Genomic DNA, 96,225 nt, shown 5'->3' with positions numbered 1-96,225 from the left:
CCTGTAAATGTAAGCAATTTCCCATCTTGGATACAGGTATGTATTTGAATGGCAGGCTATCCAATCAGGCATGTTCCAAAATCAGGTAATCCAGACTTGGCTGATCATGTGCTGTGGCAGGCGACCTGGGAATGTGCTGTACTGGGCATGAAAGCATTTGCACTTTTTTGGTGCATTTTTGTTGAGATGCCATGTGAGCGACCGCTATCACCGTAACGGTGCAGAACTTCTGCACAAAGCCGGTGCATGGGAGGATGCTGCGGTGCTGCATTGGTGGGCCGGAAGGCGCCCCACCCAGCAGAAAAGACTGGCACGGTCCGTGCTTAACCCGGTTGTCACGAAATTTTTCAAACCGGAGGATCCCATGTCCCGTGCCAGCCTCAAGTCGCTCGCCATCGCCTGTGTCGCCATCGCTCCGCTCTGGGCCCACGCCCAGCTCACGGCCAATGTGTCTCTGACGACGAACTACAAGTTCCGCGGACAGGACCAGGACACGGGACGCAACAAGGCCGTCAAGCCTGCCCTGCAAGGCGGCTTCGACTACACCTTCGGCGACAGCGGCTGGTACATCGGCAACTGGAACTCCAGCGTGGACTGGCTGCCGGGCAACTCCCTGGAAACCGACTTCTACGGTGGCTACAAGTTCAAGGCCGGCGAGGTGGACCTGGACTTCGGGGCCCTGCAATACCTGTACTCGGGCAACTCCAGCGGCAACACCACCGAGCTGTATGGCGCGGCCACGTACGGCCCGTTCACGGCCAAGTATTCGCACACCGTATCCAAGGACTACTTCGGCTGGGCGGGCGAGAAAGCCGGCTCGGGCCTGTCGGGCCGCAATACCGGCTACCTGTGGCTGGGCTTCAGCAAGGAAGTCATGCCCAAGGTGACCGTGAAGGCCTCGCTGGGCTTTACGCGCTTTGCCAGCGACATCAAGGGCCTGGGCGTGCCCAACTATATGGACTACAGCGTGGGCGGTGCCTACGATTTCGGCGACGGCGTGTCGCTGGGCGCGGCCGTCACGGGTGCGAACAAGAAGTCTTACTTTGGTGACGTCAACAAGGCCCGTCTGATCGTGACGCTGACCAAGACCCTGTAACCGGACCTGAGGAGCTAAGCATCATGAAACTGGTGACCGCCATCATCAAGCCCTTCAAGCTGGACGAGGTGCGCGAGGCGCTCTCCGACATCGGCGTGCAGGGCATCACCGTGACCGAAGTCAAGGGCTTCGGCCGCCAAAAGGGCCATACCGAGCTGTACCGCGGCGCGGAATACGTGGTCGATTTCCTGCCCAAGCTGCGCCTGGAGGCCGCCGTGCCCGACGCGTTGGTGGACCAGGTGATCGATGCCATCGAGGCCGCTGCGCGCACCGGCAAGATCGGTGACGGCAAGATCTTCGTGCTGCCCATCGAGCAGGCCGTCCGCATCCGTACCGGCGAGACCGGCGACAGCGCACTGTGAGTTTCAACCCCACGTTTCCCGAAAGACTGCCATGACCAAACGACTTCTTTCCATGGGCCTGGGGCTGGGCCTGCTGGCCGCAGGCGCCGCTGCCCTGGCACAGGAGCCCGCCGCCGCTGCAGCCGTTGCCGATGCGGCCGCTGCGGCAGCCCCCGCCGCCGCGGCCGCAGCCGAGGCGCCGGCCCCCGCGCTCAGCGCCGGTGACACGGCCTGGATGCTGACCTCGACCATGCTGGTGATCCTGATGGTGATCCCGGGCCTGGCACTGTTCTACGGCGGCCTGGTGCGCACCAAGAACATGCTGTCCGTGCTGTGCCAGGTGTTCGTGATCTTCTCGCTGATCACGCTGCTGTGGGCCGTCTACGGCTACTCGCTGACCTTTGCGGGCGAAGGCAACTTCTTCGGCGGCTTCGGCAAGATCTTCCTCAAGGGCATTGCGCCCGACACGCTGGCCGGCGCACTGCCGACCATTCCCGAGTACGTGTTCGTGGCCTTCCAGTCCACGTTCGCCGCCATCACCGTGGCCCTGATCGTCGGCGCCTTCGCCGAGCGCATCAAGTTCTCTGCCGTGATCCTGTTCTCGGTGCTGTGGTTCACCTTCAGCTACATCCCCATGGCCCACATGGTCTGGGGCGGCGGCCTGCTGGGCAAGGACGGCGCGCTGGACTTCGCAGGCGGCACCGTGGTGCACATCAACGCCGGTATCGCCGGACTGGTGGGTTCCTACATGCTGGGCAAGCGCATCGGCTTCGGCCGTGAGGCCCTGCCTCCGCACAGCCTGACGCTGACCATGGTCGGTGCCTCGCTGCTGTGGGTGGGCTGGTTCGGCTTCAACGCCGGCTCGGCAGGTGCTGCCAACGGCATCGCCGGCCTGGCCTTCATCAACACCATCGTCGCCACGGGCGCCGCCACCATCTCCTGGCTGGCCGCTGAAGCCCTGCACAAGGGCAAGGCCTCGATGCTGGGTGCTGCCTCGGGCGCCGTGGGCGGCCTGGTGGTCATCACCCCGGCGGCCGGCCTCGTGGGCCCCATGGGCGCCATCGTCATGGGCCTGATCGCCGGTCCCGTCTGCCTGTGGGGTGTGTCCGGCCTCAAGAAGCTGCTCAAGGTCGATGACGTCTGCGACGTGTTCGGCGTGCACGGCGTGGGCGGCATCCTGGGTGCCATCCTGACCGGCGTGTTCTGCGCCTCCAGCCTGGGCGGCATCGAGCCGGCAAACTTCAACATGGGCCATCAAGTGTGGGTGCAGGTCAAGAGCGTGCTGCTGACCATCGTCTGGTCCGGTGTGGTGGCTGGCATCTCCTACAAGATCTGCGACTTGGTCGTCGGCCTGCGCGTCAGCGAAGAGTCCGAGCGCCAGGGCCTGGACATCACCACGCACGGCGAGGTGGCGTACTACCGCTGATCGGTTTACAGGGAGTTCATTGCGGATTGGCCTCGGTGCTTGCACCGGGGCCTTTTTTGCTTTGGAGCCGCTGCAGAGATGGCGTCTTTGCCTTTTCGTCCCTGCTGTTTTGCGCCGCCCGCAGAACTTCAAGCGCGCCGTTCAAAAAATTCACGGGTCCGCACCGAGGCGCAAAAGGGCCCAGCCGCTACCATGCAGGCCATGGATTCAGCCCAAAGCCAACTCATCCAGATCGCCGAGCGCGTGCGCGCCGCGGCGGCCGACGCCACGCCGCTGCGCATACGCGGCGGCGGCACCAAGGATTTCCACGGACTGGCCCTGCAGGGCGAACTGCTGGACACGCGGACGCTGGCCGGCGTGGTCAGCTACGAGCCCAGCGAGCTGGTGGTGACCGTGCGCGCCGGCACGCCGCTGGCCGAGGTCGAGGCCCTGCTGGCCGCACAGGGCCAGTGCCTGGCCTTCGAGCCTCCGCATTTCGAGGGAGCGGATGGCCGCGCCACCGTGGGCGGCATGGTGGCCTCCGGCCTGTCGGGCCCCTCACGCGCCAGCGTGGGCGCCGTGCGCGACTTCATGCTGGGGCTGGAGATGATCAACGGCCAGGGCGAGCTGCTGCGCTATGGCGGCCAAGTCATGAAGAACGTGGCGGGCTACGACGTCTCGCGGCTGATGGCGGGCTCCTGGGGCACGCTGGGCCTGATCACCGAGGTCAGCCTCAAGGTGCTGCCCGTGGCGCCTGCCGAGGCCACGCTGCGCTTCGAATGCACGCAGCAGCAGGCGCTGGACTGGCTCAATGCCTGGGGCGGACAGCCGCTGCCGCTCAATGCCAGCTGCTGGCTGCAGGAAGACAGCGCGGCCCAGGGCGTGCTGTACCTGCGCCTGCGCGGTGCGCGTGCCGCCGTGCAGGCGGCCTGCGGGCGCCTGGGGGGCGAGCGCATGCACAGCGCTGCGGCCGACTGGCAGGCCTGCCGGGAGCACCAGCTGCCCTGGTTCACCGCACGCGCACCGGGCCATGCGCTGTGGCGCCTGTCCGTGCCGCAGACGGCTCCGGCCCTGGCGCTGCCTGACGGCTGCAAGGGGCCCCTGATCGAATGGCACGGCGCATTGCGCTGGGTACAGGCGCCGCGTGCGCTGGGCCATGCGCTTCGCGCGCTGGCAAAAGCAGCGGGCGGATCGGCCACCTTGTTCCGCTCCGAGGCAACGGGGCAGCCCGGCGCCGAGCCCGATTTCGACGCCCAGGCGGCCGATGCCACGGCCGCGCTGCATGCGCGGCTCAAGCAGGCCTTCGATCCTGCGGGCATCTTCAACCGCGGCCGGCTGGCCGCCGCCTGGTAGGCCGGGCCAACGCCTGGCTCCGCCCATGCGCATGCGCCACCACCTGCACCTGCTCACGGACCGGCACCGCACGGTGGCCAGCAACCGCACGCTGGGCCTGCTGCTGGCCTTCAACGCGGGTGCGGTGAATGCGGGCGGCTTTTTGCTGGTGCACTCCTATACCTCGCACATGACGGGCTTTGTCTCGCTGCTGGCCGACAACCTCGTGCTGGGCAATACGGCGCTGGTGCTCAGTGCCTGCGGCGCGCTGCTGGCCTTTCTGTGCGGCGCGGCCGCGACGTCGCTGCTGGTCAACTGGGCGCGCCACCACCGGCTGCGCAGCAGCTATGCGCTGCCGCTGCTGCTGGAAGCCGCGCTGATGCTGCTCTTCGGCTTGCTGGGCGCGGCCATGCTGGCCTGGCCCACGCCGTTCGCCGTGCCGCTGGCCGTGCTGCTGCTGTCCTTCATCATGGGATTGCAGAACGCCACGGTGACCAAGATGTCGTCCTCGCAGATCCGCACCACACACATGACGGGCGTGATCACCGACCTGGGCATGGAGCTGGGTCGAGCCCTCTACTGGAACCGCCATGGCAGCCCGCCCGAGCACCGGGTCCACGCCAACCATGTGCGGCTGCGGCTGTTCGCAGGGCTGCTGTCCATGTTCCTGCTGGGCGGCATTGCGGGCGCGCTGGGTTTCAGGCACCTGGGCTTCGTCTTCGTCGTGCCGCTGGCCGTGGTGCTGTGCCTGCTGTCCCTGCCGCCGCTGTGGGCCGACCGTGCGCGGTTGCCCCTGCTGCTGGGCCGGCGAGCCGCGCCTCGCGCATGACCGCCGTGTCCGGCTGCCGTGCCTGACCGTTCCCCGATACCCATACAACAAGAGCCCCACCATGCAGACCCAACTCGCACCCCAGTACCGCGCCACGCCCGAGGGCCAGGAGGCCGAAGCCATTTTGCGCAAGTGCGTGCACTGCGGCTTTTGCACGGCCACCTGCCCGACCTACCAATTGCTGGGCGACGAGCTGGACGGGCCGCGTGGCCGCATCTACCTGATCAAGCAGGTGCTGGAGGGCGAGACCCCCACGCGCGCCACCCAGCAGCATCTGGACCGCTGCCTGACCTGCCGCAACTGCGAAAGCACCTGCCCCAGTGGCGTGCAGTACGGCCACCTGGTGGACATAGGCCGCAAGATCGTCGAGGAACAGGTGCCGCGCCCCTTCGGCGAGCGCGCCAGGCGCTGGGCGCTCAAGGAGGGGCTGAACTCGCCGCTGTTCGCCCCGGCCCTGAAGCTGGGACAGGCCGTGCGCGGCCTGCTGCCCGAAGTCCTGGCCGAGAAAGTGCCCCAGCCGCAGGATGCCGGCGCCTGGCCCGTGCGCGAGCATGTGCGCAAGGTGCTGCTGCTGGCCGGATGTGTGCAGCCGGCCATGATGCCGCGCATCAACTTCGCCACCGCGCGCGTGCTGGATGCGGCCGGCATACAGACCGTGATCGCGCCCAACGCCGGCTGCTGCGGTGCCGTGAAATTCCACCTCAACGACCAGGAAGGCGGCAAGGCGCAGATGCGCGCCAACATCGACGCCTGGTGGCCCCAGGTGGACAGCGGCGCGGTGGAGGCCATCGTCATGAACGCCTCGGGCTGCGGCGTCACCGTCAAGGAATACGGCCACCTGCTCAAGGACGATGCGCAGTACGCGGACAAGGCCGCGCGCATCAGCGCCCTCACGCGCGACCTGAGCGAGCTGCTGCCTGAGCTCCTGCCCGAGCTGGCCGAGCGCCTGCACGGCAGGGTGCGCGCACCGGCCGCGCCCATGGCCTACCACCCGCCCTGCACGCTGCAGCACGGGCAAAAGCTGCGCGGCGGCGTGGAAACCCATCTGGCCAGGCTGGGCTTCGAGCTGCGCGTGGCGCGCACCGAGTCGCACCTGTGCTGCGGCTCGGCGGGAACCTACTCGGTGCTGCAGCCCGAACTCTCGCACCAGTTGCGCGACCGCAAGATCGGCGCACTGACCGAAGGCTTCGATGCCCGGCGGCCTGCAGCCATCCTCTCGGCCAACATGGGCTGCATCGTCCATCTGCAAAACGGAACGGACGTGCCGGTGCGCCACTGGATCGAGGTGCTGGACGAGGCCCTGCTGGCCTGAGACCAGCCGCGTACCGAATGCGCATCTGTGCCTCCAGCGCGACGCCGTGGGGCCTATGCCCGCGCAAGCCTTTGCAATGCTGGCATGATGCGGGGTTTCGTTTTCTCCAAGCCCACGTGCTCCGCCATGACTGAATCCGTGTCTGAACCGCAAGAACAGAGCGCCGCGCTGCCGGCGGACGCCGCTGCCGGCACCGAGCCGCAGGCTGCAGCCAGCGCCGATGGCCAGGGCCGCAAGCGCTCGCGCCGCGGCGGACGTGGCCGCAACAAGGGCAAGGCCTCCGAGCCCGTCGCCGACGCCGCAACCGGCGCGGCCGGCAGTGCCGAGGCTCCCGCATCCAGGCCTGTGCGCACCCAGCACCCGCTGCTGGCGCAACTGGCCCAATGGCATCCGAACCTGTTCGGCGAGCAGCCCCTGCCGCTCAAGCGCGGCATCTTCGAGGACCTGCTGGCCGCCCATCCCGAAGCCATCGACCGCGACCAGCTCAAGCTGGCCCTGTCCCAGCACACACGCTCGAGCCGCTACCTCACCGTGGTGGCCAGCGGCCAGGCGCGCCATGACCTGCAGGGCCAATCGGTCGAGCCCATGGCGCCCGAGCATGTGCACCATGCGCTGATCGAAGTCTTCCGTCGCCGCCAGCACCGCTCGCCCGAGGACCTGGCGCCCAAGCTGCGCAACCGCATCATCGCCGCCTACGAGGCCTCGGGCCTGTCCCGCGACGACTATGCGGCGCGTGTGCAGGGCCGTGACGAGGCCACCAACGCCCTGGTGGCCGAGGCCTTGGCCGAAGCCGATGCGCGTTCTGCACGCGACGAAGCTCTGCTGCGCGCCTTCGAGGCCAGCGGCCAGACCACCGAAGCCGGCTTTGCCGACATGTACGGCATGAACCCGCGCCAGGTGGCGCAGCAGCTGGAACGCGCCCGCCGTCGCCTGCAGACGCAGGCGGCCTGAGGTACCAAGGACCGGCACCAAGGACCGACGCCAAAGACCGGTAGCACCGTCTGCCGGCACACTCCACCGCCGCGTGCCCGGCAAGGGCCGCGCCGGTGAACCCGCCCTGGATCACAGGCGGCATCTCTGCAGCGGACCCTCCGCCAGCACGCAGATGCCCACCAGGGGCGGGCCCGGGGATGAACTGTTTCACGGACGCCGCTGCACCCGGCCACGGGGCGGCGGCGCCTTGCCGTGCGCGCTCGTTCCCGTGGTCTGGCAAGGGCGCGCAAGGCACTTCAAAGCAAAAAAGCAAAAGGAGACTTGCGATGTGGCTGGGTTTGTCGTTGTTCTACGTGGGCGCCGTGCTGTGCCTGAATGGCCTGTGGATGCTGGGGCGCATTGCCGACCGGGAGATCTGGGTCATCAACGTGTTCGCGGGCCTGGTCTCGCTGATCATCGGCCTGGCCTCGGCCTTCGGGCCCGAGCCTGATGTGGCCTCTGTCAAGACCGGCGCGCTCACCCTGCTGTTCGCCTTCACCTACCTGTGGGTGGCCATCAACCGCTTCACGGGGGCCGATGGCCGGGGCCTGGGCTGGTTCAGCCTCTTCGTGGCGATCACGGCCGTGCCGGTGGCCATCGACACCCTGCTGGGCGCGCGCACCGCCATCGACTGGTGGATGGCGGCCAACTGGGCGGCCTGGGCCGTGCTGTGGGCCATGTTCTTCATGCTGCTGGCCCTGGGCCGCAACATCGGCCGCATGACGGGCACGCTGTGCATTGCGCAGGGCGTGCTCACGGGCTGGCTGCCGGGCTACCTGCTGCTGGCCGGGCAGCTCACGGGCTGATTGCGCAGCGTTGGTGCGGGCAGGGCGTCAAGCCCCACGCCGTCGTGCATGCGCCAGCGCAGACAGCAGCGCGGCCGCGATGATGCAGGCACCGCCCAGCAGCGTGCGCGGCGTCAGCACCTCGCCTGCAATCAGCACCGAGGAGACGCTGGCGAACACCACTTCGGCCAGCATGACCACGGCCGTCACGCCGGCCGGCAGGCGCGCGGCGCCGAACTGCAGCGCCCAGTTGCCCAGCATCAGCAGCACGGCCAGGCCGGCGGCGATCAGCATCCAGCCGGCCTGCGGAGCCGGCAGCGGCGGCACCAGGCCCACGCTGCTGCCTGCAAAGGCGCTGAACAGGCCCATCGCCATGCAGCCGCTGAACATGGCCAGCATGCGCGCCTGCGCCGGCACGGCCTGCAGGCGGCGCAGCAGCACGTTGGTCAGCGCGAAGGTGAAGCCGCCGAACAGTGCCAGGCCGTCGGCCAGCGACAGGCCGCGCAGCAGCCCGGGCGAGCCGCCGCTGAATGTGCCCTCGGGCACCAGCACCAGCGCCACCCCGCCGAAGGCCAGCAGCAGCCGCGTCAGCGCAGCGGGCGTGGGCCGCTCGCCCAGGAGCCTCCAGGCCAGCAGCACCGACCATGCGGGCATCAGATAGAACAGCAGCACCACGCGCACCACGTCGCCAATGGTCACGGCCCAGTTGAAGGCGATGTTGTTGCTGCCCGCGCAGGCGCCCAGCAGGATCAGGGCCGGGTACTGCAGCGCCTGGCGCAGGCTGGCCGGGCGCAGCGCCACCAGCCCCGCCAGCACCAGGGCATACATCAGCGCCGTGGCCCACAGCGGATGCAGGCCGGCCTCGTGCATGGCGCGGAACGGCCACCAGGCCAGGCCCCAGACCAGGGTGTTGAACAGCAGGGCGAGAACGGGCAGCGGGCTATGCATAAAACCACGAAAAAGTGCCCGGTCAGGCAAAGCCCGCACCGAACACAATACGAGAAGACCATTTAGACCAGGCCTATCAATCGATAGCGCCCTATGGAACTGGCGAGGCCCAAAGCGAGAGACACCGAGCCAGGGCCGCCCCGCCGCGAGGGTGTCGTCCCCCCTGGGGGAAGGCGCGAAGCGCCTCAGGGGGTAGTCTCAATGACAATCCTTGCGGGCAATCGCCAGCAGGCGCTCGACTTCCTCGGGATGCTGGCGCAGGTTGTTCCTGTGCCAGCGTCCGATCAGCCACATGATGCCGGCCACCACCAGGCCGAACACCGTGATGGCACCAAAGGCCGACAGCCCGAACTTGGTGGACAGCGCATAGAAGGCGCCCAGCGCCAAGATGCAGGCCTGCTCGTTGAAGTTCTGCACGGCAATCGAGCGGCCCGCGCCCATGAGGTTGTGGCCGCGGTGCTGCAGCAGCGCATTCATGGGCACGACCAGGAAGCCGCCCAGGCCGCCCAGCAGGATCAGGAAGGGAATGGCCACCCACACGCTGTGGATGAAGATCATGGCGATCACCAGCAGGCCCATGGTGATGCCCAGCGGAATGACGCGCGTGGCGTTGTCCAGCCGCATGCGCATGGATGCGAGGATGGCGCCTGCCGCCGTGCCGATGGCCACCACGCCCACCAGGGCCGATGCCTGGGAGGTGCCGTAGCCCAGGGCCGCCGCGCCCCAGGCCAGCACGATGTAGCGCAGATTGCCCGACACGCCCCAGAACAGCGTGGTCGTGGACAGCGAGATCTGGCCCAGCTTGTCCCCCCACAGCCGCTGGCTGCAGGTCCAGAAGTCGGGCAGCAGGGCCAGGGTGTTGGCCAGCAGGCTCTTGCTGGGGTCCTGGCGCAGCGGGCGCAGGATGGTGTCGGTCAGCGGAATGCGCAGGTTGAACCACGCGGCCAGCGCATAGACGCCGACCAGCACGGCAATCGCCGCCTCGGCCGCAGTGTCCACGCCCGTGTCCAGCAGCGGCAGGTCGAAGTCCAGCAGATGGGTCGAGATGCCCGGGCTCAGCAACTGCCCGCCCACGAGCACGCCCAGGATGATGGAGGTGATGGTCAGCCCCTCGATCCAGCCATTGGCCTTGACCAGCTGGGAGGCGGGCAGCAGCTCGGTGAGGATGCCGTACTTGGCGGGCGAGTAGGCCGCTGCGCCCAGGCCGACCACGGCGTAGGCGATCAGCGGATGGTTGCCGAACAGCATCATCAGGCAGCCCACGATCTTGATCGCATTGCTGATGAACATCACCCGCCCCTTGGGCAGGGCGTCGGCAAAGGCGCCGACGAAGGGGGCCAGGATCACGTAGAACAGCGCGAACATGGGCACCAGGGCGGCGCGCTGCCACTCGGGGGCGCCATTGGTGCGCAGCAGTTCCACGGCGGTCACAAACAGGGCGTTGTCTGCCAGCGAGCTGAAGAACTGCGCTGACATGATGGTGTAGAAACCGCGCTTCATGGATAGGCAGATGGGGTCAGCCGCAGGGCTGCTGACCGGTTAAATAAGGGCCCCGTGGCAAGTGACTGGCGGTTATATCACGCGGCCTTTGGCCGGCAGTGCCAGAATCCCAAGCTTCTGACTGAGTGAAAACCATGCCGCGTCCCATTCTTGCCACCATCCATTCCGCCGCGCTTCGCCACAATCTGGAGCGGGTGCGGCAAGCGGTCCCCGATGCCAAATTGTGGGCCGTGGTCAAAGCCAACGCCTATGGCCACGGTATCGAAAACGTGTTCGAGGCCCTGCGCGGCGCCGACGGCTTCGCCATGCTGGACCTGGCCGAGGCCGAGCGCGTGCGCCAGCTGGGCTGGCGCGGCCCCATCCTGCTGCTGGAGGGCGTGTTCGAGCCGCGCGACCTGGAGCTTTGCTCGCGCCTGTCCATCTGGCATGCCGTGCATTGCGACGCCCAGATCGACTGGCTGGCCGCGCACAAGACGCAGAACGGCCACCGCGTCTTCCTCAAGATGAACTCCGGCATGAACCGCCTGGGCTTCACGCCCGAGCGCTTTCGCGCGGCCTGGGCCCGGCTCAATGCCTTGCCCCAGGTGGAGGAAATCTCGTTCATGACCCACTTCAGCGATGCCGACGCAGGCGCTGGCCAGTCGGGCATCTCCGCGCAGCTGCAGCGCTTTCACGACGCCACGTGCGACCTGCCCGGCGAGCGCAGCGTGGGCAACAGTGCCGCCACGCTGCGCCATGGCGACGATGCCCAGGTGCGCTGCGACTGGGTGCGGCCCGGCATCGTGCTGTACGGCAGCTCGCCCGACTATCCGCAGCACACGGCGGCCCATTGGGGCCTGCAGCCCACGCAGACCCTGAGCTCGCGCATCATCGGCGTGCAGCAGCTGGCTGCGGGGCAGAGCGTGGGCTATGGATCGCGCTTCACGGCCGAAGCTCCCGTGCGCCTGGGCACCGTGGCCTGCGGCTATGCCGACGGCTATCCGCGCCACTGCGGCACCGGCACGCCCGTGCTGGTCGACGGCGTGCGCACCCGCACCCTGGGCCGCGTGAGCATGGACATGCTGGCCGTGGACCTGACGCCCGTGCCCGATGCCGGCATGGGCAGCGAAGTCACGCTGTGGGGCCGCGCCGGCAACGGCGCCGTGCTGCCCATCGACGAGGTGGCCGAGGCGGCCGGCACGCTGGGCTATGAACTCATGTGCGCCGTCGCGCCGCGCGTGAACAAGACCGTCGATTGATCAGGGCGCGGCCTGGACGCTGTCCCTGGCCCGCTCCAGCAGCGCCATCATCTGCTGTTGCGCGGCAGGCTCCCAATCCTTGAGCAGCCGCGCCGCCAGCGCCTGGCGCGACTGGCGCAGCCGGTCGAACAGGGCCTGGCCCTGGGGGCTGAGGCTCAGGCAGCGCACGCGGCGATCGCGGGCGTCCGGTTCGCGGTCCAGCCATCCCTGCTCCTGCAGCTGCGCCAGCATGCGCGCGAGCTGGGCCTTGTCCATGTGGCTGTGGTCGACCAGATCCCTTTGCGTGCGGCCCGGGTGCCGGCCCACGTACATCAGCACGCGCACCTCGTTGGGCGTCAGCCCGGGCTCCATGGACTCCATGTCCTCGCGCATGCGCGAGCGGAACAGGTGCAGCAGCTCGTGCATGGCCTCGAAGATATCGGCGGGCAGGGAGGCATTCATGGCAGGGTCTTGTGGAAATATGTTGACAAAGTCAACGGATGACAGAGAATTGGTGGACTAAATCAACATTCTAGGCCGTCACAGGCCGTTTCGCCAATGAACTTGCCCAATCCAGCCAACTCTGCCGTGGCGCCTGCCCCCGTCGTCCACCGTGTCCGCCATCCCTTCCGCGCCCGCCATGTGCAATTGCTCTCGCGCGAGCAGCCCAGCCCCGGCTTTGTGCGCCTGACCCTGGGCGGACCCGAACTGGAGGACTTCGTCAGCTCGGGCTTTGACGACCACGTCAAGCTCATCCTGCCGCAGGCCGGGCGCGAACTGCCCGCGCTTCCCGTGCTGCTCGATGGCCGCCCCACCTTCGTGGAGGACGAGCGCCCCACCTTGCGCGACTACACGCCGCTGCGCTACGACGCTGCGCGCCAGAACCTCATCATGGATTTCGCACTGCACGATGCCGGCCCCGCCACCGAATGGGCGCTGACCGCGCCCCTGGGCCAGTGGGTGGGCCTGGCCGGGCCGCGCGGCAGCCTGGTGATCTCGGCCAACCTGCCATGGCATTGGCTGTTCGGCGACGAGACCGCCATGCCCGCCATCGAGCGGCGCCTGGCCGAGCTGCCCGCCGGCAGCCGCGCCGTGGTGCGCGTGCAGCTGCGCAACCCTGCCGACCGCCGCCAGTGGAAGAGCACGGCCCAGCTGGACTGTGCCTGGGTCGAATCGCTGGCCGACGCCGTGCAGGCGCTGGAGCTTCCCCAGGACGACGACGGATATATCTGGGCGGCGGGCGAGCACAGCGCCATGGCCGAGCTGCGGCGCCTGCTGCTGGCCAAGGGCGCCGCGCCCAAGCGCATGCGCGTGGCCTCGTACTGGAAGCAGGGCCAGGCAGACCACCATGAAGACCTGAACGATCCCAGCTGACCTGCGTGGAGAAAAGCAAGAAAGGCACAGACGAAAAAAAGCCCACCGAAGTGGGCTTTTTTTCGTGGTGGTTGCGCGAGAAGGATTTGAACCTCCGACCTTTGGGTTATGAGCCCAACGAGCTACCAGACTGCTCCATCGCGCGGTAATTCCGCAGTAATTTCGTTTCACCGCATTTTGTGCAGCGAAGAAGGCAACTATAACCGATATCTCTTTGTCACGCAACTGCGTTAGACAACAGGCATGCGGGCGGGGCGGCAGCCACCGCTCGGTATAGTGCCCAACCCATGGCCAAAGACAAAACCACATTCATCTGCAATGCCTGCGGCGGCTCCAGCCCGCGCTGGCTGGGCAAGTGCCCGGCCTGCGGGGCCTGGAATTCGCTGATCGAGGCCGTTGCCGAGCCTGCGGGCGCGGGCAAGAACCGGCTCAGCCAGCCGCAGGGCTATGCGGGCCTGGCCAATGCCCAGGCCGTGATGCCGCTGTCGGCCATCGAGGCCCAGGACGTGGCGCGCACGCCCAGCGGCATCGAGGAGCTGGACCGCGTGCTGGGCGGCGGCATTGTCGAAGGCGGCGTGGTGCTGATTGGTGGCGACCCCGGCATCGGCAAGTCCACCCTGCTGCTGCAGGCCATGGATGCGCTGCACCGCGTGGGCTTGCCCACGCTGTATGTCACGGGCGAGGAAAGCGGTGCCCAGGTCGCGCTGCGCTCGCGCCGCCTGGGGCTGGAGGCCAGCCAGGTCAATGTGCTGGCCGAGATCCAGCTGGAGAAGATCCTCGCCACCATGGAGGCCACGCAGCCGGCCGTGGTCGTCATCGACTCCATTCAGACCGTGTACTCGGACCAGCTGTCCTCGGCGCCGGGCTCGGTGGCCCAGGTGCGCGAATGCGCGGCCCACCTCACGCGCGCGGCCAAGACCACGGGCATCACCGTGATCCTGGTCGGCCATGTGACCAAGGAAGGCGCCCTGGCCGGCCCGCGCGTGCTGGAGCACATGGTGGACACCGTGCTCTACTTCGAGGGCGACACGCACAGCAACTTCCGCCTCGTGCGCGCCATCAAGAACCGCTTTGGTGCCGTCAACGAGATCGGCGTCTTCGCCATGACGGAGAAGGGCCTCAAGGGCGTCACCAACCCCAGCGCCATCTTCCTGTCCCAGCACAGCGAGCCGGTGCCGGGCTCCTGCGTGCTGGTCACGCTGGAGGGCACGCGGCCCATGCTGGTGGAAATACAGGCCCTGGTCGACCAGGGCGGCCCCGCGCCCCGGCGCCTGTCCGTGGGCCTGGACCGGGACCGGCTGGCCATGCTGCTGGCCGTGCTCAGCCGCCATGCGGGCGTGGCCTGCGCGGACCAGGATGTCTTCGTCAACGCCGTGGGCGGCGTGCGCATCAGCGAGCCTGCGGCCGACCTGGCCGTGATGCTGTCCATCACCTCCAGCCTGCGCGGCCGCGCCCTGCCCAAGGGATTCCTGGCCTTTGGCGAAGTGGGCCTGGCCGGCGAAGTGCGCCCCGCGCCGCGCGGCCAGGAGCGCCTGAAGGAAGCCGCCAAGCTCGGCTTCACCATGGCCGTGGTGCCCAAGGCCAATGCGCCCAAGAAGGCCATCCCCGGCCTGACCGTGCATGCCGTGGAGCGCGTGGACGAAGCCATGAACATCGTCCGAGGGATGGGCTGAGGCACTGCCTTGCCGAGCGCATTGCGGGGGCATACGCACTGTCCGCAGCGGTCCTGCGGCGCCTCCATAAGACAATCGGCGCCATGAATTTGCGCAATATCCTGATTCCCCTGGGTCTGCTCGTACTGCTGGTGGCTGCGCACCAGTCCTATGGCTGGATGGGCGTGGTTGCCGTGGGCGGCGGCATCATGATGTGGCTGCTGCTGCATTTCACGCGGCTGATGTCCATCATGAAGAAGGCCTCGGACCGTCCCATGGGCTATGTGGGCAGCGCCGTGATGCTCAACGTCAAGCTCAAGCCCAAGGTCTCGCTGATGCACGTGGTGGCCATGACGCGCTCCCTGGGCGAGCGCCTGTCCGAAGACGGCCAGCATCCCGAGATCTACCGCTGGACCGACGGCACGCAATCCCATGTGACCTGCGAGTTCATGCATGGCCGGCTCGTGAAGTGGACCCTGGTGCGCCCCACGCCCGAACCCGAACCGCAACCCGAGACGGCGGCGGCCCCCGAGGCAGCCCCCGCGCCCTAAAATAGCGGGTTGGTGTTCTGTTCAATACCCCCAAGGATGTTTCTATGAGCCCCGTTGTTCCCTCGATGGCCGATCGTGACGGCAAGATCTGGATGGATGGACAGCTGGTGGACTGGCGCGATGCCAAGATCCACGTGCTGACCCACACGCTGCACTACGGCTGCGGCGCATTCGAGGGCGTTCGGGCCTACAAGACCGAACAGGGGCCGGCCATCTTCCGCCTGGAAGACCACACCAAGCGCCTGTTCAACAGCGCCAAGATCCTGCGCATGCAGATCCCGTTCACTCAGGAAGCGGTGAACCAGGCCCAGGTCGAGGTCGTGCGCGCCAACAAGCTGGAATCGTGCTACCTGCGCCCGCTGACCTGGATCGGCGACCGCAAGCTGGGCGTCTCGCCCAAGGGCAACACCATCCACCTGATGGTTGCGGCCTGGGCCTGGGGCGCCTACCTGGGCGAGGAAGGCATGCAGCGCGGCATCCGCGTGAAGATCTCCAGCTTCACGCGCCACCATGTGAACATCACCATGAGCCAGGCCAAGGCGGTGAGCAACTACACCAACTCCATCCTGGCCAACACCGAGGCACTGGACGACGGCTATGACGAGGCCATCCTGCTGGACGCCTCGGGCTTCGTCTCCGAAGGCTCGGGCGAGAACATCTTCGTCATCAAGGACGGCGTGGTCTACACGCCCGACCTGTCGGCCGGCGCGCTCAACGGCATCACGCGCAATACCGTGATGCACATCTGCAAGGACCTCGGCCTGGAGGTGGTGCAAAAGCGCATCACGCGCGACGAGCTGTACATCGCCGATGAAGTCTTCTTCACCGGCACGGCCGCCGAAGTCACGCCCATCCGCGAGGTGGACCGCATCGAGATCGGCGCGGGCAGCCGCGGCCCCCTCACCGAAAAGATCCAGCAGGCCTTCTTTGACATCGTCAACGGCCGCAACCCCAAGTACGCCCATTGGCTGACTCGGGTCTGAGAAAAATGACCCCCACGCTACCCTTGCTTTGCAAGGTCCACTGCCCCCCGAGGGGGTGCTTTTCATCTTGGGGCGGCCCGACGATGAAAATGACAGATACCCACGAAAGAGATAAGCAAGCATGACAACGAATGCCACCGTCGAACTGGCGGCCAAGGACCTCAACGCCCAGGGCGGCGTGTTCTGCCCCAGCCCCAAGGCCGACATGAAGCTGTGGAACAGCCATCCCAAGGTCTACCTGGACGTGGCCCACACCGGCGAGGCCAAGTGCCCCTACTGCGGCACGCTGTACCGCTTGAAGGCCGGCGAAGTCTTCGCAGGCGGGCATTGAGCAAAGCGGGCCTCGGCCCGCTTTGCGTGTCTCAGCGCGCCGAAAGCGCGCGGCTCCAGATGCTGTCTGGCGCAGCATCTCCGTGCAAGGCCAGCATGTCCGTGAAATGGCGCCGTTCCCCGCCGCGCAGCTTGACGATGGGCGCCGCCACCTGCGGCGCCTTCGCCAGGCACAGCTGGGGGTAGAGCAGGTACCACTTCCAGCGCAGGGCGCGGTGGTAGAAGAAGGCGGTGTCCTCGGCCTTGAACAGCGTGAGCCGGGCATCGGGCAGCCGGCGCATCACCTGCTGGGCCGTCACATGGATCAGAAGGTAATTTGGATCGGGGATGCCCTGCAGCACCTCGGCGGCGTCGGGCCGCGACTGCACGCGCTGCAGGTAGGCCGCAGGGCCCTCCACGATCAGCGCCTGGTGAAACTCCTTTTGCCATTCCGATACAAAGCGCGAGCCGGCCGGAGCGCAGAATGACCAGCTTTCGATCACGGGGTAGCGCCTGTCCCTGGTGAAGCCCTCAAGGTAGAAGCCGGTCAGCTCGGTGGCGCCTGCGCCGGCGCCCATCCAGTCCAGCGGCGCGGTCAGCAGCGTGGTGGCATCGAACCAGTAGCCGCCGTGGTGCGCCACCAGATACAGGCGCAGCCAGTCCGATTGCTTGGTGGGGTGGAGTTCGGCAAACGCCGCGGGAAGGTCGCCGCAGGCCACGTACTGGCCCAGGCTCTCTGGTGTCACGACGATGACCTGGTGATCCGGGCATTGCCGCCGCCAGCTGTCCACGCACTGCTGGACGAAAGGGTCCAGGCCGGACTGGTTCCAGTACGTCCAGATCGTCTTCGGGATGTCCGCTGCAAGACCATCGGCTGCCGGGGGCGATGGGGGCAGCTGCAAGGGCGCGGGCATGGTGTAATCTGCGCCGATTTTGGAAGGGGCTGCCCAGCGATGGAGCAGCCTGAATAAGACCGCAGGAATTTTTTTCATAGCGGATGGAAAGCGGAATGCCCGCATTTTGGGGCAGAAAGTCGCGGTCTTGATGAGATTTGACAAGTCGAAGCTGCCAGGGCTCCTCACGACCCTGGCCGCTGTTCTGGTGCCCGGACTGGCCTTGTGGCTGCGTTCGGGCTATTCCTATGGCGCGGGCCTCATGGCCCTGGGCGCCCTGTGTTTTCTGCCCCGCTGGGTCCGGTACAGGCAGTCGCCTGGCACCTGGCTGCTGGTGGCACTGTTCATGGGCATGGCGGTGATGTGGTACCACCTGTCCGTGCTGGACGGGGGCACCGGTCAGTTCGACCGCCCCGTGAAATTCATCCTGGGCGCGGTCAGCCTGCTGTTCGCCATGTGCTACCCGCCCACGGCGCGGATCTTCCTGTGGGGCATACCGCTGGGCAGCGCAGGCGCGGGCTTCATGGCCCTGTGGCAGGTCTGCGTGCTGGGCATGGAGCGGGCCACGGGCTACACCAATGCCATCCAGTGGGGCAACATGGCCTTGCTGCTGGGCTGCTTCTCCTGCATCTATGCCATGTCCTTCTGGCACCAGCGCTCCCTGCTGTGGCGCCTGCTGGTGCTGGCGGCCGCTGCAATGGGTGCGCTGGCTTCGCTGCTGTCGGGCTCGCGGGGGGGCTGGCTGGCGCTGCTGCCGATGTTCCTCATGCTGATGGTGCTGGTGCGCATGTACCGCCCGCAGTACTTCGGGCGCCTGTTGCTGGGCTGCGCTGCAATCGTGGTGGCGCTGGCCACCGTGATGGCCTTCATACCCCGCGTCAGCGAGCGCGTCGACGAGGTCTACCTGGATGTGAGCAACTACCTTCATGCCGGCAACTCCGACACCTCGCTGGGCACCCGGCTGGAGCAGTACCGGCTGGCCGTGCAGATGATCGGCGAGAAGCCCCTGCTGGGCTGGGGCATGCAGGGCTATGTGGACGAGATGCACCGGCGCGTGGACGCGGGTGACTATGGACGCTCCATCCGCGAATACAACTTCATCCACAACGACTTCCTGGACATCTGGGTCAAGCTCGGCGTGCCGGGCGTGCTGCTGCAGGCGGCACTGTTCATCTCGCTGCTGTGGCTGTTCTGGCCCTCGCGGCGGCGCATGGCGCTGTGGCCTGCGGACAGCACCCCCTGGCGCGAGGCCCTGCTGCTGCGTATCCTGGGCAGTCTGATGCCAGCCATGTACCTGGCGTTCGGCATGTCACAGCAATTTTTCGTGCACAACAGCGGCATCGTCTTCTTCGTCTTCCTCGTGGTGGCCCTGTGGTCATCGCTGCATGGCCTGGAAAGGGCCAGCGGAGCCGTGCGGTGACGGACCGCGCCACCACGGCCCGGCCCCGGGTGCTGCACTTCGTGACGGGCGGCTTCTCGGGTGCCACCCAGGTGGCGGTGGACCTGGTGTCGGCGCACCGCGCGTCGGGCCGCTTCGACGCCCGGCTGGTGCTGCGGCGCAAGCGCAATACCTCCGATGAACGCGTGCAGAAGCTGCGCGACGGCGGCATCGATGTCGACGTGGTCGCCGGCTGGTCCCATGCCGCCACCGTCTGGCAGCTGCGCCGCATCTGCCTGGACTTCCGGCCGGACATCGTCGTCGCCCATGGGTTCAGCGACCACCTGTGGGGCCGATTTGCCGCGCTGTGGGCCGGCGTGCCCTGCCTGGTGCATGTGGAACACAACTCGCGCGAGCGCTACACGCGCTGGCGGCTGGCGCAGGCCCTGTGGCTGACCGAGCGCACGGCCGCCATCGTCGGCTGCTCCGAAGGCGTGCGCCAGAGCCTGCAGGACCGTGGATTTCCTGCGGCCAAGCTCATGGCCATCAGCAACGGCATCCGGCCCGAGCCCTATCTGCAGGAGCCGCCCCCCTTGCTGCAGCGCCGCCCGGACATCGTCATGGCCGCGCGCTTTGCGCGGCAAAAGAACCATGCCACCTTGCTGCGCGCGCTGGCCGTGCTGCGCCAGCGCGGCCTCAAGCCCACGCTGACCCTGGCCGGCGGCGGCAAGGCGCGCGCCCAGCAGGCGGCGCAGCGGCTCAGCGCCGAACTGGGCCTGCAGGACCAGGTGCAATTCATCGGCATGTGCAACGACGTGCCCGGCCTGCTGCGCGCGCACCGCGTCTGCGTGCTGTCCACGCACTACGAGGGCATGCCCCTGTCCCTGCTGGAGGGCATGGCGGCGGGCTGCGTGGTGGTGGGCAGCCGCGTGGTGGGCGTGCAGGAAGTGGTGCGGCCCGGCGACAACGGCCTGCTGGCCGCACACGCCGACCCTGAATCGCTGGCCGACGCCCTGCAGCAGGCGCTGCAGGATGACGAGGCCGCCGTGCGCATGGCCGCCACCGCGCGGCAGGAAGCCCTGTCGCACTACAGCCTGCAGCGCATGACCGGCCAGTACGAAGACCTGTTCGCCCGCCTGCTGCAGGGGGAGCGTCCGTGACCTGGCTCAGCATCCTGGTGCCCGTCTACAACGTGCTGCCCTACCTGGAGGAATGCCTGCAGTCCGTCATGGACCAGGCCGATGCCGGCGTGCAGGTGCTGGTGCTGGACGACTGCTCCACCGATGGCTCCTGGGCCCTGATGCAGCAGCTGGACCAGCGCTGGCCCGGCCGCCTGCAGCTCATGCAGCATGAGCGCAACGCCGGCCTGAGCGCGGCGCGCAACACCATGATCGATGCGGCCACGGGCGACTACCTGTGGTTTTTGGACTCCGACGACAAGCTGCTGCCCGGCGCGATTGCCGGGCTGTCGGCCATCGTGAAACAACATGCGCCCGATGCCGTGCTCTGCGACTTCTCCGTCTGGCGCGAGGCCCCGCGCCTCAAGCACCGCCTGCGCGGCGAGGCGCACCGGCACAGCTTCCAGGGCCCCACGCTGCAGCGCTCGCAGGACCGGGGCGCCCTGCTGGCCGGCCTGCTGCGCACGGGCCAGCTGCATGCCTGGTCCAAGATCTCGCGCCGCAGCCTGTGGGATGCCGGCCTGCGCTTTCCTGCAGGCCGCTATTTCGAAGACATGATGACCATGCCGCAGATGGCGCTGCGCTGCAGCAGCTTCTACTACCACCCCCAGCCCTGGGTGGCCTACCGGCAGCGTGCCAACTCCATCCTTGCCTCCATGACGCCTGCCAAGGCGGCAGACCAGTCCGCCGCCCTGTGGCCGCTGGCGCAGGCCGTGCAAGCCCTGCAAGATGATGCGCTGCGCAACGACGGGCGCCTGCAGTTCGCCTGGGCGCACCAGGCTGCGCGCAACCTCATCGGCGCCCTGCGCTTTCTCGACCGGCAGCGGGACATGCCGCCCGCGCAGCGGCAGGCGCTGGCGCAGCAGTTCCTGGCGGACTTCGGCCGCATCTCCCCGCTGTCCCTGCCGGCCCTGCGCCAGGCCTATCTGCGGCGCGGCTGGTGGCTGCGCGCATGGAAGCTGCGCAGCTGGGAGCGCCGCGCGCAGCAGCTGGGAACACCGGGAGCCCCTGCATGAGCGGCCTGAAACTGAAAACCCGGGGCGAGCTGTGGCTGGCGGCCGGCATGCGCCGCTTCTACGCCACCTTCGCACGCCGCCTGGAGAAGGGCCCCGCGCCCGACTTCCGCAGCCATGACATCGGGCCTGCGGCGCCCGTGCCGGTCTCCACGCCCATTCCCCGCATCATCTGGGCCTACTGGAATGGCGACTCGGTGCCGCTGCTCATACAGCGCTGCTTTGACAACTGGGCCCGCCTGAACCCCGGCTACAGCCTGCGCATCCTCAACGACGCGCAACTGCCGCAATACGTGCCGCAACTGCCCGGCAACCTGCAGCAGCTGCCCGTGGCCAAGCGCTCGGACTGGCTGCGCCTGGAATTGCTGCACCGCCACGGCGGCATCTGGCTGGACGCCAGCACCATCCTCACCGAGCCGCTGGACTGGCTGCTGGAGCAGCAGCAGCGCAGCGGCGCCGATCTCGTCGCCTACTACCTGGAGCGCTACACCCGCGACCTGCAGGTGCCCGTGGTCGAGAACTGGCTCATGGCCGCGCCCCCGGGCAGCGCCTTCATCGCGGCCCTGCACAAGGAATACGTGGAGCAGGTCCTGCCGCAGACGGGCGAGGCCTATATCGCCCAGCTCCAGCAGGCCGGCGATTACGAACAACTGCGCCAGGGCATCGACATGCCCGCCTACCTGAGCATGCACCTGGCCATGCAGCGCGTGCTGCGCGCCGGCGGCAGCTACCGCCTGCGGCTGGCCAAGGCCGAGGACGGACCCTTCTTCCTGCACGTGCAGGGTAACTGGGGCCGCACCCCGCTCAAGATCCGCCTGATGTTCTCGCGCACCGAACTGGCGCCCGTGCCGCTGATCAAGCTGCGCGCGCCCGACCGCAAGAAGCTGGACTTCTACCTGGAGCGCGGCCTCTACGTGCCCGGCAGCATCGCCGACCGCTACCTGCGGGGCTGAGCGGCGAGCGCGGACTGGGCCATCAGCCCATTGCCGTCTCATGCAGGTAGTGCCACAGCACCCCTTGGCCCGCACGTTTGAGGATGACCACCGAGCGGCGCGAAGTCTCCACGCCGTCCAGGCGATGGGTTTCCAGGTAGCGCATGGCCAGGCCGGCCGTGTCCCGCCATACGGACTGCATGTCGCAGACGCATATCTCCAGCCCTGGCCGCTGGCCGGCCGCGCGCCGGAACATCTGTTCCACATCGTCCAGGCCGACGAGTCTGCCCGTGGTGGTCACCATGCTGAACTCCGGGCTGAACTGCGGCATCAGCGCCTGCAGCGCGGCCTGTGCGCCCGCTGGTTGGGTGAAGACGGTGTGGATCAGCTCGTGCACCTGGTGGATGCTGCGTTCGGCGATGCCGATGTCAATGTCACGGTCGATGGGCTTGTTGTCTTGCATGGTGGTCCTCGGGGGTGTGCAGCGATCGCAGTTGCAGCAGGGGCACAAGCCCTGCCAGCGACGCGATCAGAAACGTCATGTGATAGGCCCGGCCTGCGTCCAGGCGGGTGGCGAGCATGTTGAAAACCATCAGGAAGAACGCGGCGCCCACGCTGAAGGCCATCTGCCGGTTGATGTTCCAGATCACGCTGGCCTGCTGCGTCTGCCGGCCATCGAAGTCCAGCAGCGCCGTCGTCTGCGCGGTATTGGCACCCAGGCCGCCGCCCAGGCCCATCAGCCCGTAGGCGGCCGCCAGCAGCCAGGTGTCGGCAGGGGCCGCCACGGCGGCCAGCGCCGCAATGCCCAGGCTGTGCAGCACCATGCTGGCGATGAACAGGGGCCGTGCGCCCGCGCGGTTGTACAGCCGGCCGCCCACCAGCATGGACACCAGGGCGCCGCCTGCGTAGACCATCATGAATCGGCCTGTGGCCTGCGCGCTCAGGTGCAGCATGTCCTGCAGGTAGAAGATGTTGAGCAGGTTCACGCCCGTGAACACGCCGGGAATGGCGTGATAGACGGCCACCGACATGCGCAGGCGCGGGCTTTTGAGCAGTTGCAGTTCCACAATGGGGTGGGCCGTCTTGCGGGCATGGAGGGCATACAGCACCGTGAAGGCCAGGCCCGCCGCCATGCCCAGCCAGGCCAGCGCCAGGCCCTGGCCCGAGCCTTGGCCTGCGCCATAGAGCGACATGCCCAGCAGCCAGGCGGCCAGCGCGGCGCTGACCAGCACCAGGCCTTTGAGGTCGGGCCGCTGCCGGGCCGTGGCCGGTGCATCGCGCACCCACAGCCAGGCCAGGCCTGCGGCGGCCAGGGCCAGCGCAATATTGGAATGGAACACCCAGCGCCAGGAGCCGTGGTCCACGATCAGCCCGCCCAGCCAGGGCGAGAGGGCCGGTGCGATCAGCGCCACGGCCATGACCAGCGTGGAGACACGCGCGCGCTCCGGTCCCTGGAACCGGTTGAAGGCCAGGGCCTGGCCCACGGGAATCACCAGCCCGCCCGCCATGCCCTGGATGAAGCGCCAGCCCACCAGCTGGCCGAAGCTGCCCGCCTCGCCGCAGGCCCAGGCGGCCAGGGCGAAGGCCAGCATGGAGCCCGCCATCAGCCCGCGCGCGCCCCAGCGGTCGGCCAGCCAGGGGGCGAGGGGAATGGCCAGCGTCAGTCCCAGCATGTAGGCATTGGCCACCCAGGCCCCGGCCGAGATGCCCACATGGAATTCGGCCGCAATCGTGGGCAGCGCGACGGCGGGCATGAAGATGTTGATGCAGTCGACGAAAAAACCCATCAGGAAAACGGTGGCCAGGCGGTATCGGTATGTCATCTTGCGCTTTCAGGAGGGGCAAGACTAAAGAGCGCGGGCGGCCACGTCGATGGGGCTATGCTGGACTCTTTGTTTGACTGGATTGAACAATGACCCCCACAAGCCCGGCCATGCACACGCTGCTGCACCGCGCTCAGACCTTTCTGGCCGTGGTGGATTTCGGCTCGTACACCAGGGCGGCGGACTTCCTGGGCATCAGCAAGGCCATGGCCAGCCTGCACGTGAAATCGCTGGAAGAGGCGCTGTCGGTGGCCCTGCTGGTGCGCAACACCCGCAGCATCGCCCTGACGGAAACCGGGCGGGAGTTCTACGACGAGTTCAAGGGCATCGTCCGCGACGTGGGCAGCGCCTTCGACAACGCCATGCACAGCGGCAACCGCATCGCGGGCCGGCTGCGCATCAGCACCACCAGCGAATACGGGGAGAAGTACATTCTTCCGCTGATCCCGGCCTTCCTGGAGCGCTACCCGGGCATCTCTGTGGCCTATGACGTCAACTCTTCACTGAGCGACCTGGTGGCCGAAAAGCTGGACCTGGTCGTGCGCCTGGGCCACCTGGCGGACTCCAGCTTCAAAAGCCGCAGGCTGGCCGGCTACGACATCGTGCTGGTGGCCTCGGCCGCCTTCCTGCGCAGCCATCCCGTGCGCAGGCCCGAAGACCTGGCAGACCTGCCCTGGATTGCCAACAGCAACCTCGCCCATCCCACGGCCTGGACGCTGCGCACTGCCGGCGGCCAGGGCGTGGACGTGGTGGGCCGGGCGGCCCACCAATCCAACTCCTCCACCGCCATCCGCGCCCTGGCCCGGTCCTCGCTGGGTGTGGCGGTGCTGCCTGCGTGGTTTGTGCAGGACGACCTGGCCGGCGGCGTGCTGCAGCGCGTGCTGCCGGACCACGCCCTGCCGCCCCAGCCCATCAGCGTGGTCTTTCCCGACAGCAGCCACCTGCCGCGCAAGACCCGCGTGTTCATCGACTTCCTGTGCGAGCACCTGGGCCGGGATTGAGGGCTCGGCTGGCCGGCCGGCCCTGGCCCCGTTAAACTGCCCGCAAGCCGAAAGGCCCGGTGCGTAGAAACACCTTCCGTGAGGTTGCAGCCCCCACCTTAAAGCGGGGCTTTGTCATGCCTTATCTCGTCGGATTGGCGCATTTGCTTGCGCCTGTCCGCATGGTTTCGGGCGTGGTGGGGGCTATCCGCAAGGACGCCCGCACGGCTACGGACGTGTTTCTAACCACCACGCCCACCTGTTGTGCGTAGAAACTCAACCGGTGGTTTTCTGTGATCTCGTAGGAAAACAGACCATGACCCTCCCCATCCTTGCCAGCCCCAGCGCTGCGCTTGCCCCTTCCAGCCCTCTTCTCTATCAGGAGGGCTGACCCCATGACATCCCGCAAAAACACTGCCGGCGCGGCAGTGCAGGCGCAGCCTTTGCCCAAGCGGTCGCAAGCCGCAAGGCCTTCCGACTGGCCCAGCGCGTGGCAGGCCATGCATGTCTGTCTGGTCGTCATCGAGGGGCGGCTGGTCACCCTGGCCGAGGTCTGTGGCAAAAAGCCCGACCGCAAGGCCCGCCAGTTCGACGTGGAATGCGCGGTGGAGCTGGCGCTGGCGCACATACGCCGCATGCGCGCCGACCCGCCGGACAGCCACCAGGCGTTCGAGCAGCAGTGGCACCTGGCGTCCTGCGCCATCGAACTGGCCGATGGCGCCTACCGCTTCCCCCGCTCGCGCTACGGCCGCCTGCTCAAGCGCACCCGCTGGCATTTCGACCTGCTCAGGGATCTGGTGGAACGTGTGGAGTGGCAGCACCGGCGCGGCTGAGCCGCAGGCGGCAGCTCAGGCCAGCGGCAGCCGCAGCACGAAGCAGGCGCCCGGCTGGCCGTCGGCGCGGCCTTCGCAGTGCACGCTGCCGCCGTGGCGCTGGGCGATGGAGCGCACCAGGGCCAGGCCCAGGCCCACGCCGCCCGAGCGCTCGCTGGCGCCGGGCAGGCGGAAGAACTTCTCGAAGATGCGCTCGCGGTGGGCCGGCGCCACGCCGGGGCCATGGTCGCAGACGCGGATCTCGGCCATGGCGTCCTGGCGCGCAAGCTCCAGCGTGATGGCGCCCTGGCTGTAGCGGCGCGCGTTCTCCAGCAGGTTGCGCACGGCGCGGCGCAGCAGCTTGGAGATGCCGGGCACTTCCAGCGCGTCGGTGGACTGAAGATCCAGGTCGGCATCCACGCGCGCGCATTCCTCGGCGGCCAGGCCGATCAGGTCCACGGGCTCGATCGTGCCCACGTCGCCCTCATAGGTCTCCAGCCGGCTGGCCAGCAGGATCTCGTCCACCAGCTGGTCCAGCTCGCTGATGTTGCGCTGGATCTCGGCGCGCGCGCGGGCGCTGGCCGGGTCGTCGCCCATGAATTCCAGGCCCATGCGGATGCGCGTCAGCGGCGAGCGCAGCTCGTGCGATGCATTGGCCAGCAGCGATTTGTGCGAGGTCACCAGGGTCTCGATGCGCGCGGCGGCGGCGTTGAACTGGTGGGCTAGGTCGGCCACCTCGTCGCTGCCGTGCTCGGGCACGCGCACCGACAGGTCGCCCTCGCCAAAGCGCTTGACGCCGCGTTGCAGGTTCTCCAGCCGCTTGAGCAGGCGGCGGATGATGGGGAACACGCCCACGGCCACGGCCACGCCCACCAGGCCCAGCAGCCACAGAAAGCCGAAGGGCGGGCGCAGCCAGAAGGCGGCTGCGCCGTCGTGCGGCGGGCGGTCGCCGCGCGGCGGGCGCGGCGCCATGTGCAGCATGTAGGTCTGGCCGTCCGTGCCTTCGATCTCGAAGCGCAGGCCCTCCTCGGGCGGGCCGGGCAGGCGCCGCGCACGGCCCTGGGCGATCACGTTGCCCTGGCCGTCGCGCATGGCCACGTCGCGCGAGGGCGGCGAGCTGGCGCTTTGCACGTTCTGCGCGTTCTGCTCGGCCGCGATCTGCCAGGCCCAAGCCACCGTCAGCGTGAGCACGGCCACGCCGCCCACCACGGCCAGCCAGATGCGCAGGTACAGGCGCTGGGAGAAGAGGGACAGCAGCTTCATTCGCTTGGCTAGTCTTGTTGTTTGGCGAAGACGTAGCCCACGCCGCGCACCGTCAGGATGCGCTTGGGCGCCTTGGGGTCGGCCTCGATGGCGGCGCGGATGCGGCCCATGTGCACGTCGATGGAGCGGTCGAAGGCCTCCAGTTCGCGGCCTCGCACGGCCTCCATGATCTGGTCGCGCGTGAGCACGCGGCCCGCGCGCTCGGCCAGCGTGACCAGCAGGTCGAACTGGTAGGAGGTCAGCTCGCAGGGCTGGCCCGCCACGGTGACGCTGCGCGCGTCGCGGTCGATCTCCAGGCTACCGAAGCGCAGCGCCGTGGCCGGCTGGCCTGCGGCCGAGCCCTCGCCGCCGCCGCCGCGCCGGCGCAGGATGGCGCGGATGCGCGCCAGCAGCTCGCGCGGCTCGAAGGGCTTGGGCAGGTAGTCGTCGGCGCCGATCTCCAGGCCGATGATGCGGTCCATGGGGTCGCCCTTGGCCGTGAGCATCAGCACCGGCACCTGCGCTGCGGCGCCTGGCAGGGCGCGGATGCGCCGGCAGACCTCCAGGCCGTCCATGTCGGGCAGCATGAGGTCGAGGATGACGAGGTCGGGCAGGTCGGCGCCGGCCACGCCGTCGGCGGGCTGCAGCTGCTCCAGGCCGCTGCGGGCGTCGCCCATGTGCGTGACCTGCAGGCCGTTGTTGCCCAGGTAGTCACCCACCATCTGCGCGAGGCGGGTGTCGTCTTCGATCATCAGAAGATGGTGCGTACTCATGGAGGGCAGTGTATTCATGCTGGGGCCTGGCGTCGTGTTGCGACGATGCTCGCAGCGCCCCGTCAGCCGTGCTTGTCGCTTGCGTAAAGTTCGGTAAAACAGCGCAGCCTGCGGCCAGCCGCTCAACTGCCGCGTTGCGCGGGCCGCACCGCATGCACGCGCGAGGCCAGCGCGATCAGCACCAGCACGGGCAGGCCCAGCAGGGCCGTGGCCTGGAAGAAGCTCACGTAGCCATGCGCATCGACAAAGGCGCCCGAGAAGCCGGCCAGCCACTTGGGCGCCAGCAGCATCATGGAGCTGAACAGCGCGTACTGCGTGGCCGAGTACTGCACATTGGTCAGCCCCGACAGGTAGGCGATGAAGGCCGCCGAGGCGATGCCGCCGGCCAGGTTGTCCGCGCTCACCACCCAGACCAGCGCATTCACGTCATGGCCGCGCGTGGCCAGCCAGGCGAACAGCAGGTTGGTGGCGGCCGACAGCGCGGCGCCCAGCATCAGCACGCGCATCACGCCCCAGCGCATGGCCAGCGCCCCGCCCAGGAAGGCGCCCGCCAGCGTCATGATCACGCCGTACACCTTGGTCACGGCGGCCACTTCGTCCTTGGTGAAGCCCATGTCCACGTAGAAGGGGTTGGCCATGATGCCCATGACCACGTCGCTGATGCGGTAGATGGCGATCAGGCCCAGCACCAGCAGCGCCTGCCAGCGGTAGCGGCCCAGGAAGTCGGCAAAGGGCTCGACCAGCGCACCACGCAGCCACTCGGCCGCGTTGCGGGCAGGCGCCAGCGGGCGCGGCACCGGTTCCGGCGAGAGCAGCACGGTCAGCATGCCCACGGCCATGGAGGCGGCCATGGCCAGGTAGGCCACCTGCCAGGCACCGCTCTGGTAGCCCGCCGTGCCCGCCACCTCGGCGCGGGCGGCCAGCCACAGCACGCCGGCGCCGGCCCAGATCATGGCGAGCCGGTAGCCGGTCTGGTAGGTGGCGGCCAGCGCGGCCTGGCGCTCGGTGTCGGCCGATTCGATGCGGTAGGCGTCCAGCGCAATGTCCTGCGTGGCCGAGCCGAAGGCCACGGCCAGCGCGCACCACACCAGCGGCGTGAGCGAGACGCGCGGATCATTGAACGCCATGCCGCACAGCCCGGCGACGATGAGCATCTGCGCGAACAGCAGCCAGCCGCGCCGCCGCCCCAGCCAGCGCGTGAGCAGCGGCAGCGGCATGCGGTCCACCAGCGGCGACCAGACCCACTTGAAGGCATAGGCCAGGCCCACCCAGCTCAGGTAGCCGATGGTGGTGCGGTCCACGCCGGCCTCGCGCAGCCAGAACGACAGCGTGCCCAGCACCAGCAGCAGCGGCAGGCCTGCCGAAAAACCCAGGGCCAGCATGCGCAGGCTGGCCGGCTCGGCATAGACGCGCAGGGTCTGGGCCCAACTGCGGCGGGGCGCTTCAGTGGGGGTGGAAGGGGCGGAGGAGGTGGTGGTGGACGGCTCGGTCATGTTGGGCTGCGGCAGGCTGCGGCCATTATCGGGCCCATGGTGGCGCGGACTGGCGCGCGCTACCATCGCGGGCACAGGATGCCGCCATGGCCTACACCCTCTCTTCCCTCCACAGCGATGCCGCCGCGCAAGACGGCGCGGCCGATGCCACCGATACCGCCTTCGCGCCGCACAGCTCGGTGCGCAGCTACAGCGGCGAGCACCAGGCCCATGCCCACGGCCATGCGCAAATCCTCTATGCCCTGCAGGGCCGCATGGAGCTGGAAGTGGGCGGGCGCAGCGCCTTTGTGGACGCCGTCAGCGGCATGCTCATCCCCGCCGGCGTGGACCACGGCTACCTGGCGGCGCCGCGCTCGCGCGTGTTCGTCATCGATGCGCCCAGCGGCCCGGGGCTGGACCGGATGCGGCGCTTTTCCGTGCCGCCCGCCCTGCGCGGCCGGGAGTCGGAAGGCCCGGCCACAGAGCAGCTGGCCCAGGTGCTGCAGGCGCCCGGCCTGCTGGCGCGCCGGGGGCTGGACCTGCAGCAACTGACCACGAGCGTACAGGCCGCATTGCACGAGGACTGGCCCACGGCCCGGCTGGCCGCCCTGTGCCATATGAGCGCCCAGCGCTTTCACGCGCGCTTCGTGGAGCTGGCGGGCCAGCCGCCCCAGGCCTGGCTGCGCGGCCTGCGCCTGGATGCGGCCGAGCGCGGGCTGGCGCGGGGCCTGCCCCTGGAGGCCACGGCGCTGCGCTGCGGCTATGCCTCAGCCAGCGCGCTGGCCTATGCGCTGCGGCGCGACCGGGGCGTGACGGCGCGGCAACTGCGCGGCTAGCCCGTTCACAGTCTTGCGGACTACGAGCGTTTCTCGACAAATGCCCGGCCGCGCCAGGCGCAACATGGCGCCATGGTTCGCAATTCTTCCGCTTCTTCCTCCGCCGTCGGCATCGCCTTCGTTTCGGTGGCTGCCGTGCTGTGGGGCACGACGGGCACGGCGCAAAGCCTGGGCGCAGGCGGGCTGTCGCCGTTCTGGGTGGGCGCCGCGCAGTTGGCGGTTTCCAGCCTGTTCCTGGGCGCGCTGCTGGCGGTCTCCCATTGGAGGCTGCGCGGGCGGGCCGGGCAGGGCGGGGCACCCGTCCAGCCGCTGCTGCCCAACCCGGTGCACCTGGGGCTGCGCCCGGCCTGGTTTCTGCTGGCTTCCATGGGAATCGGCGGCTACAGCATCTTCTTCTACGAGGGCGTGACGCTCACGGGCGTGGCCGTGGGCACGGCCGTGGCCATTGGCAGCGGCCCCATCTGGGCCGGGTTGATGCAGGCGCTGGTGCTGCGCGCGCCCCTGTCGGCCCTGTGGTGGGCCGGCACGCTGGTGAGCGTGGCGGGAGGCGCGGCCATGGTGATGGCCCGGGGCGGCGCCACGCTGTCCTGGAGCGGCCTGGCCCTGTGCCTGCTGGCGGGGCTGTCGTACGCGGGCTATGCGCTGATCAACAAGCGCCTGGTCACCCACATGTCGCCGCGCGTGGTGAATTTCTATGTCTTCACCGGGGCGGCCTGCATGGCGGTGCCGATTGCGCTGGTGCAAAGCGGCCTGCCGCAGTGGAGCCTGGCGGCCGTGCTGGTGGTGGTCTACCTGGGCGTGGTGGTGTCGGGCCTGGCGCACATGCTGTTTTCCATCGGGCTGCGCAGCATCTCCGGCCCCACGGGCGTGACGCTGAGCCTGATCGAGCCCGTGGCGGCCTTCGTGCTGGCGGTGTGGGTCGTGGGCGAGCGGCAGCCGCTGCAATCGTGGCTGGGGCTGCTGGCCGTGCTGGCCGGGCTGATGCTGGTGATCGGCGCCGAGATGCGCTCGCAGCGGGCCGTGATGGCCGCGCAGATGGCGTGACTCTTTGTAGGCCGGCGCCGCTCTTCACGATGCGCTGTTCTCCGCATGTTGCAGGCATGCACGGCCGCTAGACTTGGCGGCATGCAGCAGCCATCCCATCTCTCCTCCGAATCCTGTGCCCCGTCCGCCTGGGGCTGTGCCTGCGCGCCCTGGCGCGCGCGTCGCGGTTTCTTGCTGGCCGGCAGCGCGGCGGCCCTGGGCTTGGCCACGGCGCCGGTGGCGGCCCAGGTGCAGGTGGGCGGTGCCTCGGGCCTGCGCAAGCTGGTGCCGGCCGAGACGCTGGAAGGCGCCGCCACCGACCAGTACCAGCAACTGCTGGCCAAGGCCCGCGCCCAGGGCGCACTGGCCGGCGACAGCAACCCGCAGCTGCAGCGGCTGCGCGCCATTGCCCGGCGGCTGATCCCCTACACCGCCCAATGGAACCCGCGTGCCAATGCCTGGCGCTGGGAGGTGAATCTGATCGGCAGCAAGGAGATCAATGCCTTTTGCATGCCGGGCGGCAAGATCGCCTTCTACACCGGCATCATCGACCAGCTGCAGCTGACCGACGACGAGATCGCCATGATCATGGGCCACGAAATGGCCCATGCGCTGCGCGAGCACTCGCGCGAGCAGCTGGCCAAGAACCAGGCCACCAGCATCGGCATCTCGCTGGGCGCCCAACTGCTGGGCCTGGGCGACCTGGGCAATGCGGCGGCCCGCCTGGGCGGCCAGCTGCTGTCGCTGAAATTCAGCCGGGGCGACGAGAGCGAGGCCGACCTCGTGGGCCTGGAGCTGGCCGCGCGCGCCGGCTACAACCCCCAGGCCTCGGTCTCGCTGTGGCGCAAGATGGGCCAGGCCACGGGCGACCGCGGCGGCCTGGAATTCCTGTCCACCCACCCCGCAGGCCCCGAGCGCATCCGCGAGTTGGAGCGCAACATCCCGCGCGTGGAAGGCCTCTACGAGGCCGCACGGCGCGGGTAGGCAGCCGCCTTCAGGCGGCGGCTTTTTGCTTGGGTTGATAGCCCATCACGGCTTTCACTTCAAGGTACTCCTTGAAGCCGTGCTCGCCCCATTCCCGGCCCGTGCCCGACTGCTTGTAGCCACCGAACGGCGCGCCGAAGTCCGGCCCCGCGCCGTTGAGGTGGACCATGCCGGTGCGCAGGCGCGAGGCCACGCGGCGTGCGCGCTCCAGGCTGCCGGACTGCACATAGCCCGACAGGCCGTAGGGCGTGTCGTTGGCCTGGGCGATGGCCTCCTCCTCCGTGTCGTAGGGCAGGATGACCAGCACGGGGCCGAAGATCTCCTCGCGCGCAATGGTCATGTCGTTGCGCACGTCGGCAAACACCGTGGGCCGCACGAAGTAGCCGCGCGCAAGGCCCTCGGGGCGGCCCGTGCCGCCGGCCACCAGGGTGGCGCCTTCGGCGATGCCGGCCTCGATCAGGCCCTGGATCTTGCGGAACTGCGCCTCGCTGACCACGGGGCCCATGTGCATGGCGCCGGTGTCGGCCAATGCATCGCCCACCTTCATGCCCTCGGCAGCGGCCTTGGCCGCGGCCACGGCGCGCGCATGCAGGGCGCGCGGCACGAACATGCGCGTGGGCGCGTTGCAGCTCTGGCCCGAATTGGTGAAGCAGGCGTTCACGCCCTGGGTCACAGCCTTTTCGATGTCGGCATCGTCCAGCACGATGTTGGCCGACTTGCCGCCCAGCTCCTGGGTCACGCGCTTGACGGTATCGGCCGAGGCCTTGGCCACGGCAATGCCCGCGCGCGTGGAGCCGGTGAAGGTCATCATGTCGATGCCGGGGTGCACGGACATGGCCTCGCCCACCGAGGGGCCGTCGCCGTTGACCAGGTTGAACACGCCGGCCGGCACGCCCGCTTCGTGCAGGATCTCGGCCACCAGGATGGCGTTCAGCGGCGCGATCTCCGAGGGCTTGAGCACCATGGTGCAGCCCGCCGCCAGGGCCGGTGCCACCTTGCACATGATCTGGTTGATGGGCCAGTTCCAGGGCGTGATCATGCCCACCACGCCCACGGGCTCATGCACGATGCCGGTGGTGCCGCGCACGCTCTCGAACTCGAATTCCTTGAGCACCTGCAGGGTCTGCTTCAGGTGCCCCGCGCCCACGGTGGCCTGGGCCGCGCGCGACAGCCACAGCGGCGCGCCCATCTCCAGCGAGATGGTCTGAGCCACCTCGTCGATGCGGCGCATGTAGACCGCCAGCACCTTGTCCAGCAGGGCCAGCCGCTCGTCGCGCGTGGTTTGCGAGAAGCCGTCGAACGCGCGGCGTGCGGCGGCCACGGCTGCATCGACATCGGCGGCCGAGCCCATGCTGATGCGGGCCGCCACCTCCTCGGTGGACGGATTGATCACATCCAGCGTGCGCGGCACGGCCGGGGGAACCCATTGGCCGTCGATATAGAACTGCAGGTGCTCTTGCGTGCTCATGAAGCTGTCTCCGTGTCTCGTTGTCATTGGGTGGAAGGGGTGTCGAAGGTGACGCGCTGGTTCACGCGGTAGTGGGGCCAGTAGTCGGCCACAGCATAGTGCTGCGTGCTGCGGTTGTCCCAGATGGCGATGCCGCCCGCGTCCCATTGATGATGCACCATGAACTCCGGCTTCTTAAGCCAGTCCAGCAGGAAGGCGAGCACGCCGCGCGCCTCGTGCCGGTCCACGCCCGTGATGTGGCGCGTGAAATCGGCATTGACGAAGATGCACTTGCGGCCTGAATCGGGGTTGGTGCGCACCACGGGATGCGTCACGGGCTTGAACTGGCGCAGCGCCTCGAACAGCGCCTCCTCGCCCTTGCGGCCCAGGTATTCCCGGAAGCCCGATTCCTCCCAGGTATGGACCGCCTGCAGGCCTTCCAGGTACTGCTGCATGCCGGGCGAGAGCCAGTCATAGGCCTTGCTGGTGCTGGTCCAGCAGGTGTTGCCGCCGGCCGGCGGCGTGGTCACGATCTGGATCACGGTGCCCAGCGGCGGCTGCTGCTTCCAGCTGATGTCGGTGTGCCAGTTGTCTATGGCGGGCGGGCGGTCCTTGTCGGAGATGATCATCTCCACGTCGGGCATGCCGCTCTTGCGCTCGAAGTACGAGCCCTTGGACAGCGGGCCGAACACCTGCGCCAGCGCCACATGCTGCTCGGCCGTGATGGCCTGGGGCCGGAAGAAGATGACCTCGAAGTCGTACAGGGCCTGTCGCAGTTCCGCCTGCACCTCGGGGGACAGGGGCCGGGTCAGGTCCACGCCCTCGATCCAGGCCGCGAAGTTGGGCATGCGCGGCACGGGGCGGATGTGGTGGTAGCGGGCGTCGATGTCGATCAGCTGCATGGGGGCGGCATTGGCCATGGGGTACTCCTTGGAGGAACGGATGGAAGGGGAGGAAGAGGAAGGAAGGTGGGGAGAGAGGGCTGGCGGGCTCACTGCCAGTGCAGCAGCCGCCTCTCGGCCCAGGACATGAAGCGCACCATGCCCACGCCCAGCAGGGCCAGCACCAGCAGCAGCGCCATGACGCCATTGATGTCGAAGGTGGAGCCCAGGTAGGCCAGGGTCTGGCCCAGGCCCTTTTCGCTGGCGATGATCTCGGTGCCCACCACGCCCAGCAGGGCATAGATCAATCCCAGGCGCAGGCCCGAGAAGATCACCGGGACGGCGCCGGGCAGCGTGACCTCGAAGAAGGTGGTGGCGGCGCTGGCGCCCAGCGTGCGGCACAGCGTCACATGGTCCTGGCTGACGCCCCGCATGCCTGCCACCGTGGCCGACAGCACGATGAAGAAGGTCAGCGAGCAGCCCACGGCGATCTTGCTGCCCAGCCCCAGCCCGAACCACAGGATGAACAGCGGCGCCAGCGCGATGCGCGGCATCACGTTCAGCGCGTTGAAGTAGGGCTCGGCAAAGCGCTCGACGGCCGGCCAGCGCACGAAGACCAGCCCGGTGGCGAAGGCGGCCACGCCGCTGGGCTGGCCGAAGAAGGTGGGGTCCAGCCAGCGGCGCGCGGCGGCCCATTCGGCCAGTCCCAGCACGAGACAGATGAACAGCGCATGCAGCGCCAGCCATTGCAGACGGTCAGCCTTCATGGTGCACCCATCCCGATTCAAGCTGCGACCACAGGGCCGCATAGAGTTCATGGAAGCGCGGCGACTTCTGCAGGTCGCGGATGGAGCGCGGGCGCGGCAGGTCTATGGGCAGGTCGGCGATGATGCGGCCCGGGCGCGAGGACATCACCACCACGCGGTCGGAGACGGCCACGGCCTCGGCCAGGTCATGGGTCACGAACAGCACGCTGTGGCGGTGCTGCTGGCACAGGCGCAGCAGCAGGTCCTGCAGCTGCAGCTTGGTCTGCGCGTCCAGGGCGCCGAAGGGCTCGTCCATCAGCAGCAGCTGCGCGTCCAGCGCAAAGGTGCGCGCCAGCGCCGTGCGCTGGCGCATGCCGTGGGACAAGGCCTTGGGCAGGGCCTGCGCATGGTCGGCCAGGCCCACCTCCTGCAGCATGCGCAGTGCGCGCTCCGTGCTGTCGGCCGTGCCGACGCCGCGCACGCGCGCGCCGAAGGCGGCGTTCTCCAGCGCCGTGCACCAGGGCAGCAGGCTGTCGCGCGCCAGCATGTAGCCCACGCGGGAACTGCCCAGGAGCGGTGCCTCGCCCAGCACGCGCAGCGTGCCGGCGCCGGTGTGGGCCACCAGGCCCGCGCAGAGGTTGAGCAGGCTGGTCTTGCCGCAGCCGCTGGGCCCGACCAGCGAGACGAATTCGCCCTCGGCCACCTGCAGCGCAATGTTGTCCAGCACCTGCGTGCGGCCGTCGAAGCTCAGGTGCAGGCCGTCGGCGGCAATGGCCTGCGGCGGCAGTTGCGATCCATTGGAAGTCATGGCGCGCGCCCCCTTCACTGCGCCAGCAGGGGCGCGGTGTCGATCAGCCGGCTGATCTGCCCCGTGCGCTGCAGGTAGCGCGCGGCATGCTGCAGGGCCTTGGGGTCCACCGCAAACTGCATGGAAGGAATGGCGTTGCGCAGCGCCACTTCCAGGATCCGTTCGCCGCCGGTCGTGTTGATGCGGAAGCTGTCCTGCGCGACTTTGAGCAATGCATCGAAATGGGCCGGTTCGCGGGCATAGTCGGCCGCCTCGTTCATGGCGCGGCGCAAGCCCTCCACGGCCTGGGCGTTCTTGCGCAGGAAGTCGGCGCGCACCACCTGCAGCACGCCGGCGCCGTTGGTGTCCACCACATCGGCCGGACCCTGGCCCCTGCGCGGATCGACGACGATGCGGCAGGCCTGGCTGACCTCGCAAAAGCCGTCCATGGGCGAGAACAGCATCAGGCCATCGACCTGCCTTTGCGCAATCGCCGGAAAGGCGGTGTTGGGCGAGCCCACGGCGACGATGGTGACGTCGTCCGCCTTCATGCCGGCGCCCTGCAGCAGGCTCACGAGCTGGAACTCGGCCGCGCTGCCGCGCGCCGTCACGCCGATGCGCCGGCCCTTGAAGTCCTGCATCACGGCGGGATAGCCCTGGCCGGCATGCGCCATGGGCAGGGCCGACGAGGCCATGAGGAAGAACGTCGGCGCGCTGGCGCCGCTGCCGATCACCTTGAGGTCGGCGCCCTTGTTGACCGCCTGGAGCAGCACCTCGGGCGGCGTAAACGCCACTTCGAGGTCACCGGCCAGCAAGGTCTGCAGCGCCAGCGGCGCCTGCGGGATGGGGCGCAGTTCGCAGCGTATGCCGTGCTTCTCGCACAGTCCCCGCGCGTTGGCCACGCGCACCAGGAAATTGCCGATGCCGGGGTAGTCCTGGATGCGCAGCGTGGGCGTCTGTGCAAGGGCTGCCTGGGTCGAGAGCAGGGCGAACACGAAGGCGGATACCAGGGCGAGCGTGGTGCGGATCATGGGGCGGGCTCCATACGTGTGGGTATGGGGCCGATTACAAGGACGGTGCTATGCGCCAATTGCCGCGAAAGGGACAATGATCGGGTGAACACCAAGCTCGGTTCCCCCAACACCTCTTTGGCGCAGGCGCGCAGCGAGCGCTATCGCGTGGACCTGCTGGCCGAATTGCCGGCCGCATCGGCACGCGGGCTGCGGGCTATAGGGTCCAGGCGCCGCTACCGCGATGGACAGTTCGTGCAAAAGCGCGGCGATGCGGCCGACCATGCGCTGGTGCTGCTGTCAGGGCGCTTTCGTGTCGTGGCCTTCACCGTGGGCGGCACCGAGCGCATGACGCGCTGGCTGGAGGCCGGGGAGATCACCGGCATCAGCTCGGTGCTGGGCAATGCGCCCGTGCCCGTGGACCTGGTGGCCGATGGCGATGTCGAGGTGCTGGTCCTGCCGCGCCAGCCGCTGCTGGACTTCCTGGAGCGCGATGCGCCCGCATGCCTGGCTGTGGCGCGCCTGCTGAGCCTGCGCGTGAACGGGCTGCTGGACACCATCTTCATCAGTTCGGAGGACACGCTGCATGCCCGGGTCTGGGCCACCTTGCAGGTTCTGGCGGCAGAGAATGGCCAGCCCCTGCCCGGTGGCCGCACCCTGCTGCGCATATCGCAGGGTGATCTGTCGCATGTGGTGGGCGCCTCGCGCCAGCGCGTGAACGAGGAGCTGCGCAAGCTGCAGGCGGGCGGCAGCGTGCGTCTGGGCTATCGGTGGATCGAGGTGCTGGGCTGAGACAGCTGCAGGCTCAGGTCCCGCCCACGTAGGGGTTGCTCTTGCGCTCGCGGCCGAAGCTGCTTTCGGGGCCGTGGCCCGGGATGAACACGGTCTGGTCGCCCATGGGCCACAGGCGCTGGACGATGCTGTCGATCAGCTGCTGGTGGTTGCCCTGGGGAAAGTCGGTGCGGCCGATGCTGCCCGCGAACAGCACGTCGCCCACGAAGGCGCGGTCGATCTGCGGCGCATGGAACACCACGTGGCCGGGCGTATGGCCGGGGCAGTGGCGCACCTGCAGCGTCTCCTGGCCGATGCTCACCGTGTCGCCATCGTGCAGCCAGCGCGTGGGCGTGAAGGGGTCCGAATGCGGGAAGCCGAACATGGCGCCCTGCTGGGGCAGCGCATCGATCCAGAACTGGTCGCCGGGATGGGGGCCGATGATGGGCAGCTGCTGTGCATCGGCCAGCTCGCGCGTGCCGCCCGCGTGGTCTATGTGGGCGTGCGTGAGCCAGATGGCCTTGAGCGCCAGGCCCAGGCGCTCTATCTCCCAGCCGATCTGCTCCAGGTCGCCGCCCGGGTCGATGACGGCGGCTTCCATGGTCTGGTCGCACCAGACCAGCGAGCAGTTCTGCTGGAAGGCGGTGACGGGGATGGTGTGGTACTGGAGCATGGGCGGCGTGGGTGCTTCTGGCGAAAGCGCCCATTATTCCCGCTCCTTCCCCTGATGGCAGCGCAGGGCCTCCCCCGCTTGCGCCGTCAGGTGGTCGGTTGGCCGCATTGCCCGCAGAACCGCGCACCGGCCGGATGGCTGGCGCTGCAGCTCCTGCAGGCCTGCGGCAGCACCGCGCCGCCGCACTGCGGGCAAAAGCGCGAGCTGGAGGCAATCGATGCATGGCAGCCGGGGCAGACCGCCGCCACGGCCGCAGGCGGGTATGCGCCGCCGGCGTGATGCCCGCCGATATGGACGCCGATATTGCCGCCGTGATGGCCGCCGCGCGCGTGTTGTCCGAACAGTCTTTGCAAGAGTCCCATGGTGCCTTCCTTCGCACTGCGCGGCTGCGCCGCTGCAGTCGCTCAAAGGTGCATTGGGACACGGCAGCGGTGCGCCGGGTCGTGGATGGCGATCATTTAATGTGGCTGTCATTTCGCGGCAATCCGACGTCTTGTGACGGACAGGCGACATCCTCGCGGGCAGACCCCGTGGCTGCCGCCACGCGGCCGTGATACAAGCTAGCCGTGCCGCCAAGCCAGCCTGCCGTCATGCAGGCGCGCAAGGATTTTTTCGAGGATGGGCCGGGCCGCCGCCTGCGCAATGCAGCGCAGGGCGGGTACCGGCATCACGCGAGGGAGAACCGGTATGTTGATTGGCGTGCCTGCCGAGACCATGGCAGGAGAAACCCGGGTGGCCGCGACCCCCGAGACCGTCAAGAAGCTGCGTGCGCAAGGCCATGTGCTGCGCGTGCAGTCGGGAGCGGGAGTGGCGGCCAGCGTGCCCGATGCCTTGTTCGAGGCAGCGGGCGCCGAGATCGTCGATGCGGCAGGCGCCCTGGGCGCCGATCTTGTGCTCAAGGTGCGCATTCCTTCGGAGGATGAGCTGCCCCTGGTCCGCAAGGGCGCAACGCTGGTCGGCATGCTGGACCCCTTCCAGCCCGCAGGCCTGCAGCGCCTGGCCGATGCGGGCATCACGGCCTATGCGCTGGAGGCGGCTCCGCGCACCACGCGTGCGCAGAGCATGGACGTGCTGTCCAGCCAGGCCAATATCGCCGGCTACAAGGCCGTGATGATTGCGGCCAACCAGTACCAGCGCTTCTTTCCCATGCTGATGACGGCGGCCGGCACGGTGAAGGCCGCGCGCGTCGTGGTGCTGGGCGTGGGCGTGGCCGGCCTGCAGGCCATTGCCACGGCCAAGCGCCTGGGCGCCGTGATCGAGGCCAGCGATGTGCGGCCCAGCGTGCGCGAGCAGGTCGAGTCGCTGGGCGCGAAGTTCATCGACGTGCCCTACGAGACGGCCGAGGAAAAGGAGGCCGCCGAAGGCGTGGGCGGCTACGCCCGCCCCATGCCGCAAAGCTGGCTGGACCGGCAAAAGGCCGAGGTCGCCAAGCGCGTGGCCCAGGCCGACGTGGTCATCACCACGGCGCTGATCCCGGGCCGGCCCGCGCCCGTGCTGGTCACGGCCGAGATGGTGCAGGCCATGAAGCCAGGCGCCGTCATCGTGGACCTGGCGGCCGAGCGCGGCGGCAACTGCCCGCTGACCCAGGCCGGCATGACCGTGGTCACGCATGGCGTGACCATCGTGGGCCTGACCAACCTGGCGGCGCTGGTGGCGGCCGATGCCTCGGCCCTGTATGCACGCAATGTGCTCGATTTTCTCAAGCTCATCATCAACAAGGATGGCGCCCTGCATGTGGACATGGAGGACGACATCGTGGCCGCGTGCCTGATGGCCCATGAAGGCCAACTCGCAGCACAGCGGAGGAAATGACATGGAAGCCGTATCCCCCACCATCATCCATCTCATCATCTTCGTGCTGGCCATCTACGTGGGCTACCACGTGGTGTGGACCGTCACCCCCGCGCTGCACACGCCGCTGATGGCGGTGACCAATGCCATCTCGGCCATCGTCATCGTCGGCGCCATGCTGGCGGCGGCGCTCACGGAAACGGGCCTGGGCAAGACCATGGGCGTGCTGGCCGTGGCGCTGGCCGCGGTCAACGTGTTCGGCGGCTTCCTGGTCACGCGGCGCATGCTGGAGATGTTCCGCAAGAAAGAGCGCAAGAGCGCTCCGGCCAAGGACGGCAAGGATGCCAAGGCGGAGGGCCAGTCATGAGCATGAACCTCGTCACGTTGCTCTACCTGGTGGCCAGCGTCTGCTTCATCCAGGCGCTCAAGGGGCTGTCGCATCCCACCACGTCCATACGGGGCAACCTGTTCGGCATGGCCGGCATGGTGATCGCCGTGCTGACCACGGCGGCGCTCATCGTGCAGCTGGCCGGCGGCAATGCATTGGGGCTGGGCTGGGTGCTGCTGGGCCTGCTGGTCGGCGGCACGGCCGGTGCGGTCATGGCCCAGCGCGTGGAGATGACCAAGATGCCTGAGCTGGTGGCCTTCATGCACAGCATGATCGGCCTGGCGGCGGTGTTCATCGCCGTGGCCGCCGTGGCCGAGCCCTGGGCCTTTGCCATCACGGCCAAGGGCGGCGCCATCCCGGGCGGCAACCGCGTGGAGCTGGCGCTGGGCGCCTTCATCGGCGCCGTGACCTTCACGGGCTCGGTGATCGCCTTCGGCAAGCTCAGCAGCAAGTACAAGTTCCGCCTGTTCCAGGGCGCGCCCGTGCAGTTCAAGGGCCAGCATGCGCTCAACGCCGTGCTGGGGCTGGCTGCGGCCTTCTTCGTCTTCGGCTTCTGGCACAGCCAAAGCTGGATGGACATCGTGCTGGTCATCGCCCTGGGACTGCTGCTGGGCGTGCTGCTGATCATTCCCATCGGCGGCGCGGACATGCCGGTGGTCGTGTCCATGCTCAACAGCTACTCGGGCTGGGCGGCGGCGGGCATCGGCTTCTCGCTGAACAACAGCATGCTGATCATTGCGGGTTCGCTGGTGGGCAGCTCGGGCGCCATCCTGAGCTACATCATGTGCAAGGCCATGAACCGCTCGTTCTTCAGCGTGATCCTGGGCGGCTTCGGCGGCGAGGCCACCAGCGCGGCGGCAGGCTCCCAGCAGCAGCGCAACGTGAAAAGCGGCAGCGCCGACGATGCGGCCTTCGTCCTGGGCAATGCCGAGACCGTGGTCATCGTGCCCGGCTACGGCCTGGCCGTGGCGCGTGCCCAGCACGCGGTCAAGGAGCTGGCCGACAAGCTCACCGAGCGCGGCGTGACGGTGAAGTACGCCATCCACCCGGTGGCCGGCCGCATGCCCGGCCACATGAACGTGCTGCTGGCCGAGGCCGAGGTCCCCTACGACCAGGTCTTCGAGATGGAGGACATCAACAGCGAGTTCGGCCAGGCCGACGTGGCCATCATCCTGGGCGCCAACGACGTGGTGAACCCCGCCGCGCACGTCAAGGGCAGCCCCATCTACGGCATGCCCATCCTGGAGGCCTACAAGGCCAAGACGGTGATCGTGAACAAGCGCTCCATGGCGGCCGGCTATGCGGGCCTGGACAATGAGCTTTTCTACATGGACAAGACCATGATGGTCTTCGGCGACGCCAAGAAGGTGGTGGAGGACATGGGCAAGGCGCTGGAGTGAGGCATGCGCCCGGGCTGAAGTCCGAGGAGGGCAGGGCCCAAGCCCTGGCCTCCTTGAAAACGATCTTGGGTCAGCCCCCGGACCGGGTCAGCAATTCGTCCAGCGCATCGGCGATGGCTTGGCCTTCATGCTCCAGTGAGGCCACCACTTCACCCAATTGATCCAGGGCGACTGAAACCATGTCCAGGGCATGCAGGACGACCGGCACGCCTTCAATGACAAACACAGGATTCATCCTCGCACCCACGGTTGGAGTGCCGTGCGGCAGCAGATTCTGCCGAACCAGTGGAACCACGACGCGACGGCGGTAGCGGTCAAACAGCGAGGACTGGACCACGACGACGTAGGGAATCGAGTCGCGCAAGGCTCCCTTGTTGCGATGAACGTCGAATTGCGCCACTAGAGCGTCGAGTGCTCGTCTGCGAACGAACCCACCGCGATGTTGACCGCGTTCCAGTCGCTGGCGCAGGCGTCGGCAAGCCGTTGGCGCTCACGCTGTGCGCCCTCCTGCCTGGCAACGTATTCGGCCAGCAGGGATTCCATGGTGGCCGAGAGATTGTCGGTATAGGCCTTGGCCTGCGTCACCAGATCTGCATTGATCGTGAGATGGATTGGCCGCTTGGCGCTGGAGACAGCAATGGATTTCATCTCGGAACCCTCAGATAAAGATCATGCGCACAGTGTCTGTATGAGAGCGCGACGAGTCAAACCGCCGCGACCCAAGGCCCTGCTTGAACGTCTCACAGCTTCATGTCGTAGCCGATGGTCACCGGCGCATGGTCCGAGAACTTCACATCCTTGTAGATGTTCTCGGTGCGGGCCAGCGCGGCGGTAGCGGGGGTGGCCAGGTGGTAGTCCAGGCGCCATCCCACGTTGTTGGCGTAGGCCTGGCCGCGGTTGCTCCACCATGTGTAGCAGGTGTCGGTGGTGTCGGGCTGGAGCAGGCGATAAACGTCCACCAGGCCGCCAGTCGGCTCAGTTTTGTTCAACAATTTTGTCATCCACTCGCGTTCCTCGGGCGTGAAACCGCTGTTTTTCTGGTTGCTGCGCCAGTTCTTGAGGTCGATCTGCTGGTGGGCGATGTTGATGTCGCCGCAGAGGATGAACTCGCGTTCGCCCTTCATGCGCATCAGGTGGGCGTGCATTTCGGCCAGGAAGCGGAACTTGGCCGTCTGGCGCAGTTCGCCGGAGCTGCCGCTGGGAAAGTAGGCGCTGATGATGGACAGCTTGCGCGATGGCGTGTCGAAGCGCGCCTCCACGTAGCGGCCTTCGGCGTCGAATTCGTGCGAGCCGAAGCCGACCACGACGTCGCTGGGCTCGTGGCGGCTGTAGACGCCCACGCCCGAGTAGCCCTTTTTCTCGGCGTAGTGGAAGTGGCCGCGCAGGCCGGCCAGCAGCTCGAAGCGTCCGGTCATGTCGGCGGCCTGGGCCTTGATTTCCTGCACGCAAATACAATCCGGCGCAGTGGCCTCGATCCAGGCTTCGACGCCCTTGGTCGAGGCCGAGCGGATGCCGTTGAGGTTGAGGCTGGTCAATTTGAACAAGGATGAATCCATGGTGGTGAGTAATCTGCAGGCCGATGACGCAGGCCGTCTGGCGCAGGAATTTGTGCAATTCGCCGTTGACGCAGGGGTGCTGCGTTTCGGCGAGTTCAAGACCAAGGCCGGGCGCATGAGCCCGTACTTCTTCAATGCCGGCCTGTTCGATGACGGCGGCAAGATGGGCCGTCTCGCCGAATTCTATGCAAAAGCCATCGCGGCCAGCGGCATCGAGTTCGACATGATCTTCGGCCCGGCCTACAAGGGCATCCCGCTGGCGGCCACCGTGGCGGTGGAGCTGGCCCGCATGGGCATCAACAAGCCCTTTGCGTACAACCGCAAGGAAGCCAAGGACCACGGCGAGGGCGGCACCCTGGTGGGCGCGCCGCTCAAGGGCCGCGTGCTGATCGTGGACGACGTGATGAGCGCCGGCACGGCCGCGCGCGAGTCCATCGCCATCATCCGCGCCGCCGGTGCCACGCCGCATGCCGTGGCCATCGCGCTGGACCGCCAGGAAATGGCCACGGAAAATGGCCAGGACGTGCCCCACAGCGCCGTGCAGTACGTGCGCAACCAGCTGGGCATGCAGGTCTGCACTATTGCAAAACTGGCAGACTTATTGCTTTATCTTGAGATTCAAGGTGGCAGCGCAGGCAGCGGCCACCATGAGCGCGTGCTGGCCTACCGCCAGCGTTATGGAGTCAACGACAAGGGGTGAGCGGTTGATGAAGCGGGCGATGCATGCACGATCCTTGCTGTGTGCCATGGGCTTGGCCACGCTGGGCTGCGCCGTGCTCGCCCAGGATGTGCCCCTGGGGCCGGGCATCTATTCATGCACCGACGCCCGTGGCCGCCGCCTGACGGCCGACCGCCCGATTGCCGAATGCGTGGACCGCGACCAGCGCGTGCTGGGCAACTCCGGCGTGGAGCTGCGCCGCGTGGGCCCCACGCTGACCGACAACGAACGCGCCGAGCTGGACGCCCAGCGCCGCCGCGACCAGGCAGAGCAGCGCCGCATGCGCGAGGAGCGCTCGCGCGACAAGGCGTTGATCACGCGCTACCCCAACCAGGCCGCCCACGATGCCGAGCGTGCCGAGGCCATCTCCCAGGTCGATCAGGTCATCTCCGTGGCGCGCCAGCGCCAGCAGGAACTGCAGACGCGGCGCACGGCCCTGAATGCCGAGATGGAGTTCTACAGGAAAGACCCCGCCAAGGCGCCGGCATCGCTGCGCCGCCAGCTCGACGAGAACACGGCCTCGCAGGAGGAGCAGCAGCGCTTCGTCCAGCAGCAGGACCAGGAAAAGCGCCGCATCCAGGAGCGCTTCGATGCCGAGCTGCAGCAGCTGCGCCAGCTGTGGGCTGCGAGCGCACGCCGCTGAGGCTGGCCCAACGCCGCGCCCGCCGCCGCGTTCTTTCTTCTTCCTGCCCCTCCTTTCCTTCCTCCTTCTCGTTGCACGCTTGCTGAGTCGAATTCGTCCTGCATGCGGCGCCCGCATGCAGGGCTAGGCTTTGCGCATCGAGTCTGCGGGCTGACATCAAGGGAGGCAGCATGACGGTGTGGCGTTGGTTGATGGCCTTGCTGCTGTGGGCAGCCGGGGCCTGGCTGTCCTGGGGCGGCGCCCAGCTCCTGCTGGCCGGCGGCAGCGGCTACTACGTGATCGCCGGCCTGCTGCTGCTGGTGGTGGGGTGGGGCGTGGCGCGCCGTTCGGCCATGGCGCTGTGGCTGTTTGCGCTGTGGCTGCTGGGCACCGCGCTGTGGGCGGTCTGGGAGATAGGGCTGGACTGGTGGCCGCTGGCGGGGCGCCTGGGGGTGCCCTGGTTGATGGGCCTGCTGCTGGTGCTGCCCTGGTCGGTGCGTGCGCTGCGCCATGAGCCCGACATGGGCCAGAACCGGGGCCTGGCACCGGCCCATGCGGCGCTGGCGCTGGTGGTGCTGGGCACGGCCATTCTTGCGAGCCTGTCCTTCGGGCGGCAGCGCGATGCCCATGAAACCCAGGGCCAGTTTGCGGGCGCGGCCGCCGCCGCGTCGGACCTGCCGGCCGACGGCCAGGTCACGGCCGTGCAGAACATGTCCATGGTGGCCTCCGATGCCGGCGGCCTGCGCAGCCCGCCGGTGCTGCAGGGCGATGCCACCGATGCCGTGCCCGATGGTGAATGGCATGCCTACGGCCGCACCGGAGCGGGCCAGCGCTATTCGCCGCTGAGCCAGATCGGCCCGCACAACGTGCGGCTGCTGCAATTGGCCTGGGAGTTCCGCACGGGCGATGTGCGCGGCAAGCCCGGCGATCCCGAAGAAACCACGTTCGAGGTCACGCCGCTGAAGATCGGCGAGCGCCTGTTCCTGTGCACGCCCCACCAGTCGGTGATTGCGCTCGATGCCACCACGGGCAAGCAGCTGTGGCGGCGCGACCTGCCCATGCCCAAGGGGCTGGCGCTGCAGCACCTGACCTGCCGGGGCCTGTCCTACCAGTCGGCGCAGGCGGCCGCGCAGTTCGATGCGGCGGCAGGGCAGACGCATTCGGCGGTGGCGCCGGCTGCAAGGAAGGCCGGCGCACAGGCGGCACAGGCTGATCCGGCTTCCTCGGTCTCCCCGGCCCCTTCCTCCGATGATGGCCGCTGTACCGCCAAGCTGTTCATGGCCACGGCCGACGGCAAGGTGGTCGCCCTCAATCCCGCCGACGGCCAGACCTGCGGCAACGTGGCGGGCGGCCAGGGCCAGATCGACCTCTGGCAGGGCATGCCCGAGCGCAAGCCGGGCTCGTACTACTCGACCTCGCCGGTGGTGGTGGCGCGCGACCGCATCATCGTGGGCGGCACGGTGCTGGACAACCATTCCACGCGCGAGCCTTCGGGGGTGATCCGTGCGTTCGACATCCGCTCGGGTGCGCTGCTGTGGGCCTGGGACCCGGGGCGGCCAGCGACCAGCACGCCGCTGCCCGAAGGGCAGACCTATGTGCCCAGCTCGCCCAACAGCTGGTCCATCTCCAGCGTGGACGAGACGCTGGGCCTCGTCTTCGTGCCCATGGGCAATGCGCCGCCCGACCAATGGGGCGGCCGGCGCAGCGCCGAGGCCGAGCGGTATTCGTCCTCCGTGGTGGCGCTGGACATCGCCACGGGCGCCGTGCGCTGGGTGTTCCAGACCGTGCACCACGATCTCTGGGACTACGACGTGCCCTCGCAGCCCAGCCTGATCGACCTGGAGATCGGCGGCCACAGCGTGCCCGCCCTGGTGCAGCCCACCAAGCAGGGCGAGCTGTTCGTGCTGGACCGGCGCACGGGCCAGCCGCTTCTGCCCGTTACCGAGGTGGCTGCGCCGCAGGGCGCGGCACGCGGCGACCGCACGGCGCCCACGCAGCCGCATTCGCAGCTGAGCTTCAATCCCCCGGCCCTGACCGAACGCGACATGTGGGGTGCCACGCCCTTCGAGCAGCTGTGGTGCCGGCTGGCCTTCCACCGGCTGCGCTACGAGGGGCGCTTCACGCCGCCGTCGGAGCAGGGCTCGCTGATCTATCCGGGCAACTTCGGCGTCTTCAACTGGGGCGGCGTGGCCGTGGATCCGCGCCGGCAGGTGGTGTTTGCCACGCCCACGCGGCTGGCCTTCGTCTCCACCCTGGTGCCGCGCGCGGACGATACCTCGCTGCTGGTGCAGGATGGCGGCCCGCCCAAGGACGGCCTGCCCGCGCTCAACGAAAACTTCGGCGCACCGTTTGCGGTGCGGCTCAAGCCCTTTGTCTCGCCGCTGGGCATTCCCTGCCAGGCGCCGCCCTGGGGCTTTGTGGCGGGCGCCGACCTGCGCACGGGCCAGATCGTCTGGCAGCGCCGCAACGGCACGCCGCGCGACCTGAGCCCGCTGCCGCTGGGCTTTCGCATGGGCGTGCCTGGCATTGGCGGCCCGGTGATGACCGCTGGCGGCGTGGCCTTCTACTCGGGGGCTCTGGACAACTATGTACGCGCCTACGACGTGGACAGCGGCCGCCAGCTCTGGCAGGACCGCCTGCCTGCTGGCGGCCAGGCCACGCCCATGACCTACCTGGGCACCGACCAGCGCCAGTACCTGGTGGTGGTGGCGGGTGGCCATGGTTCGACCGGCACCAAGGCTGGCGACAGCGTGCGTGCCTATGTGCTGCCCAAGGAGGTGGCGGCGCCCTGAGCGCTCAGCGCCGTGGGGGTCTGCGCCGGCTCATGCCGATCCGGCCCGGCCCAGCATGCGCAGAACGCGCGTGACCAGCAGCGCGGCCACCCAGGCCAGTCCGCCGATCAGCAGCGGCAGGCGCAGCAGCGCGCCTTGCTGGGCGAACAGCATCAGCGCGTCGGCCTTCCACAGCGCGGCATAGCCCGTGTACAGGCCGTAGGCCAGCCAGGCCAAGGCGCCCAGGGCGAACAGGGCCGCCATGCGCCGGGCGCTGCGGCCATCGCGCGAATCCGCGGGCAGGGCGCGCGTGCCGTGCCAGACCCAGCCGATGGAGGCGAGCACCAGCAAGGCACTGGCTGCCACGGACAGCTGCAGCCAGGTATGGGGGGAGAGTGAGGACATCAAAAGAAAACCGCGCGCCGGCAAAGTGCCGGCCGCAGCGAGTGTAGCGGCGCAGTGCCCTGCGTGGTTTCGGTGCTCAGGCCGGTTGCCAGACGGTGGCGCCGTGGCCCTGGCCGCCGCTGCCGGGGACGGAATGGATGCCCAGCACGGCTGCATGGCGCTGCAGCAGGGCGTCGAACTGCTCGATGCTTTCCGCCGTGGCCGGGGCGTCGTCGTATTCGCTGGCCACCTGGTCCGTGGTGAAGGAGCTGGCGCCGAACTTCTGGACGATGTTGCGCAGCTTGTCGAGGTTGGGGCTGGAGGATGGTGTCATGGCAACTCCTTGGGGTCATGGACGCCTGCTGCGCCGCAGGCCTGTGGGCCAGTGTAGCCCCGGGGCCTGGGCAGGCCATCCGGGGCATCCCCGCAAAGCGGCGTAGGACTTGGAACCCGCCGTCAGCCGCCCGTGGCCACGGGGCCGGCGCTCAGCACTTCGGCCAGCGGCTTGCGCGGCGTGGGCACCTCGCGCTCGCGCAGATCGTCGGGCAGGGTGGCCGCATCGCCGCGCCAGCCCACGGCGATCACCACCTCGGGCTCCAGGTGCTCGGGCAGGCGCAGCACCTCGCGTGCGGCCTCGGCCGAGAAGCCGCCCATGGCGTGCGTGGCCAGGCCCATGGCGTGGGCTTCCAGCGCCAGGTAGCCCCAGGCGCAGCCCGCGTCGAAGCTGTGCTTGCCGGGCGAGGCCTGGCGGTCGGACATCAGCACGATCAGCGCGCCCGCCTCCAGGCACCAGCGGCGGTTGAACTCGTTGGGGATGGTGCTGAAGGCCTGCCAGTTCGCATCGCCGCGCAGCGCATAGGCAAAGTGCCAGGGCTGCTTGTTGCTGGCCGAAGGCGCCCAGCGCGCGGCGTCGGCCAGTTGCTCGATCTGGGCCTGGCTCAGTGCCTCGGGCCTGAAGGCGCGCGGCGACATGCGGCCCAGGAACTGCGGATGGATGGGGGTGGTGGTGTTGCGTGTCATGCGGATAGGCGGCAAGCAGAAAGGAAAGCGGCAACGATAGCGCAAGGCCTCAGGGCTGGCGCGGGGCCTGGCCATGCTGCTGGCTGATCACGCGCAGATGGCGCTCCATGCGGATGAAGACCAGCACCATCACCACCAGCACGAGGAATGACATCAGCATGCTCCAGAAGGCCGTCTCCACGGCGCCGAAGCGTTCCTTCCAGGAGCTGCTGCCGTGGCTGTCCTCGCCGCGCAGCGCGCGCGCCGCATTGTCCAGGGACAGCGTGTAGTTCAGCAGCACCGTGGACAGGATCTGCTGGGCCGTCTGCGCCTGCAGCCGCGGCTCCAGCGCGGCATTGCCGAAGACCTGCTCCAGCGCGGCGGGCAGGCCCTGCACATAGGCCGCATAGGCGCCCTTGCCGTGTTCCAGCTCGGCGGCCTGGGCACGCTCATGGATGGCGGCGGCGGTATCCACGGGCTCGACCATCCAGCTGTCTTCCTCGTCGGCGGAGGCGGCTGCGGCAGCCGCTGCGTCGGCAGCCGCTGCATCGGCCGCCGCATCCACGGCCCCGGCATCGCCTTCGCGCTGGCCGCGCTCCTGGATGCGGCGCTGCACATCGGCCTCGGACGGCAGGGCGTCGCCTTGCAGCAGCGGGTGCAGCGGTGCCAGGCCCCGTGCCTGGTGGTCCCGCTCGGTGCGCTCGCGCCGCGCAGGATCCTTGTTCACGAAGGCGCGCACCAGGGCGTCGGCCTTCTGGAAGGCGGGGCGCAGCGCCGGATCGGCCAGGCGCTTTTCCATGGCGGGTTCGCCGCCGCCCGCGCCCAGGTCGCGGCTGGTTTCGTCCACGACGAACTGCAGGTCGGGCCTGGCGTCCTTCCAGTTCAATTCCTGGGCCACGGCCTGGGGCGCCTCGGCCTTGCCGGGCCTGAAGCTCTCCCAGGTCCACAGTGCCATGCCCACCAGCACGAGCAGGGAGAACACCAGCAGCACCACGCGCACCACCTGCACCAGCAGGTCCTCGATCCTGCGCAGCATGTTTGTAATCATCGGATTCCTCGGTTGGTTCGTAAAACAAGGGCGCGTCCGGCCCGCCTGCAGGCCTGTTCTGTTGCTATTGATTTGAAAGCACCGGACGCAGACGCGCGAATTCTAGGAAGGCTGCCGCGCACGGGCGCACCGGTTCTCAATGTTTTACATTTCGCGCCAATCTCGAAGTGTGCATGTGCTCCCGTGGCATGCGCCGTCCTGCAATGGGTGTCTGCCGGATGGCGGGATATTCATGGCCGCAGGGCGCATGGTTCTCCCGCTTGCGGGCGCGCTGGCTTTGGGCCTACCGGCTGTAGCGGCTTCCCGAATCCGCTGTAATGCTCGCTTTGATTTCTGACTGACTAGAGAGGGCTCGCCCATGACCAAAACGTCGCTGGATAAATCGAAGATCAAGTTCCTGCTGCTCGAAGGCATCCATCCTTCCGCACTCGAAGTGCTGCGCAACGCGGGCTACACCAATGTGGAGACCGTGACGGGCGCGCTGGAAGGCGAGGAGCTCAAGCGCAAGATCGCCGACGTGCACTTCGTCGGCATCCGTTCGCGCACGCAGCTGACGGCCGACGTGTTCGCCGCCGCGCAAAAGCTCGTGGCCGTGGGCTGCTTTTGCATCGGCACCAACCAGGTGGACCTGGACGCGGCGCGCGAGCGTGGCGTGGTGGTCTTCAACGCGCCTTACTCCAACACGCGCTCGGTGGCCGAGCTGGTGCTGGCCGAAGCCATCCTGCTGCTGCGCGGCGTGCCTGCCAAGAACGCCTCCGCCCACCGCGGCGGCTGGCTCAAGAGCGCCGAGAACTCCTACGAAATCCGCGGCAAGACGCTGGGCATCGTGGGCTACGGCTCCATCGGCACCCAGCTGTCGGTGATGGCCGAGTCGGTGGGCATGCAGGTGCTCTTCCATGACGTGTCCACCAAGCTGCCGCTGGGCAATGCGCGCCAGGCCGCATCGCTGGCCGATCTGCTGGCCGGCAGCGACATCGTCACCCTGCACGTGCCCGAGCTGCCCTCCACCCAGTGGATGATCGGCGCCAAGGAAATCGCGGCCATGAAGCCCGGCGCCATCCTGATCAATGCCTCGCGCGGCACCGTGGTGGAAATCGAGCCGCTGGCCGAGGCCCTGAAGGCCGGCAAGCTGCTGGGCGCCGCCATCGACGTGTTCCCCACCGAGCCGCGCAGCAACAAGGATGAATTCGTCTCGCCCCTGCGCGGCCTGGACAACGTCATCCTGACACCGCACGTGGGCGGCTCCACCATGGAGGCCCAGGCCAACATCGGCCTGGAAGTGGCCGAGAAGCTGGTCAAGTACAGCGACAACGGCACCACCACCTCGGCGGTGAACTTCCCCGAAGTGGCCCTGCCCGCCCACCCCGGCCAGAACCGCATCCTGCACGTGCACCACAACCAGCCCGGCGTGCTGTCGGCCATCAACCAGGTGTTTGCCGAGAACGGCATCAACATTGCCGGCCAGTACCTGCGCACCGACGAGAAGGTGGGCTATGTGGTGATCGACCTGGCGGCCCAGTCCTCGGGCCTGGCGGTCGAGAAACTGACCCAGGTTCCCGGCACCATCCGCTGCCGCGTGCTGTTCTGATGGCCAGGTTTCAGGATGCTGCGCTTGGGCGCACTTCCTGAAACTGGCGCATTGCCGGCTCGCCCTATCTGCCCGGCTGCAGCAGCAGCCGCATCAGGTCCGTGCGCGTGATCAGGCCGGTCAGCCGGCCTTCGCGCATCACGGGAATGCAGGGCACGCTGTGCCGGGCCAGGGCGTCCAGCAACTGGCCCACGGGCGTGTCCTCGTCCACGCTGAGTTCAGGCGCATGAACCAGCTGGGGCAGCTCCGACAGGCGGGGCACGGCCCGGCTCTTGCCGGGCAGGCGCTGGCCCAGCCAGTTCAACAAAGAAGGTTTTGCCGCAGATTCGGCCGGGCGCGCGGGGCTCATCCACAGCCACTCGTACAGCTCGGCACGGGAGACCGTGCCGGCCAGGCCGCCATCGGCGTCCAGCACCGGCAGGCTCTTGGCCGGGTGTGCGCGAAAGCGTGCGGCCACGGCGTGCACGTCGTCGTCCATGGAGCAGCTCACGGGATCGCGCGTCATCAGCTGGGCGCAGCGCACGCCGCCCAGGCGGTGCTCGATGGCGGTTTCCTCGGCGGCGGCCAGCAGCTCGGCCAGGTCGTCGGCTTCCAGGTTGTTTTCCTGGCCGAAGCGCAGCAGCAGCGCCTCCAGATCGGCATGGGACAGGCCCAGGCGCGAGGCATGGCGATGGGCCGAATCGGCGGGCGAGGCCTTGGGCGCCGTGTCGGCATGGTGGGGATAGCGCCGGCCCGTGGCGCGGTGGAGCGCCGTGGCCGCCAGGACCAGCGCCAGCGTCAGCGCGCCCACGGGCACGAAGGGCAGCATCCAGCCGGCGGCCAGCGAGGCCTTGGCATTGAGCACCGTCAGCAGGGCCATGGCGCCACCCGGCGGATGCAGCGAGCGCGTCAGCAGCATGCAGCCTATGGCGCCACCCACGGCCAGCGCAGGGGCCAGCTGGGGAGGGCTCCACTGCAGCACGAACAGGGCCCAGAGCGCCGACACCGTATTGCCCACTACGCAGGACCAGGGCTGGGCCAGCGGGCTGGTGGGCACGGCGAACAGCAGCACGGCCGTGGCACCCAGCGGCGCGAACAGGCGCAGGGGAAGATCCCAGGTGCCCGCATGCGCCAGCCAGACCAGGGCCGTGGCCATTCCCATGCCCACGATGGAGCCCATGGCCACGCGCCACATGTCCGCAGGCGCGGGGCGTGGCACCACCGGCCCCCATGCTTTTCTGTTCCAGCCCATGGCCTTGTTGTCTTGTTGTCTTTGCCTGCGCGGCCCTGGGGCAGGGCTGCAAAAGCGCGTCATTTTAGGAAGGGACGCCGCTCTTGCTCGCAGCATGGGCTTTGCACCCTTTCGGTGCAGCGCGCCTGCCGGCTCAGTCCACCATGGACTGGTACACGCCCTCGCGCATCACCCAGCGGTAGGCAATGCGCTGGGCCATGGACTGCATCATGAGGATGGCGAACAGGTCCTCCTGCGGATCGATCCAGAAGAAGGTGCCGTAGATGCCGCTCCATGAAAAGTCGCCCACGCTGCCCGGCAGCGGGTTGAGGCCCGGCGCCGTGCGCACCGCAAAGCCCAGGCCGAAGCCCTGGCCCACCTCGGGCGAGGGCAGCTGGGCGCCGAAATACGCCATGTCCGGCCCCATGCGCACGCTGGCGGGCAGGTGGTTGGAGGTCATCAGCTCCACGGTCTTGCGCGAGACCAGGCGCACGCCGTCCAGCGTGCCGCCGTTGCGCCAGAACAGGCACAGCCGCGCGTAGTCGGCCATGGTCGAGACCATGCCACCGCCGCCCGACTCGAACATCATGGCGCGCGTGACCGGGGGGATGGGCGGCATCTGTTTCTGCGGCCCTTCGGGCTGGGGCCGCGCGGCGCGTGCGATCTCGCTGTCGGGCGCATGAAAGCCCGTGTCGGCCATGCCCAGCGGCCCGGTGATGTGCTCGCGCACGAAGGCGGCCAGCGTCTGGCCGCTGACCAACTCGACCACGCGGCCCAGCACATCGGTGGACATGCCGTATTCCCAGGTCTCGCCGGGCTGGGCCACCAGCGGCAGCTGCGCGAGCCTGGTGATGAACTGCGCATTGGTGAACTTGCCGCTGAACAGGCCCGCATCCAGGTACATCTTCTTGACGGGGTGCTCGGTGCCGGCGAATCCATAGGGAATGCCGGAGGTGTGGCGCAGCAGGTCCTGCAGCGTGATGGAGCGTGCCAGCGGCGCGCGCTCCAGGCCCACGCGCAGCGCGGCCAGCTCGGGCAGGTACTGCTCCACGGGCTCGATGATGGACAGCCGCCCCTGCTCGGCCAGCATCATGATGGCCAGCGAGGTGATGGGCTTGCTCATGGAGGCGATGCGGAAGATGGCATCGGGCCGCATGGCCGTGCCGGCCTCGGGGTCCAGCAGGCCGAAGCTCTCCAGGTAGGCCAGCTTGCCGCGCCGCGCCACCAGGGCCACGGCGCCCGGGATCTCGCCGGTGTCCACGCCGCGCTGCAGCCGGGCCGACAGGCGCGCCAGGCGCGCGCCGCCCAGGCCTACGGCTTCAGGGGAGTCGGCCCAGGGCAGGCCGGGGATGTGCAGGCGGTCGGTGCTGGTGGTCATGCTGTCTCCTCAGGTGCGATGGCAGGGATTCTGGAGACATGCAGGCGCAGGCGCTGTTCGGTGCGGGACAGCCGGCGCGGAGCGTGCACACGAAAAAAAGCCCGCCACGATGGGCGGGCCTGGTGGACCGGGTGGACCGGGCGTGTGGTCAGGCCAGCTTGGCCTTGAGCAGCTCGTTGACCTGCGCCGGGTTGGCCTTGCCCTTGGAAGCCTTCATGACCTGGCCGACCAGGGCGTTGAAGGCCTTGTCCTTGCCTGCGCGGTACTGCTCCACGTTGGCCGGATTGGCGGCGATCACCTCGTCGATGATCTTCTCCAGCGCGCCCGTGTCGTTCATCTGCTTGAGGCCCTTGGCCTCGATGATGGCGTCGACATCGCTGCCTTCACCGCTCCACAGCGCTTCGAACACCTGCTTGGCTGCGTTGTTGGAGATGGTGCCGTCGCCGATGCGCGCGATCAGCGCGGCCAGCTGGGCGCTGGAGACCTTGGCGGCCTCCATGCCGATTTCCTCGGTGTTCAGGCGGCGCGAGATCTCGCCCATGATCCAGTTGCTGGCCAGCTTGGGCGCATTGCAGGCCCGGGCCGTGTCCTCGAAGTAGGCGGCCATGGCCTGGCTTTGCGTCAGCGTGGTGGCGTCGTACTCGGGCAGGCCGTATTGCTCGACAAAGCGCGCGGCCATGGCGCGCGGCAGCTCGGGCATGTCGGCCCTGACCTGTTCCACCCACTCGGGCGCGACCACCAGCGGCGGCAGGTCGGGGTCGGGGAAGTAGCGGTAGTCGGCCGCGTCTTCCTTGGTGCGCATGGAGCGCGTCTCGCCCGTGTCGGGGTCGAACAGCACGGTGGCCTGCTGGATGCGGCGGCCGTCCTCGATTTCCTCGATCTGCCAGCGGATCTCGTAGTCGATGGCCAGCTGCATGTTCTTGAAGCTGTTGAGGTTCTTGATCTCGCGGCGCGTGCCCAGCGGCTGGCCGGGCTTGCGCACGGAGACGTTGGCGTCGCAGCGAAAGCTCCCTTCCTGCATGTTGCCGTCGCAGATGCCGATCCAGGTCACGATCTGGTGCAGCGTCTTGGCGTAGGCCACGGCTTCTTCCGTGCTGCGGATGTCGGGCTCGGTCACGATCTCCAGCAGCGGCGTGCCGGCGCGGTTCAGATCGATGCCCGACTGGCCGATGAAGTCCTCGTGCAGCGACTTGCCGGCATCTTCCTCCAGGTGGGCGCGCACCAGGCGGATGGTCTTCTTCTCGTCGCCGAGGAAGAAGGACACCTCGCCGCCCTGGACCACGGGAATCTCGAACTGCGAGATCTGGTAGCCCTTGGGCAGGTCGGGATAGAAGTAGTTCTTGCGCGCGAAGATGCTGCGCGGCGCAATGTGCGAGCCCAGCGCCAGGCCGAGGCGGATGGCGCACTCGACGGCCTTTTTGTTCATCACCGGCAGCGTGCCGGGCAGCGCCATGTCCACGGCGCAGGCCTGGGTGTTGGGCTCGGCGCCGAAGGCGGTGCTGGCGCGGCTGAAGATCTTGGACTGGGTGGCCAGCTGGGCGTGGGTCTCGAAGCCGATGACGACTTCATAGCCCTGGATGAGTTTCGCGGTCATGGGGTCTCAGATGCCCTTCGGAGCTTGAAGGTGGAAATCGGTGGCCTGCTGGAAGCGGTGGGCGGCGTTGAGCAACTGGCCTTCCTTGAAGTAGTTGCCGATCAGCTGCAGGCCCACGGGCATGCCGGCCTCGCCAAAGCCTGCGGGCACGCTCATGCCGGGCAGGCCGGCCAGCGATGCGGGCAGCGTGAAGATATCGGCCAGGTAGTTGGCCAGCGGGTCGCTCTTTCCGCCCAGCTGCCAGGCCACGGTGGGCGCGGCGGGGCCGGCGATCACGTCGCACTGCTGGAAGGCGGCCTGGAAGTCGTCGGCGATCATGCGGCGGATCTTCTGCGCCTGCAGGTAGTAGGCGTCGTAGTAGCCCTCGGACAGCACGTAGGCGCCGATCATGATGCGGCGCTTGACCTCGTCGCCGAAGCCTTCGGCGCGGGTCTTCTTGTACATGTCCACCAGGTCCGTGTAGTCCTTGGCGCGGTGGCCGAACTTCACGCCGTCGAAGCGCGAGAGGTTGGACGATGCCTCGGCCGGGGCCAGGATGTAGTACACGGGAATCGACAGCTCGGTGCGCGGCAGCGAGATAGGCACCAGGCGGGCGCCCAGCTTCTCGTATTCCTTGAGCGCGCCATCCACGGCGGCGCGCACGTCGGCCGACAGGCCTTCGCCGAAGAACTCGGCGGGGATGCCGATGCGCAGGCCTTCGATGCCGTCGTTCAGGCGGGCCGTGAAGTCCTCGGCGGGCACGTCCAGGCTGGTGGAGTCGCGGTCCAGGTCGGGGCCGCACATCTCGGACAGCAGCAGGGCGCAGTCCTCGGCGCTCTTGCCCATGGGACCGGCCTGGTCCAGGCTGGAGGCGAAGGCGATCATGCCGTAGCGGCTGGCGCGGCCATAGGTGGGCTTGATGCCCGTGATGCCGCAAAACGATGCGGGCTGCCGGATGGAGCCGCCCGTGTCTGTGCCGGTGACGGCGGGCGCCAGGCCGGCGGCCACGGCCACGGCCGAGCCGCCCGAGGAGCCGCCGGGCACGCGGTCCAGGTTCCAGGGATTGCGCACGGGCGCGGGTGCGTCGAAGCCCACGGGCGCGACGGCCGAGTTCTCGTTGGCCGAGCCCATGGCGAATTCGTCGCAGTTGAGCTTGCCCAGCGTCACGGCGCCGGCCTCGGCCAGGCGGGTGACCACGGTGGCGTCGAAGGGCGAGCGGTAGCCGGCCAGCATCTTGCTGGAGGCCGTGGTCGGGAAGTCGCGCGTGACGAAGATGTCCTTGTGCGCAATGGGCACGCCAGCCAGGCGGCCGCCCTTGCCTTGGGCAATCAGGGCGTCGGCAGCGCGGGCCTGGGCCAGAGTGGCCTCTTCGTCGATGCTGACGAAGGCGCCCAGGTTCTGGTGCGCCTGGGCGCGGGCCAGGAAATGCTGGGCGGCTTCGACGGCGCCGAGCTTGCGCTCGCGCAGCAGGGCCGACAGGGCCGACACGCCGAGCGTGTGCAGATCAGTGGTTTGCTGGGTCATGTATGGGATGCGGAAAACGGGGACGGATGCCAGGGGACAGGAAGCAGGGCGAGCGACGCCCGGCGCTCACTCGATCACCTTGGGGACCAGGAACAGGCCGCGCTCGACGGCCGGGGCGCTGCGCTGATTGGCGTCGCGCTGGTCGGGCTCGCTGGCAATGTCCTCGCGCAGGCGCAGGGCAATGTCCTGGATGGCGGCGACCGGATGTGACAGCGGGCTGACGCCCGAAGTATCCACAGCCTGCATCTTCTCCACGATGCCGAAAAAATCATTGAGCTGGCCTAGCATGCGCTCACTCTCTGCGGAAGAGAGCTCGAGCCGTGCGAGGTTCGCGATGCGTGCGATGTCTTGTGCGTTCAGTGCCATAGGAATTTTGAAGGGGGCAACGGGATGTAAACCCGCATTTCAAGCCCCGGCAGTACAAGTTATTCACAGGGGATACGGTATTATCTCGGCTTTGCCGCAAGACCCTCTCCGAGCTGGTCATTGTGCGAAAAGCCAACCCCATCCAGACTCCCTAACTTTCATCCCGGCGATGGCAGGCCGACGAGCATGCCGTGCCTGAGAGGACTCTCGTAATGTTCGGAGCTTTCCGTCGGTATTTCTCCACCGACCTTGCCATTGATCTTGGCACAGCCAACACCCTGATTTTCGCCCGCGACAAGGGCATTGTTCTGGACGAACCCTCCGTTGTCGCCATCCGCCACGAAGGCGGCCCGCATGGCAAGAAGGTGATCCAGGCGGTGGGCCGTGAAGCCAAGGCCATGCTGGGCAAGGTGCCCGGCAACATCGAGGCCATCCGCCCGATGAAGGACGGCGTGATTGCCGACTTCGTCATCACCGAGCAGATGATCAAGCAGTTCATCAAGATGGTGCATCCGCGCTCGGTGCTCACGCCCAGCCCGCGCATCATCATCTGCGTGCCCTGCGGCTCCACCCAGGTCGAGCGCCGCGCCATCAAGGACGCGGCCGAGGCGGCAGGCGCCACCTCCGTCTACCTGATCGAGGAACCCATGGCCGCCGGCATCGGTGCCGGCCTGCCGGTGTCCGAGGCCTCGGGCTCCATGGTGGTGGACATCGGTGGCGGTACCACCGAAGTCGGCGTGATCTCGCTGGGCGGCATGGTCTACAAGGGCTCCGTGCGCGTGGGCGGCGACAAGTTCGACGAAGCCATCATCAGCTACATCCGCCGCAACTACGGCATGCTGATCGGCGAGCCCACGGCCGAATCCATCAAGAAGAACATCGGCTCGGCCTTCCCCGGCTCCGAAGTCAAGGAGATGGAAGTCAAGGGCCGCAACCTCTCCGAAGGCGTGCCGCGCAGCTTCACCATCTCGTCCAACGAGGTGCTCGAAGCCCTGACCGACCCGCTCAACCAGATCGTCAGCGCCGTCAAGAACGCGCTGGAGCAGACCCCGCCCGAGCTGGGCGCCGACATTGCCGAGCGCGGCATGATGCTGACCGGCGGCGGCGCGCTGCTGCGCGACCTGGACCGCCTGCTGGCCGAAGAGACGGGCCTGCCCGTGCTCGTGGCCGAGGAGCCGCTGACCTGTGTGGTGCGCGGCTGCGGCATGGCGCTGGAGACCATGGACCGCCAGGGCAGCATCTTCACCAGCGACTGACGCGGCGCAGGCCGGGGCCCGTTGTCGCGGGCCCGGGCGGCAGCCGACCGACTGCAACGTTTTTCTTCTCCCTTCCGTGGTGACCTGCATGCTTGCCCTGCCTTCCTTCGCACCGGGCCCGGCCCGTGCTTTCCAGGCCGCAGCAAGTGCGGCAGGGCAGGCCCTGCCGCGCGGGAGGGGCGCATGAATCCCAACACCCTGGACCACTCGGCGCCCTCGCTGTTCAAGCGGCGGCCCTCGCGCGTCTCCCAACTGGCCATCTACAGCGCATTGGCGCTGTTTCTGATGGTGGCCGACGCGCGTTTCAGGATCACCGACCCCGTGCGCGTGGCCGTGTCCACCGTGCTGTACCCCGTGCAGTGGGTGATGCTCAAGCCGGTGGAGGCCGTGCACGACGCCAGCCGCTACCTGGGCTCGCTGGACGAGGCCCAGGCCCGGGAGCAGGGCGCGCGCAAGGAACTGGTGGCCATGGCCCAGCGTGCCTCGCTGGCCGACGAACTGATCCAGGAAAACGACCATCTGCGCGAGCTGCTGCAGCTGCGCGACCGCCTGACCACGCCCGGCACGGCGGCCGAAGTGGTCTACGACAGCCCCGACCTCTATACCCGCCGTGTGGTCATCGACCGCGGCCAGGTGGACGGCATCGCCCAGGGCTCGCCCGTGCTCGATGAAAAGGGCGTGGTCGGCCAGGTCACGCGCGTGTATCCGCTGCGTTCCGAGGTCACCCTGCTCATCGACCGCGACCAGGCCATTCCCGTCTTCAACCCGCGCACCGGTGCACGCAGCGTGGCCTATGGCGACCCGTCGCCGCTGCGCACCGGCGGCATCGAGCTGCGCTTCATGCCCAGCAATGCCGATGTGCAGGAAGGCGACCTGCTGACCACCAGCGGCGTCGACGGCCTGTACCCGCCGGGCCTGCCCGTGGCCAAGGTGGTCTCGGTGGAGCGCCGCGCGGACTCGGCCTTCTCCCGCATCTACTGCGAACCCGTGGGCCGCGTGCAGGGCGTGCGCCACGTGGTGGTGCTCAAGCCGCTGGACCGCGCCACGCATCCCGAGGCGGAAGGCGCTGCCGAACCCCTGCGTGCCGGCAAGGGCAAGGAAAAAGACAAGGGCAAGGAAAAAGACAAGCCCAAGGATGGCAAGGGCAAGGAAGCCGCCAAGGACGGCGGCAAGGCCGGCAAGGCAGATGCGCCGGCCACGCCTGCCGCACCCGCTGCTCCCGCCGCACCCGCCTCCGCCAGGAAGGAGCCCGCATGATCATGCCGCGCGGCCAGCAGCTGCTGCTGCCGGTCAATCCCCTGTTCATCGTCGTCAGCCTGCTGGCGGCGCTGGCACTCAACATGCTGCCCTTGGGACGCCAGGCCTGGCAACCCGACCTGCTCATGGTGCTGCTGGCCTTCTGGGCATTGAACCAGCCCCAGCGCGTGGGCATGGGCGTGGCCTTTTTGCTGGGCCTGTGCATGGATGTGGACCGCTCCTCCCTGCTGGGCCAGCATGCGCTGGCCTATGCGCTGCTGGTGTTCGCGGCCGGCGCCATGGGCCGGCGCCTGTCGTGGTTCTCCACGCCCGTGCAGGCGCTGCACCTGCTGCCGCTGTTTGCCGTGGTGCACGGCCTGCAGGTGCTGCTGCGCATGGTGGCCGGTGGCATCATGCCCGGCCCGCTGGTGGTCGTCGCGCCTTTGATCGAGGCCCTGCTGTGGCCCCTGGTCAGCGGCCTGCTGCTGGCGCCTCAGCGCCGCCCGCCGGACAGTGACGAGAACCGTCCCCTGTGAGGCTTGACGCGTGATGGAAATCCGCAATACAGAAGCCGAGCTGCAGCGATTCAGGCTGCGCGCATGGGTGATGAGCGTGGTGGTGCTGCTGGCCTTCGGGCTGGTGGTGGCGCGCTTGCTGGTGCTGCAGGTGCAGCGCCATGAGGAGCTGTCCGAGCGCGCCGAAAGCAACCGCACGGCCGTGGTGCCCATCGTGCCCAACCGGGGCCAGATCCTGGACCGCAACGGCGTGGTGCTGGCCACCAACTACTCGGCCTACACGCTGGAGATCATGCCCTCGCGCGCGGGCAACCTTGAAGAGACCATCGACAGCCTGGCCGAGATCGTCGAGATCACGCCGCGCGACCGGCGCAAGTTCAAGCGCCTGGTGGACGACTCCCGCAGCTTCGACTCCCTGCCCATCCGCACGCGCCTGACCGATGACGAGGTCGCGCGCTTTGCTGCGCAGCGCTACCGCTTCCCGGGCGTGGACATCAAGGCGCGGCTGTTCCGCACCTATCCCATGCAGGACACGGCCAGCCATGTCATCGGCTACATAGGCCGCATCAACCAGCGCGAGAAAGAGGCGCTGGAAGACTCCGACGACGCCGCCAACTACCGTGGCACCGACGTCATCGGCAAGCTGGGCGTGGAGCAGAGCTACGAAACCGACCTCCACGGCCAGACCGGCTGGGAGGAAATGGAAACCTCGGCCGGCGGACATGCCGTGCGCAAGCTCGGCAGCCGCCCCGCCACGCCCGGCGACAGCCTGGTGCTGTCGCTGGACATCAAGCTGCAGCGCATGGTGGAGGAGCTGTACGGCGACCGCCGCGGCGCCCTGGTGGCCATCGATCCGCGCAGCGGCGAAGTGCTGGCCATGGTCAGCCGTCCCACCTTCGACCTGAACCTCTTCGTCGATGGCATCGACCAGGAGAGCTGGACCACGCTCAACGAATCCATCAACCGCCCGCTGCTCAACCGCGCGCTGCGGGGCACCTATCCGCCGGGCTCCACCTACAAGCCCTTCATGGCGATTGCCGCTCTGGAGTCGGGCAAGCGCCGCCCGGACACCACCATCATGGACAACGGCAGCTGGACCTTCGGCGGCCACACCTTCCGCTCGGGCCACCCCAACGGGCCGACCAACCTGCGCCGCTCCATCATCAAGTCGTCCAACGTGTACTACTACATGCTGGCCAACGACATGGGCGTGGACATGATCCACGACTACATGAAGCCGCTGGGCTTCGGCCAGCTCACCGGCATCGATGTGCGCGGCGAGGCGCGCGGCGTGCTGCCCAGCACCGAGTGGAAGCGCAACACCTACAAGCGGCCCGAGCAGAAGAAGTGGTATGCGGGCGAGACCATCTCGCTGGGCATCGGCCAGGGCTACAACAACTTCACCATCCTGCAGCTGGCCAATGCCATGTCCACGCTGGCGGCCAAGGGCGTCAAGCACCGCCCCCACCTGGCCGTGGGCCGTGTCGATGCCGTCACGCAGCAGTTCTCGGCCATCAACAAGGACCCTGGCACCAGCATGGGCTACAAGCCCGAGAACGTGGAGGCCGTGCGCGCCGCCGTGGCCGCCGTGACGGTGGAGGGCACCTCGCGCGGCATCTTCGGCAACGCGCCCTACACCTCCACCGGCAAGACCGGCACGGCCCAGGCCGTGGGCGTGCGCCAGAACGAGAAGTACAACGCGGCACGCCTGTCCGAGTTCCAGCGCGACCACTCGCTGTACATCGCCTACGCGCCGGCCGACAACCCCACCATTGCCGTCGCTGCCATCGTGGAGAACGCCGGCTTCGGTGCCGCTGCCGCCGCACCGCTGGCGCGCCGCGTGTTCGACTACTGGCTGCTGGGCCGCTACCCCAGCCTGGAAGACATGGCCGCCATGCGCAAGGGCCAGGCCGGCGTCCCCATAGGCACCCCGCGCCGCGTCTCCGAAATCACGCTGGATGCGGAAACCGTGAACCTGCCCGGCCTGCCGCGCTATGAGCCGCCCGAGGCGCCGGTCCCCGTGCCCGCAGGCCGCCCGGCGGTGCTGTCGCCGCCTTCGGCTGCCGAGCTGGAGGATTGAGGCACGCTTGTGTGCCGCTGCAAGCGGGTCTGAGCCCTGCGCGGCAGATTCAGCGCTGCCAGGGATCGATGACCGTGACCCCGCAGTCCGCAAAGTCCCGCACATTGCGGGTGGCAAGGCTGGCTCCCCTTGAGCGGGCGATGGCCGCAATCATGGCGTCGAACTGGCTGATGGGTCTGCCGGACTGCCTTCGGGCCGCAGCGATCTACGCATAAGCGTCAGCGGCACCGTTGTCGAACTCCAGGACGCGGCCTGCCATATCGATGTCCAAGATGGCCTGCACTGCAGCCAGCAACCCATGCTTGCGCTGTCCCTGCGGCAACAGCAGGACGCCGTACAGCAATTCTCCGCGCGTGATGGCTGTGGTGAGCAAACTGGAGCGGGGCTGGCTGGCCAGCCGTTCCATGGCGCGCCTGTCGGGATCGGGGCGCAGAGCCTCGGACAGGACGTTGGTGTCGAGAATGATCACCGGCTGGCACCCAGCGGATTGCGAATGGGCTCGCGCTGCGCAAGCACCAGTTCAACGCCGCCCAGGGGCTCGACCCGGGCCCGGATGGAGTCGAACAGTGAATGCCCCTCCGCCGCATTGGCTGCGAGTGCCGCGCGCAAGATGTTGCGGGCCTCTTCTTCCATGGAGTGGCCGTGCAGGTCCGCCTGCAGACGCAGCCGGGCCTGCAGGTCTTCATCCAGATCGTGGATCGTCATGGTAGTCATGGCCAGGCTCCTTTCAGGTCAATGACGCATGGTAGTCATGGACACGCAAGGCGACAACGGCATGCCCCCTGCGCATGAGGGCACGCAAGGCGACGAATCAGGGCTTCGGCCTCAATGCCCCATGCGCCCGATGAACGCCGCGATCCGCTCGCTGGCCGGGTTGCCGAAGAATTCGGCCGGTGGCGCCTCGTGGGCGATGCAGCCCTGGTCGAAGAACATCACGCGGTCGGCGACCTCGCGGGCGAAGCCCATTTCGTGGGTGACCACGATCATGGTCATGCCGCCGCGTGCCAGCTCGCGCATCACGTCCAGCACCTCCTGCACCATCTCCGGGTCCAGCGCGCTGGTGGGCTCGTCGAACAGCATCACCTGCGGCTCCATGGCCAGGGCACGGGCAATGGCCACGCGCTGCTGCTGGCCGCCCGACAGCTGCCAGGGGTACTTGTGGGCGTGGGCCTGCATGCCCACGCGCTCCAGCAGGGCCATGGCCTTGGCATTGGCCTGGGCGCGCGGCGTTTTGTGGATGCGGCGCGGCGCCAGGGTCACGTTGTCCAGCACCGTCATGTGGCCGAACAGGTTGAACTGCTGGAACACCATGCCCACTTCGCAGCGCTGCTTTTGCAGCGTGGCTTCGTTGTCGGTGACTTCGACGCCGTCGATGGTGATGCGCCCGCCATCATGCGGCTCCAGCCGGTTGATGGCGCGCAGCAGCGTGGACTTGCCCGAGCCCGAGGCGCCGATGATCACCGTCACCTCGCCCGTGCAGAACTGCGTGGAAACGCCCTTGAGCACCTGGTGGCTGCCGAAGGACTTGGTGACCTTGTCGGCCACGATGTAGGGCATGCCCCGTGCCAGCTTGTCGGCGCTCATTTGTGGCGGCCCTCCACGTCGAAGCGGTACTCCACGGCAGCCGTGACCTGGGTCACCAGCGTGGTCAGCACCAGGTAGGTCACGCCCACGGTGACCAGGGTCTCCACGGGCTGGAAGGTGGCCGACTGGATGCGGTTGCCCACATTGGTCAGCTCCACCACGCCGATGGCGTACGCCAGCGACGAATCCTTGAGCAGGGCCACGAAGTTGCTCACCAGCGGCGGCAGCGAGATCTTGAAGGCCTGCGGGAACACCACGTCCATGAAGACGCGGCTGCGCGGCAGGCCCAGCGCGCGTGCGGCCTCGGCCTGGCCGCGCGGCACGGCCTGCAGGCCGGCACGCACGGCTTCGGCGTTGTAGGCGCCCACGTTCAGCGCCAGCGCAATGCAGGCGGCGGCGAAGTCGGGCAGGTTCAGGCCCGGGATCAGCACCGGCAGCGCGAAGTAGATGAACAGGATCTGCACCAGCAGCGGCGTGCCACGGATCGCCCAGACGTAAAAGCCTGCAGCCCAGCGCAGGGCGGCCGTGCGTGAGGTGCGCGCCAGCGCGGCGGCGATGCCCAGCACCAGGCCGGCGGCGCCGCTGGCCAGCGTCAGGTACAGCGTGGTGCGCGCGCCATCGGCGAAGGTGTCGGCATTGGAGCCTATGGGCTCGGGCAGCAGGGACAGCAACTGCCCCAGCAGCGAAACCACGAGCACCATCAGCAGCAGGGCCGTGACCAGGGTGGCGTTGCTGCGCTGCGAGCGGCTCCAGTGGGCGGGCCAGAGGACGGTAAGCATAGGTGGGCTAGAAACAAAAAGGCGCCCTGCAAGTGGGCGCCGGTCGGGCAGATCTGCCCGGGGCCTCAGTCAGGGCAGCGGATGTCTTCGTGGAAATATTTCTGCGACAGCTTGGCGTAGCTGCCGTCGGCCAGGGCGTCCTTGAAGGCCTTGTTCCAGGCGTCGGCCAGCGACTTGTTGTCCTTGGCCACGGCGGCGGCGATGCGCTCGACCAGCAGCATCTCGCCCTGCTTGAGCTGGGCATTGGGGTTCTTCTGCTGCAGTTCCTTGGCAATGAAGCGCTCGGTCACCCAGGCGTCCACCCGCTTGGACAGCAGCGCATTGCGCGCGGCCTCGTTCGTGGGGAAGTTGACCAGGCGCTTGATGCCGGTCACGTTCTTCTCCATGTACTGCAGATAGGTGGAGCCGGTCTGCACCGACACCGTCTTGCCCGCCAGGTCCTTGGCCGAACGGATGGCCGGGTCCAGCGACATCACGATGCCGCCCGAGCAGTAGTGGGGCTGGGTGAAGGTCACGGCCTTCTCGCGCTCGGGCGTGATGCCGTGCGAGGAAATCACCAGATCCCAGCGGTCCTGCTGCAGGCCGGTCAGCAGGGCGTCGAAGCTGATGGTCTTCCACTCGTACTTCACGCCCATCTTGCCGGCCAGCATCTGTGCCAGCTCGACCTCGAACCCGGTCAGCTGCTTGCCCTCGAAATGGGCAAAGGGCGCGTAATAGCCTTCGGTGGCCAGGCGCAGCGTGCCTTCCTTCTGGATGGCGTCGAAGGGGCGGGCCTGAACGACTGCGGCGGTCCACAGGGCCAGCGCGGCGGCGGCGATGACGGTAATGCGTTTCATGGAAGCTCCAGGAGGGCTGTCGCTCAGGACCTGACCCCGGCGCCGCAAGGGGGGGAAAGCGCCAACGCACGGATCGGTGCATGGCCATGGACGGCGGGGCCGATTGCGTGGCTGCGCGGCGGGTCGGGTGCAGCCGCTGGCAGGGGTGCGACATGCACCTGCCGCCGCAGCTCAAGGCGAAAAGTCGGCAATTATAGAAGGTTGCCGTCGCCGATGCCGATGGCAGGTGTTGCGGATGCCGCTGGCCTGCGTGCTCAGGCGATGAAGGCGTCGTAGCCGGTCTTGAGGATCAGCAGGCTCACCACGCCGATGAAGATGCCCCGCACGAAGCCCGTTCCGTGGCGCAGGGCCATGTGCGTGCCCAGCATGGCGCCCAGCACGTTGGCCACCGCCATGGGGACGGCCAGGTGCCACCAGATATGGCCCTTGAGCGTGAACAGCGCCAGCGCCGCCAGGTTGGTGGCCATGTTCAGCAGCTTGGCCGAGGCCGAGGCGTTCAGGAAGTCATAGCCCATCAGCCGCACGAACAGGAACACGAAGAAGCTGCCCGTGCCGGGGCCGAAGAACCCGTCGTAGAAGCCGATGGCCAGGCCGATGGCGCAGGCGATCAGCGTCTCGGCGCGGCCCGAATAGCGCGGCGTGTGGTTGCGGCCCATGTCCTTGCGCGCCAGCGTATAGACCAGCACGCCCAGCAGCACCAGCGGCAGCAGCTGGCGCAGGAAGTCGGGGGAGATCTGCGTGACGGCCCAGGCCCCCGCAAAGGAGCCCGCCATGCCCACGCAGGCGGCCGGCATCATCGTGCGCCAGGGCAATTGCACCTTGCGGCCGTACTGCCAGGTGGACATGGCCGTGCCCCAGACGGAGGCGCTCTTGTTGGTGCCCAGCAGGGTGGCCGGTGGTGCGGTGGGGAAGGTGGCGAACAGCGCGGGCAGCAGGATGAGGCCTCCGCCGCCCACGATGGCGTCCACGAAGCCGGCCAGCATCGAGGCCAGCGAGACGATGATCCATTCCATAGGGCGGCGATTGTCGCACCGCCACGGTGCCGCATCAGGCTGGCCGCAGGCATAAAAAAAGCGCCGGACTTGCCGGCGCTCTGGGAAATGCATCTTGGGATGCTATTTATGAATGTTGATCTGGTTGTGTACGAGTTGTCTCCTCGGCCCCTCTTGTGCAGCACTGTGGTACCGCGAGAGTGGATGGACTTTAATGGCCGCACCTGGGTGGTGCATCGGGGATTTCCCGCAGTTGCCGCGAAAGTGCGGGATTGCACCAGCAAGGGGCTGGGACGATGATTGCCGGTTGCCGGACGTTCAGCGCATGCGCAGCACCAGCTTGCCGAAAGCACCCCGCTCCAGATGCTCCAGGGCTGCCGGCAGATCGGCCAGCGCGTATTCGCTGTCGATCACAGGTTGCAGCTTCAGCCAGTCCACGGCACGCACCAGATCCTGCAGCGCACGCCGGTGTGCCACGCCGATGCCCTGAACGGTGGCGCGTCCCAGCAGCAGCGGATAGACCGAGCCGCGCAGCTCGTCGCCCTGCAGATTGCCGATCACCGACACGCGGCCTCCCTGTGCCAGGGCCGATAGTGAGCGGCCGAAGTTATCCCCCCCGGCCAGTTCCAGCACATGGTCGGCGCCGCGTCCTCCCGTGAGGGCGCGCACCTCGGCGGCCCAGTCCGGCGTGCGGTGGCGGTGGATGCCGTGGTCTGCACCCAGCTGTGCAGCCCGCGCCAGCTTGTCGTCGCTGCCCGAAACCACCACCACGCGCGCACCCTGGGCATGGGCGATCTGCATGGCGAACAGCGCCACGCCGCCCGTGCCCATGATGACCACGGTGTCCCCGGGCCGCGTGGGCGCGGACTCGGCCAGCGCGAACCAGGCGGTTGCGCCCGCGCACGTCAGGGTGCTGGCCTGCGCAAAGTCCAGCTGACGGGGCGCGGCGACCAGGTTGTCTTCGCCCAGCACCACGTATTCCGACAGCATGCCCGGCCCGGGCGAGCCCAGCGGCAGGCTGGTGCGCGGCTGCACGCCGTCCTGCCAGCCGCAGAAGAAGGTGCTGATCACGGCGTCGCCAACCGCGAACTCCGCGACGCCCGGGCCGATGGCGACCACCTCGCCAGCCATGTCCGAGCCGGGCACCAGGGGCAGGGCCGGCCCCATGCCCATGCCGTCGCGCAGGATCAGCAGATCGCGGTAGTTCAGCGATGCCGCATGCACGCGCACCAGTACCTGGCCCTGCCCGGGCTCGGGAATGGGGACTTGCACCAGCTGCAGGTTTTCATGGCCCAGGGCGGGCAGTTGCCATTGCTGCATGAATGGGGAAGACGCAGGCACGGTCATGGAAGGCGGTCCTTTCGAGGCAGATATCAAACAGGACTTCAGTCTATTGATTCCTCCATAATTGCATTGATTCAATTGAGGCTATGGTTTGTAGAATTTATGGAACCAATTGCAAATGACAGGCTGGCAGGCGTCAGCGCATTCGTCGCCTCGGCCGAGGCCGGCAGCTTCGCCCAGGCGGCCGAGCGCCTGGGCCTTACGCGCTCGGCTGTTGGCAAGGCCGTGGCGCGGCTGGAAGAGCGCCTGGGCGCGCGGCTGTTCGTGCGCACCACGCGCAGCCTGGGGCTGACCGAGGACGGCCAGATGTTCTACGAGCGCTGCGCGCAGGCGCTGGAGGACCTGGATGCCGCCCGGCACATGCTGGAAGCCGGGCGGCGGGAAGTGGTGGGCCGGCTGCGCATCAGCGCACCCGTGGTCTTCGGCCGCCACCACGTGGCTCCCTTGCTGCTGGAGCTGGCGCAGCTGCATCCGCGCCTGCGCATCGAGGCCAGCTTCACCGACCGCCAGCTGGACTTCGCCGATGACGGCATCGACCTGGCCATACGCAGCGGGGAACTGTCTGACAGCGACTGGCTGGTTGCGCGGCGCCTTGGCATGCAAACCATGGTGCTGTGCGCATCACCCGCCTATCTGCAGGTCCATGGCGCGCCGCGCAGCGTGGCCGACCTGGCCGGGCATCGCTGTATTGCCTATATGCGCAGTGGCCGCGCCGCCCCCTGGGGGCTGGCCGGTGAGGATGGATCGCTGGCCGCGCCCGTGCTGGAGCCGGCGCTGGGCTTTGACGACATAGAAACCATCGCCACGGCCACGCTGCAGGGCGCGGGCCTGGCCCACATGCCGCTGTGGCGGGTGCGCGGTGCGCTGGACAGCGGGGCGCTGGTGCGCCTGCTGCCCGACGTGCCGGCCGCGCGCATTCCCCTGCATGTGCTGTGGCCGCGCACGCGCTTTCTGCCCTACCGGCTGCGCGTGACCATCGATGCGCTGCTGGCGGCGATCCCGCCGCTGCTGCAGGAGCAGTCCTAGGCGGCCAGCGCAACGGCCGGTTCCGTGCTCTGCCGTGCCGGCTCCTGGCCCCGGCCCTGCCTGTCCGCAAGAATCCAGCCGGCGGCCTTCTCCGCCATCATCAGCGTCGGGCTGTTGGTGTTGCCACTGGTGATGCGCGGCATGGCGCCTGCATCGATCACGCGCAGGCCCTGTACGCCGCGCACGCGCAGGCGGCTGTCGAGCACGGCCATGGGGTCGTCGGCGCGGCCCATTCGCGTGGTCCCCACCGGGTGGAAGATGGTGGTGGCAATGTCGCCGGCCAGGCGGGCCAGGTCCTCGTCGCTCTGGTATTGCACGCCGGGCTTCCATTCCTCGGGGGCAAAGCGCGCCAGCGCGCTCTGGCTGACGATGCGCCGCGTCACGCGCAGGCTGTCGGCGGCCACCTGCCGGTCCTCGGGCGTGGACAGGTAGTGCGGCGCAATGGCAGGCGCCTGGCGGAAGTCCCCGCTGCGGATGCGTACCGTGCCCCGGCTGGTGGGGTTGAGGTTGCAGACGCTGGCCGTGAAGGCCGGAAAACCGTGCAGCGGCTCGCCGAAGGCGTCCAGCGACAGCGGCTGCACGTGGTACTGGATATTGGGGTGCGCCTGCTGGGGGCTGCTGCGCGTGAAGGCGCCCAGCTGCGAGGGCGCCATGCTCATGGGGCCGCTGCGGCGCAGCAGGTACTCCAGGCCGATGCCGGCCTTGCCCCACAGCGAATTGGCCATGGTGTTGAGCGTGCGCGCCCCCTTGATCTTGTAGACCGAGCGGATCTGCAGATGGTCCTGCAGGTTCTCGCCCACGCCGGGCAGGTCGTGGCGCACGGCGATGCCGTGGCCTTGCAGCAGCGCCCCCGGGCCTATGCCCGACAGCTGCAGGATCTGCGGGGAGTTCACGGCGCCCGCGCACAGCAGGACCTCCTGGCTGGCCTGCACATCGACCATTTCCGAGCCGGTCCAGACCTGTGCGCCGCTGCAGCGCAGGCCGCCGGCGGGCAGCGGCTCGAACAGCAGCCGGCTGACCTGGGCATGGGTCCACAGCTCGAAGTTGGGGCGGCCATAGCAGGTGGGCCGCAGGAAGGCCTTGGCGGTGTTCCAGCGCAGGCCGCCCTTTTGGTTGACCTCGAAGTAGCCCACCCCCTCGTTGCTGCCGCCGTTGAAGTCCTCGGTGGCCGGAATGCCGGCCTGCTGGGCGGCTTCGGCAAAGGCATCCAGGATGTCCCAGCGCAGGCGCTGCCGCTCCACGCGCCATTCGCCGCTGCCGCCTGTGCCCGTGCCGCCGTGCAGGGCGCGAAAGCGCGCATCGGCGTTGCCCCCGGCGTCCAGCCGCCAATGGCTTTCATGCTGGCGAAAGGCCGGCAGCACCTGGTCCCAGCGCCAGGCGTCGTCGCCGGTCAGCTCGGCCCAGCCGTCGTAGTCGCGGGCCTGGCCGCGCATGTAGATCATGCCGTTGATGCTGGAGCAGCCGCCCAGCGTCTTGCCGCGCGGATAGCGCAGGCTGCGGCCGTTGAGCCCTTCGTCGGGTTCGGTCTGATACAGCCAGTCGGTGCGCGGATTGCCGATGCAGTACAGGTAGCCCACGGGGATGTGGATCCAGTGGTAGTCGTCCTTGGCGCCCGCCTCGATCAGCAGCACGCGGCTGCGGCCGTCGCGCGAGAGCCTGTTGGCCAGGAGGGCGCCTGCCGTGCCGGCGCCGATGACGATGTAGTCGAAGGTGGTATTGCTCATGGAGATGGGCGGGCGTCCGCTGCGGGCCGGAACGTCCTTGGGAGCCGGGGTTGGTGCTTCGGCCCATTGTGCGGACGGCATGCGCACTGTCGAGAGGGAAAGCGCGCTGGACTCCTTTTTTCGCAGCAGCGCATGCAGCAGCGATGGCGGTCCCACTGGTTTTTTGATAAAAATTGCACGCGTAGGGCAAAGCCGTCGCGCACACGGCGTTGCGGGGCAATCTGCGGGCCGCGCCGCTCGGTTATCCTGCGGTCTTGGCGGGCGTGCCACCGTGCCTGCCCGCGCGCCTCGGCCCCGCCTTCGCAACCCCCAAGGACTTCCCGCACTTGTCTGCCCTCAACAATCCCCCCCAATGCAGCCTGCGCCGTGACAACGACGGCCAATGGGCGTTGCTGACCGGCTCCTGGGGCGCGGCCGAGCTGGGCCGGCGGGCGCAATGGCGCAGGCTGCGTGCACAGCTGGCCGACGCCAAGGGCGATGACCTGGGCTGGAACCTGCAAGGGCTGGACTGGCTGGACCACGTGGGCGCGCAACTGCTGTGGAACCACTGGGGCCGTCGCCTGCCCGCGCGCCTGGCGGCCAGCGACGCGCAGCGCGCCATGCTCGACCGCGTGGCCCGTTTTTCCAAGGAGCCTGCACCGCCGGCCCCGCGCCTGAGCCTGCTGGAGCACATCGACAGCCTGGGCTGCCTGGTCATCAACGCCTGTGGCCATTTCGCACAGCTGACGCGGCTCATCGGCCAGTTGCTGATCGACCTGGTGCGCTTTGCGCGTGCCCCGCACCGGGGGCCCTGGCGCGACATTTCCGGCCACCTCTACTCCATGGGCGCCACGGCCCTGCCCATCACGGCCCTGGTGGGCTTCCTGATCGGCGTGGTGCTGGCCTACCTGATGGCGCTGCAGCTGCGCCAGTTCGGGGCGGAATCCTTCATCGTCAACATCCTGGGCATCTCGCTGATCCGCGAGCTGGGCCCGCTGCTGGCGGCCATCTTGGTGGCGGGCCGCACGGGCTCGGCCATCACCGCCCAGATCGGCGTGATGCGCGTCACCGAAGAGCTGGACGCCATGCAGGTCATGGGCATACCGCACGGCTTTCGCCTGGTGCTGCCGCGTGCGCTGGCGCTGGCCATTGCCATGCCGCTGGTCTCGCTGTGGACCACGCTGGCCGCGCTGGCCGGCGGCATGCTGGCCGCCGACCTGACCATGGGCGTCACGGGCGCCTACTTTGCCGAGGCGCTGCCTGCCGCCGTGAAGATCGGCAACCTCTGGATCGCCATGGGCAAGTCCGTGGTCTTCGGCGCCCTCATCGCCTTGATCGGCTGCCACTGGGGCCTGCGCGTGGAGCCCAATACGCAGAGCCTGGGCAAGGGCACGACGGCCTCGGTGGTGTCGGCCATCACCATGGTCATCGTGGTGGATGCGATCTTCGCAATCCTTTTCAAAGATGTCGGAATCTGATGGCCATGGACACCGAAACCTCCTCCACGCCCGCAGCCGACGAGCCCATCGTGCGCATCGCCGGGCTGTGGAGCGTGTTCGGCGAAGGCGAGAACGCCTTTGCCGTGCACCAGGACCTGGACCTGGATGTGCAGCGCGGCGAGATGCTGTCCATCGTCGGCGGCTCGGGCACGGGCAAGACCGTGCTGCTGCGCCAGATGCTGGGGCTGCTGGAGCCCACCAAGGGCCGTGTCGAAGTGCTGGGCCGCCCGGCCAGCGAAATGGGCCGCGAGGGCGCCGCCAGCCGCGTGGGCATGCTGTTCCAGCACGGGGCGTTGTACTCGGCCTTCAGCGTGCTGGACAACGTGGCCTTCGCGCTGCGCGAGCAGGGCACGCTGCCCGACGAACTGGTGCGCGACGCGGCCCTGGTCAAGCTGCAGATGGTGGGCCTCAAACCCGAGCATGCCTCGCGCATGCCGGCCGATCTCTCGGGCGGCATGATCAAGCGCGTGGCGCTGGCGCGGGCGCTGATCATGGACCCGCCCCTGCTGCTGCTCGACGAGCCCACGGCCGGCCTGGACCCCACCAGCTCCGACGAATTCTGCGAACTGCTGCGCGAGCTGCGTGCCGAGCTGGGCCTGACCGTCATCATGGTCACGCACGACCTGGACACGCTGTTCGCCCTGTCCTCGCGCGTGGCCGTGCTGGCCGAGAAGAAGGTGCTGGTCAGCGGCCCGCCGCGCGAGGTGGCCGAGTTCAAGCATCCGTTCATCGAGCATTTCTTCCAGGGCGAGCGCGGCAGGCGCGCGATGAGCACGGTATGAGAAGCCCCCCTGAGTCGCTTCGCGCCTTCCCCCCTCTCGCTTTGCGGGGGGGGACGACACCCTCGCGGCGGGGCGGCCCTTGCTCGGTGTCCCTTGCCTTGGGGTGCGCCGGTTTTGAAGGCCGCGCTCTGAGTGCTGGCCCTGGGGGCTGTGGCCCCATGCCTTGTTTTGCTGGGCTCAACGTTATGGACCATTGATATGGAAAACAAATCACATGCCATGGCGGCCGGCATTTTCGTGCTGGTCGTGGCGGCCCTGCTGGCGGGACTGGCGATCTGGCTGACGCGCGATACGCGGCAGTACAACGAGTACGAGCTGTCCACCAAGGATGGCATCAGCGGCCTGCAGGCCCAGGCCGCCGTGCGCTACAAGGGCGTGGCGGTGGGCAAGGTCACGCGCATCGGGTTCGATCCGCAGACCAATGGCAATGTGCTGATCCGCATCGCCATCGGCGTGAACACGCCCATCACGCCCACCACGTTCGCCGTGCTGGGCTACCAGGGCGTCACGGGCCTGGCCCATGTGCAGCTCGATGATGCGGACCAGCCCCAGCCCCAACTGCCCCCGGGCCCCAGCGGCCTGCCGCGCCTGCCGCTGCGCTCTTCGCCCCTGAGCATGCTGGCCGACCAGGGGCAGGTGCTGCTGGAGCGCGCCGATGAAATCTCGCGCCGCCTCAGCGACATGCTGGACACCGACAACCAAAAGCGCGTGAGCCAGGCGCTGGAGAACATTGCTGCCGCTGCCGCAGGCGTGCAGCAGCTCACGCAGAACCTGGACCGCACGCTGTCCACCCAGGTGCCGCAGCTCGCCGCCGACGCCCACAACACCCTGCAGTCGCTGGAGAAGGCCAGCAACGGAGCCGCTGCCGTGGCGTCCGAGCTGCAGCAGACCGTGCGCCGCGTGAACGCGCAGGACGGGCCGCTGGAGCAGATCGCCCAGAGCACGCGCGCACTGACCCGCATGGCCGATTCGCTGGGCCGCAGCACGGTGCCGCACGCCAACCGAGCGGCCGATGATGTCTCGCGCGCCGCGCGCCAGATGGGCACGGCCGCCAGCCGCTTCAGCGACAACCCGCAGGCCGTGATCTACGGGCCGGGCCAGGCCCGTCCGGGGCCGGGCGAGCCCGGCTTCGTCGCCCCGTCTGCAGCCACCCAGCCCTGACCGAGGAACCCGCATGTCCCCATCTCGCAAGACCGCCGTGGCCAGCGCTGGACTGGCCGCCGCCCTGATCCTGCTGGCCGGCTGCTCGGCCCTGCCGCAGCCCCCCGCCCAGCCCGCGCGCTATGACTTCGGTCTGGCGCCGCTGTCCACGCCCGCGCAGTCCGCCACATCCGCAGCCCCGCAGGCACGCACGCCGCTGGCGCTGGCCGATGTGGAGGCTCCCGCCCTGTCCGACGGCAGCACGGCCATGTTCTACCGCCTGGCCTATGCCAACGGCCAGGAACTGCGCCCGTACCAGCTGGCGCGCTGGAGCCAGCCTCCTGCACTGCTGCTGCAGCAGCGCCTGCGCAGCCAGCTGGGCCTGCAGCGCCCCGTGCTGGCCAGCAGCGAAAGCGTGGCCCAGCCGCGCCTGCAAGGCGCCGTGCCCACGCTGCTGCGCGTGGACATCGAAGAGTTCAGCCAGGTCTTTGACGCGCCCGGCTCCAGTGCCGGCGTGGTGCGCCTGCGCGCCACCCTGGTCGAGCAAAGCGGTGCTGTGGACCGCCTGCTCGGACAGAAGGTGTTCGAGGTGCGCAGTCCTGCAGCTTCGGGCGATGCGGCGGGCGGCGCCCAGGCCCTGGCCAAGGCCACGGATGCGGCCATTGCGCAGATCGATGCGTGGCTGGGGCAGCAGGGGCACTGAGCTGCTGCTGGATTTCCAGCCCATCCATTCTCTTGAGAACGGCTGGTGGGTGCATTGCATCCGCTGGCCGTTTTTTGTTTTCGGCAACTGGCTCTGCAAGCAAGTGGACTTTTTCTGCCCCTGCCGGATGGTTGCTTTTCGAGGCCGGGTCTCGGCCCGGCAGCCGACTGCCCATTTCTTGATTCGCCAAGAAAGGTCAGATCACGAAGCAAGCCTGTCCTTCGGCAGGCTTGCAACCCCGCAACCGCCACGGCGCAGGTGCGGACATAGGGGGAAAAGGCTGGGTACTCAGGGCAGGGGCGGGCCGCGCCTGACCCAGCGCTTCCCGCGCGTCCGTCAGGGGCTGTAGTCCCGATCCCACCGTCTCGGCTGCCCCTGGGACGACCGTCAACACTAGGTCCAGACTACGGCGCGCGGCGCGCAGGTTTTTTACAGTGGAACCGTCGCTGATGCAGATCGCGGCTTTGAAAAAACAAGGCCTGATTGCACGGCACGACTTCAACATCACTGAAAGGACCAAGCCATGAATGAAGACCGCATCAAGGGCAACTGGAAGCAATTCACCGGCAAGATCCGTGAGCAATGGGGCAAGCTCACCGATGACGATCTGGACGTGATCGCCGGCAAGCGCGAGCAATTCCTGGGCAAGCTGCAGGAGCGCCAGGGCCTGGCCCGCGACGCTGCCGAAAAGCAGCTGACCGACTGGCAAAAGCGCAACCCCGACTTCCGCTTCGAAGACTGACGAGGGTGGACCCCGCGGGTGGCGGATGCCCTGGCCGGCGCCACCACCCGCTCCCCGACAGCCAGCGTGCCTGAGGGCACGCACCAATGGCCCGCCGCCGCAGGCACCAAGGGCCGGTTCAGTACAAATACAAGGAGTTCCATCATGCAAACACCGCAACGCTTTCGCCACATGCTGTCCGCCGTCGCCCTGGGCCTGATGGCCTCCGGCGCCATGGCCATGACCAATGCCGAGCACACGGCCGCCAAGAACCAGATCGAGGCCGACTACAAGGCTGCCAAGGAACAGTGCAAGCCGCTCAAGGACAACGCCAAGGACGTCTGCGAGAAGCAGGCCAAGGGCCAGGAAAACGTCGCCAAGGCTGAACTGGAATCGCGCCGCAATCCTTCGCCCAAGAACAGCGAAAAGGCACTCAAGGCCAAGGCTGATGCGGACTACGACATCGCCAAGGAAAAGTGCGATGACCTCAAGGGCGACGCCAAGGACGTCTGCGTGAAGGATGCCAAGGCTGCCCATGTGCGTGCCGTCGAAGCCGCCAAGGTGAACAAGGCCCAGGCCGAACCTGCCGCCAACTCTGCCGCCAAGGCCGCCAACGTGGCCGAGACCCGCAAGGACGCTGCCGAGGAAACCCGCGAAGCCGACTACAAGGCTGCCAAGGCCCGTTGCGACACCATGAGCGGTGACGCCAAGGATGCCTGCGTGGCGGATGCCAAGCGTAAATATGGACAGTAAGCTCCCCCTGAGCGGCTGACGCCGCTTCCCCCTCTCTACCCGCTTCGCGGGGGAGGGGGACGACGCCCTCGCCGCGAGGCGGCTCTTGCTTGGCGTCCCTGATGTTGGGGCGCGCCAGTTTTATCCGCCTTGACCAAGCCCCGCTCGCGGGGCTTTGCTGTTTTCGGGTTGGCTGATGTGGGTCAAACGGGTTGGGCGGTGCTGTTCCTAAGCTGCAGTCTTTCATGATGAAGGCAGGAGAAGCATATGGCCGTGCTGGAATGGAGCGGAGCGCTGGCATTGGAATTGCCGGCCATGGACGAGGTGCACCAGGAGTTCGTGCTGCTGCTGGCCGAGGTGGAGGCGGCCGATGATGCGCAGCTGTGCGTGCGCTGGGATGAGTTGATCGCGCATACGCAAGTGCACTTCGACCAGGAAGACCGCTGGATGCAGTCCACGCGGTTCACCAGCACCAACTGCCACAGCCTGCAGCACAAGGTGGTGCTGCAGGTGATGCGAGAGGGCGCGGCCAAGGCGGCAGCGGGGGATCTGGCCGTGATCCGCAGCATGGCGGGCGAGCTGGCGGCCTGGTTCGTGCACCATGCGCAGACCATGGATGCGGCGCTGGCCCTGCATCTGCGCAGCGCGGGCTTCGATCCCGCCACGGGCTCGCTGGCCCACCCCGAGGCCTTGCCCGAGCAGCCCATCACGGGCTGCGGCGGTGCCTGCGACGGCAGCGCCGACCGCGCGCGGGCCGTGCCGGCCTGATCCGGCGGGCCTTCAATCGGCCAGCCAGCCCGTTCAGGGCACGATCGCGGGCGAGGCCAGGATGGGGAAGATCTTCACCAGCCCGCCCGCCATCACCTCCACGGCCAGGGCCGCGAGGATCAGGCCCATGAGCCGCGTCATCACGTTGATGCCGGTCTTGCCCAGCACGCGCGCAATCGGGTCGGCCAGCGAAAAGCAGACCATCACCACCAGGGCCACCACCACGCCATAGCCCACCAGCGCCAGGTGCTGCCAGATGGTGCGTGCCTGGTCGGCATAGATCACCACGGTGGACATGGAGGCCGGCCCCGTCAGCAGCGGAATCGTCAGCGGCACCACGGCAATGCTGTTGCCCATGGCGGCCTTTTCCGCGCCTGCCGCCAGAGTGGGCGCGTTGGGCCGTTCCTCGGCCGGGCGGGCGTTGAGCATGTTCATCGCGCTGATCAGCAGCAGCAGGCCGCCGCCCACCTGGAAGCTCTGCAGCGAGATGTTGAAGAAGTCCAGCACCTGCAGCCCGATGATGGCGCAGGCCGCGATCACGCAGAACGAGGCCAGCGCCGCCGTGCGAATGGTCTGCTGGCGCTGCTGGGCGCTGAATCCCTCGGTGTAGTGGATGAAGAAGGGGACGATGGCCAGCGGGTTGATGATGGCCACCAAAGTGATCAGCGGTTTGAGGTCCATGGTTGCCTTGGAGCTAGAGGTTGCCGCCCGAGATATCGACCAGGCTGCCCGTGGTGTAGTGCGAGCCGTCGGACATCAGCCAGAGGATGGCGTCGGCCACCTCCTCGGCCCTGCCGCCGCGCTGCATGGGCACGTTGGGCGCCAGGCGCTCGACGCGGTCGGGCTGTCCGCCGCTGGCGTGGATGTCGGTCTCTATCAAGCCGGGCCGCACGGCGTTCACGCGTATGCCCTGGGCGGCGACTTCCTTGGCCAGGCCCAGCGTCATCACGTCCAACGCGCCCTTGGCGGCCGCATAGTCCACGTACTGGCCCGGTGCGCCCAGCCGCGAAGCGATGCTGGAGACGTTCACGATGGCGCCACCCCGTCCGCCGTGGCGGGTGCTCATGCGCCGCACGGCCTCGCGCGCGCAGATGAAGCTGCCGATGGTATTGACGCGGAACATGCGCTCCAGCCGCTGCACGCTCATCTCGGCCACGGTCTGCGCGCGGTCCACCACACCGGCGTTGTTGACCAGGGCATCCAGCCGGCCGAACTGCGCATCCACCGCACCGAACAGGGCCAGCACCTCGGCTTCGTCGCCCACATCGGCCTGCACGGCCAGCGCGCGGGTGCCGGCCAGTTGCACGTCGGCCACCACGGCCTCGGCCGCATCGCGCTGGTGCTGGTAGCTGATCACCACGTCCCAGCCCCGGTGCGCTGCCATGCGTGCCGTTGCGGCGCCTATGCCGCGGCTGCCGCCGGTGATGAGCACGACTTTTCGTTCCATCGAATGTCTCCTGTGAAAGAATTGCCGCACGGGCCGGCCCGCCGCCATTACAGCATTGCGGGGCGCGTCCGCCCACCGGGAAATCACAACAGGTTCTCAGACAGAAAGGAACGCGGACATGGGCAGTTTTGTGCAGTTGACTTCATTGGATGGCACGTCTTCGCCGGCCTGGGTGGCCCGCCCCGACGTGCCCGCGCGCGGTGCCATCGTCGTGCTGCAGGAGATCTTCGGCGTCAACGCCCATATCCGCGCCGTGACCGACCGGCTTGCGGCGCGGGGCTATGTGGCCGTGGCGCCGTCACTGTTCACGCGTGTGGAGCCGGGTGTGGACCTGGGCTACGGCGACGCCGACCGTGCCAAGGGCATGGCGCTGAAATCCGCCGCCGAGGCGCTGCCCCAGCCCGGCGTGCTGCCCGAGATCGAGGCCGCCATCGCCCATGCCGCCACGCTGGTGCCCGGCGGCAAGGTGGGCATCGTGGGCTTTTGCTGGGGCGGCCTGTGGGCCTGGCGCGCAGCCTGCAACCTGCCCAGCCTGTCGGCTGCGGCCTGCTACTACGGCGGCGGCATGACCACGCCGCTGGAGATGGGCCGCGAGCCGCTGTGCCCCGTCATCGCCCACTTCGGCCGGCGCGATGCGCACATTCCCGTGGACGCCGTGCAGGCCTTCGCCCAGGCGCAAAAGCATGTGCAGGTGCACCTGTACGACGCTGACCACGGCTTCAACTGCGACCAGCGCAGCGCCTACGACGAGGCCAGCGCCCTGCAGGCGCGCGACCGCACGCTGGCCTTCTTCGACCAGCACCTGGCCTGATCAACCCCCGGGGTCCGGATCACAGGCCGGCCCCGGCGTCGCCTTGCGCGCCTGCACGGTCTGCAGCGTGCCCCGCAGCGCGCGCTGCTGCGCGGTCAGGAAGCTCATCAGCCCGCCCAGGTCGCTCAGTTGTTGGTCTGGGCCGGCCATGCAGCACAGGTCGATCACCAGGCCCATCTGGTGCATGCAGTCCTTGAGGCGATAGACCTCGTATTCGGAAATGGGGTAGTACAGGCTGGTCTCTTCCCTCGGCACTTGCGGGGAAGAGAAGAAAGGCGGGGAGGCGTGTGCTCCGCTGAGTGCATCGAGGTCAGACATGGCGGCTCCTTTGGCATGAACTGGCACCCCCTTGCGGAGGTTCCGCACAGCCCCGCCAAAAACGGAACCGTGCCCGGCGCAGCACCGGGAAGATGAAAAAAGCCGCTGCCTCGTGAAAAAGGCGTGCGGCTGCTGCGCCTACGTTGTTCCGGGCCGCCAAGCCCGTATCCCCCGAGGGGATCGCGAAATGGTACTTCAAATGCGCGCCCTGCCGCGCTCTGAAGCCAGCTTCAGCCCTGGGGCTGCTGCGCGTGCAGCCCCATGTGGTACAGCCCCCAGGGCGCCTGCGCAAAGCGTTCCTTCAGGGGCTTGCCGGCCAGCTCCGCAATGCGGTCGGCGTCGTACATGGCCCATTGCGGGCCCAGGCCGCCCAGGCCCAGGCGCCGGCCGTCCATGTGCGTGGCCAGCAGCATGCGCCATTGCAGGGCCTGCGCCAGCGGCAGCTGGGCGCGGTAGCCGTCGATGGCCTGCAGGGTGATCCACTGGCCCTTGGCCGCTGCGGCGGCGCTGTCCACTCCGGCCGCCTGCAGCACGGTGGCCAGCAGCGGGCCGCGCAGCCGGTGGGGCTGGCCGTCGTATTCGATATGGGGCGTGATCTCCACCGTGGGCAGGCGCTCCAGCGCACCGGCCCCTGTGGTCCAGGCCGTGTCGAAGGCCAGGCCATGGTTTTTCAGCAGCAGATCGGCTACCGGGTCCAGCGGCCCCCGGTTGCCGCGCACGCCGGGGCCGCTGATGGTGAGCACGGCGGCTTCGGTGCTTTTTCCGGGGGCGGCGGGGGCGGCGGGGGCGGCCAGGGCGCTTTCGCACAGGGCCAGGCCGGTGGCTGCGCTGGCGGCCAGCAGGCTGCGGCGTGAAAGCGGGCTCCGGCTTGCGGATGCGGTCATGGGGAACTCCTGGGGGTGCGTGGCGATGTGCCATCGCCGATTTTCCGTGAAGTGCCCATCCTGCGCGACAACGCCGCGCCCGCTGCGGTCAGCAGGCTCAGCAGCGCAATCCCCCCGGCGCCCAGCGCTGGAATGGGCGCCGCAGATGGTGCGGGGGCCGCCGTGACGGTCACGGTGTTGCTGTCCGAGCCGGAGGTATTGCCATCACCGGGCACATAGCGCGCCTGCACCGTGGCCGTGCCCGGTGGCAGCCGGGGCACGCTGCAGCTGGCCTGCCCGCCGGTCACCGCAACGCTGGCGCACAGCACCTGCGTTCCGTTCAAGAAATCCACCGTGCCGCTGGCGCCGGCAGGCAGCGTGACCTGGACGCTGAAAGTCACGCTCTGGCCATGGCCTGGCGCAGCGGGGGAGGCCGACAGGTGGGCGCTGGTGGCTGCCGGGCCGATCACCACGGTCACGGCTGCGGCTTCGGTGGTAGCGCCGTTGGCATCGGTGGCGGTCAGCGTGAAGCTGTAGCTGCCTGCCGCCTGCGTGGCTGGGGCCGAGAGGGTGCCGGCGGCCTGGCTGAAGCCTGCGGGCAAACCGCTCACGCTGTAGCTGAACGGCCCCACGCCGCCGCTGGGCACGGGCGCCAGCGGCTGGCTGTAGGCCGTGCCGTAGGTGCCGGAGGGCAGGCTTGCCGTGACGCTGAAGGCCGTGAAGCTGGCCTGCACGCTCCTGGCTGCATCGATGGTGACGCTGCAGGTGGGCGTGCTGCCGCTGCAGGCGCCGCTCCAGGCGGCAAAGGCATGGCCAGCGTCGGGCGTGGCGGCCAGGGTCACCAGGGTGGGCGCGCCTTCGAAGTAGCCATAGCCGGCCTGGCACAGGCCGCCTGGGCGGCCGCAGTCCTGTATGGCACCCGTGGCTGCAGGCGGGGAGGCCTGCGCCGATACGCCGCCCGCGCCGCTGGTCAGAACGGTCAATGCCGCCTGGAAGACGTTCGCCTCCACGGCGCCGATGTCGCACCGCGCACCCTGGGGCCTGACCACGCCGCGCTGGTCCGTGCCGGGTGCGGCCGTGCAGGCCACCCCGTCCAGTGCCGGGCTGCCGGTGGTGTTCAACATGGTCTGGGTGGGGCCGCCGTGGCTGGCCAGGGGGCCGAGCTGCGGGTTGCCCGTGGTGAAGGCCAGGGCGCTGATGTCGGCATTGTTCAGGGCCTGCGCCAGGCCCAGCAGATTGTTGCTGCCGCTGGCATCGCTGGTGCCGCCATTGCGCAGGTCCAGCACCACGTCCCTGCCAGCGGGCTGTTTGGTGGCCGGCTCGAACACGCTGTCCTGGACAATGCTGGCCTGCATCTGCAGCGAGGCACCGCTGCGGGTGCAGCTGATGTTGCCACCCGCACTGCAGGCGGCCTGGGAATCGCCCAGGCTATAGATGGCGCCGCCTTGCGCGGCCGGGTTGTCGTCGCCATTGGCCTGCACGGTATTGCCGGCCAGGGTGGAGAAACGGATGGTGAGCACGCCGTTGTAGTTGAAAACGGCGCCACCCAGGCCGGCGCCGCCGCCGCTGCTGTTGCCCAGCCCGCCGTGTGCACCGTTGCCAGCCAGGGTGACCTGGTTCAGCGTCAAGGTGCCTGCGTTGTTGAAAATGGCGCCTCCCATGCCGCCTGCGCCACCGCCAGCGTCGAAGGGGCCGCCTCCACCGTTGCCGGCGCCGAAGCCGCCACCGCTGCCACGACGGCCACCACCACCGCCAAATCCGCCACCACCGGAGCCGCCGCCGCCACCACCGAAGCCGCCGTTCTTGCCGCTGGCGCTGCCACTGCCACCGCCCAGGCCGCCATCGTCCGGGCCGCCAGCGTTCGGCCCTCCCCCCGGGGACAAAGTCCCATCCTCGCCCACGCCGGCACCTGCAAAGGAGTTCAAGGACAGCCTGCCTCCTTGCCCGCCTTGTGCGTGATTGCGCGTGAGCGTGCTGCGTTCGATGGTGAGCTGGCCCCGATTGAAGATGGCACCGCCCGCACCCAGCGCGCCGCCGCCAAAGCGGCTGGAGCCGCCTGTGGCCTGCCCCCCGGCCAGGGTCAGGCCGCGCAGGACCAGGCCACCCTGCGCATCGATGTCGAACAGCCGGAAACCGGGTGCGGTACCGAGGCGCTGCAGGCTCACGCCCTGGGGCGTCAGGCCATTGGCGGTGGCATCGATGGTGATGCGCTTGCCGCTGATGAAGAAGGCGCTGGGGCCGAACTGCGAGACGTAGCCGGGCCAGCTGGCCAGCGGCAGGCAGGTGGCGCCGGCGGCCTGCCCGGTGTCCAGGCAGTTGGTAAAGCGGGTCAGCGAGATGGTCTGCCCATTCAGGGCCGCGCCGAAGACGATGGTGTCGCCATCGGCGGCATGGTTGATGGCGTCGCGCAGGGTGTCGCAGTTGCGGTCGCCTGCGGCAGGCGAGCATTGCGCACGAGACAGCGGCTCGGTGTCTGCAATCTCGCCGGCGGTGGTGACGGTGAGTGTGGCGGCCTGGGCCGCGGCGCCGGCAAGGGCCAGTGCCAACCCGACCGTCAGGCCCGGCAATGTCCGGACCCAGGGGCTTGGCGTGGGCATGGGTGGTACGTCGGCTGCAGCAGACGGGTGGATGATGGACATGGCGGACCCCCTCGGTAGGCACAGCATCTCGGTGATGTGCTGAAGAGGGCAAATCTATGGGGTGTCCGGCTTTCTGTATGTCCCCCGTTCGGGCTACATGGCCGATGAGAGGGGCGGGGTCGCCATGCCGCTCATGTCGCCCATGTCGCCTATCCGGGCGACATGACAGCGGTCTTGTTCCATGTGAACATGCGGCCCTCGCCACGCACTCCACCTCCATGGACACGCACACAGACCCTTCCTCTGCCGCCGCGACGGGTGGCGCCACACCCATCCGCGTGGCCGTGGTGGAGGACGACGCCGCCTGCCGCCATGCCCTGGTGGGCGTGATCAATGCCGCGAAGGACATGGTCCTGTGCTGGGCGGCAGCCAGCCGCACGGAGGCCCTGCACCAGCTCGGCCGGGCCGATGGGGCCGGTGCCATGGACGTGATGCTGGTGGACCTGGGCCTGCCCGACGGCAGCGGCCTGGAGGTGATTGCTGCCGTGCGCACCCGCCACCCCGGGGCGGCGGTGATGGTCAGCACCATCTTTGGCGACGAGCAGCATGTGCTGGCCGCCATCGAGGCCGGCGCCATGGGCTATCTGCTCAAGGATCTGGCCGCCGACGCGGTGCTGGAGGAAGTGCGCAGCCTGCACGCGGGCGGCAGCCCCATCAATCCCATGGTGGCGCGCAAGCTGCTGCTGCGCCAGCAGCGGGCCGGGGCGGTGGCAGGGCTGGAACGGCCTGTGGAGCCGCAGGCCGCCGCGCAGGCGCTGTCTGCGCGCGAGCTGGAAGTGCTGCGCCTGGTGGCGCGCGGCCATACGCTGGACGAGGTGGCACGCCAGCTGGGCGTGTCGCGCCATACGGTGCGCACCTTCGTGCGGCGCATCTACGGCAAGCTGCAGGTGTCCAGCCGCACGCAGATGATGCATGTGGCCTTGCAGCGCGGCTGGCTGGCCGAGGGGCGGCAATGAGCGCCGCCACGGTGGGCAGATGACGCAGCCGCTGCTGCGGGGGAGGGTCTTGCTGGTTTCGGCGGGACTGGTGGCGCTGGCGATGCTGCTGGCGGGGGCGTTCGGGCTGCGTGGCCCCGCCGCAGGCGAAGCGGTGCAACTGCGCCAGGCGCAGCTGTGGCGGTCGGACAGCCCGCACTGGGCGCCGCCTGCGGCGCTTGCGTCGGCCTACGACGCGGTGCTGGATGCATCGACGCCGTGGAGCGATGTGGACCTGCCCTATGGGGGCGACAGGGCCGTGTCGGGCAGCGGCGACCTGGCAGCGGCGCCGCCCGAGGTGCGCTGGTTCCGCGCCGTGGTGCCGCCCGAGGCGCTGGCGCCCACGCCGCAGGGCGCGCGCCTGTATATCCCGCGCTGGCAGACGGTGGGCACGGTGGCGGTCTATGTGGACGGGGCGCTGGCCTGGCAGACGCGCGGCAGCCGGGTGTGGAACAGTTTCAACCGGCCGGTGTGGCTGGACCTGGGCGGGCTGGCGCAGCCGGGCAGGCCGCTGCAGGTGCATGTGCGCATGGCCAGCCAGCAGGGCGTGGGCGGGGCGCTGTCCAGCCTGTGGGCGGGGCCGGCCGAGTCGCTGCGCCTGTCCTGGCGGCTGCGCAGCCTGCTCCAGGCCGATCTGGTGGTCTATACGGCGGGCTCCTACCTGGTGCTGGGCCTGTTCGCGCTGGCGCTGTGGACGCTGCAGCGGCGGCGCGGGGATGTGGTGTTCCTGCTGTTCTTCCTGATGTCGCTGTGCCAGTTGCTGGGCTCGCTGCAGTTCATGGTGGACGGCGAGGGGCTGGCCCTGTCGGACGGCTGGTTCTCCTGGCTGACGCTGGCCGGCCTCATGGGCGCCACGGTGGCGGCCTTCCATTTTCTGTGCCTGATGCAGCGCAGGCGCCGGCCCTGGCTGGGCCGGGTGCTGCAGGGCTATGTGGGCACGGTGCTGCTGGTGGCGGTGCCGCTGTGGGGGCCGGCGCACGAGACCATCCTGCCGCTGCTGCGGCTGCTGATGGTGCCGCCGGAGATCCTGGTGCTGTGCATGGCCGTGGCGGGCGCCTGGCGCATGCGCGATGGCGGCAGCACCATGCTGGCGGTGTGGATGCTGCTGTCGTTTCCCATCGGCTTCCATGACCTGGCGCTGCAGAGCTACCTGATCAGCATGGAGAGCATCTACCTCACGCCCTATGTGTACCTGGGGCTGTTCACGCTGTTCCTGCTGGTGGCCTACCGGCGCTACAACGGCGCGCTGGCCGTGGCAGAGAACGCCAACCTGCATCTGGCGGAACGGCTCAAGGCCCAGGAGGCGGAGCTGGCCCAGGCCCATGAACGCCTGCTGGCCGTGGAGCGCGAGCAGACGCTGATGCAGGAGCGCCAGCGCCTGATGCGCGAGATGCACGACGGCGTGGGCTCCTCGCTGATGAGCGCGCTGCGCGTGGTGGAGTTCAACCAGGCCGGCACGGTGGACCTCGTGCAACTGCTGCAGGAGTGCATCGATGACCTGAAGCTGTCCATCGACTCGCTGGAGCCGCTGGACTGCGACCTGCTGGCGCTGCTGGCCGGGCTGCGCTACCGGCTGGGGCCGCGCCTGGAGGGGGCGGGGCTGCGGCTGCACTGGGAGGTGAGCGACCTGCCCGCGCTGCCCTGGCTGGACGCGCAGGCCGCTCTGCATGTGCTGCGCATCCTGCAGGAGGTGCTGACCAACATCATCAAGCACAGCGGCGCGCGCGAGATCACGGTGCGCACGGCCCAGGCCCCGCTGGACGGCCGGGCCGGCGTGCAGGTGCTGGTGGAGGACGACGGCCACCCCTTCGACCGCGCCCAGGCACCCACCGAGGGCCGCAAGGGACTGGCGAACATGCGCACGCGCGCGCTGGCGCTGCAGGCGCGGCTGGACTGGGCGCCGCTGGCCGGCGGCAATCGCTTCACGCTGTGGATGCCGCTGGAGCGGGCGGGGCCCTAGCCCTGCGCCGTGCGCGCCATGTAGCGCTTGCGCCAGAAGAACATGGTCAGGCCCACGGCAATCGCCATCATCGAGCCCATGGCCCACCAGAAGCCGTCCTGCTTGTGCACCAGGGGGATGAACTCGAAGTTCATGCCGAAGATGCCGGCAATCAGGTTCAGCGGCAGGAACACGGCCGTCAGCGCGGTCAGCGTGCGCATGATGTCGTTGGTGCGGTTGCTCTGCACCGAAAAATGCATCTGCACCACGGTCTCGGTGCTTTGCTCCAGCCGCCGCACGTGGTGGACCACGCGCTCTATGTGTTCCAGCACGTCGCGGCTGCGCACCTTGAGCAGGTCCAGCTCGCGCAGCGCCGCCACGCCCTCGGGAGGCGCCCAGGTCTCCAGCGCGTCGATCCAGTCCTGCACGGCGGCGCGCTGGTCTTCGCAGACTTCGTCCAGCTCATGCAGGGCCAGCCGTGCGTCCAGCAGCGCCCCCCAGTTGGCAAAGCGCGTGCGCGGGCGCAGCAGCTCGGTCTGCCAGTGGTCCAGCTGGCGCGACAGTTCGCGGCGCAGGTCCAGGAAGCCGTCCACGATGAGGTTGACCACGCGCAGCATGAGGTCGGCCGGGCTGGCCGGCAGCCGCGTGCCGGATGTGGGGTTCAGCCGTCCCTCGCGCAGATCGCTGGGCATGGCGGCCAGCAGCCGCGCGGCATAGGCGTCGCGCACGGTGCAGTCGTCGGGGTGCACGGACAGCAGCACCTGGTCGAACATGGCAAAGCCCACGGGGCTGGTGTCGATGTTGCGCAGCACGGGCGGGCCTGTGCGGCGCACGGGAGGCGAGGGGGGCGCCGCCTGCGCCGCAGGCGAAGAGGCCGTGCCGGCCTGCGCGGCGGCACGCGCCTGCCCGCTGGCCAGGCGGCGAAAGACCAGCAGGTCGTACTGCGAGGTGTAGTCGTAGCGCGATGGCAGCTGGGCGTTGAGCAGGTCCGAGACATGCAGGTCCACCAGCTGCTGGCCCGACAGCAGCTGCAGCGTGCGCTGCACCTCGGCCAGCCGCTCCTGCAAGGTGGCGCGGGTGCAGGAGATCCACAGGAAGCCCTGCGCGGGCGCCTGCCCGGGCAGGTCGGCCAGTTCGGTGGCGCCGCCCGGCTGCAGGTGGAAGATGCGCATGCTCCTGGCGTTCCCGGCTGGGGGAGCGGCTCCCGTGCCCGTGGGCGGCGTCACCGGCGGCATGCGTTCAGCCGCGCAGCTTGCGCGCGGCGTCGATGGCGAAGTAGGTCAGGATGCCGTCGGCACCCGCGCGCTTGAAGGCCAGCAGCGATTCCATCATCACCTGGTCATGGTCCAGCCAGCCGTTGGCGGCGGCGGCCTTGAGCATGGCGTACTCGCCGCTGACCTGGTAGGCGAAGGTGGGCACGCCGAATTCGTCCTTGACGCGGCGCACCACGTCCAGGTACGGCATGCCGGGCTTGACCATGACCATGTCGGCACCCTCGGCCAGGTCCTGGGCGACTTCGCGCAGGGCCTCATCGGTGTTGGCGGGGTCCATCTGGTAGACGTTCTTGTCGGCCTTGCCCAGCGCGCCGCGCGTGCCCACGGCATCGCGGAACGGGCCGTAGAAGGCGCTGGCGTACTTGGCGCTGTAGGCCATGATGCGGGTGTGGATGTGGCCGTGGGCCTCTAGCGCCTCGCGGATGGCGCCGATGCGGCCGTCCATCATGTCGCTGGGCGCCACCATGTCCACGCCGGCCTCGGCATGGGTGAGGGCCTGGCCCACCAGGACCTGCACGGTCTCGTCGTTGATGATGTAGCCGGACTCGTCGAGGATGCCGTCCTGGCCGTGGCTGGTGTAGGGGTCCAGGGCCACATCGGTCATCACGCCCAGTTGCGGGAACTCCTTCTTGAGCGCCCGCACCACGCGCGGGATCAGGCCATCGGGGTTGAGCGCCTCCTTGCCGTCGGGCGTCTTCAGCGAGGTCTCGATGGCGGGGAACAGCGCCAGGAACGGGATCTCCAGCTGCACGCACTGCTCTGCCACGGGCAGCAGCAGGTCCAGGCTCAGGCGGTCCACGCCGGGCATGGAGGGCACGGCCTCACGCTGGTTCGTGCCTTCGTGCACGAACACGGGGTAGATGAAGTCATGGGCCGTGAGCACGTTCTCGCGCACCAGATTGCGCGTGAAGGCATCGCGGCGCAGGCGGCGGGGGCGGTTGTGCGGGAAGGGGGTGGGGCTGGACAGATGCATGCCGAAAATTGTGCCCCATTCCCGCCGCAGGCCCCGCAACCCCGGCGACGACGCCGGCACGCGGGACTCGGCTTTTGCGCCTGCGCAGCCTGGCGCACCCCTGTACGCACGTACACTGCCCGCATGCTGTGGGTCAAAGCCTTTCATATCGTTTTCGTGGCAAGCTGGTTCGCGGGCCTGTTCTATCTGCCTCGCATCTTCGTCAACGTGGCCATGGTCACGCCCGGCTCGGTGGCCGAGCGCGAGCGCCTGCTGCTCATGGCACGCAAGCTGCTGCGCTTCACCACGCTGCTGGCCGTGCCCGCATTGGGCCTGGGCCTGTGGCTGTACCTGGGCTACGGCATCGGCAAGGGGCCGGGCAACGGCTGGATGCATGCCAAGCTGGCCGGCGTGCTGCTGGTCATCGGCTACCACCATGCCTGCGGGCGCCTGCTGCGCAAGCTGATCGACAACCGGGACCAGCACAGCCACCGCTGGTTCCGCTTCTTCAACGAGGTGCCGGTGCTGCTGCTGGCGGCCATCGTCATCCTGGTGGTCGTCAAACCTTTCTGAGAAACCGTTCCAACGAAGAGGGAGGCAGGGCGTGGTGCAAAGGACTTCGGCCTGGCCGCTGGCACTGGTCTATGCGGTGCTCATCGTTTTCGCCAGCCTGTTTCCCTTCGATGGCTGGCGTGCCCAGGGCATTGATCCGCTGGTCTTCCTGACGGCAAAGATCCCGCCGCCGTACTGGACCTGGTTCGACGTCAATACCAATATCGTCGGCTACGCGCCGCTGGGCTTTTTCCTGGCGCTGGCCCTGGTGCGCAGCGGCAGCCCGCGCGCGGCCGTGCCGCTGGCGGCGCTGGCAGGCACCCTGCTGTCGCTGTCCATGGAGTTCCTGCAGATCTACCTGCCGCGGCGCGTTCCCTCCAACCTGGATCTGGTGCTCAATGCGGGCGGCACCTTGTTGGGCGCGCTGGTGGCGCTGCTGCTGGAGCGCCTGGGCGCCCTGGCGCGCTGGAGCGCCTTTCGCACCCATTGGCTGGGCGAGGATGGCGGCGGCGCCATGGTGCTGCTGGCGCTGTGGCCCTGGGCGCTGCTCTTTCCCGCCGCCGTGCCCTTCGGTTTGGGCCAGGTGCTGGAGCGGCTGGAGCAGGGCCTGCTGGACCTGCTCGAAGGCACGCCCTTTCTCATGTGGCTTCCTCTGCGCGAGTCGGCCCTGACGCCGCTGTCGCCCGTGACCGAGATGCTGTGCGTGATGCTGGGCCTGTGGGTGCCCTGCCTGCTGGCCTATTGCGTGATGCGCCACATGGGCCGGCGCGCCGTGCTGGCGGGCTCGGCCATCGTGATCGGCATCGCGGTCTCGGCGATGTCGGCCGCGCTGAGCTGGGGGCCTGCCCATGCCTGGGAGTGGGTGGACCTGCCGGTGCGCATGGGCGTATGGGGCGGCGTGGGCCTGGCCATGGTGGCCCTGCCGCTGCCGCGCCGCGCCTGTGCAGCCCTGCTGATGCTGGTGCTGGTGCTGCAACTGAGCATCCTGAACCAGGCGCCCACCAGTGCCTATTTCTCCGAGACGCTGCAGGCCTGGGAGCAGGGGCGTTTCATCCGCTTCTACGGGCTGGGGCAGTGGCTGGGCTGGCTGTGGCCCTATGCCACCCTGGTCTACGTGCTGCTCAGGGTGGCGCGCCGCGATGCAGGGCCGCTGCCGCCTGCACCTTCAGCGCCCCCGGCGCCTTCGGGGCAGCAGACGCAGGCCTAGAATCCGTTGCATGAGCGAAAACCCACGTCCCGGGGCCGAAGGCGGCCAGCAAGGCGCAGGCAACTACTATGCGCGCCACATCTTCTTTTGCCTCAACGAGAGGCCTGGCGGCGAGGACTGCTGTGCGCTGCACGGCGCCAAGGCAGGCTTCGACCACTGCAAGAAGCAGGTCAAGCAGCTGGGCCTGGCCGGCAAGGGCCAGGTGCGCGTGAACAAGGCCGGCTGCCTGGACCGCTGCGCGGGCGGGCCCGTGGCCGTGGTCTACCCCGAAGGCACCTGGTACACCTTCGTGGACGAGACCGATATCGACGAGATCGTCGAGTCCCATCTCAAGAACGGCCAGCCCGTGGAGCGCCTGCTGCTGCCGCCCGACGTGGGCCGCTGAGCACCGGCTGGAACTTTGGGCCTTTCCGGGCATCAGTGCTTTGTCAGCTTGGACTGGCTGCTACTACTAGGATAGCGATTGTGAATGCGCAGACCGAACGTTTGACCCTGACCGGCCTTGCCGGGGCCGTGGAGGCCCTGCGCGACGCGCCGGCCGCCGATGCGACTGCGCGCGGCGTGGCCATCATCGCCCACCCCCATCCGCTGTTTGGCGGCACCATGGACAACAAGGTGGTGCAGACCCTGGCGCGGGCCTTCGTGCAGTGCGGCTACACGGCCGTACGCTTCAACTTCCGTGGCGTGGGTGCCAGTGCCGGCGAGCACGACGCAGGCATCGGCGAGGCCGAGGACATGCTGTCCGTGGTCCGCCAGGTCGCTCCCGAAGGGCCGATCGCGCTGGCGGGCTTTTCCTTCGGCGCCTTCGTCACCAGCCATGTGCTGGCGGGCCTGTGGAATGAAGGCCGGGTGGAAAAGGCTGTGCTGGTGGGCACGGCGGCCAGCCGTTTCTCGGTGGCCCCCGTGCCGCCCGAAGCCCATGACCGGACATTGGTGGTGCACGGCGAGGCCGATGACACGGTGCCGCTGTCGGCCGTCATGGACTGGGCGCGCCCGCAGATACTGCCTGTTACCGTCGTGCCCGGGGGCGGTCATTTCTTTCACGGACAATTGCCGCTGCTCAAGAGTCTCGTGGTCCGCCATTTGCGCTCACTTCCCTAGCGGCCCGCGCCGCTGCTCAATAGGCCCGCCCCAGCCGGCGGGCATCTTCCGCCTTTCCTGCTTTACCTGCCCTTTAGCGAGAGTTTTCCTCATGAAGCCCATTTCCTCCACGCTGCGAGTCCTGGCACTGGCAGCGGCCATGGCGCCGGCCCTGGCGCTGGCGCAGATCACCCCGCCCCAGCCGCCCGAGATCGCGGCGCGCAACTATCTGCTGGTCGATGTCACCGCCAACCAGGTGCTGGGTGCCAAGGACATCGATGCGCCCATCGAGCAGGCCTCGCTGACCAAGCTCATGACCGGCTACCTGGTCTTCGACGCACTGCGTGCCAAGAAGATCACGCTGGAGCAGCGCCTGCCCGTCAGCGAGCGCGCCTGGAAGATGCCGGGCTCGCGCATGTTCATCGACCCCAAGATGCAGGTGCCGGTGGATGACCTGATCAAGGGCATGATCGTGCAGTCCGGCAACGACGCCACCATGGCCCTGGCCGAAGGCGTGGGCGGCTCGGCCGAGAACTTCGTGCGGCTCATGAACGAGCAGGCCAAGGCGCTGGGCATGAAGAACACCAGCTACAAGAACCCCGAAGGCCTGACCGAGCCCGGCCACCTGACCACGGCGCGCGACCTGTCCATCCTCGCGCAGCGCCTGATGCAGGACTTCCCCGAGTACATGCACTACTACTCGACCAAGAAGTACTTCTACCCGGGCACGCCGGCCTCCAACGGCACCAACCGCAACTCGCTGCTGTTCCGCGACCCGACCGTGGACGGCCTCAAGACCGGCCACACCGCTGCGGCCGGCTACTGCCTGGTGGCCACGGCCAAGCGCGATCTGCCCAACGTGGGCAGCCGCCGCCTGATCTCCATCGTGCTGGGCGCCGCCAGCGAGAACGCGCGCGCCAATGAAAGCCAGAAGCTGCTGAACTGGGGCTATGCGGCCTTCGACTCGGTCAAGCTGTTCGATGCCGAGCAGGCCGTGGCCACGCCCGAGGTCTGGAAGGGCAAGGCGGGCACCGTCAAGATCGGCCGCACCACGCCCATCGTGGTCACCGTGCCGGCCGGCAGTGGCGGCAAGCTGAGCACCGAAGTCGTGCGCCAGGACCCGCTGATCGCTCCGTTCACCAAGGGCCAGGCCATGGGCACGCTCAAGGTCAAGCTGGGGGCCGACACCGTGGCCGAAGTGCCGCTGGTGGCGCTTGAAGGCGTGGAGCAGGCTGGCTTCTTCGGCCGTGCCTGGGATGCGATCCGCCTCTGGATCAAGTAAGCCCCGCGCCTGTCGCGCAGGCCCTCGCGTACCGGTTTGAAGGGGGTGCAGTTGTGCGATCTCCTGCAAGCTGGTACAGTCGAGGGCTTTTCGGAATTTCCGAAGGGATTCACGTTTTCGCTTTTCGCAAGCAATTCACGTTTAGGGACGTTTATTAATGCCAACCATTAACCAACTCGTGCGTCAGGGCCGCACGGTCGAAGTTGTCAAATCCAAGAGCCCTGCTATGGAAAACTGCCCTCAGCGCCGCGGCGTGTGCACCCGTGTGTACACCACGACGCCCAAGAAGCCTAACTCCGCTCTGCGTAAGGTTGCCAAGGTGCGCCTGACCAACGGCTTCGAGGTCATCTCCTACATCGGTGGTGAAGGCCACAACCTGCAAGAGCACAGCGTTGTGCTGGTGCGCGGCGGCCGTGTGAAGGACTTGCCCGGTGTGCGTTACCACATCGTGCGTGGCTCCCTTGACCTGCAAGGCGTCAAGGACCGCAAGCAAGCCCGTTCCAAGTACGGCGCGAAGAAGCCCAAGGCCAAGTAAGCCCTGCGTTTTTTCGAAGAAGGTGCTGTATCCCGCGTGGCGCGAGATCCAGCGTAGTGACCCCAAACGCAAGTGTTTTGCGCGGGTCGAGTAAGTGGGAGTCCTGTTGGCTCTCGCGGTGTCTGAAAAGACGCCAACTGAAGCAAGATAGAGGTAAAAAATGCCACGTCGTCGCGAAGTCCCCAAACGTGAAATCCTGCCGGATCCCAAGTTCGGCAATGTCGAGCTGTCCAAGTTCATGAACGTGATCATGGAAGGCGGCAAGAAGGCGGTCGCAGAACGCATCATCTACGGTGCCCTGGACCTGATTCAAAAGAAGCACCCTGACAAAGACCCGCTGGAAGCCTTCATCGTTGCCATCAACAACGTGAAGCCCATGGTCGAAGTGAAGTCCCGCCGCGTCGGCGGTGCCAACTACCAGGTGCCCGTCGAAGTGCGTCCCGTGCGTCGCCTGGCCCTGTCCATGCGTTGGCTGAAGGAAGCTGCACGCAAGCGCGGCGAGAAGTCCATGGCCCAGCGCCTGGCCAACGAGCTGCTCGAGGCCACCGAAGGCCGTGGCGGCGCCATGAAGCGCCGTGACGAAGTGCACCGCATGGCCGAAGCCAACAAGGCGTTCAGCCACTTCCGCTTCTAAGAGCGCTTCGCTCCTGATCAGACGGGCCGCATGCATTTTTGCCTGCGGCCTTGTCTCGATTAGGAGCATCCCCAGATAAGACTGCTGTCCGTCTGCACCATGAGGCTGGAACGGGCAGAGACTCCCTCCATACGATCAATCAAGGATCCATCATGGCTCGCAAGACCCCCATCGAGCGCTACCGCAATATCGGTATCTCCGCCCACATCGACGCCGGCAAAACCACCACCACCGAACGTATCCTGTTCTACACCGGTGTGACCCACAAGCTGGGCGAAGTGCACGACGGCGCTGCTACGACCGACTGGATGGAGCAAGAGCAAGAGCGCGGCATCACCATCACTTCCGCTGCAGTGACCTGCTTCTGGAAGGGCATGGACCTGTCCTACCCCGAGCACCGTTTCAACATCATCGACACCCCCGGCCACGTGGACTTCACCATTGAGGTGGAGCGTTCCATGCGCGTGCTGGACGGCGCCTGCATGGTGTACTGCGCCGTGGGCGGCGTGCAGCCCCAGTCGGAAACCGTGTGGCGTCAGGCCAACAAGTACAAGGTGCCTCGTCTGGCCTTCGTGAACAAGATGGACCGTACCGGCGCCAACTTCTTCAAGGTCGTCGAGCAGATGAAGCTGCGCCTGAAGGCCAACCCCGTGCCCGTCGTGATCCCGATCGGTGCCGAAGAAAACTTCAAGGGCGTGGTCGACCTCGTCAAGATGAAGGCCATCATCTGGGACGAAGCCTCGCAAGGCATGAAGTTCGAATACCACGAAATCCCCGCCGAGCTGGTGGAGACCGCCAACAAGTGGCGTGAAAACCTCGTGGAAGCCGCTGCCGAAGCCAGCGAAGACCTGATGAACAAGTACCTGGAAGAAGGTACTCTGTCCGAAGAAGACGTGAAGGCCGGCCTGCGCGCTCGTACGCTGGCTACCGAAATCCAGCCCATGCTGTGCGGTACCGCCTTCAAGAACAAGGGTGTGCAGCGCATGCTGGACGCCGTGATCGACTACCTGCCGGCGCCTGTGGACATCCCTGACGTCACCGGTACCGATCCCGAAAACGAAGAAACCAAGCTCAGCCGCAAGGCAGACGACGGCGAAAAGTTCTCGGCCCTGGCCTTCAAGCTGATGACCGACCCGTTCGTCGGCCAGCTGACCTTCGTGCGCGTGTACTCGGGCGTCCTGACCAAGGGCGACACCGTGTTCAACTCGGTCAAGGGCAAGAAGGAGCGTATCGGCCGTATCGTGCAGATGATGGCCAACGAGCGCGTGGAAGTCGAAGAAATCCGCGCCGGCGACATCGCTGCCTGCGTGGGCCTGAAGGACGTGACCACCGGCGAAACGCTGTGCGCCGTCGAAGCTCCCATCGTGCTGGAACGCATGGTCTTCCCCGAGCCCGTGATTGCACAGGCCGTGGAGCCCAAGTCCAAGGCCGACCAGGAAAAGATGGGCATCGCCCTGTCGCGCCTGGCTGCTGAAGATCCGTCCTTCCGCGTGCGCACCGATGAAGAATCGGGCCAGACCATCATCGCCGGCATGGGCGAGCTGCACCTGGAAATCATCGTTGACCGCATGAAGCGCGAATTCAACGTGGAAGCCAACGTGGGCAAGCCCCAGGTGGCCTACCGCGAAACCATTCGCCAGAAGGTTACCGATGTGGACGGCAAGTTCGTTCGCCAGTCCGGCGGCAAGGGCCAGTACGGCCACGTCGTGCTGACCCTGGAACCCCAGGAAGCCGGCAAGGGCTTCGAGTTCGTCGACGAAATCAAGGGCGGTGTGGTTCCTCGCGAATACATCCCTGCGGTCGAGAAGGGCGTGATCGAGGCGCTGACTTCCGGCGTGCTGGCCGGCTACCCCGTGGTGGACGTCAAGGTGCGCCTGACCTTCGGTTCGTACCACGATGTGGACTCGAACGAAATGGCCTTCAAGATGGCTGCCATCTTCGGCTTCAAGGAAGGCGCCAAGAAGGCCAGCCCCGTCATCCTCGAGCCCATGATGGCCGTGGAAGTCGAGACGCCTGAAGACTACGCCGGCACCGTGATGGGCGACCTGTCCTCACGTCGCGGCATGGTCCAGGGCATGGACGACATGGCCGGCGGTGGCAAGTCCATCAAGGCTGAAGTGCCGCTGTCGGAAATGTTCGGCTACGCCACTTCGCTGCGTTCGCAGACGCAAGGCCGCGCTACGTACACAATGGAGTTCAAGCACTACGCCGAAGCTCCCCGCAACGTGGCCGAAGCCATCGTGGCTGCTCGCGCCAAGTAAGGCTTTTTGTATAATCGAAGGCTTTTGAGTCGCAGCTCCTGAAAAGGGGCTGCGATTTTTGCCGGTCTGCGATCCCATGCCGTCCTGTCACCTGTGCGGGGCGACCAAGCAATGGGATGCAGACCTTAAACATCACACAGGTTTTGCTCTTTCGGAGAAATCATGGCAAAGGAAAAATTCGAGCG

Annotated in this window: 97 protein-coding genes and 1 tRNA gene; 54 read left to right on the top strand and 44 right to left on the bottom strand. The window is 68.2% G+C overall.

All coding sequences use genetic code 11. The features are described from left to right. Positions 1 to 364: 364 nt before the first annotated feature. The 8 genes from ACF8NF_RS12430 (at position 365) to ACF8NF_RS12395 (ending at position 8,093) form a co-directional block, all read left to right on the top strand. Entirely contained in the window at positions 365 to 1,096 is a 732-nt protein-coding gene (locus tag ACF8NF_RS12430) for a TorF family putative porin (RefSeq protein WP_016448601.1), read from the top strand. A 23-nt stretch (positions 1,097 to 1,119) separates the two neighbouring features. Next, complete coding sequence (locus ACF8NF_RS12425) at positions 1,120 to 1,458, top strand: P-II family nitrogen regulator (protein ID WP_012202241.1); 339 nt, start codon at positions 1,120 to 1,122, stop codon at positions 1,456 to 1,458. A gap of 31 nt (positions 1,459 to 1,489) precedes the next feature. Next, positions 1,490 to 2,863, top strand: coding sequence for an ammonium transporter (gene amt, locus ACF8NF_RS12420; protein ID WP_026062912.1), 1,374 nt, complete (start codon positions 1,490 to 1,492; stop codon positions 2,861 to 2,863). A gap of 192 nt (positions 2,864 to 3,055) precedes the next feature. Beyond that, a complete protein-coding gene (glcE, locus tag ACF8NF_RS12415; protein WP_392407574.1) occupies positions 3,056 to 4,195 on the top strand; it encodes a glycolate oxidase subunit GlcE in 1,140 nt (379 codons plus the stop codon). 25 nt (positions 4,196 to 4,220) lie between these two features. Then, positions 4,221 to 5,003, top strand: coding sequence for a YoaK family protein (locus tag ACF8NF_RS12410; RefSeq protein ID WP_016448596.1), 783 nt, complete (start codon positions 4,221 to 4,223; stop codon positions 5,001 to 5,003). Positions 5,004 to 5,064: 61 nt separating this feature from the next. After that, on the top strand, positions 5,065 to 6,315 hold the full coding sequence (gene glcF / locus ACF8NF_RS12405; RefSeq protein ID WP_392450668.1) for a glycolate oxidase subunit GlcF: 1,251 nt from the start codon (positions 5,065 to 5,067) through the stop codon (positions 6,313 to 6,315). An 84-nt stretch (positions 6,316 to 6,399) separates the two neighbouring features. Continuing rightward, entirely contained in the window at positions 6,400 to 7,266 is an 867-nt protein-coding gene (locus ACF8NF_RS12400) for a ProQ/FinO family protein (protein ID WP_310044862.1), read from the top strand. 308 nt (positions 7,267 to 7,574) lie between these two features. Then, positions 7,575 to 8,093: an AmiS/UreI family transporter gene (locus tag ACF8NF_RS12395; protein ID WP_392450667.1), complete on the top strand. Its 519-nt coding sequence runs from the start codon at positions 7,575 to 7,577 to the stop codon at positions 8,091 to 8,093. 27 nt (positions 8,094 to 8,120) lie between these two features. Here ACF8NF_RS12395 and ACF8NF_RS12390 read toward each other — a convergent pair whose 3' ends face one another. Then, on the bottom strand, positions 8,121 to 9,020 hold the full coding sequence (locus ACF8NF_RS12390; protein ID WP_016448592.1) for a DMT family transporter: 900 nt from the start codon (positions 9,018 to 9,020) through the stop codon (positions 8,121 to 8,123). A 198-nt stretch (positions 9,021 to 9,218) separates the two neighbouring features. Next, positions 9,219 to 10,520, bottom strand: a complete 1,302-nt coding sequence (gene lplT, locus ACF8NF_RS12385; protein ID WP_016448591.1) for a lysophospholipid transporter LplT — start codon at positions 10,518 to 10,520, stop codon at positions 9,219 to 9,221. Between the two features lie 134 nt (positions 10,521 to 10,654). Between lplT and alr the strand changes: the two genes are divergently transcribed. Next, positions 10,655 to 11,758 carry an alanine racemase gene (gene alr, locus ACF8NF_RS12380; RefSeq protein WP_016448590.1) on the top strand — a complete coding sequence of 368 codons (1,104 nt, stop codon included), beginning with the start codon at positions 10,655 to 10,657 and terminating at the stop codon, positions 11,756 to 11,758. Here the strand turns inward: alr and ACF8NF_RS12375 are convergent, their stop codons facing one another. Further along, a complete protein-coding gene (locus tag ACF8NF_RS12375; RefSeq protein ID WP_016448589.1) occupies positions 11,759 to 12,199 on the bottom strand; it encodes a MarR family winged helix-turn-helix transcriptional regulator in 441 nt (146 codons plus the stop codon). Between the two features lie 96 nt (positions 12,200 to 12,295). On the opposite strand from ACF8NF_RS12375, the gene ACF8NF_RS12370 reads away from it, so the two are divergent. Beyond that, positions 12,296 to 13,111: a siderophore-interacting protein gene (locus ACF8NF_RS12370; protein ID WP_016448588.1), complete on the top strand. Its 816-nt coding sequence runs from the start codon at positions 12,296 to 12,298 to the stop codon at positions 13,109 to 13,111. Between the two features lie 68 nt (positions 13,112 to 13,179). Here the strand turns inward: ACF8NF_RS12370 and ACF8NF_RS12365 are convergent. After that, a tRNA-Met gene (locus ACF8NF_RS12365) sits at positions 13,180 to 13,256 on the bottom strand. A 142-nt stretch (positions 13,257 to 13,398) separates the two neighbouring features. On the opposite strand from ACF8NF_RS12365, the gene radA reads away from it, so the two are divergent. The 4 genes from radA to ACF8NF_RS12345 all read left to right on the top strand — a co-directional run bounded on the left by radA (position 13,399) and on the right by ACF8NF_RS12345 (position 16,628). Continuing rightward, complete coding sequence (radA, locus tag ACF8NF_RS12360) at positions 13,399 to 14,784, top strand: DNA repair protein RadA (protein WP_016448587.1); 1,386 nt, start codon at positions 13,399 to 13,401, stop codon at positions 14,782 to 14,784. A gap of 83 nt (positions 14,785 to 14,867) precedes the next feature. Next, entirely contained in the window at positions 14,868 to 15,314 is a 447-nt protein-coding gene (locus tag ACF8NF_RS12355) for a hypothetical protein (RefSeq protein WP_046239701.1), read from the top strand. A 44-nt stretch (positions 15,315 to 15,358) separates the two neighbouring features. Then, a complete protein-coding gene (locus ACF8NF_RS12350; RefSeq protein WP_016453623.1) occupies positions 15,359 to 16,297 on the top strand; it encodes a branched-chain amino acid transaminase in 939 nt (312 codons plus the stop codon). 121 nt (positions 16,298 to 16,418) lie between these two features. Further along, on the top strand, positions 16,419 to 16,628 hold the full coding sequence (locus ACF8NF_RS12345) for a zinc-finger domain-containing protein (protein WP_012202256.1): 210 nt from the start codon (positions 16,419 to 16,421) through the stop codon (positions 16,626 to 16,628). A gap of 31 nt (positions 16,629 to 16,659) precedes the next feature. On the opposite strand, the gene ACF8NF_RS12340 is transcribed toward ACF8NF_RS12345, so the two are convergent. After that, positions 16,660 to 17,520 (bottom strand): capsular polysaccharide synthesis protein, encoded by an 861-nt coding sequence (locus tag ACF8NF_RS12340; RefSeq protein ID WP_392450665.1) that lies wholly within the window; start codon positions 17,518 to 17,520, stop codon positions 16,660 to 16,662. 130 nt (positions 17,521 to 17,650) lie between these two features. Here ACF8NF_RS12340 and ACF8NF_RS12335 point away from each other — a divergent pair, with 130 nt between their 5' ends. The 4 genes from ACF8NF_RS12335 to ACF8NF_RS12320 are packed head-to-tail and all read left to right on the top strand — an operon-like array spanning position 17,651 to position 22,021. Next, the gene (locus tag ACF8NF_RS12335; protein WP_047468084.1) at positions 17,651 to 18,919 is read left to right on the top strand and encodes an O-antigen ligase; all 1,269 of its coding nucleotides are present in this window, start codon (positions 17,651 to 17,653) and stop codon (positions 18,917 to 18,919) included. Beyond that, positions 18,916 to 20,037: a glycosyltransferase gene (locus ACF8NF_RS12330; protein WP_392450664.1), complete on the top strand. Its 1,122-nt coding sequence runs from the start codon at positions 18,916 to 18,918 to the stop codon at positions 20,035 to 20,037. Before ACF8NF_RS12335 ends, ACF8NF_RS12330 begins: the two co-directional genes overlap by 4 nt. After that, positions 20,034 to 21,071, top strand: a complete 1,038-nt coding sequence (locus tag ACF8NF_RS12325) for a glycosyltransferase family 2 protein (protein ID WP_392442948.1) — start codon at positions 20,034 to 20,036, stop codon at positions 21,069 to 21,071. The genes ACF8NF_RS12330 and ACF8NF_RS12325 overlap by 4 nt, the downstream gene beginning before the upstream one ends. Then, positions 21,068 to 22,021: a glycosyltransferase family 32 protein gene (locus ACF8NF_RS12320; protein ID WP_392450663.1), complete on the top strand. Its 954-nt coding sequence runs from the start codon at positions 21,068 to 21,070 to the stop codon at positions 22,019 to 22,021. The genes ACF8NF_RS12325 and ACF8NF_RS12320 overlap by 4 nt, the downstream gene beginning before the upstream one ends. A gap of 22 nt (positions 22,022 to 22,043) precedes the next feature. On the opposite strand, the gene ACF8NF_RS12315 is transcribed toward ACF8NF_RS12320, so the two are convergent. Together ACF8NF_RS12315 and ACF8NF_RS12310 are read right to left on the bottom strand one after the other, a co-directional pair. After that, entirely contained in the window at positions 22,044 to 22,463 is a 420-nt protein-coding gene (locus tag ACF8NF_RS12315; RefSeq protein WP_392450661.1) for a DUF4440 domain-containing protein, read from the bottom strand. Then, positions 22,435 to 23,823: an MFS transporter gene (locus tag ACF8NF_RS12310; RefSeq protein ID WP_392450660.1), complete on the bottom strand. Its 1,389-nt coding sequence runs from the start codon at positions 23,821 to 23,823 to the stop codon at positions 22,435 to 22,437. Before ACF8NF_RS12310 ends, ACF8NF_RS12315 begins: the two co-directional genes overlap by 29 nt. A gap of 89 nt (positions 23,824 to 23,912) precedes the next feature. Here ACF8NF_RS12310 and ACF8NF_RS12305 point away from each other — a divergent pair, with 89 nt between their 5' ends. Beyond that, positions 23,913 to 24,824, top strand: a complete 912-nt coding sequence (locus tag ACF8NF_RS12305; RefSeq protein ID WP_279493965.1) for a LysR family transcriptional regulator — start codon at positions 23,913 to 23,915, stop codon at positions 24,822 to 24,824. Positions 24,825 to 25,198: 374 nt separating this feature from the next. Further along, the gene (locus ACF8NF_RS12300; RefSeq protein WP_012202265.1) at positions 25,199 to 25,636 is read left to right on the top strand and encodes a hypothetical protein; all 438 of its coding nucleotides are present in this window, start codon (positions 25,199 to 25,201) and stop codon (positions 25,634 to 25,636) included. Positions 25,637 to 25,651: 15 nt separating this feature from the next. Here the strand turns inward: ACF8NF_RS12300 and ACF8NF_RS12295 are convergent, their stop codons facing one another. From ACF8NF_RS12295 to ACF8NF_RS12285, 3 genes are all read right to left on the bottom strand, one after another. Further along, a complete protein-coding gene (locus ACF8NF_RS12295) occupies positions 25,652 to 26,878 on the bottom strand; it encodes an ATP-binding protein (protein ID WP_016448576.1) in 1,227 nt (408 codons plus the stop codon). Positions 26,879 to 26,886: 8 nt separating this feature from the next. Further along, positions 26,887 to 27,648 (bottom strand): response regulator, encoded by a 762-nt coding sequence (locus tag ACF8NF_RS12290; RefSeq protein WP_016448575.1) that lies wholly within the window; start codon positions 27,646 to 27,648, stop codon positions 26,887 to 26,889. 104 nt (positions 27,649 to 27,752) lie between these two features. Then, entirely contained in the window at positions 27,753 to 29,123 is a 1,371-nt protein-coding gene (locus ACF8NF_RS12285; protein ID WP_392413666.1) for an AmpG family muropeptide MFS transporter, read from the bottom strand. A gap of 86 nt (positions 29,124 to 29,209) precedes the next feature. Here ACF8NF_RS12285 and ACF8NF_RS12280 point away from each other — a divergent pair, with 86 nt between their 5' ends. The 3 genes from ACF8NF_RS12280 to ACF8NF_RS12270 all read left to right on the top strand — a co-directional run bounded on the left by ACF8NF_RS12280 (position 29,210) and on the right by ACF8NF_RS12270 (position 31,945). Beyond that, the gene (locus ACF8NF_RS12280; protein WP_047326943.1) at positions 29,210 to 29,938 is read left to right on the top strand and encodes a helix-turn-helix domain-containing protein; all 729 of its coding nucleotides are present in this window, start codon (positions 29,210 to 29,212) and stop codon (positions 29,936 to 29,938) included. A 72-nt stretch (positions 29,939 to 30,010) separates the two neighbouring features. Continuing rightward, positions 30,011 to 30,982: a DMT family transporter gene (locus ACF8NF_RS12275; RefSeq protein WP_061288653.1), complete on the top strand. Its 972-nt coding sequence runs from the start codon at positions 30,011 to 30,013 to the stop codon at positions 30,980 to 30,982. Positions 30,983 to 31,063: 81 nt separating this feature from the next. After that, positions 31,064 to 31,945, top strand: coding sequence for a M48 family metallopeptidase (locus ACF8NF_RS12270; RefSeq protein WP_370671639.1), 882 nt, complete (start codon positions 31,064 to 31,066; stop codon positions 31,943 to 31,945). Positions 31,946 to 31,955: 10 nt separating this feature from the next. Here ACF8NF_RS12270 and ACF8NF_RS12265 read toward each other — a convergent pair whose 3' ends face one another. The 5 genes from ACF8NF_RS12265 to ACF8NF_RS12245 all read right to left on the bottom strand — a co-directional run bounded on the left by ACF8NF_RS12265 (position 31,956) and on the right by ACF8NF_RS12245 (position 36,837). After that, complete coding sequence (locus ACF8NF_RS12265; RefSeq protein WP_046988067.1) at positions 31,956 to 33,413, bottom strand: aldehyde dehydrogenase family protein; 1,458 nt, start codon at positions 33,411 to 33,413, stop codon at positions 31,956 to 31,958. Positions 33,414 to 33,436: 23 nt separating this feature from the next. Then, entirely contained in the window at positions 33,437 to 34,312 is an 876-nt protein-coding gene (locus ACF8NF_RS12260; RefSeq protein ID WP_016448570.1) for a TauD/TfdA family dioxygenase, read from the bottom strand. 71 nt (positions 34,313 to 34,383) lie between these two features. Further along, positions 34,384 to 35,040, bottom strand: coding sequence for an ABC transporter permease (locus ACF8NF_RS12255; RefSeq protein ID WP_392450659.1), 657 nt, complete (start codon positions 35,038 to 35,040; stop codon positions 34,384 to 34,386). Beyond that, entirely contained in the window at positions 35,030 to 35,827 is a 798-nt protein-coding gene (locus tag ACF8NF_RS12250; RefSeq protein WP_392450658.1) for an ABC transporter ATP-binding protein, read from the bottom strand. The genes ACF8NF_RS12255 and ACF8NF_RS12250 overlap by 11 nt, the downstream gene beginning before the upstream one ends. Before the next feature lie 14 nt (positions 35,828 to 35,841). Continuing rightward, positions 35,842 to 36,837 (bottom strand): ABC transporter substrate-binding protein, encoded by a 996-nt coding sequence (locus ACF8NF_RS12245; RefSeq protein ID WP_392450657.1) that lies wholly within the window; start codon positions 36,835 to 36,837, stop codon positions 35,842 to 35,844. 84 nt (positions 36,838 to 36,921) lie between these two features. Here ACF8NF_RS12245 and ACF8NF_RS12240 point away from each other — a divergent pair, with 84 nt between their 5' ends. After that, a complete protein-coding gene (locus ACF8NF_RS12240; protein ID WP_013800207.1) occupies positions 36,922 to 37,608 on the top strand; it encodes a Crp/Fnr family transcriptional regulator in 687 nt (228 codons plus the stop codon). 13 nt (positions 37,609 to 37,621) lie between these two features. Here the strand turns inward: ACF8NF_RS12240 and ACF8NF_RS12235 are convergent, their stop codons facing one another. Together ACF8NF_RS12235 and ACF8NF_RS12230 are read right to left on the bottom strand one after the other, a co-directional pair. Continuing rightward, on the bottom strand, positions 37,622 to 38,260 hold the full coding sequence (locus ACF8NF_RS12235) for an MBL fold metallo-hydrolase (RefSeq protein ID WP_012202273.1): 639 nt from the start codon (positions 38,258 to 38,260) through the stop codon (positions 37,622 to 37,624). A gap of 86 nt (positions 38,261 to 38,346) precedes the next feature. Continuing rightward, a complete protein-coding gene (locus ACF8NF_RS12230; RefSeq protein ID WP_074922588.1) occupies positions 38,347 to 38,622 on the bottom strand; it encodes a zinc ribbon domain-containing protein in 276 nt (91 codons plus the stop codon). 325 nt (positions 38,623 to 38,947) lie between these two features. Between ACF8NF_RS12230 and ACF8NF_RS12225 the strand changes: the two genes are divergently transcribed. Genes ACF8NF_RS12225 through ACF8NF_RS12215 form a run of 3 tightly spaced genes read left to right on the top strand, consistent with a single transcriptional unit; the run spans position 38,948 to position 41,839 of the window. Further along, positions 38,948 to 40,072: a Re/Si-specific NAD(P)(+) transhydrogenase subunit alpha gene (locus ACF8NF_RS12225; protein ID WP_016453602.1), complete on the top strand. Its 1,125-nt coding sequence runs from the start codon at positions 38,948 to 38,950 to the stop codon at positions 40,070 to 40,072. Position 40,073: 1 nt separating this feature from the next. Next, entirely contained in the window at positions 40,074 to 40,418 is a 345-nt protein-coding gene (locus ACF8NF_RS12220; protein ID WP_012202276.1) for an NAD(P) transhydrogenase subunit alpha, read from the top strand. Beyond that, positions 40,415 to 41,839 (top strand): NAD(P)(+) transhydrogenase (Re/Si-specific) subunit beta, encoded by a 1,425-nt coding sequence (locus ACF8NF_RS12215; protein WP_392450656.1) that lies wholly within the window; start codon positions 40,415 to 40,417, stop codon positions 41,837 to 41,839. The genes ACF8NF_RS12220 and ACF8NF_RS12215 overlap by 4 nt, the downstream gene beginning before the upstream one ends. A gap of 70 nt (positions 41,840 to 41,909) precedes the next feature. Here ACF8NF_RS12215 and ACF8NF_RS12210 read toward each other — a convergent pair whose 3' ends face one another. The 3 genes from ACF8NF_RS12210 to ACF8NF_RS12200 form a co-directional block, all read right to left on the bottom strand. After that, positions 41,910 to 42,239 carry a CcdB family protein gene (locus ACF8NF_RS12210; protein WP_074922594.1) on the bottom strand — a complete coding sequence of 110 codons (330 nt, stop codon included), beginning with the start codon at positions 42,237 to 42,239 and terminating at the stop codon, positions 41,910 to 41,912. After that, positions 42,239 to 42,487 (bottom strand): type II toxin-antitoxin system CcdA family antitoxin, encoded by a 249-nt coding sequence (locus ACF8NF_RS12205; RefSeq protein WP_043791083.1) that lies wholly within the window; start codon positions 42,485 to 42,487, stop codon positions 42,239 to 42,241. The genes ACF8NF_RS12210 and ACF8NF_RS12205 overlap by 1 nt, the downstream gene beginning before the upstream one ends. 92 nt (positions 42,488 to 42,579) lie before the next feature. Then, positions 42,580 to 43,383: an exodeoxyribonuclease III gene (locus ACF8NF_RS12200; protein WP_016448562.1), complete on the bottom strand. Its 804-nt coding sequence runs from the start codon at positions 43,381 to 43,383 to the stop codon at positions 42,580 to 42,582. Positions 43,384 to 43,393: 10 nt separating this feature from the next. Between ACF8NF_RS12200 and pyrE the strand changes: the two genes are divergently transcribed. The 3 genes from pyrE (at position 43,394) to ACF8NF_RS12185 (ending at position 47,527) form a co-directional block, all read left to right on the top strand. Continuing rightward, positions 43,394 to 44,095, top strand: coding sequence for an orotate phosphoribosyltransferase (gene pyrE, locus ACF8NF_RS12195; RefSeq protein WP_016453598.1), 702 nt, complete (start codon positions 43,394 to 43,396; stop codon positions 44,093 to 44,095). A gap of 46 nt (positions 44,096 to 44,141) precedes the next feature. Beyond that, positions 44,142 to 44,756 carry a hypothetical protein gene (locus ACF8NF_RS12190; RefSeq protein ID WP_016453597.1) on the top strand — a complete coding sequence of 205 codons (615 nt, stop codon included), beginning with the start codon at positions 44,142 to 44,144 and terminating at the stop codon, positions 44,754 to 44,756. Between the two features lie 170 nt (positions 44,757 to 44,926). Beyond that, positions 44,927 to 47,527, top strand: coding sequence for a membrane-bound PQQ-dependent dehydrogenase, glucose/quinate/shikimate family (locus ACF8NF_RS12185; protein ID WP_392450655.1), 2,601 nt, complete (start codon positions 44,927 to 44,929; stop codon positions 47,525 to 47,527). A gap of 30 nt (positions 47,528 to 47,557) precedes the next feature. Here ACF8NF_RS12185 and ACF8NF_RS12180 read toward each other — a convergent pair whose 3' ends face one another. From ACF8NF_RS12180 to ACF8NF_RS12165, 4 genes are all read right to left on the bottom strand, one after another. Continuing rightward, positions 47,558 to 47,911, bottom strand: coding sequence for a hypothetical protein (locus ACF8NF_RS12180; RefSeq protein ID WP_016448558.1), 354 nt, complete (start codon positions 47,909 to 47,911; stop codon positions 47,558 to 47,560). 76 nt (positions 47,912 to 47,987) lie between these two features. Further along, positions 47,988 to 48,224, bottom strand: coding sequence for a hypothetical protein (locus tag ACF8NF_RS12175; RefSeq protein ID WP_016448557.1), 237 nt, complete (start codon positions 48,222 to 48,224; stop codon positions 47,988 to 47,990). A gap of 122 nt (positions 48,225 to 48,346) precedes the next feature. Next, complete coding sequence (locus tag ACF8NF_RS12170) at positions 48,347 to 48,910, bottom strand: nitroreductase family protein (RefSeq protein WP_126311657.1); 564 nt, start codon at positions 48,908 to 48,910, stop codon at positions 48,347 to 48,349. Positions 48,911 to 48,959: 49 nt separating this feature from the next. After that, on the bottom strand, positions 48,960 to 49,937 hold the full coding sequence (locus ACF8NF_RS12165; RefSeq protein WP_338405897.1) for a hypothetical protein: 978 nt from the start codon (positions 49,935 to 49,937) through the stop codon (positions 48,960 to 48,962). 358 nt (positions 49,938 to 50,295) lie between these two features. On the opposite strand from ACF8NF_RS12165, the gene serA reads away from it, so the two are divergent. Continuing rightward, complete coding sequence (gene serA / locus ACF8NF_RS12160) at positions 50,296 to 51,525, top strand: phosphoglycerate dehydrogenase (RefSeq protein ID WP_012202286.1); 1,230 nt, start codon at positions 50,296 to 50,298, stop codon at positions 51,523 to 51,525. 64 nt (positions 51,526 to 51,589) lie between these two features. Here serA and ACF8NF_RS12155 read toward each other — a convergent pair whose 3' ends face one another. From ACF8NF_RS12155 to gatC, 5 genes are all read right to left on the bottom strand, one after another. Beyond that, positions 51,590 to 52,726, bottom strand: coding sequence for an HPP family protein (locus tag ACF8NF_RS12155; RefSeq protein WP_392450654.1), 1,137 nt, complete (start codon positions 52,724 to 52,726; stop codon positions 51,590 to 51,592). A 163-nt stretch (positions 52,727 to 52,889) separates the two neighbouring features. After that, positions 52,890 to 54,113, bottom strand: a complete 1,224-nt coding sequence (locus ACF8NF_RS12150; protein WP_392450653.1) for a serine hydrolase domain-containing protein — start codon at positions 54,111 to 54,113, stop codon at positions 52,890 to 52,892. A gap of 148 nt (positions 54,114 to 54,261) precedes the next feature. Continuing rightward, entirely contained in the window at positions 54,262 to 55,707 is a 1,446-nt protein-coding gene (gene gatB / locus ACF8NF_RS12145) for an Asp-tRNA(Asn)/Glu-tRNA(Gln) amidotransferase subunit GatB (protein WP_343740793.1), read from the bottom strand. 6 nt (positions 55,708 to 55,713) lie between these two features. Further along, positions 55,714 to 57,210 (bottom strand): Asp-tRNA(Asn)/Glu-tRNA(Gln) amidotransferase subunit GatA, encoded by a 1,497-nt coding sequence (gene gatA, locus ACF8NF_RS12140; RefSeq protein WP_016448551.1) that lies wholly within the window; start codon positions 57,208 to 57,210, stop codon positions 55,714 to 55,716. A 66-nt stretch (positions 57,211 to 57,276) separates the two neighbouring features. After that, the gene (gene gatC, locus ACF8NF_RS12135) at positions 57,277 to 57,576 is read right to left on the bottom strand and encodes an Asp-tRNA(Asn)/Glu-tRNA(Gln) amidotransferase subunit GatC (RefSeq protein ID WP_016448550.1); all 300 of its coding nucleotides are present in this window, start codon (positions 57,574 to 57,576) and stop codon (positions 57,277 to 57,279) included. 212 nt (positions 57,577 to 57,788) lie between these two features. On the opposite strand from gatC, the gene ACF8NF_RS12130 reads away from it, so the two are divergent. From ACF8NF_RS12130 to mrdA, 4 genes are all read left to right on the top strand, one after another. Further along, positions 57,789 to 58,832 carry a rod shape-determining protein gene (locus ACF8NF_RS12130; protein ID WP_012202293.1) on the top strand — a complete coding sequence of 348 codons (1,044 nt, stop codon included), beginning with the start codon at positions 57,789 to 57,791 and terminating at the stop codon, positions 58,830 to 58,832. 183 nt (positions 58,833 to 59,015) lie between these two features. Continuing rightward, entirely contained in the window at positions 59,016 to 60,089 is a 1,074-nt protein-coding gene (gene mreC / locus ACF8NF_RS12125) for a rod shape-determining protein MreC (protein WP_392450652.1), read from the top strand. Beyond that, positions 60,086 to 60,604, top strand: a complete 519-nt coding sequence (gene mreD, locus ACF8NF_RS12120) for a rod shape-determining protein MreD (protein WP_016448548.1) — start codon at positions 60,086 to 60,088, stop codon at positions 60,602 to 60,604. The genes mreC and mreD overlap by 4 nt, the downstream gene beginning before the upstream one ends. A gap of 13 nt (positions 60,605 to 60,617) precedes the next feature. Continuing rightward, positions 60,618 to 62,663 (top strand): penicillin-binding protein 2, encoded by a 2,046-nt coding sequence (gene mrdA / locus ACF8NF_RS12115; protein ID WP_016453588.1) that lies wholly within the window; start codon positions 60,618 to 60,620, stop codon positions 62,661 to 62,663. 205 nt (positions 62,664 to 62,868) lie between these two features. Here mrdA and ACF8NF_RS12110 read toward each other — a convergent pair whose 3' ends face one another. From ACF8NF_RS12110 to ACF8NF_RS12080, 7 genes are all read right to left on the bottom strand, one after another. Continuing rightward, positions 62,869 to 63,132: a PIN domain-containing protein gene (locus ACF8NF_RS12110; RefSeq protein ID WP_392450651.1), complete on the bottom strand. Its 264-nt coding sequence runs from the start codon at positions 63,130 to 63,132 to the stop codon at positions 62,869 to 62,871. After that, on the bottom strand, positions 63,129 to 63,377 hold the full coding sequence (locus tag ACF8NF_RS12105) for a hypothetical protein (RefSeq protein WP_016453586.1): 249 nt from the start codon (positions 63,375 to 63,377) through the stop codon (positions 63,129 to 63,131). The genes ACF8NF_RS12110 and ACF8NF_RS12105 overlap by 4 nt, the downstream gene beginning before the upstream one ends. A gap of 111 nt (positions 63,378 to 63,488) precedes the next feature. After that, positions 63,489 to 64,247, bottom strand: a complete 759-nt coding sequence (locus ACF8NF_RS12100; RefSeq protein WP_016448544.1) for an amino acid ABC transporter ATP-binding protein — start codon at positions 64,245 to 64,247, stop codon at positions 63,489 to 63,491. After that, positions 64,244 to 65,026, bottom strand: coding sequence for an amino acid ABC transporter permease (locus tag ACF8NF_RS12095; protein WP_016448543.1), 783 nt, complete (start codon positions 65,024 to 65,026; stop codon positions 64,244 to 64,246). The genes ACF8NF_RS12100 and ACF8NF_RS12095 overlap by 4 nt, the downstream gene beginning before the upstream one ends. A 65-nt stretch (positions 65,027 to 65,091) precedes the next feature. Then, positions 65,092 to 65,862: an ABC transporter substrate-binding protein gene (locus tag ACF8NF_RS12090; protein WP_392450650.1), complete on the bottom strand. Its 771-nt coding sequence runs from the start codon at positions 65,860 to 65,862 to the stop codon at positions 65,092 to 65,094. 254 nt (positions 65,863 to 66,116) lie between these two features. Further along, positions 66,117 to 66,875: a sulfite exporter TauE/SafE family protein gene (locus tag ACF8NF_RS12085; protein ID WP_392450649.1), complete on the bottom strand. Its 759-nt coding sequence runs from the start codon at positions 66,873 to 66,875 to the stop codon at positions 66,117 to 66,119. 297 nt (positions 66,876 to 67,172) lie between these two features. Continuing rightward, on the bottom strand, positions 67,173 to 68,201 hold the full coding sequence (locus tag ACF8NF_RS12080; protein WP_016448540.1) for an NAD(P)-dependent alcohol dehydrogenase: 1,029 nt from the start codon (positions 68,199 to 68,201) through the stop codon (positions 67,173 to 67,175). Between the two features lie 99 nt (positions 68,202 to 68,300). Here ACF8NF_RS12080 and ACF8NF_RS12075 point away from each other — a divergent pair, with 99 nt between their 5' ends. Continuing rightward, positions 68,301 to 69,224, top strand: a complete 924-nt coding sequence (locus ACF8NF_RS12075) for a LysR substrate-binding domain-containing protein (RefSeq protein WP_392450648.1) — start codon at positions 68,301 to 68,303, stop codon at positions 69,222 to 69,224. On the opposite strand, the gene ACF8NF_RS12070 is transcribed toward ACF8NF_RS12075, so the two are convergent. Then, the gene (locus ACF8NF_RS12070; protein WP_016448538.1) at positions 69,221 to 70,948 is read right to left on the bottom strand and encodes a GMC family oxidoreductase; all 1,728 of its coding nucleotides are present in this window, start codon (positions 70,946 to 70,948) and stop codon (positions 69,221 to 69,223) included. The genes ACF8NF_RS12075 and ACF8NF_RS12070 overlap by 4 nt on opposite strands. Positions 70,949 to 71,274: 326 nt before the next feature. Between ACF8NF_RS12070 and ACF8NF_RS12065 the strand changes: the two genes are divergently transcribed. From ACF8NF_RS12065 to ACF8NF_RS12035, 7 genes are all read left to right on the top strand, one after another. Continuing rightward, on the top strand, positions 71,275 to 72,405 hold the full coding sequence (locus tag ACF8NF_RS12065; protein ID WP_016448537.1) for an ABC transporter permease: 1,131 nt from the start codon (positions 71,275 to 71,277) through the stop codon (positions 72,403 to 72,405). Continuing rightward, positions 72,405 to 73,208 carry an ABC transporter ATP-binding protein gene (locus ACF8NF_RS12060; RefSeq protein ID WP_016448536.1) on the top strand — a complete coding sequence of 268 codons (804 nt, stop codon included), beginning with the start codon at positions 72,405 to 72,407 and terminating at the stop codon, positions 73,206 to 73,208. Before ACF8NF_RS12065 ends, ACF8NF_RS12060 begins: the two co-directional genes overlap by 1 nt. Positions 73,209 to 73,406: 198 nt before the next feature. Next, positions 73,407 to 74,369 (top strand): MlaD family protein, encoded by a 963-nt coding sequence (locus ACF8NF_RS12055; RefSeq protein ID WP_016448535.1) that lies wholly within the window; start codon positions 73,407 to 73,409, stop codon positions 74,367 to 74,369. A 13-nt stretch (positions 74,370 to 74,382) separates the two neighbouring features. After that, a complete protein-coding gene (locus ACF8NF_RS12050) occupies positions 74,383 to 75,051 on the top strand; it encodes an ABC-type transport auxiliary lipoprotein family protein (protein ID WP_016453581.1) in 669 nt (222 codons plus the stop codon). Between the two features lie 523 nt (positions 75,052 to 75,574). Next, entirely contained in the window at positions 75,575 to 75,793 is a 219-nt protein-coding gene (locus ACF8NF_RS12045; RefSeq protein WP_012202308.1) for a CsbD family protein, read from the top strand. 144 nt (positions 75,794 to 75,937) lie between these two features. After that, on the top strand, positions 75,938 to 76,525 hold the full coding sequence (locus tag ACF8NF_RS12040; RefSeq protein ID WP_016448533.1) for a hypothetical protein: 588 nt from the start codon (positions 75,938 to 75,940) through the stop codon (positions 76,523 to 76,525). Between the two features lie 246 nt (positions 76,526 to 76,771). Then, positions 76,772 to 77,272, top strand: coding sequence for a hemerythrin domain-containing protein (locus tag ACF8NF_RS12035; protein WP_016448532.1), 501 nt, complete (start codon positions 76,772 to 76,774; stop codon positions 77,270 to 77,272). 33 nt (positions 77,273 to 77,305) lie between these two features. Here ACF8NF_RS12035 and ACF8NF_RS12030 read toward each other — a convergent pair whose 3' ends face one another. Both ACF8NF_RS12030 and ACF8NF_RS12025 read right to left on the bottom strand, forming a co-directional pair. Continuing rightward, the gene (locus ACF8NF_RS12030) at positions 77,306 to 77,953 is read right to left on the bottom strand and encodes a MarC family protein (protein WP_016448531.1); all 648 of its coding nucleotides are present in this window, start codon (positions 77,951 to 77,953) and stop codon (positions 77,306 to 77,308) included. A gap of 13 nt (positions 77,954 to 77,966) precedes the next feature. Continuing rightward, positions 77,967 to 78,719, bottom strand: coding sequence for an SDR family oxidoreductase (locus ACF8NF_RS12025; protein ID WP_016453579.1), 753 nt, complete (start codon positions 78,717 to 78,719; stop codon positions 77,967 to 77,969). Between the two features lie 118 nt (positions 78,720 to 78,837). On the opposite strand from ACF8NF_RS12025, the gene ACF8NF_RS12020 reads away from it, so the two are divergent. Beyond that, complete coding sequence (locus tag ACF8NF_RS12020; RefSeq protein WP_016448529.1) at positions 78,838 to 79,530, top strand: dienelactone hydrolase family protein; 693 nt, start codon at positions 78,838 to 78,840, stop codon at positions 79,528 to 79,530. On the opposite strand, the gene ACF8NF_RS12015 is transcribed toward ACF8NF_RS12020, so the two are convergent. The 3 genes from ACF8NF_RS12015 to ACF8NF_RS12005 all read right to left on the bottom strand — a co-directional run bounded on the left by ACF8NF_RS12015 (position 79,531) and on the right by ACF8NF_RS12005 (position 83,350). Then, complete coding sequence (locus ACF8NF_RS12015) at positions 79,531 to 79,848, bottom strand: hypothetical protein (protein WP_016448528.1); 318 nt, start codon at positions 79,846 to 79,848, stop codon at positions 79,531 to 79,533. It abuts the gene before it with no gap. 230 nt (positions 79,849 to 80,078) lie between these two features. Further along, on the bottom strand, positions 80,079 to 80,732 hold the full coding sequence (locus ACF8NF_RS12010; protein ID WP_392450647.1) for a molybdopterin-dependent oxidoreductase: 654 nt from the start codon (positions 80,730 to 80,732) through the stop codon (positions 80,079 to 80,081). Continuing rightward, positions 80,729 to 83,350, bottom strand: coding sequence for a choice-of-anchor Q domain-containing protein (locus ACF8NF_RS12005; RefSeq protein WP_392450646.1), 2,622 nt, complete (start codon positions 83,348 to 83,350; stop codon positions 80,729 to 80,731). Before ACF8NF_RS12005 ends, ACF8NF_RS12010 begins: the two co-directional genes overlap by 4 nt. A gap of 218 nt (positions 83,351 to 83,568) precedes the next feature. On the opposite strand from ACF8NF_RS12005, the gene ACF8NF_RS12000 reads away from it, so the two are divergent. Together ACF8NF_RS12000 and ACF8NF_RS11995 are read left to right on the top strand one after the other, a co-directional pair. Beyond that, positions 83,569 to 84,306 carry a response regulator gene (locus ACF8NF_RS12000; protein WP_374006573.1) on the top strand — a complete coding sequence of 246 codons (738 nt, stop codon included), beginning with the start codon at positions 83,569 to 83,571 and terminating at the stop codon, positions 84,304 to 84,306. Between the two features lie 19 nt (positions 84,307 to 84,325). Further along, complete coding sequence (locus ACF8NF_RS11995) at positions 84,326 to 86,284, top strand: ATP-binding protein (RefSeq protein WP_392450645.1); 1,959 nt, start codon at positions 84,326 to 84,328, stop codon at positions 86,282 to 86,284. Here the strand turns inward: ACF8NF_RS11995 and ACF8NF_RS11990 are convergent. Further along, positions 86,281 to 87,498: a magnesium transporter CorA family protein gene (locus ACF8NF_RS11990; protein ID WP_392450644.1), complete on the bottom strand. Its 1,218-nt coding sequence runs from the start codon at positions 87,496 to 87,498 to the stop codon at positions 86,281 to 86,283. The genes ACF8NF_RS11995 and ACF8NF_RS11990 overlap by 4 nt on opposite strands. 4 nt (positions 87,499 to 87,502) lie before the next feature. After that, positions 87,503 to 88,510: a porphobilinogen synthase gene (gene hemB / locus ACF8NF_RS11985; protein WP_017405507.1), complete on the bottom strand. Its 1,008-nt coding sequence runs from the start codon at positions 88,508 to 88,510 to the stop codon at positions 87,503 to 87,505. 123 nt (positions 88,511 to 88,633) lie between these two features. Between hemB and ACF8NF_RS11980 the strand changes: the two genes are divergently transcribed. From ACF8NF_RS11980 to fusA, 8 genes are all read left to right on the top strand, one after another. Next, entirely contained in the window at positions 88,634 to 89,062 is a 429-nt protein-coding gene (locus tag ACF8NF_RS11980) for a CopD family protein (RefSeq protein ID WP_016453572.1), read from the top strand. A 31-nt stretch (positions 89,063 to 89,093) separates the two neighbouring features. Continuing rightward, positions 89,094 to 90,248, top strand: a complete 1,155-nt coding sequence (locus ACF8NF_RS11975) for a VanZ family protein (RefSeq protein WP_016448520.1) — start codon at positions 89,094 to 89,096, stop codon at positions 90,246 to 90,248. 10 nt (positions 90,249 to 90,258) lie between these two features. Continuing rightward, positions 90,259 to 90,633: a ferredoxin gene (locus tag ACF8NF_RS11970; RefSeq protein WP_016448519.1), complete on the top strand. Its 375-nt coding sequence runs from the start codon at positions 90,259 to 90,261 to the stop codon at positions 90,631 to 90,633. An 80-nt stretch (positions 90,634 to 90,713) separates the two neighbouring features. Continuing rightward, positions 90,714 to 91,349 carry an alpha/beta hydrolase gene (locus tag ACF8NF_RS11965; RefSeq protein ID WP_017405508.1) on the top strand — a complete coding sequence of 212 codons (636 nt, stop codon included), beginning with the start codon at positions 90,714 to 90,716 and terminating at the stop codon, positions 91,347 to 91,349. A 91-nt stretch (positions 91,350 to 91,440) separates the two neighbouring features. Beyond that, positions 91,441 to 92,610 (top strand): D-alanyl-D-alanine carboxypeptidase family protein, encoded by a 1,170-nt coding sequence (locus ACF8NF_RS11960; RefSeq protein WP_016453570.1) that lies wholly within the window; start codon positions 91,441 to 91,443, stop codon positions 92,608 to 92,610. A 157-nt stretch (positions 92,611 to 92,767) separates the two neighbouring features. Continuing rightward, a complete protein-coding gene (gene rpsL / locus ACF8NF_RS11955) occupies positions 92,768 to 93,145 on the top strand; it encodes a 30S ribosomal protein S12 (protein WP_003059441.1) in 378 nt (125 codons plus the stop codon). 160 nt (positions 93,146 to 93,305) lie between these two features. After that, on the top strand, positions 93,306 to 93,779 hold the full coding sequence (gene rpsG, locus ACF8NF_RS11950) for a 30S ribosomal protein S7 (RefSeq protein WP_016448516.1): 474 nt from the start codon (positions 93,306 to 93,308) through the stop codon (positions 93,777 to 93,779). Positions 93,780 to 93,931: 152 nt separating this feature from the next. Beyond that, positions 93,932 to 96,040, top strand: a complete 2,109-nt coding sequence (fusA, locus tag ACF8NF_RS11945; protein ID WP_016448515.1) for an elongation factor G — start codon at positions 93,932 to 93,934, stop codon at positions 96,038 to 96,040. Positions 96,041 to 96,225 lie beyond the last annotated feature (185 nt).

The organism is Delftia sp. WSY_22 (assembly GCF_043104185.1).
Classification (GTDB): Bacteria; Pseudomonadota; Gammaproteobacteria; order Burkholderiales; family Burkholderiaceae_C; genus Comamonas; species Comamonas tsuruhatensis.
This window is presented reverse-complemented; position numbering and strand designations above follow the sequence as displayed.

Coding starts and splice junctions, on each gene's coding strand:
- ACF8NF_RS12375 (WP_016448589.1), bottom strand. CDS start 12,199: ATGAATGCCTCCCTGCCCGCCGATATCTTCGAGGCCATGCACGAGCTG.
- ACF8NF_RS12185 (WP_392450655.1), top strand. CDS start 44,927: ATGACGGTGTGGCGTTGGTTGATGGCCTTGCTGCTGTGGGCAGCCGGG.
- ACF8NF_RS12225 (WP_016453602.1), top strand. CDS start 38,948: ATGTTGATTGGCGTGCCTGCCGAGACCATGGCAGGAGAAACCCGGGTG.
- ACF8NF_RS12085 (WP_392450649.1), bottom strand. CDS start 66,875: ATGGAATGGATCATCGTCTCGCTGGCCTCGATGCTGGCCGGCTTCGTG.
- ACF8NF_RS12395 (WP_392450667.1), top strand. CDS start 7,575: ATGTGGCTGGGTTTGTCGTTGTTCTACGTGGGCGCCGTGCTGTGCCTG.
- ACF8NF_RS12430 (WP_016448601.1), top strand. CDS start 365: ATGTCCCGTGCCAGCCTCAAGTCGCTCGCCATCGCCTGTGTCGCCATC.
- ACF8NF_RS12300 (WP_012202265.1), top strand. CDS start 25,199: ATGACATCCCGCAAAAACACTGCCGGCGCGGCAGTGCAGGCGCAGCCT.
- ACF8NF_RS12080 (WP_016448540.1), bottom strand. CDS start 68,201: ATGACCGTGCCTGCGTCTTCCCCATTCATGCAGCAATGGCAACTGCCC.
- amt (WP_026062912.1), top strand. CDS start 1,490: ATGACCAAACGACTTCTTTCCATGGGCCTGGGGCTGGGCCTGCTGGCC.
- ACF8NF_RS11960 (WP_016453570.1), top strand. CDS start 91,441: ATGAAGCCCATTTCCTCCACGCTGCGAGTCCTGGCACTGGCAGCGGCC.
- ACF8NF_RS12045 (WP_012202308.1), top strand. CDS start 75,575: ATGAATGAAGACCGCATCAAGGGCAACTGGAAGCAATTCACCGGCAAG.
- glcF (WP_392450668.1), top strand. CDS start 5,065: ATGCAGACCCAACTCGCACCCCAGTACCGCGCCACGCCCGAGGGCCAG.
- ACF8NF_RS12070 (WP_016448538.1), bottom strand. CDS start 70,948: ATGAGCAATACCACCTTCGACTACATCGTCATCGGCGCCGGCACGGCA.
- ACF8NF_RS12215 (WP_392450656.1), top strand. CDS start 40,415: ATGAGCATGAACCTCGTCACGTTGCTCTACCTGGTGGCCAGCGTCTGC.
- gatC (WP_016448550.1), bottom strand. CDS start 57,576: ATGGCACTGAACGCACAAGACATCGCACGCATCGCGAACCTCGCACGG.
- ACF8NF_RS12270 (WP_370671639.1), top strand. CDS start 31,064: ATGCAGCAGCCATCCCATCTCTCCTCCGAATCCTGTGCCCCGTCCGCC.
- ACF8NF_RS12050 (WP_016453581.1), top strand. CDS start 74,383: ATGTCCCCATCTCGCAAGACCGCCGTGGCCAGCGCTGGACTGGCCGCC.
- ACF8NF_RS12340 (WP_392450665.1), bottom strand. CDS start 17,520: ATGCCCGCGCCCTTGCAGCTGCCCCCATCGCCCCCGGCAGCCGATGGT.
- ACF8NF_RS12305 (WP_279493965.1), top strand. CDS start 23,913: ATGACCCCCACAAGCCCGGCCATGCACACGCTGCTGCACCGCGCTCAG.
- ACF8NF_RS12025 (WP_016453579.1), bottom strand. CDS start 78,719: ATGGAACGAAAAGTCGTGCTCATCACCGGCGGCAGCCGCGGCATAGGC.
- ACF8NF_RS12075 (WP_392450648.1), top strand. CDS start 68,301: ATGGAACCAATTGCAAATGACAGGCTGGCAGGCGTCAGCGCATTCGTC.
- mrdA (WP_016453588.1), top strand. CDS start 60,618: ATGGAAATCCGCAATACAGAAGCCGAGCTGCAGCGATTCAGGCTGCGC.
- ACF8NF_RS12310 (WP_392450660.1), bottom strand. CDS start 23,823: ATGACATACCGATACCGCCTGGCCACCGTTTTCCTGATGGGTTTTTTC.
- ACF8NF_RS12095 (WP_016448543.1), bottom strand. CDS start 65,026: ATGCTTACCGTCCTCTGGCCCGCCCACTGGAGCCGCTCGCAGCGCAGC.
- ACF8NF_RS12190 (WP_016453597.1), top strand. CDS start 44,142: ATGGGCTTGGCCACGCTGGGCTGCGCCGTGCTCGCCCAGGATGTGCCC.
- fusA (WP_016448515.1), top strand. CDS start 93,932: ATGGCTCGCAAGACCCCCATCGAGCGCTACCGCAATATCGGTATCTCC.
- ACF8NF_RS12180 (WP_016448558.1), bottom strand. CDS start 47,911: ATGTCCTCACTCTCCCCCCATACCTGGCTGCAGCTGTCCGTGGCAGCC.
- ACF8NF_RS12320 (WP_392450663.1), top strand. CDS start 21,068: ATGAGCGGCCTGAAACTGAAAACCCGGGGCGAGCTGTGGCTGGCGGCC.
- ACF8NF_RS12280 (WP_047326943.1), top strand. CDS start 29,210: ATGGCCTACACCCTCTCTTCCCTCCACAGCGATGCCGCCGCGCAAGAC.
- ACF8NF_RS12010 (WP_392450647.1), bottom strand. CDS start 80,732: ATGACCGCATCCGCAAGCCGGAGCCCGCTTTCACGCCGCAGCCTGCTG.
- ACF8NF_RS12175 (WP_016448557.1), bottom strand. CDS start 48,224: ATGACACCATCCTCCAGCCCCAACCTCGACAAGCTGCGCAACATCGTC.
- ACF8NF_RS12315 (WP_392450661.1), bottom strand. CDS start 22,463: ATGCAAGACAACAAGCCCATCGACCGTGACATTGACATCGGCATCGCC.
- ACF8NF_RS12390 (WP_016448592.1), bottom strand. CDS start 9,020: ATGCATAGCCCGCTGCCCGTTCTCGCCCTGCTGTTCAACACCCTGGTC.
- ACF8NF_RS12425 (WP_012202241.1), top strand. CDS start 1,120: ATGAAACTGGTGACCGCCATCATCAAGCCCTTCAAGCTGGACGAGGTG.
- ACF8NF_RS11980 (WP_016453572.1), top strand. CDS start 88,634: ATGCTGTGGGTCAAAGCCTTTCATATCGTTTTCGTGGCAAGCTGGTTC.
- ACF8NF_RS12290 (WP_016448575.1), bottom strand. CDS start 27,648: ATGAATACACTGCCCTCCATGAGTACGCACCATCTTCTGATGATCGAA.
- ACF8NF_RS12295 (WP_016448576.1), bottom strand. CDS start 26,878: ATGAAGCTGCTGTCCCTCTTCTCCCAGCGCCTGTACCTGCGCATCTGG.
- ACF8NF_RS12345 (WP_012202256.1), top strand. CDS start 16,419: ATGACAACGAATGCCACCGTCGAACTGGCGGCCAAGGACCTCAACGCC.
- ACF8NF_RS12130 (WP_012202293.1), top strand. CDS start 57,789: ATGTTCGGAGCTTTCCGTCGGTATTTCTCCACCGACCTTGCCATTGAT.
- ACF8NF_RS12100 (WP_016448544.1), bottom strand. CDS start 64,247: ATGAGCGCCGACAAGCTGGCACGGGGCATGCCCTACATCGTGGCCGAC.
- alr (WP_016448590.1), top strand. CDS start 10,655: ATGCCGCGTCCCATTCTTGCCACCATCCATTCCGCCGCGCTTCGCCAC.
- ACF8NF_RS12055 (WP_016448535.1), top strand. CDS start 73,407: ATGGAAAACAAATCACATGCCATGGCGGCCGGCATTTTCGTGCTGGTC.
- ACF8NF_RS12000 (WP_374006573.1), top strand. CDS start 83,569: ATGGACACGCACACAGACCCTTCCTCTGCCGCCGCGACGGGTGGCGCC.
- mreC (WP_392450652.1), top strand. CDS start 59,016: ATGAATCCCAACACCCTGGACCACTCGGCGCCCTCGCTGTTCAAGCGG.
- glcE (WP_392407574.1), top strand. CDS start 3,056: ATGCAGGCCATGGATTCAGCCCAAAGCCAACTCATCCAGATCGCCGAG.
- ACF8NF_RS12170 (WP_126311657.1), bottom strand. CDS start 48,910: ATGACACGCAACACCACCACCCCCATCCATCCGCAGTTCCTGGGCCGC.
- ACF8NF_RS12410 (WP_016448596.1), top strand. CDS start 4,221: ATGCGCATGCGCCACCACCTGCACCTGCTCACGGACCGGCACCGCACG.
- ACF8NF_RS12255 (WP_392450659.1), bottom strand. CDS start 35,040: ATGAAGGCTGACCGTCTGCAATGGCTGGCGCTGCATGCGCTGTTCATC.
- serA (WP_012202286.1), top strand. CDS start 50,296: ATGACCAAAACGTCGCTGGATAAATCGAAGATCAAGTTCCTGCTGCTC.
- ACF8NF_RS12015 (WP_016448528.1), bottom strand. CDS start 79,848: ATGTCTGACCTCGATGCACTCAGCGGAGCACACGCCTCCCCGCCTTTC.
- ACF8NF_RS12090 (WP_392450650.1), bottom strand. CDS start 65,862: ATGAAACGCATTACCGTCATCGCCGCCGCCGCGCTGGCCCTGTGGACC.
- ACF8NF_RS12220 (WP_012202276.1), top strand. CDS start 40,074: ATGGAAGCCGTATCCCCCACCATCATCCATCTCATCATCTTCGTGCTG.
- ACF8NF_RS12020 (WP_016448529.1), top strand. CDS start 78,838: ATGGGCAGTTTTGTGCAGTTGACTTCATTGGATGGCACGTCTTCGCCG.
- ACF8NF_RS12040 (WP_016448533.1), top strand. CDS start 75,938: ATGCAAACACCGCAACGCTTTCGCCACATGCTGTCCGCCGTCGCCCTG.
- ACF8NF_RS12150 (WP_392450653.1), bottom strand. CDS start 54,113: ATGACCACCAGCACCGACCGCCTGCACATCCCCGGCCTGCCCTGGGCC.
- ACF8NF_RS12260 (WP_016448570.1), bottom strand. CDS start 34,312: ATGGCCAATGCCGCCCCCATGCAGCTGATCGACATCGACGCCCGCTAC.
- ACF8NF_RS12355 (WP_046239701.1), top strand. CDS start 14,868: ATGAATTTGCGCAATATCCTGATTCCCCTGGGTCTGCTCGTACTGCTG.
- ACF8NF_RS12230 (WP_074922588.1), bottom strand. CDS start 38,622: ATGGGACTCTTGCAAAGACTGTTCGGACAACACGCGCGCGGCGGCCAT.
- ACF8NF_RS12275 (WP_061288653.1), top strand. CDS start 30,011: ATGGTTCGCAATTCTTCCGCTTCTTCCTCCGCCGTCGGCATCGCCTTC.
- ACF8NF_RS11995 (WP_392450645.1), top strand. CDS start 84,326: ATGACGCAGCCGCTGCTGCGGGGGAGGGTCTTGCTGGTTTCGGCGGGA.
- rpsG (WP_016448516.1), top strand. CDS start 93,306: ATGCCACGTCGTCGCGAAGTCCCCAAACGTGAAATCCTGCCGGATCCC.
- ACF8NF_RS12250 (WP_392450658.1), bottom strand. CDS start 35,827: ATGACTTCCAATGGATCGCAACTGCCGCCGCAGGCCATTGCCGCCGAC.
- ACF8NF_RS12105 (WP_016453586.1), bottom strand. CDS start 63,377: ATGACTACCATGACGATCCACGATCTGGATGAAGACCTGCAGGCCCGG.
- gatA (WP_016448551.1), bottom strand. CDS start 57,210: ATGACCCAGCAAACCACTGATCTGCACACGCTCGGCGTGTCGGCCCTG.
- ACF8NF_RS12350 (WP_016453623.1), top strand. CDS start 15,359: ATGAGCCCCGTTGTTCCCTCGATGGCCGATCGTGACGGCAAGATCTGG.
- ACF8NF_RS12370 (WP_016448588.1), top strand. CDS start 12,296: ATGAACTTGCCCAATCCAGCCAACTCTGCCGTGGCGCCTGCCCCCGTC.
- hemB (WP_017405507.1), bottom strand. CDS start 88,510: ATGCATCTGTCCAGCCCCACCCCCTTCCCGCACAACCGCCCCCGCCGC.
- ACF8NF_RS12030 (WP_016448531.1), bottom strand. CDS start 77,953: ATGGACCTCAAACCGCTGATCACTTTGGTGGCCATCATCAACCCGCTG.
- ACF8NF_RS12245 (WP_392450657.1), bottom strand. CDS start 36,837: ATGATCCGCACCACGCTCGCCCTGGTATCCGCCTTCGTGTTCGCCCTG.
- mreD (WP_016448548.1), top strand. CDS start 60,086: ATGATCATGCCGCGCGGCCAGCAGCTGCTGCTGCCGGTCAATCCCCTG.
- ACF8NF_RS12265 (WP_046988067.1), bottom strand. CDS start 33,413: ATGAGCACGCAAGAGCACCTGCAGTTCTATATCGACGGCCAATGGGTT.
- ACF8NF_RS12205 (WP_043791083.1), bottom strand. CDS start 42,487: ATGAAATCCATTGCTGTCTCCAGCGCCAAGCGGCCAATCCATCTCACG.
- ACF8NF_RS12060 (WP_016448536.1), top strand. CDS start 72,405: ATGGCCATGGACACCGAAACCTCCTCCACGCCCGCAGCCGACGAGCCC.
- rpsL (WP_003059441.1), top strand. CDS start 92,768: ATGCCAACCATTAACCAACTCGTGCGTCAGGGCCGCACGGTCGAAGTT.
- ACF8NF_RS12285 (WP_392413666.1), bottom strand. CDS start 29,123: ATGACCGAGCCGTCCACCACCACCTCCTCCGCCCCTTCCACCCCCACT.
- pyrE (WP_016453598.1), top strand. CDS start 43,394: ATGGTGGTGAGTAATCTGCAGGCCGATGACGCAGGCCGTCTGGCGCAG.
- ACF8NF_RS11990 (WP_392450644.1), bottom strand. CDS start 87,498: ATGCCGCCGGTGACGCCGCCCACGGGCACGGGAGCCGCTCCCCCAGCC.
- gatB (WP_343740793.1), bottom strand. CDS start 55,707: ATGACCGCGAAACTCATCCAGGGCTATGAAGTCGTCATCGGCTTCGAG.
- ACF8NF_RS12235 (WP_012202273.1), bottom strand. CDS start 38,260: ATGCTCCAGTACCACACCATCCCCGTCACCGCCTTCCAGCAGAACTGC.
- ACF8NF_RS12165 (WP_338405897.1), bottom strand. CDS start 49,937: ATGATTACAAACATGCTGCGCAGGATCGAGGACCTGCTGGTGCAGGTG.
- lplT (WP_016448591.1), bottom strand. CDS start 10,520: ATGAAGCGCGGTTTCTACACCATCATGTCAGCGCAGTTCTTCAGCTCG.
- ACF8NF_RS11970 (WP_016448519.1), top strand. CDS start 90,259: ATGAGCGAAAACCCACGTCCCGGGGCCGAAGGCGGCCAGCAAGGCGCA.
- ACF8NF_RS12035 (WP_016448532.1), top strand. CDS start 76,772: ATGGCCGTGCTGGAATGGAGCGGAGCGCTGGCATTGGAATTGCCGGCC.
- ACF8NF_RS12335 (WP_047468084.1), top strand. CDS start 17,651: ATGAGATTTGACAAGTCGAAGCTGCCAGGGCTCCTCACGACCCTGGCC.
- radA (WP_016448587.1), top strand. CDS start 13,399: ATGGCCAAAGACAAAACCACATTCATCTGCAATGCCTGCGGCGGCTCC.
- ACF8NF_RS12005 (WP_392450646.1), bottom strand. CDS start 83,350: ATGTCCATCATCCACCCGTCTGCTGCAGCCGACGTACCACCCATGCCC.
- ACF8NF_RS12400 (WP_310044862.1), top strand. CDS start 6,400: ATGATGCGGGGTTTCGTTTTCTCCAAGCCCACGTGCTCCGCCATGACT.